General features: G+C 61.2%; 101 protein-coding genes, 1 other RNA gene, 5 pseudogenes and 1 riboswitch (1 of these 108 running past the window's edge). Of the genes and pseudogenes, 52 read left to right on the top strand and 55 right to left on the bottom strand.

Annotation, left to right across the window (positions count from 1 at the left end):
- Positions 1-804, top strand: partial view of a methionine--tRNA ligase gene (gene metG / locus M0D64_RS27660; RefSeq protein WP_266260047.1) — the final stretch only. 1,332 nt of this gene lie to the left of the window's left edge; the window shows 804 of its 2,136 coding nt (coding positions 1,333-2,136); its start codon lies beyond the left edge, outside the window; its stop codon occupies positions 802-804.
- Positions 805-918: 114 nt separating this feature from the next.
- Here metG and M0D64_RS27655 read toward each other — a convergent pair whose 3' ends face one another.
- The 3 genes from M0D64_RS27655 to M0D64_RS27645 all read right to left on the bottom strand — a co-directional run bounded on the left by M0D64_RS27655 (position 919) and on the right by M0D64_RS27645 (position 7,362).
- A complete protein-coding gene (locus tag M0D64_RS27655) occupies positions 919-5,175 on the bottom strand; it encodes a translocation/assembly module TamB domain-containing protein (RefSeq protein WP_266260045.1) in 4,257 nt (1,418 codons plus the stop codon).
- Positions 5,176-5,203: 28 nt separating this feature from the next.
- Positions 5,204-7,042: an autotransporter assembly complex family protein gene (locus M0D64_RS27650; protein WP_266260043.1), complete on the bottom strand. Its 1,839-nt coding sequence runs from the start codon at positions 7,040-7,042 to the stop codon at positions 5,204-5,206.
- A gap of 98 nt (positions 7,043-7,140) precedes the next feature.
- Positions 7,141-7,362 carry a hypothetical protein gene (locus tag M0D64_RS27645; protein WP_266260042.1) on the bottom strand — a complete coding sequence of 74 codons (222 nt, stop codon included), beginning with the start codon at positions 7,360-7,362 and terminating at the stop codon, positions 7,141-7,143.
- 102 nt (positions 7,363-7,464) lie between these two features.
- Between M0D64_RS27645 and M0D64_RS27640 the strand changes: the two genes are divergently transcribed.
- From M0D64_RS27640 to panD, 4 genes are all read left to right on the top strand, one after another.
- Positions 7,465-7,650 carry a DUF3460 family protein gene (locus M0D64_RS27640; protein WP_154562089.1) on the top strand — a complete coding sequence of 62 codons (186 nt, stop codon included), beginning with the start codon at positions 7,465-7,467 and terminating at the stop codon, positions 7,648-7,650.
- Positions 7,651-7,654: 4 nt separating this feature from the next.
- A complete protein-coding gene (locus tag M0D64_RS27635) occupies positions 7,655-8,527 on the top strand; it encodes a ScpA family protein (protein WP_093636239.1) in 873 nt (290 codons plus the stop codon).
- Positions 8,528-8,715: 188 nt separating this feature from the next.
- Positions 8,716-9,549, top strand: coding sequence for a pantoate--beta-alanine ligase (gene panC, locus M0D64_RS27630; RefSeq protein ID WP_154562093.1), 834 nt, complete (start codon positions 8,716-8,718; stop codon positions 9,547-9,549).
- 50 nt (positions 9,550-9,599) lie between these two features.
- Entirely contained in the window at positions 9,600-9,986 is a 387-nt protein-coding gene (gene panD / locus M0D64_RS27625; protein WP_012432059.1) for an aspartate 1-decarboxylase, read from the top strand.
- Between the two features lie 74 nt (positions 9,987-10,060).
- Here panD and M0D64_RS27620 read toward each other — a convergent pair whose 3' ends face one another.
- Complete coding sequence (locus M0D64_RS27620; protein WP_154562095.1) at positions 10,061-10,699, bottom strand: ParA family protein; 639 nt, start codon at positions 10,697-10,699, stop codon at positions 10,061-10,063.
- Positions 10,700-10,909: 210 nt separating this feature from the next.
- On the opposite strand from M0D64_RS27620, the gene M0D64_RS27615 reads away from it, so the two are divergent.
- Positions 10,910-11,329, top strand: coding sequence for a PaaI family thioesterase (locus tag M0D64_RS27615; RefSeq protein WP_154562097.1), 420 nt, complete (start codon positions 10,910-10,912; stop codon positions 11,327-11,329).
- Between the two features lie 160 nt (positions 11,330-11,489).
- On the opposite strand, the gene M0D64_RS27610 is transcribed toward M0D64_RS27615, so the two are convergent.
- Positions 11,490-11,906 carry a DoxX family protein gene (locus M0D64_RS27610; protein WP_266260041.1) on the bottom strand — a complete coding sequence of 139 codons (417 nt, stop codon included), beginning with the start codon at positions 11,904-11,906 and terminating at the stop codon, positions 11,490-11,492.
- Between the two features lie 144 nt (positions 11,907-12,050).
- Positions 12,051-13,520 (bottom strand): cobyric acid synthase, encoded by a 1,470-nt coding sequence (locus M0D64_RS27605; RefSeq protein WP_266260051.1) that lies wholly within the window; start codon positions 13,518-13,520, stop codon positions 12,051-12,053.
- Between the two features lie 167 nt (positions 13,521-13,687).
- Here M0D64_RS27605 and cobU point away from each other — a divergent pair, with 167 nt between their 5' ends.
- From cobU to M0D64_RS27585, 4 genes are read left to right on the top strand one after another with little or no spacing between them, the layout of a single operon-like run.
- Positions 13,688-14,242, top strand: a complete 555-nt coding sequence (cobU, locus tag M0D64_RS27600) for a bifunctional adenosylcobinamide kinase/adenosylcobinamide-phosphate guanylyltransferase (RefSeq protein WP_266260040.1) — start codon at positions 13,688-13,690, stop codon at positions 14,240-14,242.
- Positions 14,242-15,177 carry an adenosylcobinamide-phosphate synthase CbiB gene (cbiB, locus tag M0D64_RS27595; protein ID WP_154562103.1) on the top strand — a complete coding sequence of 312 codons (936 nt, stop codon included), beginning with the start codon at positions 14,242-14,244 and terminating at the stop codon, positions 15,175-15,177. The genes cobU and cbiB overlap by 1 nt, the downstream gene beginning before the upstream one ends.
- Entirely contained in the window at positions 15,170-16,207 is a 1,038-nt protein-coding gene (gene cobD / locus M0D64_RS27590; protein WP_266260039.1) for a threonine-phosphate decarboxylase CobD, read from the top strand. The genes cbiB and cobD overlap by 8 nt, the downstream gene beginning before the upstream one ends.
- A complete protein-coding gene (locus M0D64_RS27585) occupies positions 16,204-17,115 on the top strand; it encodes a cobalamin-binding protein (RefSeq protein ID WP_266260038.1) in 912 nt (303 codons plus the stop codon). The genes cobD and M0D64_RS27585 overlap by 4 nt, the downstream gene beginning before the upstream one ends.
- A gap of 36 nt (positions 17,116-17,151) precedes the next feature.
- On the opposite strand, the gene M0D64_RS27580 is transcribed toward M0D64_RS27585, so the two are convergent.
- The 7 genes from M0D64_RS27580 to M0D64_RS27550 all read right to left on the bottom strand — a co-directional run bounded on the left by M0D64_RS27580 (position 17,152) and on the right by M0D64_RS27550 (position 25,106).
- Positions 17,152-18,567, bottom strand: a complete 1,416-nt coding sequence (locus M0D64_RS27580) for a Fic family protein (protein WP_266260037.1) — start codon at positions 18,565-18,567, stop codon at positions 17,152-17,154.
- Between the two features lie 207 nt (positions 18,568-18,774).
- On the bottom strand, positions 18,775-19,365 hold the full coding sequence (gene cobC / locus M0D64_RS27575; protein ID WP_154562111.1) for an alpha-ribazole phosphatase: 591 nt from the start codon (positions 19,363-19,365) through the stop codon (positions 18,775-18,777).
- Positions 19,350-20,126, bottom strand: a complete 777-nt coding sequence (locus tag M0D64_RS27570; RefSeq protein ID WP_266260036.1) for an adenosylcobinamide-GDP ribazoletransferase — start codon at positions 20,124-20,126, stop codon at positions 19,350-19,352. The genes cobC and M0D64_RS27570 overlap by 16 nt, the downstream gene beginning before the upstream one ends.
- A 63-nt stretch (positions 20,127-20,189) precedes the next feature.
- A complete protein-coding gene (gene cobT, locus M0D64_RS27565) occupies positions 20,190-21,251 on the bottom strand; it encodes a nicotinate-nucleotide--dimethylbenzimidazole phosphoribosyltransferase (RefSeq protein WP_266260035.1) in 1,062 nt (353 codons plus the stop codon).
- A gap of 37 nt (positions 21,252-21,288) precedes the next feature.
- Positions 21,289-22,128, bottom strand: a complete 840-nt coding sequence (locus tag M0D64_RS27560) for an ABC transporter ATP-binding protein (RefSeq protein WP_266260034.1) — start codon at positions 22,126-22,128, stop codon at positions 21,289-21,291.
- Complete coding sequence (locus M0D64_RS27555; protein ID WP_266260033.1) at positions 22,125-23,180, bottom strand: iron ABC transporter permease; 1,056 nt, start codon at positions 23,178-23,180, stop codon at positions 22,125-22,127. Before M0D64_RS27555 ends, M0D64_RS27560 begins: the two co-directional genes overlap by 4 nt.
- Before the next feature lie 27 nt (positions 23,181-23,207).
- Complete coding sequence (locus tag M0D64_RS27550; RefSeq protein ID WP_266260032.1) at positions 23,208-25,106, bottom strand: TonB-dependent receptor; 1,899 nt, start codon at positions 25,104-25,106, stop codon at positions 23,208-23,210.
- A gap of 90 nt (positions 25,107-25,196) precedes the next feature.
- Positions 25,197-25,454: riboswitch (cobalamin riboswitch) on the bottom strand.
- 207 nt (positions 25,455-25,661) lie between these two features.
- On the opposite strand from M0D64_RS27550, the gene M0D64_RS27545 reads away from it, so the two are divergent.
- From M0D64_RS27545 to M0D64_RS27525, 5 genes are all read left to right on the top strand, one after another.
- Positions 25,662-26,018, top strand: coding sequence for a hypothetical protein (locus M0D64_RS27545; RefSeq protein ID WP_054035121.1), 357 nt, complete (start codon positions 25,662-25,664; stop codon positions 26,016-26,018).
- Positions 26,015-26,326, top strand: a complete 312-nt coding sequence (locus M0D64_RS27540) for a cell division protein ZapA (protein ID WP_054035122.1) — start codon at positions 26,015-26,017, stop codon at positions 26,324-26,326. Before M0D64_RS27545 ends, M0D64_RS27540 begins: the two co-directional genes overlap by 4 nt.
- 93 nt (positions 26,327-26,419) lie before the next feature.
- Positions 26,420-26,601: non-coding RNA, 6S RNA (gene ssrS / locus M0D64_RS27535), on the top strand.
- 91 nt (positions 26,602-26,692) lie between these two features.
- On the top strand, positions 26,693-27,151 hold the full coding sequence (locus tag M0D64_RS27530) for an EVE domain-containing protein (protein WP_154562123.1): 459 nt from the start codon (positions 26,693-26,695) through the stop codon (positions 27,149-27,151).
- 196 nt (positions 27,152-27,347) lie between these two features.
- Positions 27,348-28,079 (top strand): SIMPL domain-containing protein, encoded by a 732-nt coding sequence (locus tag M0D64_RS27525; protein ID WP_266260031.1) that lies wholly within the window; start codon positions 27,348-27,350, stop codon positions 28,077-28,079.
- A gap of 100 nt (positions 28,080-28,179) precedes the next feature.
- Here M0D64_RS27525 and lgt read toward each other — a convergent pair whose 3' ends face one another.
- Entirely contained in the window at positions 28,180-29,085 is a 906-nt protein-coding gene (gene lgt / locus M0D64_RS27520; RefSeq protein WP_171929421.1) for a prolipoprotein diacylglyceryl transferase, read from the bottom strand.
- Between the two features lie 143 nt (positions 29,086-29,228).
- Complete coding sequence (locus tag M0D64_RS27515) at positions 29,229-30,212, bottom strand: LysR family transcriptional regulator (RefSeq protein WP_266260030.1); 984 nt, start codon at positions 30,210-30,212, stop codon at positions 29,229-29,231.
- A 225-nt stretch (positions 30,213-30,437) separates the two neighbouring features.
- On the opposite strand from M0D64_RS27515, the gene ilvD reads away from it, so the two are divergent.
- Both ilvD and M0D64_RS27505 read left to right on the top strand, forming a co-directional pair.
- The gene (gene ilvD / locus M0D64_RS27510; protein WP_154562131.1) at positions 30,438-32,111 is read left to right on the top strand and encodes a dihydroxy-acid dehydratase; all 1,674 of its coding nucleotides are present in this window, start codon (positions 30,438-30,440) and stop codon (positions 32,109-32,111) included.
- Positions 32,112-32,308: 197 nt separating this feature from the next.
- The gene (locus tag M0D64_RS27505; protein ID WP_154562133.1) at positions 32,309-32,650 is read left to right on the top strand and encodes a c-type cytochrome; all 342 of its coding nucleotides are present in this window, start codon (positions 32,309-32,311) and stop codon (positions 32,648-32,650) included.
- Positions 32,651-32,733: 83 nt separating this feature from the next.
- Here the strand turns inward: M0D64_RS27505 and M0D64_RS27500 are convergent, their stop codons facing one another.
- The 3 genes from M0D64_RS27500 to M0D64_RS27490 all read right to left on the bottom strand — a co-directional run bounded on the left by M0D64_RS27500 (position 32,734) and on the right by M0D64_RS27490 (position 35,566).
- On the bottom strand, positions 32,734-33,462 hold the full coding sequence (locus M0D64_RS27500; RefSeq protein WP_266260028.1) for a DUF2486 family protein: 729 nt from the start codon (positions 33,460-33,462) through the stop codon (positions 32,734-32,736).
- A gap of 93 nt (positions 33,463-33,555) precedes the next feature.
- Positions 33,556-33,972 (bottom strand): DNA polymerase III subunit chi, encoded by a 417-nt coding sequence (locus M0D64_RS27495; protein ID WP_134960722.1) that lies wholly within the window; start codon positions 33,970-33,972, stop codon positions 33,556-33,558.
- Positions 33,973-34,024: 52 nt separating this feature from the next.
- Positions 34,025-35,566, bottom strand: a complete 1,542-nt coding sequence (locus M0D64_RS27490) for a leucyl aminopeptidase (RefSeq protein ID WP_154562137.1) — start codon at positions 35,564-35,566, stop codon at positions 34,025-34,027.
- 137 nt (positions 35,567-35,703) lie between these two features.
- On the opposite strand from M0D64_RS27490, the gene lptF reads away from it, so the two are divergent.
- The 3 genes from lptF to M0D64_RS27475 are packed head-to-tail and all read left to right on the top strand — an operon-like array spanning position 35,704 to position 38,345.
- Positions 35,704-36,801, top strand: a complete 1,098-nt coding sequence (gene lptF / locus M0D64_RS27485) for an LPS export ABC transporter permease LptF (protein ID WP_154562139.1) — start codon at positions 35,704-35,706, stop codon at positions 36,799-36,801.
- A gap of 3 nt (positions 36,802-36,804) precedes the next feature.
- The gene (gene lptG, locus M0D64_RS27480) at positions 36,805-37,953 is read left to right on the top strand and encodes an LPS export ABC transporter permease LptG (protein ID WP_154562141.1); all 1,149 of its coding nucleotides are present in this window, start codon (positions 36,805-36,807) and stop codon (positions 37,951-37,953) included.
- An 11-nt stretch (positions 37,954-37,964) separates the two neighbouring features.
- Positions 37,965-38,345, top strand: coding sequence for a sirohydrochlorin chelatase (locus M0D64_RS27475; protein ID WP_154562143.1), 381 nt, complete (start codon positions 37,965-37,967; stop codon positions 38,343-38,345).
- Positions 38,346-38,777: 432 nt separating this feature from the next.
- On the opposite strand, the gene M0D64_RS27470 is transcribed toward M0D64_RS27475, so the two are convergent.
- From M0D64_RS27470 to M0D64_RS27440, 7 genes are all read right to left on the bottom strand, one after another.
- Positions 38,778-39,020 (bottom strand): DUF6429 family protein, encoded by a 243-nt coding sequence (locus tag M0D64_RS27470; RefSeq protein WP_097391632.1) that lies wholly within the window; start codon positions 39,018-39,020, stop codon positions 38,778-38,780.
- 610 nt (positions 39,021-39,630) lie between these two features.
- Positions 39,631-40,383 (bottom strand): uroporphyrinogen-III C-methyltransferase, encoded by a 753-nt coding sequence (gene cobA, locus M0D64_RS27465; RefSeq protein WP_154565944.1) that lies wholly within the window; start codon positions 40,381-40,383, stop codon positions 39,631-39,633.
- A gap of 74 nt (positions 40,384-40,457) precedes the next feature.
- Positions 40,458-41,774: a sulfate adenylyltransferase subunit 1 gene (locus M0D64_RS27460; RefSeq protein WP_171926759.1), complete on the bottom strand. Its 1,317-nt coding sequence runs from the start codon at positions 41,772-41,774 to the stop codon at positions 40,458-40,460.
- 111 nt (positions 41,775-41,885) lie between these two features.
- Positions 41,886-42,848, bottom strand: coding sequence for a sulfate adenylyltransferase subunit CysD (cysD, locus tag M0D64_RS27455; protein ID WP_054042851.1), 963 nt, complete (start codon positions 42,846-42,848; stop codon positions 41,886-41,888).
- 113 nt (positions 42,849-42,961) lie between these two features.
- Entirely contained in the window at positions 42,962-43,705 is a 744-nt protein-coding gene (locus M0D64_RS27450; protein WP_154565915.1) for a phosphoadenylyl-sulfate reductase, read from the bottom strand.
- The gene (locus tag M0D64_RS27445) at positions 43,702-44,241 is read right to left on the bottom strand and encodes a DUF934 domain-containing protein (RefSeq protein WP_154565916.1); all 540 of its coding nucleotides are present in this window, start codon (positions 44,239-44,241) and stop codon (positions 43,702-43,704) included. Before M0D64_RS27445 ends, M0D64_RS27450 begins: the two co-directional genes overlap by 4 nt.
- A 22-nt stretch (positions 44,242-44,263) precedes the next feature.
- On the bottom strand, positions 44,264-45,943 hold the full coding sequence (locus tag M0D64_RS27440) for a nitrite/sulfite reductase (RefSeq protein WP_154565917.1): 1,680 nt from the start codon (positions 45,941-45,943) through the stop codon (positions 44,264-44,266).
- A gap of 219 nt (positions 45,944-46,162) precedes the next feature.
- Here M0D64_RS27440 and M0D64_RS27435 point away from each other — a divergent pair, with 219 nt between their 5' ends.
- The 4 genes from M0D64_RS27435 (at position 46,163) to M0D64_RS27420 (ending at position 52,992) form a co-directional block, all read left to right on the top strand.
- Positions 46,163-47,104 (top strand): CysB family HTH-type transcriptional regulator, encoded by a 942-nt coding sequence (locus M0D64_RS27435; protein WP_007175965.1) that lies wholly within the window; start codon positions 46,163-46,165, stop codon positions 47,102-47,104.
- Positions 47,105-47,136: 32 nt separating this feature from the next.
- Positions 47,137-48,297, top strand: a complete 1,161-nt coding sequence (locus tag M0D64_RS27430; protein WP_154565919.1) for an ABC transporter substrate-binding protein — start codon at positions 47,137-47,139, stop codon at positions 48,295-48,297.
- A 288-nt stretch (positions 48,298-48,585) separates the two neighbouring features.
- Complete coding sequence (locus M0D64_RS27425; protein WP_154565920.1) at positions 48,586-49,767, top strand: efflux RND transporter periplasmic adaptor subunit; 1,182 nt, start codon at positions 48,586-48,588, stop codon at positions 49,765-49,767.
- A 15-nt stretch (positions 49,768-49,782) separates the two neighbouring features.
- Positions 49,783-52,992, top strand: a complete 3,210-nt coding sequence (locus M0D64_RS27420; protein ID WP_266260027.1) for an efflux RND transporter permease subunit — start codon at positions 49,783-49,785, stop codon at positions 52,990-52,992.
- A gap of 5 nt (positions 52,993-52,997) precedes the next feature.
- Here M0D64_RS27420 and M0D64_RS27415 read toward each other — a convergent pair whose 3' ends face one another.
- Both M0D64_RS27415 and M0D64_RS27410 read right to left on the bottom strand, forming a co-directional pair.
- Positions 52,998-53,879 (bottom strand): nucleotidyl transferase AbiEii/AbiGii toxin family protein, encoded by an 882-nt coding sequence (locus M0D64_RS27415; RefSeq protein ID WP_266260025.1) that lies wholly within the window; start codon positions 53,877-53,879, stop codon positions 52,998-53,000.
- Positions 53,854-54,918, bottom strand: a complete 1,065-nt coding sequence (locus M0D64_RS27410; protein ID WP_266260024.1) for a type IV toxin-antitoxin system AbiEi family antitoxin — start codon at positions 54,916-54,918, stop codon at positions 53,854-53,856. The genes M0D64_RS27415 and M0D64_RS27410 overlap by 26 nt, the downstream gene beginning before the upstream one ends.
- 266 nt (positions 54,919-55,184) lie before the next feature.
- Here M0D64_RS27410 and M0D64_RS27405 point away from each other — a divergent pair, with 266 nt between their 5' ends.
- Together M0D64_RS27405 and M0D64_RS27400 are read left to right on the top strand one after the other, a co-directional pair.
- Positions 55,185-55,445 carry a hypothetical protein gene (locus M0D64_RS27405; RefSeq protein WP_154565923.1) on the top strand — a complete coding sequence of 87 codons (261 nt, stop codon included), beginning with the start codon at positions 55,185-55,187 and terminating at the stop codon, positions 55,443-55,445.
- On the top strand, positions 55,405-56,580 hold the full coding sequence (locus tag M0D64_RS27400; RefSeq protein WP_266260023.1) for a J domain-containing protein: 1,176 nt from the start codon (positions 55,405-55,407) through the stop codon (positions 56,578-56,580). Before M0D64_RS27405 ends, M0D64_RS27400 begins: the two co-directional genes overlap by 41 nt.
- A gap of 43 nt (positions 56,581-56,623) precedes the next feature.
- Here the strand turns inward: M0D64_RS27400 and M0D64_RS27395 are convergent, their stop codons facing one another.
- From M0D64_RS27395 to M0D64_RS27370, 6 genes are all read right to left on the bottom strand, one after another.
- Positions 56,624-57,775, bottom strand: coding sequence for a Gfo/Idh/MocA family protein (locus M0D64_RS27395; RefSeq protein WP_154565925.1), 1,152 nt, complete (start codon positions 57,773-57,775; stop codon positions 56,624-56,626).
- A gap of 62 nt (positions 57,776-57,837) precedes the next feature.
- Complete coding sequence (locus M0D64_RS27390) at positions 57,838-58,887, bottom strand: sugar phosphate isomerase/epimerase (RefSeq protein WP_266260022.1); 1,050 nt, start codon at positions 58,885-58,887, stop codon at positions 57,838-57,840.
- Between the two features lie 79 nt (positions 58,888-58,966).
- Entirely contained in the window at positions 58,967-59,929 is a 963-nt protein-coding gene (locus tag M0D64_RS27385; protein WP_266241982.1) for a substrate-binding domain-containing protein, read from the bottom strand.
- 108 nt (positions 59,930-60,037) lie between these two features.
- Positions 60,038-61,051 (bottom strand): ABC transporter permease, encoded by a 1,014-nt coding sequence (locus M0D64_RS27380; RefSeq protein WP_266260021.1) that lies wholly within the window; start codon positions 61,049-61,051, stop codon positions 60,038-60,040.
- A complete protein-coding gene (locus tag M0D64_RS27375) occupies positions 61,032-62,519 on the bottom strand; it encodes a sugar ABC transporter ATP-binding protein (protein WP_154565929.1) in 1,488 nt (495 codons plus the stop codon). Before M0D64_RS27375 ends, M0D64_RS27380 begins: the two co-directional genes overlap by 20 nt.
- Positions 62,520-62,522: 3 nt before the next feature.
- Entirely contained in the window at positions 62,523-63,608 is a 1,086-nt protein-coding gene (locus M0D64_RS27370) for a LacI family DNA-binding transcriptional regulator (protein WP_154565930.1), read from the bottom strand.
- Between the two features lie 298 nt (positions 63,609-63,906).
- Here M0D64_RS27370 and M0D64_RS27365 point away from each other — a divergent pair, with 298 nt between their 5' ends.
- The 3 genes and pseudogenes from M0D64_RS27365 to M0D64_RS27355 form a co-directional block, all read left to right on the top strand.
- A complete protein-coding gene (locus tag M0D64_RS27365) occupies positions 63,907-64,560 on the top strand; it encodes a protein-L-isoaspartate O-methyltransferase (protein ID WP_154565931.1) in 654 nt (217 codons plus the stop codon).
- 59 nt (positions 64,561-64,619) lie between these two features.
- Positions 64,620-64,943, top strand: a complete 324-nt coding sequence (locus tag M0D64_RS27360) for a rhodanese-like domain-containing protein (RefSeq protein ID WP_054042884.1) — start codon at positions 64,620-64,622, stop codon at positions 64,941-64,943.
- A gap of 13 nt (positions 64,944-64,956) precedes the next feature.
- Positions 64,957-66,090 (top strand): annotated as a pseudogene (locus M0D64_RS27355) (TolC family protein); the annotation flags it as partial.
- Between the two features lie 52 nt (positions 66,091-66,142).
- Here M0D64_RS27355 and M0D64_RS27350 read toward each other — a convergent pair.
- Positions 66,143-67,026, bottom strand: a pseudogene (locus tag M0D64_RS27350) (aminotransferase class III-fold pyridoxal phosphate-dependent enzyme); the annotation flags it as partial.
- A 350-nt stretch (positions 67,027-67,376) separates the two neighbouring features.
- Between M0D64_RS27350 and urtA the strand changes: the two are divergent.
- The 13 genes from urtA (at position 67,377) to ureG (ending at position 79,954) form a co-directional block, all read left to right on the top strand.
- Positions 67,377-68,675, top strand: coding sequence for an urea ABC transporter substrate-binding protein (gene urtA / locus M0D64_RS27345; protein WP_154565934.1), 1,299 nt, complete (start codon positions 67,377-67,379; stop codon positions 68,673-68,675).
- 135 nt (positions 68,676-68,810) lie between these two features.
- Entirely contained in the window at positions 68,811-70,436 is a 1,626-nt protein-coding gene (gene urtB, locus M0D64_RS27340; protein WP_266260050.1) for an urea ABC transporter permease subunit UrtB, read from the top strand.
- 1 nt (position 70,437) lies between these two features.
- Positions 70,438-71,622, top strand: a complete 1,185-nt coding sequence (gene urtC / locus M0D64_RS27335) for an urea ABC transporter permease subunit UrtC (protein WP_266260019.1) — start codon at positions 70,438-70,440, stop codon at positions 71,620-71,622.
- Entirely contained in the window at positions 71,619-72,482 is an 864-nt protein-coding gene (urtD, locus tag M0D64_RS27330; protein WP_266260018.1) for an urea ABC transporter ATP-binding protein UrtD, read from the top strand. Before urtC ends, urtD begins: the two co-directional genes overlap by 4 nt.
- A gap of 56 nt (positions 72,483-72,538) precedes the next feature.
- Complete coding sequence (urtE, locus tag M0D64_RS27325) at positions 72,539-73,231, top strand: urea ABC transporter ATP-binding subunit UrtE (protein ID WP_154565937.1); 693 nt, start codon at positions 72,539-72,541, stop codon at positions 73,229-73,231.
- A 194-nt stretch (positions 73,232-73,425) separates the two neighbouring features.
- Positions 73,426-74,307 (top strand): urease accessory protein UreD, encoded by an 882-nt coding sequence (locus M0D64_RS27320; RefSeq protein WP_266260016.1) that lies wholly within the window; start codon positions 73,426-73,428, stop codon positions 74,305-74,307.
- A 223-nt stretch (positions 74,308-74,530) separates the two neighbouring features.
- Entirely contained in the window at positions 74,531-75,334 is an 804-nt protein-coding gene (locus M0D64_RS27315; RefSeq protein WP_154565939.1) for a transporter substrate-binding domain-containing protein, read from the top strand.
- Positions 75,335-75,505: 171 nt separating this feature from the next.
- Positions 75,506-75,808, top strand: coding sequence for an urease subunit gamma (gene ureA, locus M0D64_RS27310; RefSeq protein WP_154565940.1), 303 nt, complete (start codon positions 75,506-75,508; stop codon positions 75,806-75,808).
- A gap of 17 nt (positions 75,809-75,825) precedes the next feature.
- Positions 75,826-76,131, top strand: coding sequence for an urease subunit beta (locus M0D64_RS27305; RefSeq protein ID WP_154565941.1), 306 nt, complete (start codon positions 75,826-75,828; stop codon positions 76,129-76,131).
- A 55-nt stretch (positions 76,132-76,186) separates the two neighbouring features.
- On the top strand, positions 76,187-77,893 hold the full coding sequence (gene ureC, locus M0D64_RS27300) for an urease subunit alpha (protein ID WP_054041795.1): 1,707 nt from the start codon (positions 76,187-76,189) through the stop codon (positions 77,891-77,893).
- A 3-nt stretch (positions 77,894-77,896) separates the two neighbouring features.
- Positions 77,897-78,622: an urease accessory protein UreE gene (ureE, locus tag M0D64_RS27295; RefSeq protein ID WP_266242010.1), complete on the top strand. Its 726-nt coding sequence runs from the start codon at positions 77,897-77,899 to the stop codon at positions 78,620-78,622.
- Positions 78,609-79,289, top strand: coding sequence for an urease accessory protein UreF (locus tag M0D64_RS27290; RefSeq protein WP_266242039.1), 681 nt, complete (start codon positions 78,609-78,611; stop codon positions 79,287-79,289). Before ureE ends, M0D64_RS27290 begins: the two co-directional genes overlap by 14 nt.
- Before the next feature lie 11 nt (positions 79,290-79,300).
- Complete coding sequence (gene ureG / locus M0D64_RS27285) at positions 79,301-79,954, top strand: urease accessory protein UreG (RefSeq protein ID WP_266242012.1); 654 nt, start codon at positions 79,301-79,303, stop codon at positions 79,952-79,954.
- A gap of 4 nt (positions 79,955-79,958) precedes the next feature.
- Here ureG and M0D64_RS27280 read toward each other — a convergent pair whose 3' ends face one another.
- From M0D64_RS27280 to M0D64_RS27260, 5 genes are all read right to left on the bottom strand, one after another.
- A complete protein-coding gene (locus M0D64_RS27280; RefSeq protein ID WP_266260013.1) occupies positions 79,959-80,708 on the bottom strand; it encodes a Fic family protein in 750 nt (249 codons plus the stop codon).
- 125 nt (positions 80,709-80,833) lie between these two features.
- Positions 80,834-82,150, bottom strand: coding sequence for a lipid IV(A) 3-deoxy-D-manno-octulosonic acid transferase (waaA, locus tag M0D64_RS27275; protein ID WP_266242018.1), 1,317 nt, complete (start codon positions 82,148-82,150; stop codon positions 80,834-80,836).
- Positions 82,151-82,226: 76 nt separating this feature from the next.
- Positions 82,227-83,111, bottom strand: coding sequence for a Kdo hydroxylase family protein (locus tag M0D64_RS27270; protein ID WP_266260012.1), 885 nt, complete (start codon positions 83,109-83,111; stop codon positions 82,227-82,229).
- 61 nt (positions 83,112-83,172) lie between these two features.
- Entirely contained in the window at positions 83,173-84,174 is a 1,002-nt protein-coding gene (waaC, locus tag M0D64_RS27265; RefSeq protein ID WP_266242022.1) for a lipopolysaccharide heptosyltransferase I, read from the bottom strand.
- A 162-nt stretch (positions 84,175-84,336) separates the two neighbouring features.
- A complete protein-coding gene (locus M0D64_RS27260) occupies positions 84,337-85,731 on the bottom strand; it encodes a phosphomannomutase/phosphoglucomutase (RefSeq protein ID WP_211705756.1) in 1,395 nt (464 codons plus the stop codon).
- Positions 85,732-86,044: 313 nt separating this feature from the next.
- Between M0D64_RS27260 and M0D64_RS27255 the strand changes: the two genes are divergently transcribed.
- The 5 genes from M0D64_RS27255 (at position 86,045) to M0D64_RS27235 (ending at position 91,974) form a co-directional block, all read left to right on the top strand.
- Complete coding sequence (locus M0D64_RS27255) at positions 86,045-87,307, top strand: oligosaccharide flippase family protein (protein ID WP_266260011.1); 1,263 nt, start codon at positions 86,045-86,047, stop codon at positions 87,305-87,307.
- Positions 87,304-88,134 carry a glycosyltransferase gene (locus M0D64_RS27250; protein ID WP_266260010.1) on the top strand — a complete coding sequence of 277 codons (831 nt, stop codon included), beginning with the start codon at positions 87,304-87,306 and terminating at the stop codon, positions 88,132-88,134. The genes M0D64_RS27255 and M0D64_RS27250 overlap by 4 nt, the downstream gene beginning before the upstream one ends.
- Positions 88,135-88,185: 51 nt before the next feature.
- A complete protein-coding gene (locus M0D64_RS27245; RefSeq protein WP_266260008.1) occupies positions 88,186-89,334 on the top strand; it encodes a glycosyltransferase family 4 protein in 1,149 nt (382 codons plus the stop codon).
- 13 nt (positions 89,335-89,347) lie between these two features.
- On the top strand, positions 89,348-90,370 hold the full coding sequence (gene galE, locus M0D64_RS27240; protein WP_266260007.1) for a UDP-glucose 4-epimerase GalE: 1,023 nt from the start codon (positions 89,348-89,350) through the stop codon (positions 90,368-90,370).
- Between the two features lie 173 nt (positions 90,371-90,543).
- Positions 90,544-91,974, top strand: a complete 1,431-nt coding sequence (locus M0D64_RS27235) for a mannose-1-phosphate guanylyltransferase/mannose-6-phosphate isomerase (RefSeq protein WP_266260006.1) — start codon at positions 90,544-90,546, stop codon at positions 91,972-91,974.
- A gap of 158 nt (positions 91,975-92,132) precedes the next feature.
- Here the strand turns inward: M0D64_RS27235 and M0D64_RS27230 are convergent.
- The 5 genes and pseudogenes from M0D64_RS27230 to M0D64_RS27210 form a co-directional block, all read right to left on the bottom strand.
- Positions 92,133-92,231: pseudogene (locus M0D64_RS27230) on the bottom strand (IS6 family transposase); the annotation flags it as partial.
- 585 nt (positions 92,232-92,816) lie between these two features.
- Positions 92,817-93,387, bottom strand: a pseudogene (locus M0D64_RS27225) (IS21 family transposase); the annotation flags it as partial.
- A 120-nt stretch (positions 93,388-93,507) separates the two neighbouring features.
- On the bottom strand, positions 93,508-93,885 hold the full coding sequence (locus M0D64_RS27220; RefSeq protein ID WP_266260004.1) for a type II toxin-antitoxin system VapC family toxin: 378 nt from the start codon (positions 93,883-93,885) through the stop codon (positions 93,508-93,510).
- Positions 93,885-94,121: a type II toxin-antitoxin system Phd/YefM family antitoxin gene (locus M0D64_RS27215; protein WP_154560309.1), complete on the bottom strand. Its 237-nt coding sequence runs from the start codon at positions 94,119-94,121 to the stop codon at positions 93,885-93,887. The genes M0D64_RS27220 and M0D64_RS27215 overlap by 1 nt, the downstream gene beginning before the upstream one ends.
- A 422-nt stretch (positions 94,122-94,543) precedes the next feature.
- Positions 94,544-95,167 (bottom strand): hypothetical protein, encoded by a 624-nt coding sequence (locus M0D64_RS27210; RefSeq protein WP_171926796.1) that lies wholly within the window; start codon positions 95,165-95,167, stop codon positions 94,544-94,546.
- 2,216 nt (positions 95,168-97,383) lie between these two features.
- Here M0D64_RS27210 and M0D64_RS27205 point away from each other — a divergent pair.
- From M0D64_RS27205 to M0D64_RS27195, 3 genes and pseudogenes are all read left to right on the top strand, one after another.
- The gene (locus M0D64_RS27205; protein WP_308102512.1) at positions 97,384-98,454 is read left to right on the top strand and encodes an integrase domain-containing protein; all 1,071 of its coding nucleotides are present in this window, start codon (positions 97,384-97,386) and stop codon (positions 98,452-98,454) included.
- A gap of 52 nt (positions 98,455-98,506) precedes the next feature.
- Entirely contained in the window at positions 98,507-98,884 is a 378-nt protein-coding gene (locus M0D64_RS27200) for a hypothetical protein (protein WP_171926798.1), read from the top strand.
- Positions 98,885-99,225: 341 nt separating this feature from the next.
- Positions 99,226-99,519, top strand: a pseudogene (locus M0D64_RS27195) (UDP-glucose 4-epimerase); the annotation flags it as partial.
- 74 nt (positions 99,520-99,593) lie between these two features.
- Here M0D64_RS27195 and M0D64_RS27190 read toward each other — a convergent pair.
- On the bottom strand, positions 99,594-101,219 hold the full coding sequence (locus M0D64_RS27190; protein ID WP_266260003.1) for a methyl-accepting chemotaxis protein: 1,626 nt from the start codon (positions 101,217-101,219) through the stop codon (positions 99,594-99,596).
- 270 nt (positions 101,220-101,489) lie between these two features.
- Here M0D64_RS27190 and M0D64_RS27185 point away from each other — a divergent pair, with 270 nt between their 5' ends.
- Positions 101,490-102,599 carry a glycosyltransferase gene (locus M0D64_RS27185; RefSeq protein ID WP_266260002.1) on the top strand — a complete coding sequence of 370 codons (1,110 nt, stop codon included), beginning with the start codon at positions 101,490-101,492 and terminating at the stop codon, positions 102,597-102,599.
- A 166-nt stretch (positions 102,600-102,765) separates the two neighbouring features.
- Here M0D64_RS27185 and M0D64_RS27180 read toward each other — a convergent pair whose 3' ends face one another.
- The 9 genes from M0D64_RS27180 to tnpA all read right to left on the bottom strand — a co-directional run bounded on the left by M0D64_RS27180 (position 102,766) and on the right by tnpA (position 112,914).
- On the bottom strand, positions 102,766-103,533 hold the full coding sequence (locus M0D64_RS27180; protein ID WP_266260001.1) for a nuclease-related domain-containing protein: 768 nt from the start codon (positions 103,531-103,533) through the stop codon (positions 102,766-102,768).
- Positions 103,534-103,536: 3 nt separating this feature from the next.
- Positions 103,537-104,157: a hypothetical protein gene (locus tag M0D64_RS27175; RefSeq protein ID WP_266259999.1), complete on the bottom strand. Its 621-nt coding sequence runs from the start codon at positions 104,155-104,157 to the stop codon at positions 103,537-103,539.
- A 306-nt stretch (positions 104,158-104,463) separates the two neighbouring features.
- Positions 104,464-104,832, bottom strand: coding sequence for a hypothetical protein (locus tag M0D64_RS27170; protein WP_266259998.1), 369 nt, complete (start codon positions 104,830-104,832; stop codon positions 104,464-104,466).
- Between the two features lie 9 nt (positions 104,833-104,841).
- Positions 104,842-105,936 carry an integrase domain-containing protein gene (locus tag M0D64_RS27165; protein ID WP_266259997.1) on the bottom strand — a complete coding sequence of 365 codons (1,095 nt, stop codon included), beginning with the start codon at positions 105,934-105,936 and terminating at the stop codon, positions 104,842-104,844.
- An 816-nt stretch (positions 105,937-106,752) separates the two neighbouring features.
- Positions 106,753-107,223: a hypothetical protein gene (locus M0D64_RS27160; RefSeq protein WP_266259996.1), complete on the bottom strand. Its 471-nt coding sequence runs from the start codon at positions 107,221-107,223 to the stop codon at positions 106,753-106,755.
- A 525-nt stretch (positions 107,224-107,748) separates the two neighbouring features.
- Complete coding sequence (locus tag M0D64_RS27155) at positions 107,749-108,411, bottom strand: NERD domain-containing protein (RefSeq protein WP_063494978.1); 663 nt, start codon at positions 108,409-108,411, stop codon at positions 107,749-107,751.
- A 455-nt stretch (positions 108,412-108,866) separates the two neighbouring features.
- Positions 108,867-109,841, bottom strand: a complete 975-nt coding sequence (locus tag M0D64_RS27150; protein ID WP_266259995.1) for a hypothetical protein — start codon at positions 109,839-109,841, stop codon at positions 108,867-108,869.
- A 1,681-nt stretch (positions 109,842-111,522) separates the two neighbouring features.
- On the bottom strand, positions 111,523-111,765 hold the full coding sequence (locus M0D64_RS27145; protein ID WP_266259994.1) for a hypothetical protein: 243 nt from the start codon (positions 111,763-111,765) through the stop codon (positions 111,523-111,525).
- 732 nt (positions 111,766-112,497) lie between these two features.
- Positions 112,498-112,914 (bottom strand): IS200/IS605 family transposase, encoded by a 417-nt coding sequence (gene tnpA / locus M0D64_RS27140; protein WP_266259992.1) that lies wholly within the window; start codon positions 112,912-112,914, stop codon positions 112,498-112,500.
- 22 nt (positions 112,915-112,936) lie between these two features.
- Here tnpA and M0D64_RS27135 point away from each other — a divergent pair, with 22 nt between their 5' ends.
- Positions 112,937-114,151 (top strand): transposase, encoded by a 1,215-nt coding sequence (locus M0D64_RS27135; RefSeq protein WP_266259990.1) that lies wholly within the window; start codon positions 112,937-112,939, stop codon positions 114,149-114,151.
- 43 nt (positions 114,152-114,194) lie between these two features.
- Here the strand turns inward: M0D64_RS27135 and M0D64_RS27130 are convergent, their stop codons facing one another.
- Positions 114,195-114,611 carry a hypothetical protein gene (locus M0D64_RS27130; RefSeq protein ID WP_266259989.1) on the bottom strand — a complete coding sequence of 139 codons (417 nt, stop codon included), beginning with the start codon at positions 114,609-114,611 and terminating at the stop codon, positions 114,195-114,197.
- Positions 114,612-115,343: the final 732 nt, after the last annotated feature.

Raw genomic sequence — 115,343 nt, 5'->3', positions numbered from 1 at the left:
GCCGCGAACTATGAGGCGCGCGAGTACAACCGCGCGCTGCGTCAGACCATGGAACTGGCCGACGCGGTCAATGCGTACGTCGACACCGCCAAGCCGTGGGATCAGGCAAAAGACCCGGCGAATGCAGTCGCGTTGCACGAAACCTGCAGCGTGAGCATCGAGGCATTCCGTCTGCTGTCGCTGGCCCTCAAGCCGGTGCTGCCGAAGCTGGCGGAAGCGGTCGAAGCTTTCCTCGCCATCGAACCGCTGGTGTGGGCCGACGCGAACGTGCCGCTCTCCTCCACGCGCCCGATCAACGCGTACAAGCATCTGATGACGCGCGTCGATCCGAAGCAGATCGAGGCGCTCATCGCAGCGAATCGCGATTCGCTGCAAGCCACGCCGGAAGCCGCGGCGCCGGCGGATGCCAAGGCCAAGTCGAAGGCAGTGAAAGCAGCCGCCGCAGAGAAGGATGAAACGCCTGACATCATCTCGATCGACGACTTCGCCAAGATCGATCTGCGCATCGCGAAGATCGTCGACTGCAAGGCGGTGGAAGGCTCGGACAAGCTGCTGCAACTCACGCTCGACGTCGGTGAAGAGAAGACGCGCAACGTGTTCTCGGGCATCAAGTCGGCCTATCAACCGGAGCAACTTGTCGGCAAGCTAACGGTGATGGTCGCGAACCTCGCGCCACGCAAGATGAAGTTCGGCCTGTCCGAAGGGATGGTGCTGGCGGCTTCGGCCACCGACGAGAAAGCCGAGCCGGGCCTCTACGTCCTCGAGCCGGACAGCGGTGCGAAGCCGGGCATGCGCGTGAAGTAAAACTCGCGGCGTCAAACGCTGCAGGCATCAGCAAAAACGGCACGCTTTAAAAGGCGTGCCGTTTTCTTTTGTGTCGTGGCCCTGCTCAAAACACGGTCACCGCCGTCGCCCTCATCACCACCGGACCCGATCGAAGCGCCGCGTGTACAGCAGTTCTATGCCGTCGAACGTGCCGCCATATGCCGCGACCGACCAATAGCGTGTGAGGTTCACCGTCGCCTTGATCGCATTGCTCGCCGACTGCAGACCCTGCTCGTAGCCCACCACGAGCCACTCGTTGATCGCCTTCGACACCATCACCACTTGCGGATCGGTCAGCCCGACTTCGCTTCGCCCGATCGAGAACTCGTCGAGCCCGAAGGTCTGCGCGATCCGTTTGCCGCTCGCGCTGCCGAGCAAGGCGAGCGCGGTCGTCATGGTGCTTTGCTGACCGAGGTTGTTGCCCTGATCCGTGCCGTGTCCGAACAGCAGCCACGAGAGCTTTTCGTTATCCGCCACGTTCGGCTCGGACACCAGCTTCGCGACCGGGAACTGGACGGTGCCCGTGACCTGCACGCCCGCCTCGACCTGCTGATTGCGGCGCATGGCCAGGATATTGATGCCCGGATTGGCCACCGGACCGTTGAACGTAAAGAAGCCATTCTCGATGTTGAGCTTGCGGCCGAACGCGGTATAGGTCGAGCCCTGCGTCACGCGGACATTACCGACCGCGCGCAACGGCAGGTTCGGCGCGCTCATCGCGGTGATCGTGCCAGTCAGGCCGAGGTCCGCGCCCATACCGCGGAAACGGAAGCTGTTGCCGAGACTGATGTCGATATTGGCGCGTGGCGCAAACGGGCCGATCGGCTTGTTGGTGCCCGCCACTTGCGGCGGTGGCCGCTCGCCCGCCACCGTGCCGTCCGGACGCACCACCACCACGTCGTCGCCAAGCTTCGGTGCGGACTGCTCCGGCATATCGAACAGCGCGTGATCGACCACGAATTTGCCGTTGATCGCCATGCCGCCCTCTGCCCCGGCGTTCGCCACGCTTGCGCTGCCCGACAGCGACAGATTGCGGTCCGGCGCCGCAAACAATTCCAGCTTGTCCGCGACGATGCTCGCGGTCAAATCCGGCTGCGCGCCATCCAGGCGCACACGGCCGGTGGCGCGCAGCGTGCCGCTCGCACCGTGAAACTCGACCTGCTGGAAGTCCACCAGATTTTGCGAGAGCGCGATGCGCACCACGCCGTCCTTCAACTGCACGCCCTGGTCGACCATCGTCGCCGACAAGCCATCGCCGAGCAGCGACCCCGTCAGGTTCGGCTTGGCGACCGTGCCGCCGAGCGCGAGTTTCAGCGCGAGGTGGCCGTCGAGCAGATAGCTCGGGCCGAACAGGCCGCCGGTCGTTTTCAACGACGGCACGTTCGCATTCACATTCCCGCTGACCGCGCCCTCTTCGTTGACAGTCAGGAAGCCGTCGCGCATTACGAGTGTGGTGTGCGCGTCGGCGTCGACCACACCGATCCGGCTGGCCTGCGCGTGCACGGTCGCATTCAGCCGGTTGCCGCCGCTGAATTCGGCGCGCGCGCTCATATCCGTGATGCCCAGCGAGGCCAGACCACGGCCGATCTCGACCGTGACGTCGCCGCTGCGACGCTTCAACTGGACGTGGCCGCTCGCGGTGCTGCCGAGCGCGAAGTCCCAGTCGCCGTCGAACATCAGATCGGTTTTGACGGCTGGCGGTTCGCCGGTGATTTGCCGCCGCAGATCCTGCAGGCGCACGAGCGAAATGTCGGTCAAGGTGCCCGCGGACTGGATCTTGCCGTGGTCGAACGCGAACGATTTCAGGCTCAGCACCGCGCCTTCGAGCGTGAGGCGGGTCGCACCAAGCGTCAGGTGGTTCGGTCCGGCACTCACGGCGAGCGGCGACTCGAGATTCAGCGCCGGTGTGCCGCGATTCTGCAGGCGGGTCACGGTGCCATCCCAGCGCGTGCCGTCGCGTGCTTCGGTCAATTTGCCGTTGGCAGCGAGTGTCAGATCGAGCGGACGGTCCTGCAATTTGCCGGTGGCCGCCGCCTCCAGCGTATGGTTGGCGCGCGTGCCCGACAGGCGCGCCGTAAGCGTGGTGAGATCGACGCCGCCGGCGCTGACATTGCGCGCGTCGGTCGTGAAAACGAGCGCGCCGTTCGCGCCGTCGCGCAATTCGGCATGGCCTTCCGCATGGCCGATGCGGTTACTGCTGAACACCACACTGTCTGCCTTGTAGTTCAGCACGACATTCGGATGCGCGAACGAGCCGGTGACGTCGCCATCCGCGGCGATAAGACCGGCGAGGCCGAAACCGAGGCGTTCAAGTTCCGGCGCATCGACACGGAAACGCAGCCTGTCGCCGCGCGCACCGAAGCTGCCCTGTAAGTCCACCTGATTGCCCGCCACCGAGAGATTCGCGCGGCTCGGCAGAATCCGCGAGCCGGACAACTGGACCACGCCGCCGCCCGTCAACGGCAGGCCGTCATAGACGCTCGGGCCGAGTTTGAATTCGGCCTTGGTGCTGAAGACCGGACCGAGCATGCCGGCTGCCGTGAGCGTGCCGTTCACGCGTGCCTCGATCTTGCGTGCGGGCGGCGCTTTGGACGGCCTGGGCGGCACTTTGCGCTGAACGACTTCAGCCTTCACCACCGCCTTGGCCGTGTTCTTGACCACCGCTGCGGCCTTATCGCCGGGCGCCGCGCTTTTCGCGCCGGCGGTGCTGCCCGCGAGTGCTGCCGCTTCGTTCGCCTGGGCCGCCTCCGGTTTCGTGGCCTGCGGCGCTTTCGTCGCCTTCGCGGTCCCCGCCGTGGGGGTCGCCGGCGTGCGCGACGGCATCTGCGAAGTCAGCGTCAACGGATCGAAATCAGTCAGTTGCGCTTTCAGGTTGTAGGTGGAATTCGCGTCGTGCTTGAGCGCGCCGGACAGATCGATGCGGCCCTTGCCCGACGTGACACGCACGTCGTTGAAGCTCATGCGTGCGGGATCGAAGGTCACCTTGCCTTGCGCGCGCAACCCCGCTTTCGGGTCGGCGAGATCGAGGGTCAGGCTTTGCACGTCGTCGTTCAGACGGATGCCGATCGGACCGGAAAGCTGGGTAGGCCGCACGGTCGCTTCGAGCGCGTTCAGGTCGAGTCCGGCGACCTGCAGATCGAACTGGCCGCGCTTGCCGGTCAGCGCGCCGCCGCCGGTGAGCGTGGCGCTCTTCTCGAGCCGCACCTTCAGGTTCGAAATACGCTGCGCCTGCGCGTCGAGCCGCACGTCGGCGTTGGCATCGATCACAGGTAGCAGGTTCTGGTCGATCGCACCGGGTTTGGCGTTGACGATCGAGACATGGCCGGCGACGGCGAACCCCGCTGCGGCTTTTGCTGCCACCCCCGCAGCAGCCTGCCCCACCGGCTGCAGTTCAGCCCGCACCGCCAGATCCGCCAGCGGTGCGCCTGGCGCAAACGCCTGCGGGTTGACGTGATCAAAAGTCAACGTGGCACGTTGCAACGGCACGTCGCCGAACGGCGTGGCCTCGACTCGCGCATGGCCGGCGAGCTTCATGCCGCTAGCATCGAGTTCGGCGATGAGATTCTCCAGCGAACCGCTCAGATGGCCACCCACCTGCACCGCCTCGTTGTTGACCTTGCCCGAATAGCCAAGATCACCGGTCAGCGGAAACGGCCGCACCCCATCGAGCTTCGCCGTCGCCGTCACGGCGCCGAACGGCGTGTCGAGCCGCTCGATCGCGGCCTCGTGGTGTCGGCCATCGCTGCGGCCATGGAACATGAAACGGGACAGCTCGGTCGTCGACCCGCCCTCACGCAACAGCAGTTTGTCGACCTGCACGTCGCGCACCTCGAGCTGCATCGGCAAGCGCAAGTCTTGCGGCAGTTTCAGCGGCCCGCTGCTGCTCGACGACGACGAGCCGACCCGGGCGTCGATCGTACCGACATGCAGATAGTCGATCGCGAAGCGCCAAGGCTTGTGTGTCAGTTCCCAGCGGCCGGCCACGCGGTCGATCTGGATATCGGTGCCGCTGCCGTCGAGGCTGCGCCAGCGCACCTGGCGGAGTTGCACGCCGTGGGCGATAGCGCCGCTCTCGAGCGTGCCGGTCAGCTTGCCACCCAGCAGTTTGACGGCCGCCTGCCACGCGTAAGCCGTCCCACGCTCAGTCGTCAGCGCGCCATACACCAGGCCGATCACCACGGCGACCAGCAGCACCAGCACGGCGACCATCCACGCAAGCGTTTTCAGCAACAACCGCCCGCGACGGCGCTTGGGCTGCGGCGCATCGGGCGGAGGCTGCTGTCCGGGCTCTCCTGGCGGGAGAGCGCCGGGCGGCTGCGCGGGGGGTTGGGCGGAAACGTCCGTGGTCATGCGTGGATCATGTAAAAGGAGGTTTCCATCAGAAGGCGATGCCGAGGGTCAGGTACGGCCGCACGCTCCGGTTGCGGATCCCGTAGGCGACATCGACATTGACCGGACCGACCGGGCTGCGCCAGCGCGCGCCGACGCCGGCGCCGGGATAAAAGACTTTCTCGCCCCAAGTGTCGGTAGCGGTGCCGACGTCGAAGAACGCGGCTGCGCCCCAGTCGTGATTGAACCAATGCTGGTACTCCGCCGACGCGGTCACGAGATACTTGGTGGGCAGCACCGAGCCGTCGACGTTATTACCAATGCTCTGATAGCTGTAGCCACGGATCGAATTCGAGCCACCCGCGCGGAACAGCAGCGAAGCCGGAATCCCGCTCGAACTGCCGCTTGTGAACACGCCGCCGAGTTCGGCACGGAACAGCACGAGGTCTTCCTTGCCGATCGGCAGGTACTGCTGGCCGCGGGCGTAGCCGCGGGCGAACGTCTGATCGGTCAGCACGCCTTTGACCGCAAAGCCCGCTTCGACGTGAATCAGGTTGCCCGAACGCGGGAACAACGGATCGTCGGTATTGCGGCGGGTCCACGACCATGACGGCACCAGCGCGCGACTGGTAGTCGGCGCGGCCGAATTCTGATCGAGCCGATCCTGGTAAAAGAGGATCGCGTAGTTGTAGTCGATGAACTGCGACGTACGGGCCCGCTGCACGCCGCCGCGGATACTGTAAATGCGCGTGTCGGAAACGTCGGTCGTGGTGTAGGAAGCGAGCACGCTATTGGTCCACGCGCGCGGCCCCGGCGGCATGGCGAGCTGGATTTGCCCGTACTGCTGGATCTGGTCGATGCGGCCGTCGACCGTGAACGGCCACGCTTTGCCGAATGTGTCGAGATACGAATACGAACCCTGGATCAGCGGGCCGTTGTCGGTCGAATAACCCACCCCGCCGCGGATACTGTTGTACGGATATTCCGACACCTTCACATGCATCGGCGTCTCGACCGGTTTGGCGGGATCGCTGTCCACGTCGATCGCCACGCTCGCGTAGTACGGGGTGTTCTGCAACTGCCGCTGCAATTCGGTAATGCGCTGCACGTCGTAAATATCGCCGGCTGAAATCGGATTCACGTTGTCGACGATCTGTTCCGGATAGCGCCGCGTGCCGGACACGTCGAGCTTGCCCATCGTGAAGGTCGGGCCGCTGTCATAGGTAACCGACAATTTCGCTTCGTGCGTACGCGGGTCGATCCGCGCCTCGGAGTGGTAGATCTTCGCGCCCAGGTAACGGCGCGACTGCAACGCCTTGAGCGACGCGTTTTTCGCGTCGTCCCAGTCGCCTTGCGAAAACGGGTCGCCCTCGTGTAGTGAAAACGCGAAGCGCGCGGCATTTTCCTGCGCCGGGTCTTCGGTCAGCACCGGGCCGCGAAACGACAGCGAAATCGACGTGACGAGGGTTTGCGGGCCGGGATCGACGCTCACGGTCACACGCTTCTGGTCGTCGACGGTTCGCACGTCGGTGCGCACGACCGGCGAGAAATAGCCCTGCGTGGCGGCCAGATCGCGCACCTGTTGCGGGGTGGCCGTAATCAGAAACTCAAACTGGTCGTCGCTGATGTCGGGACGCTTGGCGAAGCGCGCCACGTCCAGATGCGCTTCGAGCAGCTTGCGCAGCGAGCGCGGCGTGGCTTCGATATCGACCTTGTAGCTGGCGGGCGCGCGCCGCGCCGCGTGCGCGTCGACCGAGGCAAGCATGAGCATGACGATGCCGAACGCCAGCCACGCGTGCAGCCAGCGCCGAATGGGCGTCAGAGGCCCTCGCTCGTCACCGGTTTTGCCGCGCCGCCTATGCGGCTTTTCGATCGCACACCCCGCCAAACAGGACCTCCGGCCGTGGTTGATGAATTCTGTCGCTCGGGCTCGCCGCGGCGGCCGAAGCTCGCTATTTGACCACATCGGTGAAGCCGCGCCATCTCTTAAAGGAGCGTTTGCAGCGTGAAGCGTGGCGAGCCTTTCGGCCGGTACGCCGCGTCCCATGCGGCACCGGTAATGATGTCCGCCCGGACGCACAGCGCGAATTCACACCGCCCCGCCAGCCACGCGCCCGCCTTCGACGCATCGCAGCAGCGCGGGTTCCAGGCGTTTTTGCAGGCGGGCCGCTCGCGCCGGCCATCGTTTTTCGACCACGCGCGGCGCATGCGGTAAAATTATGGAATAGGAGCGATGCCGCGCGGGTCCGCGCTTGTTCCCGTTTGTTCCCGCGAAGCAGCCGCCACTCCCCAAACCACGGACGTCTAGCCATGTATCAATCGGACATCACGCAGTTCCTGAACCAGCTCAAGCAACAAAAACCGAATCTGGAAGCTGAGCAGCGCCGTGGCCGGTCGCTGCTGTGGGACAAACAGCCGATCGACCTCGAAGAACGCGCCGAGCAGACAGCCTCGCGCGTGGAGCAGACGCCTTACTCGTACTATCAAAACTTCTAAGCGCGTGAGTCACGCCGACGAGGCAAAGGGCGCCGCACAGGCGCCCGACGCCGCGCTTGCCGCGCCCGCCACCGATTCGACGCCGGACACTGTAGACGGCATCGCTTTCGCACGCCTGTACGGCGAGCCGCTCTTCAAGCTGCCGACGGATCTGTACATTCCGCCGGACGCGCTCGAAGTGTTCCTCGAAACGTTCGAAGGCCCGCTGGATCTGTTGCTCTACCTGATCCGCAAGCAGAACTTCAACGTGCTCGACATCCCGATGGCGGATGTCACGGTCCAATACCTCGGCTACGTCGACCAGTTGCGCCAGACCAATCTCGAACTCGCGTCCGAGTATCTGCTGATGGCCGCGATGCTGATCGAGATCAAGTCGCGCATGCTGTTGCCGGTGAAGAAGGCCGATAGCGGCGACGAAGCCGAAGATCCGCGTGCCGAACTGGTGCGCCGCCTGCTCGAATACGAACAGATGAAGCTTGCCGCCCAGCGCATCGACCATCTGCCGCAGCTTGGCCGCGATTTCCTGCGCGCCGAGGTGTATATCGAGCAAAGCATCACGCCGCGTTTCCCGGATGTGGATAGCGAAGACCTGCGCGCCGCGTGGGCCGACGTGATCAAGCGCGCCAAGCTGGTTCAGCATCACAAGATTTCGCGCGAGGAGTTGTCGGTGCGCGAGCATATGAGCACGATCCTGCGGCGACTGCAGAACGCGCGCTTCATGGAGTTCTCGGACCTGTTTGACACGAGCAAAGGCGTGCCGGTGGTCGTGGTGAACTTCATCGCGATGCTCGAGTTGTGCCGTGAGTCGCTCATCGAAATCACGCAGGCCGAGCCGTTCGCACCGATCTATGTGCGCCTCGCCTATCTGCCGGCCTGATGCTGCAAAACGGGGCCTGCATGCGCCAGCGCTGCCGCAGACGCCTCGTTTCGGTGCGCCCCCGGAACAAATCCACTACAATCCCGCGCTCCGAACCTGTCATTACCAGTGAGGCCGCAGGCCACGCGAAAACCTGAGTTTTTGCGCCAACCGAGTCTCGCGCCGCGCGAGGAAATCCCTGTCCGATCATGAAAGTCATCAGCTCGATCCATGAATTGCGCGACCAGTTGCGCGGCCAGAATCGCACAGCCTTTGTGCCGACCATGGGCAATCTGCACGAGGGCCATCTGTCGCTGATGCGCCTCGCGCGCCAGCACGGCGATCCGGTGGTGGCGAGCATCTTCGTCAACCGCCTGCAGTTCGGCCCGAACGAAGACTTCGACAAATACCCCCGCACGCTCGAAGCCGACATCGAGAAACTGCAGAAAGAAGGCGTCTACGTGCTGTTCGCGCCGACGGAACGGGATCTGTACCCGGAGCCGCAGGAGTACCGCGTGCATCCGCCGCACGACTTGGGCGATATTCTCGAAGGCGAATTCCGGCCTGGTTTCTTCCAGGGTGTGTGCACGGTGGTGATGAAGCTGATGTCGTGCGTGCAGCCGCGCGTCGCGGTGTTCGGCAAGAAGGATTACCAGCAGTTGATGATCGTGCGCAGCATGTGCCACCAGTTCGCGCTGCCGACCGACATCATCGCCGCGGAAACCGTGCGTGATACCGACGGCCTCGCGCTCAGCTCGCGCAACCGCTTTCTGCAAACGGCCGAACGCGCCGAGGCGCCGATGCTGGCCGCCGAGCTCAATCGCGTGCGCGATGCGGTGCTCGCCGGCGACCGCGACTTCGCGAAACTCGAACAGGCGGCAATGGCGGCACTGGCCGCGCGCGGCTGGCAGCCTGATTACATCGCGGTGCGCAAGCGCTCGAATCTGCTGCCGCCGGGCGCGCAAGACGCGAATGCGGAGTTGGTCGTGCTGGCTGCCGCCAAGCTCGGCACCACCCGTCTCATCGACAACCTCGAAATCTGAAGCCGTCTTAGTTTGCGCAAACGCGCATAAGAATCCACAAGGGATTGGTCATGCAACGCAACATGCTGAAGTCGAAAATCCATCGCGTCGCGGTCACGCACTGCGAACTGCACTACGAAGGTTCGTGCGCGATTGACGAGGACTTGCTGGAAGCCGCGAACATCGTCGAAAACGAACGGATCGACATCTGGAATATCAACAACGGCGAGCGTTTCTCGACGTACGCGATCAAGGGCGAACGCGGCAGCGGCATGATTTCGCTGAACGGTTCGGCCGCGCGGCGCGCGCAACTGGGCGATCTGGTGATCATCGCGGCGTTCGCCGTGGTCGACGAAGCGGAGCTGAAGGCAGGCTGGAAACCGGATCTGGTATTTGTCGACGATAACAACAAGATCAAGGGCAGCCGCGATCACGTGCCGACCCAGAACTGGACCTGAGCGGGATGTGAACCGGCCTTTCACCGCGCGGCACGGTTCCATGTAGCGGGCGGCCTCGCCGCCTGCTATTCACTTCAAGCCTTCTTACCGGCGCCGTTGGTCCATTGGATGATCGGCTGCCACTGCTCCAGATCCTTCTCCACGCGGCTTTTCGCGACGTCCCACAAGGTCAGGCCGTGCGCCGCCAGTTGCACGTAATTCTGCGTGTCGCGCAGGTAACCCAGCACCGGCAGCTTCAACCCCTCGACAAAGCGATGCAATTGCTCCGCTGAACGCGTGCGCGCGTCGACGCGCATGCCCACCACACCGATCTCGATTGCGCCTTTCCTGACCGCCTTCTCCTTCGCCAGCCGCTCGAGAAAATCCTGGGTGGCGAGAATATCGAACATGGAGGGCTGCAGCGGCACGATCACCTTGTCGGCCAGATCCAGCGCGATATTCAGGCGATTGCCGTGCAACCCGGCCGGCGTGTCGATGACCGCGTGTTCCAGACCTCTGGGCGGTTTGGCGGGGTTTTCCAGGTCGACCTCCCAGGTCTCGATGGCCGGCAACGCAGGCGGCCGCAGCGACAGCCACGCGTGCGAAGACTGCTGTCTGTCCATGTCCGCCAGCGCGATCCATTCCCCTTGCGAGGCGAAATAGCCGGCCAGATTGGTGGACAGCGTGCTTTTGCCCACGCCGCCCTTCGGATTCGCCACCACGATTACCGTCATGAATTCTCCCGGAAAGAAGGCTGGGCGCCGCCAGCCGGTTTACCGCGCAGTTTGCTCTGACTTGCGCCGATGTGCCCTGATCCGTGCCGGTTTCAGGTTCACCCGCCGATCCAGCCGTTGATAATATCGACAAATTCACCGGGGCCGAAGCCCCCAAACGGCTATTGACCGCCTTACATCACTGTTTTTTCCATCGAGGACCCGAATCTCATGAGCAAACTTCGTCCGGAATACTCCATCGAGCGCCTGCACGAACGTCAGAAGGGCAAGCTGCCCGGCTTGCTGGGCGTGCATGTTCTGGCGCTGGAGGAAGGCACTCTGACCGCGGAATTGACCGTGCGCGAGGAGTTGCTGGCGCCGAACGGCTTTTTGCATGCCGCCACGGTGATCGGCCTCGCCGATACCGCCTGCGGCTATGCATGCCTCGCCCACCTGCCCGAGACGGCGCGCAATTTCACGACCATCGAGCTGAAAAGCAATTTTCTCGGCACGACGACGGAAGGCACGATCCGTGCGGTTGCCAAGGCGGTCCATCTGGGTCGCAGCACGCAGGTGTGGGACGCCACCGTCACCGATCCGAACGGCAAGACGATGGCGCTGTTTCGCTGCACGCAGATCGTGTTGTATTGATTGACTGGCGCGGGGGGTGCGGCGCAGGGTCCGGAATGCCCGGAACGCCTGAAGTACGCATTCCTCAGCGCAACAAAAAAGCACGCGGCCACACGGCGCGTGCTTTTTTGTTGCCGGCGCGGCGGAGTGCCGGCGCGGTTTCGTGCCTGGGTGAACCGTATCAGGCGGCCACTGCGCTCGGCGCCTTCGCACCGCTCAGCGCCAGCGCCCCAGCGCCAAGCAGCGACTGCACAGCCAAAGTCACTGCCCAGAAAGCCGGATATTCCCAGCCGCCGTGCGGCGACGCGAACCCCCAGCCGTTATGCAGATGCTGCGACGTTGCGCCGAGCATGAACGGCAGCAGCACCAGCGCGACCCAACGGACCTGCACGCCGAGCAGCAGCGCAATACCGCCGATCAATTCGACGAACGCCGTCACATAGCCGAGCCAACCCGGCAAGCCGAGCGAGACGAAAAACTGCGCCGTTCCCGGCAGCGTGAAAACAAAGATCTTCTGCAAGCTGTGCGCGAGATAGAGAACGCCCAAGGCCAGACGAAGGATCAAGGCGGCCAGATCGGCGGAGCGGTTCGAGTTCATGACGAGTTCCTTTACGAGAGGGAGACGACCCGTATCGGGCGTCGATGTCAAGACTGTATTCGAACCAAATGAGGTGAAAAACTGCTTCTTGGGCTTTGATTATTTCCCAATGGGATTTAATCGCCACCATCCAGCCAACCTCGCTCAGCCAATCACAGCGAAAAGCTTCGAAAGATCGAGATGCTCGGCGAGCGTGTCGGCCAGACGATCCAGCGAGGCCTCACGCAACGCCGGGTAGTCGATTTTCTCGGCGTCGCTCAGCCCTGCCCACGCCAGCAGTGCGGCGCACGCGGCCGGCGTGTCGAACAGCCCGTGCACGTACGTCGCGAGGATTTGGCCATCGGCCGAGATCGCACCGTCGGGATGCGCGCTTGGCGTTTCGCCCAATTGCAGCGCGGGCGCGTTGAGCGCCGGGCCCTGCGTCTCGCCCATGTGAATCTCGTAGCCGGCCACCTCGGGCGACCCCGGCAACGCGAGATGCCCCGTCACGTTTTTGAGCGTTTTTTCGCGCGTCAGCACCGTCGAGTAATCGAGCCAGCCGAGGCCCGCGCTCGTTCCAGGCGCGCCTTCCACGCCGTGCGGGTCGGCCACTTCATGTCCGAGCATCTGCATGCCGCCGCAAATTCCGATGACGCGGCCGCCGTAGCGTAGATGCCGTTGCAGCACCGCGTCCCAGCCTTGCGCACGCAAAAAGGCCAGATCGCCCGGCACATTCTTCGAGCCCGGCAGGATGATCAGATCGGCCGGCGGGGGCGGCGTGCCGCTTCGCACGTAATGAAAATCGACCTGCGGATGTGCGCGCAGCGCGTCGAAATCCGTGTGATTGCTGATGTGCGGCAATACCGGCACGACTACCCGCAACATCCGGTTCAGATCGTCGCTTTGGCCGCTGTGCGCCGCGCGCAGCTCGGGGGGCAGCATGTCTTCGGCGTCGAGCGTCAGACCGTGCAGATACGGGACCACGCCAAGCACCGGTTTTCCGGTCTTCGCTTCGAGCCAGTCGAGCCCGGGCTTGAGCAAACTGACGTCCCCGCGAAAGCGATTGATGATGAAGCCGCGCACGCGCGCCTGCTCGCTGTCCGACAGACACGCGAGCGTACCGGTCAAATGCGCGAACACGCCGCCCCGGTCAATGTCGGCCACCAGCACGACCGGACAGTCGACCGCTTCAGCAAAACCCATGTTGGCGATATCGCGGTCGCGCAGATTGACCTCGGCTGGACTGCCCGCGCCTTCGACAAAAATCGTGTCGTACGCCGCTTGCAGACGCGCATACGATTCCAGCACCGCCTCGAAGGCGACCGGCTTGTAGTCGTGATACGCGCGTGCATCGAGATTCATGCGCGCCTTGCCGTGGATGATCACTTGCGCGCCACGGTCGCTCGTCGGCTTGAGCAACACCGGGTTCAGATCGGTGTGAGCAGCAATGCCGGCCGCCACCGCCTGCAAGGCCTGCGCGCGGCCGATCTCGCCGCCATCCACCGTCACCGCGCTATTGAGCGCCATGTTCTGCGGCTTGAACGGCGCGACCCGCACGCCGGCTCGGCGCGCCAGCCGGCACAGGCCCGCGACGAGCGTGCTTTTGCCGGCATCGGACGTGGTGCCCTGAATCATCAGCGTGCCGCGCGGCACAGGTACGACGTCATGCGGGTTCGAAATGGCGGTCACGGAATATCGGCTTGGGCGGTGAATAGACAATGAATGCGGACAATGAATGCGGGCGATGAACGCGGCATTATCCCATCGTGCCGGCACGCGCTGCACGCCGGTACAATCACGCGATGATTTCCCGCGACCTCACCTTCGTTCTCGGCGGCGCCCGTTCGGGCAAGAGCGTGCACGCCGAACAACTGGCGAACGACAGCGCCCTGCCCGTCACGTACATCGCCACCGCGCGCGTAGCCGACGACGCCGAATTCAGCGCGCGTATCGCGCATCATCGCGAGCGGCGTCCGGCGCATTGGGCTTTGCACGAGGCAGACGTGGATCTCGCCGGCGCCGTCACGCAAATCGACGCGCCGGGCCACTGCATTCTGATCGACTGCCTGACGCTATGGCTTGCCAACCTGCTGTGCCCACCGGACGGCGACGGCTTGCCGGTCGATCACTATCACACGCACTTTGCCGCTTTCGAAGCAGCGCTCATCAACGCCAGAGGCAAGATCATCGTGGTCAGCAATGAAATCGGTTTGGGCGTGGTGCCGCTCGGCGCGGAAACACGCCTCTATGTCGACGAACTCGGGCGGCTCAATCAGCGCATCGCCGCGTTGAGCACCCAGGTCACGATGATGGTCGCGGGCTTGCCCCTCGCCTTGAAGACAGCGGGAGGCGCGTGATGCTGTCGCTGCCTTTGATCGTGACGCTGGCAACGGCGGGTGTCGCCGTCGACCGTTGGCTCGGTGAGCCGCGCACCGCGCATCCGCTGGTCGGCTTCGGCAAATGGGCGATGCGCCTCGAAACGCACTACAACACCGGCCGGCGCTTGCGTCTCAAGGGGCTGCTCGCCTGGTCGCTGACGGTGATGCCGCCGGTGCTGATCGCCTGGTGGCTCGTCTCGGTGCTGCCTTTTTTTGCGGCCTGCGCGGTGCATGTCGTGCTGCTGTGGTTCGCCCTTGGCGCGCGCAGCCTGCACGACCACATTGCGCCGATCGCCGAGGCACTGGCGCGGCGCGATCTGGCACAAGCGCGTCTGCTGACCTCGCGCATCGTGTCGCGCGAAACCACTCATGCCGACGAAGCGGCGCTGTCGCGCGCCGCCGTCGAATCGGCGCTCGAAAACGGCAATGACGCGATCTTCGGCGCGCTGTTCTGGTTCGCGATCGCGGGCGGTCCGGGCGCACTGGGGTTTCGTCTGGCCAACACGCTCGATGCCATGTGGGGCTACCGCACGCCGCGCTATTTGCGCTTCGGCTGGGCAGCCGCGCGCATCGACGACGTGCTCAACTGGATTCCCGCTCGCCTCACCGCAGCGAGCTACGCTTTGCTCGGTGACACGCGCACCGCACTGCGTTGCTGGCGTGAACAGGCGCCGCGTTGGGACAGTCCGAATGCCGGGCCGGTCATGGCGTCGGGCGCGGGCAGTCTGAACGTATTGATCGGCGGGCCCGCGGTGTATCACGGCGCACTTGAACACCGCCCGACGCTCGGTTTCGGACACCCCGCGAAGGCCACTCATGTCACGGCGGCGTTGATGCTGGTCGAACGGACGGTCATTCTCTGGCTGGCAGTGCTGATCGTGCTGGCGTTGCTGAGTGTGCCCTTTCATGGTTGATCGAATAGCTGGCCACGGAGCCGATACCGGCACCGCGCTCGACGCCGTGGTTCACGGCGGCAATCTGCACGAAGCGGCCGAGCGTTACGGCATTCCGTACGCGCAATGGCTCGACCTGTCGACGGGTATCAATCCGCACGGCTATCCGGTGCCCCCAGTTCCCGCCGATGCCTGGCGCCGCCTGCCCGACGACGGTGACGGTTTTGCCGCCTGTGCCGCGCGTTACTACGGCGCGCCCGATGCAGCCCATGTGCTACCCGTCGCGGGAAGCCAGGCAGCGATTCGCGCACTGCCCTCGCTGTTGCCACGTGCTCGGGTCGGCATCGCACCGCTCACGTACAGCGAATATGCGCCCGCATTCGAGCGGGCAGGACATGAGGTCGTGCCACTCGATGTATCCTGGGACACTTTGCCCGACGCGCTCACTCATGTGGTGGTCGCGAATCCTAACAATCCCACCGCGGAGCATCTGAGCGCCAGCAAGCTGCTGCGCTGGCATGCGCAACTCACCGCACGCGGCGGCACGCTGTTGGTCGACGAGGCTTTCGCGGATACGATGCCTTCGGCGTCGCTCACGGCAAGCACCCATCGCGATGGGTTGATCGTGTTGCGTTCACCGGGGAAATTCTTCGGGCTCGCCGGCGTGCGCGCAGGCTTCGTACTCAGTGCGCCGGTTTTGCTCGATGCATTGCATCGTTCGCTCGGGGCATGGACGGTTAGCGGCCCGGCTCGTCATGCCGTCAAAGCCGCGTTTGCCGACGTGACGTGGCAGCAGCAGATGCGTACGCTGCTCGAGGGCGAAAACGCCCGTCTGGTAGGTCTGCTGCACGCACACGGTTTCGCCACACACAGCACGCCCCTCTTTGCATGGACCGACGATGCACGCGCCGCTGCACTGCATAAGGCGTTGGCGCGACGCGGCGTGTGGACACGGCTCTTCACGGCAACGGGCAGTGTGCGTTTCGGGCTGCCTGCCAGCGACACGGAATGGGCACGTTTTGAAGAGAGTCTGCGCGAGGCTGTTCGTTGATTCGACTCTCACGCCTCGTCGCCGCCGCGGCACTTTGTGTGAGCACGCTGCACGCGTATGCCGCGATCACCGTCACCGACGACACCGGCGCAACCGTCACGCTGCCCGCTCCCGCACAGCGCGTCATCAGTCTCGCGCCGCATGTTACCGAACTGCTGTACGCCGCGGGCGGCGGCGCGAAACTGGTCGGCGCCGTGTCCTACAGCGACTACCCGCTTGAAGCGAAGCAATTGCCGCGTGTCGGCGACAACAAGGCGCTCGACCTCGAACGGATCGTCGCGTTGAAGCCCGATCTGATCGTCGTGTGGCGGCATGGCAATGCCCAGCGCCAACTCGATCGCCTTCGTGAGATGCATGTGCCGCTGTTCTTCAGCGAGCCGCATCATCTCGACGATGTTGCCGTGTCGCTGACGAAGCTCGGGCAATTGCTCGGTACCTCGCCGACTGCCGACGCCGCGGCGGCGGCATACCGTCAGGACATCGCACGACTGCGCACGCAGTATGCGGGCCGCCCGCCTGTCAGCGTGTTCTATCAGGTGTGGGATCAACCGTTGATGACGCTCAACGGCGGACATGTGGTCAGCGACGTGATTACGCTATGCGGCGGCCACAATGTATTTGCGAAACTCGAGCCGCTGGTGCCGACCGTCTCGACCGAAGCGGTGCTCGCAGCGAATCCGGAAGCGATCGTCACCGCCGCCCCCGGCGCGACCAAACCGGACACCGCCTTGCCGCAACTCGACACATGGCGCGCCTGGCCGAGCCTCAAAGCAGTGGCGAACAACAATCTGTTCGCCATCGACGGCGATCTGATCAACCGCCCGGCGCCGCGTATCGCGCAAGGGGCGAAGCAAATGTGCGAAGACCTGGAGGTAGCACGCTCGCGGAGGAAGAATGGTGCGCAGTGATGCCGCTGCGAAAGTCGTGAAGCAGGCAGTGCCGCGTTAGCGCGAGACGGCGTCTGCCCGCTTGAACGGCCAGCGTTCGAATTCGGAAAGCCGCAGCCGATAGCGCGCGACATTGCCCAGATAGAGTTGATCGAGATCGGACTGGATCGCATCGACGAACGAAGATAGTTCCGCCGCATCCACCTGATTCTGTGCGAGCGTTTCAATCTCGCCACGCGTACCGGCAAGGCCACCGCGAATCACCTCCTGCACCACTTGTATCAATGCATTGCGATACTTGAGGCGAAACGCGTCCGGCTCGCCGATCGATTGTCGAATCGCCAGATAACGCTGACACGAGCGCTCGTATGCCCAGATGAAAACGTCGCGCAACAACTCGACACGATTGGCCTCGTACACCCCAAGCGTACCGTCGACGTAGGCCTTTTCGGGAACGTCGATGAACGACAGCGGACACAGATTCTGCCGGATCAGCGGGATATTCGCGGTCAGACGCGAGACCCGTTTGTTGACGTCTTCGAACGGCTGCAGATAGGGCAGGTGCACCATGCTGAAGAAAGCCTGCTCGAAGGGATCGTCGATCTGGGCGGCCTTGTTCAACACCGCCTCGAAGCATTCCGCGATTTGCTGCGGCACCGCGAGCGGAAAAAATACGGTGCCGCTGATCTCCACTTCGCGCGCGCGCAAACGGCCACTGGCGAACGGGTCAGACATCAGGTTGTCGGAGAGAATCGCGTGCAGGTTCAGTACGGTGAATCGATTGAAGCCCACTTCGTCCGCGCTCTCGACGATCATTTCGATCGCGGCCTTGTGATTCAGGATCATCTGCGTTTCCTGAGCGTCTTTGCCTTCCGCAATGTGCCCTTGCTCGATCAGCCGCACGGTGTCGAGCCGCGTGTAAGTATTACCCTCGAGCCGCGACGACGCCCACGACAAATCGATCAGAAGCCGGCTCATGATGTCGCGTGCGTAGGTGCCGGCCGGCCGCACATCCGCCGACGTACGGCCCCATTCATGCAGGCGTTCACGCTGTGCTTGCGATAGATACGCGTCCTGATTCGGACGATAGCGTTCGAGAAACGCACGGTTATAGCCGACCGGCCGGCGCTCGTGCAACGGCCTGTTCACTTCCGCGCGCACCTCGAGGCCCGCACTCGATACGGGCACGTAGGCCTCGCCGGAAGTGCTTGCGCCAGCGATAACCTGTGTGGGGAAAACAGCCTCGCCAGGAGCCGCAGTCTGCTTGTAGGACACTGCCCGGCCGGCACCTTCCGAGACGATCCGGCCTGCTTCGAGCAACACGTCGAGACGACGTTGCAGCGTGCGGCGTTGCATGGGATGGCGGCGCGCAGCAAGTGCCGCGGCAAGCGCACGAACGCCTCGCCCCTCGGCGCTTGCAGCGATGAGCTGCTCGATCAGATCCAATTCCTGCTTGATGCCACTGCTGTTCATGCGCGCCACCCTTTTGCCAATGTGTCGCAATAAATCCTAATCGCGACACTTTTTCATGACATTGTGGCACAAATCGTGCGAATCGTGACACTTTTTACGTCTTAAAGTGTCACGATTTCTGTTTTCGCGACAAATTTCCCGAAAAAGTGTCACGAATAAGGCTGAGCTGACGCGATTTGGGGGGCTGCAGGGACCAAGCCCCTTCCCTCACACATTCCACCTCACCAACGACCACTGCTGCGTCTCATCATCCCGGCGTAGCCAGACAATCCCCGCCATCTCCAACGACCAGCGCAGACAGCTTTCCACCGGCACCTCCAACACCAGCGAAGCGATCACCCGCATGACGCCGGCATGCGTGACCACGTACGCGGGCGACAACTCGCGTGTCTGCGCAAACGCGTCGAACCACGCCCGCACCCGCGCGACGAATTGCGCGACGCTCTCGCCGCCATGCGCACGCGCGTGCTCGAAGTTAGCCGCCCAGGCGTCGAGCAACTCGCGATCGATTGCGTCCCAACGCTGCTCCTCCCAATCGCCGAAATTCATTTCCTTCAGACGATCGTCGTGACTGAGCGCGCAACCGAAATCGTTCGCCATGACCGCGGCCAGTGTCGCGCAACGCGTCAACGGGCTCGACATCAACACACGCGGCGGCGGTATCTGCAAGGCCGCCAGTTTCAACGCAAGCGCACTCGCCGATATCTCGACGTCTTCGGCGAGCGCCACGTCGCTGTGGCCGTAGCACACCCCTGAATCGAGCGCGACGGCAGGATGACGGATCAGGACGATATCCATGCGAGCCCCACGAGGTAGATGCTCAGTTCAAAGATCTGTTGCGCGAAGCCGAGGCAGTCGCCGGTGTAGCCACCGATGCGTCTGACGAAATAGCGGCCCAATGCAAAGCGCAGCGCCATCAGTATGGCGAGCGTCACGCCGGCGAAGCGCCAATTCGGCGAATCCAGCAAGTTTGGCCAGAGCAACAACGGCAGACCGAACACCGCTGCGCAGAGCAACGCGGGGCCGCTCAAGCGCTGCGCAACCGGTTTGGCTTTGCCTTCGGCGCGCACGTAGTCGAGTGTGGCCAGATAGCCGATGGCGAACACACGGCTCGCGGCATGCGCTGCAATCATCAGACTTGCGGCGCGCATCGGCGGCAACGCGGTGAGCGTTTGCCACTTCAGTGCTAGCGCGATCACGAGCGCGATGGCGCCGAAAGCACCGATGCGCGAATCATGCATGATGCGCAACGCGTCCTCGCGCGTATAGGCGCCACCGAACGCATCGACGCAATCGGCAAGTCCGTCCTCGTGAAATGCGCCGGTGACGAGAAGCGACACCGCCATCGACAGGAGCACCGCCACGCCCGCTGGAAAGACATGCAACGCCGCGAGATAAACCAGCGCGCTCAATCCGCCGACCAATAGACCGACGAGCGGGAAATAACGCGCCGCCGCATTCAGATAGTGCGGCTCATAGCCGACCCAGCGCGGCACCGGCACGCGCGTGAAATAGCCGAGTGCCGTGAAGAAATAGCGGAGTTCAGCGAGCGGATTCATGAGTGAGCCGGACGCACGCTTCTGAATGACTGCGCGTCGTACAACAGCGCTTCGTATAACGGATTACACATCGCGATTTGCGACACCGGCCGATTCGAAGCTGGCCATTTCGTTCACGAACGCTACCGCCGCGCGCAGCAGCGGCACCGCGAGTACCGCGCCGGTGCCTTCGCCGAGACGCATATCGAGCGAAAGCAATGGCAGCGCGCCGAAATGATCGAGCATGCGCCGATGCCCCGCCTCGTTCGATGCATGCGCGAACACACAATACTCGCGGACGTTCGGTGCGAACGCATCGGCCACCAGCAACGCAGAGGTCGCGATGAATCCGTCGACAAGGATCGTCATACGCGCTTGCGCGGCAGCGAGATATGCGCCCGTCATCATGGCGATTTCGAAGCCGCCGAAGGTGGCGAGCACCTTGAGCGGATCATTGGAAACGGCGTGATGCGCGAGCGCGGAGGCGAGTACGTTGCGCTTTTTTGCGAGCCCCGCGTTGTCGAGCCCCGTGCCACGTCCGACGCATTCGTCGATCGGCACGCCGCACAAGCGGCTCATCAGACACGCGGCCGACGACGTATTCGCAATGCCCATTTCGCCGAAACCGATCACATTGGTGCCGAGCGCCGCGTGATGCCGCACACGAGCCGCGCCCGCTTGCATCGCGGCAAGTGCCTGTTCGTGCGTCATGGCGGGTTCGTGCGCGAAGTTGCGCGTGCCGGCCGCAACCGGAATGTCGATGAGCCCCTCCGTCGACGGCAACGGCGTCGCAATGCCTGAGTTGACCACTTCGAGCTCGACGCCGGAGACGCGGCTCAAGGCATTGATCGCCGCGCCGCCCGTGAGAAAGTTAGCGACCATTTGCGCGGTCACCGCTTGCGGATACGGACTCACGCCTTCCTGCGCAATGCCGTGGTCACCGGCGAACACGATCATCGCCGGACGTTCGACCGTGGGGTGTGTCGTACGCTGGATCAGCCCCATCTGGCGCGCGAGCGTTTCCAGCCGCCCAAGACTGCCGGGCGGCTTGGTCTTGGTATCGATGATGTGTTGCAGTTCGGCACGCAGCGTTTGATCGAGCGGTTCGACTTCGGTCAATTCCGGCAAACCTGGCAAAGAAGTCATAGACGTTTCTAAAAGAGAGAGTGTTTTTATAAAGCGCTTAGCCTGCCGGCGTGTCATGCGCCGCAGGCGATTCGTGACGCGAGCGCGGCGCGGGAACAAGCGCCTCATGCTCGCCGTCGCGAATCAGAATCAACGGATAGCCGAACGCACGGCTCGTCAGCGAGGGCGTCAGCACATCGTGCACCGGTCCGGCATACGCGCCGCCGTTCCCGTCGAGCAGCAGCGCATGCGTCGCGAAGCGGCGCGCCAGGTTCAGGTCGTGGCACGAAAACATCACTGTACGCCGAGGTTCGCGCGTCCAGGCGGTCAGCGCTTCGAGACAGTCGATCTGGTGGTGCAGATCCAGATGCGAGAGCGGTTCGTCGAGCAGCAATAACGGCGCTTCCTGGCACAACACTCCTGCGAGAGCAACGCGTTGACGTTCGCCACCCGAAAGCGACAGCACGTCGCGCGCGGCGAATGCGGCGAGTCCCAAAACGTTCAGCGCGGCATGCGCGGCAGCACGATCGGCCTCACCCTCCCAACCCCAGCCGGTCAGATGCGGAAAACGGTTCAGCATCACGATGTCGAGCACACTCGCGCTAAAGGCGTCCGCAGCGCTTTGCGGCATCAGCGCGCGACGCTGCGCGAGCGGCAATGGCTGCCAGTCGGCGAGACGCACGCCGTCGAGTTCGACATGACCCGCCGACGGCTGCGCCAGACCGGCGAGCGTGGATAGCAAGGTCGTCTTGCCCGCGCCGTTGGGGCCCGCGACGCACCAGATCTCGCCTGCGTAGAATGTATGCGTGAACGCGTCGAGCAAGGTGCGCATGCCCGCACGCAAGGTCAGGCGTTGCGCGCTAAGCGCCGAATGCGGGGCGTTGTGTGCGTTCATCATCGGCGCCTGCGCAACAGCATCCACAGGAACACGGGCACGCCGACGATCGACGTGATCACGCCGACCGGCAATTGCGCCGGTGCGATCACAGTACGCGCAATCAGGTCCGCGCCCATCACCGCGACACCACCACCGAGCGCCGCTGCTGGCAGCAGCATGCGCTGATCGTTGCCGAACGCGAGCCGCAGCATATGCGGCACGACGAGCCCGACAAAACCGATCGTACCGGCCGTGGTCACAGCCGCGGCGGCCGCCAGCGACGCCACCAGATACACGCGCAAGCGCAGCGGCATCACAGCAACGCCGAGTGCCTGCGCGGCGGCGTCGCCCCGCGGCAGCACATTCAGGCGCGGCGCAGCGGGTACGATCGCCACCAGCACGATGACGAGCGCGGCGAGCGCCGTCCATGGCATCGCGCCGCCGTTCAGATCGCCGGTCAGCCAGAACAGCATGCCGCGCAGCCGATTGTCCGGCGCAAGGTTGAGCAACAGGGTAATGAGGGCGCCCCAGCCGGCCGCGATCACCGCGCCGGTCAGCAGCAAACGCGGCGACGTATCCTGCGGCTCGCCTCGCCACAACTCACGGCGTGCGAGGCCAAGCACCAGCAGGATCGACACGAAGGCGCCGGCGAACGCGCTGGCGTCGACGATCCACCACGCACAACCGGCGATCATCGCGACCAGCGCGAATGTCGCCGCGCCGCCGGAGACGCCTAATACGTAGGGTTCGGCCAACGGGTTGCGCAACAGCACTTGCAGCAGCGCACCGGCCAGCGCAAGCAACGCGCCGCACGCGAAGCCGGCCAGCGCGCGCGGCAAACGCAGCGTGCGCACGATCTCACCGGCAAGATCGCCGGACTCGACATGCGACGCGTGCGACGGCAGCAACGCCGCCAACACGCGCGCTGGCGCGAGCGACACGCTGCCCAACGCGAGCGACGCCATCAGCACAACCAGCGCGACTGCCGCGAGCACGAGCCAGATCGCGGCCGCGCGCTTCGCGCTCATCACGCGCAACGTGGTCGTGGACATCGGGCTCGAGCTACGGTTCATCGGCGCGTTCTCATGCAAATACGTTCGTCACTGCTGCTGCCAACCGACCGTGACATACGCACCGCGTCGCGGCGAGTTATATGAGTAGGCCGTTTCATAGTCCTTGTTCAACAGGTTCTGGATCTGCGCGGCGACATACCACGCCTTCGTGATGTTGTAGCGCGCCGACAGATTCACCACACCGTAGCCGCCCAGCATGCCGCTGCTATCTTCACGGGCGCCGCTGACGATCCACTCGCCGCCGACACGCCACCCGGCAATGCTGCGATTTACCGCCAGCGACGCGAAGCGCCTTGCACGCCGCACGAGATCGGTATCGCTATCGAGGTCGACGGCATTCTGCAGCGTTACCGACGCGCGCACGTCCGTCTTGCCCACATGGCCGCTCCACGATCCCTCAAGCCCCTGCACCTTCGCATGGCCGACGTTCTCGGCCAGATAGATGCCGGGCGTAACCTGCTCGTAGTCGATCAGATTCGAATAACGCGTCTGGAACACGCTAAGACGCATCACGCCAAGCGCGTTCGACGCGTACTGCAACGCTGCTTCGATCGAATGGCTGCGCTCCGGCTTGATCGACGGATTGCCGCTGATCGGATAGTACAGATCGTCGAAGCTCGGCGCGCGGAACGAATCCGAATAGCTTGCAGTCGCCTTCCAATGCTCAGTGATGTCAAAGCCGTAGCCGAGATAGTAACTGTTCGCCCCGCCGAAATCGGAATACTGATCGCGCCGCACGTTGGCCTGAATCTGATTGCGCCCAAAGCGCCCCGTGTAGCCGACAAAGCCCGAATCGACATGCCGGTCGGGAGCGGCGAACGTATCCGAGTCGAGACTCTGATCCAGATGCTCATAGCCGACCTGCAGTTTTTGCTGCGCGGCGAGCGCGAAATCGTTCTGCCACGTGTACTGGCGATTGTCGCTATCGAAGCGACCGTTGTAGATGCCGTTGGTATTCGCCACGCTGCGGTCGTCGCCTTCGGAAACGATGAAGTGCGTGGTCCACCAGTCGGTCAGTTTGCCGTTCGCGAACACCGACACCTGGCGCACTTTGCTGTAGAGGTTGTTCAGATCGGTCGGCACACCGTACGCGTTGTCGTAGCTGTTATTGCCGTTCGACTGGAAATAGGTGACGCCCGCGTCCCACTTGTCGCTGAACTTGTGACGCAGCGAAGCCGAGATGCTTTCGTTCAGATAGCCGTTCGCGTTCGGATTCGCGTTGGGTGCCTGTGACGGATTGAGCGACGAAAAACCGTCATCTTTCGAGCGCGCGAGCGAAATGCTGAAGGTGGTGTTGCCGTCTTTATCCAGCCCGCCGTTCACACCGGCTTGCTGCGTCTGCGTGTGATAGCTGCCATAGCCCACCGAAAAATTGAAACGCGGCGGATGGTCGCCGCCGTCTTTGGTGAACACCTGCACCACGCCGCCAATTGCGCCGGAGCCGTAAAGCGCGGACACGTTGCCATTCACCACTTCGACGTGATCGATCTGGTCGAGCGGAATCTGCGCGAGTTGCGGCGCGCCCAGGCTCACGGAGTCGACCCGTACGCCGTCGATCAGCAAAAGCGATTGCGTCGACGACGCGCCGCGCAGAAACAGACTCGTCGTGGAGCCCGGGCCACCGGTGCGCGAAATTTGCGCGCCGGGCGCGAGTTGCAGCAGACCGGGCAAATCGGTCGCGGTCGTATCGGCGATATCCTGCTGATCGAACAGCGTGGTCTGTGGGATCGCATCGGCGAGCGGTTGCGGCCCGCGCTCCGCGGTCACGACAACGGGCGACAACACCGCGGGTGACGAACCGGTCGCCCCCGTATCGGCAGAAGAAGAAGAAGAGGGCGACGAAGAAGAAGCAGCAGCTTGAGCATGCACGACGAGCGGCAGGCTCGCAACAGCGAGCAACGCCGCGCGAGCGATGGGGGACAGCATGGGATGACATTCCTGTGGATAGCGTGCGCGGCCCGCTTCCCCGCGGGCCGATGCGTAACGAGGCGCCCGCGTTGTTTTACGTTTGCGCGGGAACGAACCTCTCCCTCTGGCCGGTATCCGGGCTGGCGACACATCGATCCCGCCTTCCCACGCGTGACGCGCAGTGGCACACTCGCGTGTTCAGCTTCAAACACGCGATCAGGATCGACCTGCATGACGAATGCGGTCGCTTACCGTTGCGGGGGCAGCGCAGGTTAGCGCGTTCAGACGAGGCGCGCGCCCTGCTTCCCGTTTAACTGCGCACACTGTGGAAAAGCGTGCGCGAGCACCAAAGTGCGGCCAGTTTAGGAGCGGCCTTCAGGTCCGTCAAGAATGGTTAATCCGTGCGCAAACTGTTCTGTTAAGTGCAGGTTATTGTCCGATGCATGAGTTGTTTTTCATCATATGGTCGACAAAAGCCTGCACAAAGCGATGTTGTTACGTCTCGAAACGAGACAATTGTCGGAACGTGCGACATTCCGCGCTAAAATGCGATGTCTTTAGAGGACGCAGCAGATGCTCACCGAACTCGAAACACTTTCACAGAATATCGGCAAGCTGATCACGATCAGCCAACGCCACAATGAAGCGCGGCTCGCGCTCGAAGATCAGCTCGCCCAAACGCGCGCCGAAGCAGAGGCCACGCGCACGGAACTCGCGCTGATGCGCGAGGAGCGCGATGCACTGCAGGCGGAACGCGACGCGCTGTCGGCAAAGATCGACGATGCACAGGTGCGCCTCAATGCGATCCTCGAAAAACTGCCGCGGGCCCGCGCGCACAGCGAGCCGGACAATCAGCTCGATCTGCTCGAGGCCGCGCCGCATGAGGAAGAAGCGGAGAGCGACGTCACCCGCCATGGAGAAAATGCATGACCACCAAGCAGATCGAAGTATCGATTCTCGGCGTGCCCTATCGTCTCGCCTGCTCGCCGGAAACTGAAGGCGCGCTGCTTGAAGCGGTTGCACGCGTCGACGCCGAGATGTCGAAGATCCGCAATAGCAGCAACGTGCGCGGCACGGATCGCATTGCCGTCATGGCCGCGCTGTCGCTGGCATCGGAACTGCTTAAGCTGCAAAGCAGCGTGCGGCACGGAGAAGCATTTCCCGCTGAAGAAATCCGGCGTACAATGCACCAGATGAACGAGCAACTGGGTACTGTGATTCAGCAGTACAGCATGTAAAAGTATCTTGTAGCCGGTCCTGAGATCGGCTGCGGATTCAAACGAGGTGCATGAGCAAAGATTCATGCAAACGTTTTGAATTCAATCGGTTTGACTTCCCTGCCTGGTTCGCCAAGGTCATATATTCCTTGAACCAATGCCATGTGCACGGTTGTGGAAATTTGTAGCACGGGTGTGCGCGTCACTCTGTCTGATGTACCCGAAGTGCTGCTAACTGCGACCAATTCTGAACCCCCGGTTCAGGATGCCGGCCTAGCGGCTAAGGCGGGGACCTATTCAAACGGCATCGGACTTCGGTTCGGTGCCGTTTTTCTTTGGGCCTCGATTTTTCTTGCTGTATCAAACCTTTAACGTTCAATTCGATTCATGCGCTACTGGCTAATGAAGTCCGAACCGGACGAAGCAAGCATCGACCATCTTGCCCAGGCACCGCACCATACGTTGCCGTGGACTGGCGTGCGCAACTATCAGGCGCGCAACTTCATGCGCGACACGATGCAGGTCGGCGACGGTGTGCTGTTCTATCACTCGAGTTGTCCGGAGCCAGGTATTGCGGGGCTCGCGGAGGTATCGTCCACCGCGTATCCGGACCCCACTCAATTCGATAAGAAGAGCCCCTACTACGACCCGAAGTCGTCGCAGGAAACGCCGCGCTGGCTACTCGTCGATGTGGTGTTCAAGAAGAAGATCCCGTTGATTCCGCTTGCCGCGCTGCGCGAGCATGAGGAATTGAAGGACATGCGTGTGCTCGTCAAAGGCAACCGCCTGTCGATCACACCGGTGACCGAAGCTGAATGGCGCTTCATCACCAAACGTCTTGTTTAACGTTGCATACGCACATGTGACCCGTTGCGGCTTGTTTCACGCGCAAGTCTGTGCGCGGATGAAAGCAAACGTTGAGCAAACGTCAAATTAGGGAACCAAGCTCAGGTTACAAGCGCCTAACGGACTCGCAAACGTTGTGCCATCGCATGGCGTTCGCTCCAATCGTGCACAACCTGTTCAAGCAAGGAGTCCAAGAATGACGAAAAACACCGCACGTGCACTCGCTCTCGCTCTCGTATGCGCCGCCCCTGCCGCGTTCGCACTGACGCCGGCCATGGCCCGCGCGCAAGGCGTGACGCAGTATCAGCCCGTCGGCGTGCTGTCGCTGAATGCGCAAGCAAGCTCGGAAGTGCCGCAAGACGTCGTCGATATCACGCTGTTCTACGAGCAGGAAGCGAGCGATCCGTCCGCGCTCACCTCCACGCTGAACCAGCGCGCCGACGCAGCGCTGCAAAAAGCCAAGGGCGTGAACGGCGTAACAGCTCGCACCGGCTCCTTCTCTATCTACCCGTCCACCGATCGTGACGGCCGTATTTCCGCATGGCGCGGCCGTACTGAAGTTGTGCTCGAGTCGCACGACTTCGCCGCGGCGTCGAAACTCGCAGGCCAGATGGCATCGATCATGCAGGTCGGCAACGTGCAGTTCTCGCTGTCGCCTGAAGCGCAGCGTGCCGCGGAGCAGAAGCTCACCGGTGAAGCCATCAAGTCGTTCCGTGAGCAAGCCGCTTCTTCGGCGCAGGCGTTCGGCTACAACGGCTATTCGATTCGTGAAGTCAACGTCGGCCACAACGGCGTCATGCCCCGTCCGATGATGATGATGAGCGCACGTGCAATGGGTGCCGATGCTAAGGCATCCGCGCCGGTGCCGATCGAAGGCGGCACGTCGACGGTAACGGTCAATGTGTCGGGCTCGGTGCAGATGAAGTAACGCGTTTTTACGGCAGACGTCCTGCTGTAGAGAAAAAAGCCACGGCATGCCGTGGCTTTTTTTCATTGGCTACTCAGCTCACTACGATAAAACGTAGCGCTCAATTCGCGCCGACCGTCTGCGCCGGTTCACGCCGCGCACGGCGATAGGACCACACCAGTATCCCGATGCCCACGAGGATCATTGGCAGCGAGAGCCATTGGCCCATCGAGAGACCCATTGCCAAAAGCCCAAGGAAATCGTCCGGCTCACGCGCGAATTCCACCGTGAAACGCGCAAGGCCGTAGCCGATCAGGAACACCGCGGAAATCGCGCCCATCGGTTTCGGTTTGCGTGAGAAGAAGAACAGCACGAAGAACAGCGCCACGCCTTCCAGCGCGATCTCATACAACTCCGACGGATGACGCGGCAGCATGTGATATTGCGCGAATACGTCGTTCAGATGCCATTGCGCGGCCAGTTGCGGATGCGCGGTGAGCCACGCGGCATCATCGGGCGCGGCGCCTGGAAACAGCATCGCCCAGGGCGCTGACGGATCGGTCACGCGGCCCCACAACTCACCGTTGATAAAGTTGCCGAGGCGCCCTGCCGCGAGCCCGGTCGGCACCATTGGCGCGACGAAATCGGTGACCTGCAACCACGAGCGCTTGCGCTGATAGGCGAACAGCACCATCGCCAGCGTCACGCCGAGGAAGCCACCGTGAAACGACATGCCGCCTTCCCACACCTTGAAGATGTCGAGTGGATGCGCGAAGTAAAAGCTCGCCTTGTAGAACAGCACGTAGCCGAGCCGGCCGCCGAGGATCGTACCGAGCACGCCGTAAAACAGCATGTCGTCGATATCCTTAGCGGTCCAGCCCTGTGCGGCGACGTACGGCAAACGCAGCCGCAACCGGCCGACGACGATCGCCGCGATGAACGCAACGAGGTACATCAGTCCATACCAGCGCACAGCAAGCGGCCCCAGATGAATGGCAACGGGGTCGAAATTCGGGTGAATGAGCATCGTGTTGTTATGGGCAGTTCAGGTTCAGAAGCGGATTTCTAGTCGAGTTTCAAGTAGCAGCCGGCGGTGGGCGCATCATGCGGCGCATGCGTTGGACGGTTTCGCTTGCAATGCGTTCGCGGCAGCGGCTCACCTAGGCTCGCCTAAACACGAGGCGCCGCGAACTGCGCCTCCATGGTGGCCGCGTGCGCTCGGACGATCTCGATGAAGCCGGCCAACACCGGACTCACCTCCGCCGTGCGCCAGACCAGCCCCGTCTCGATCGCCGGCACCGATTCGGAGAGCGGCCGGTACACGACACCAGTGCGGCGCAGATTACGCAACGATTGCGGCACCAGTGCGACGCCCATCCCGGCCGACACAAGGCTCACGATCGTCTGCATCTGGATCGCCTCCTGGCCGACCCGGGGTGCCAGGCCCGCCACGCCGTAGCAATCCATAATGATGTCATAAAAGCCTGGCGCCAGACGTCTTGGGAAGATCACGAGCGGCTCGTCGGCGACGTCGCGCAGGCTGATGGGCGTTTCCAGCCACTCCGCGTGCGAGTCAGCCTTGGAGCCGGCGGCGCGGCCCACGCGCTGCGCCATATCCGTCGACATCGCGATCACCAGCGGCTCGCGGGCGATCGGCAACCACGAGAGCTGGGTGGCATGGCGCGACGGTAGCGGCGCGATCACGAGGCCTGCGTCGATGCGCCCGGCCACCAGTTCCTCGATCTGGACGTCGCTGGTGGCTTCGGTCAGTTCGAGGCGCACCCGTGGATGGCGCACGCCGAAATCGCGCAGCAGCAACGGCAGCAGGCCGTAATCGGCCGTCGAGACGAAGGCCAGCGACAGCGCCCCGGCCTCGCCTCGCGCGAGGCTCTGCGCCAGCGGCCGCAGCCCCTCGGCGCTCGCCAGCAGGCGCTGCACTTCGGGCAGCAGGTCAGCACCAACCGGCGTGAGTTCCACCGAGCGCTTGGTGCGCGCAAACAACTCGACGCCGAGCGTTTCCTCCAACGCCCGAATCGCCTGCGACAACGGCGGCTGCGTCATGGAAAGACGCACGGCCGCCCGCCCGAAGTGCTTTTCTTCGGCGACGGTCACGAAATAGCGCAACTGGCGCAGGTCAGGAATCGTAGGCAACATGATTAATACATTTTACGACCTAATCGAGCCTGAATAATATATTGGACACGCGCTTCGCAAAACTGCACCCTTGCGCAACGCGTCGGAACTAAACTGAACTGACCAGAAGCGCCGTATCGGCCGACGCCGCCGGCAACGCATTGGCAGCGTCAGCGCAGCCTTTGCGGCAGCACCTGAGCCCCGCATACGCAGCACGGATCAAAACAAAACAGATTGGAGTTCCCCATGGCATACAACCGTCGTTCGAAGAACATCACGCAAGGCGTGGCGCGCTCACCGAACCGCTCGATGTACTACGCACTCGGCTACGAAAAGGCCGACTTCGACAAGCCGATGATCGGCATCGCCAACGGCCACTCGACCATCACGCCGTGTAACGCCGGCCTGCAGCGTCTGGCCGACGCGGCCGTCGCCGCGGTCAAGGGCGCGGACGCGAATCCGCAGATCTTCGGCACGCCGACGATCTCGGACGGCATGTCGATGGGCACCGAAGGCATGAAGTACTCGCTGGTGTCGCGCGAAGTCATCTCCGACTGTATCGAGACGTGCGTGCAGGGCCAGTGGATGGACGGGGTGGTCGTGATCGGCGGCTGCGACAAGAACATGCCGGGCGGCATGATCGGCATGCTGCGCACCAACGTGCCGAGCATCTACGTGTATGGCGGCACGATCCGTCCGGGTAACTGGAAGGGCACCGACCTGACCATCGTGTCGTCGTTCGAAGCAGTGGGCGAATTCACGGCCGGCCGGATGTCGCAGGAAGATTTTGAAGGGGTCGAAAAGAACGCGTGCCCGTCCACGGGTTCGTGCGGCGGCATGTACACCGCCAACACGATGAGCTCGTCGTTCGAAGCGATGGGCATGTCGCTGCTGTATTCGTCGACAATGGCCAATCCGGACCAGGAAAAGGTCGACTCGGCGGCCGAATCGGCACGGGTGCTGGTCGAAGCGGTCAAGAAGGATCTGAAGCCGCGCGACATCGTCACGAAGAAGTCGATCGAAAACGCCGTGGCCGTCATCATGGCCACGGGCGGCTCGACCAACGCCGTGCTGCACTTCCTCGCCATCGCCCACGCGGCTGAAGTGGAATGGACCATCGAAGACTTCGAGCGCATGCGCAAGAGGGTGCCGGTGATCTGCAACCTGAAGCCGTCGGGCCAGTTCGTGGCGACCGATCTGCACAAGGCCGGCGGCATTCCGCAAGTCATGAAGATCCTGCTCGACGCAGGCCTGTTGCACGGCGATTGCATCACGATCACCGGCAAGACGATCGCTGAAGAACTGAAGGACGTGCCGAGCAAGCCACGCGCCGATCAGCAGGTGATTTTCCCGATCGAGCAAGCGCTGTACAAGGAAGGCCATCTGGCGATCCTGAAGGGCAACCTGGCCGTCGACGGCGCCGTCGCCAAGATCACCGGCCTGAAGAACCCGGTCATCACCGGCCCGGCCCGCGTGTTCGACGACGAGCAAAGCGCGCTGGAAGCGATTCTGGCCGACAAGATCGTGGCCGGCGACGTGGTCGTGCTGCGCTACCTCGGCCCGAAGGGCGGCCCCGGCATGCCGGAAATGCTCGCGCCTACGTCCGCGATCATCGGCAAGGGACTCGGCGAAAGCGTCGGCCTGATCACCGACGGCCGCTTCTCGGGCGGCACGTGGGGGATGGTGGTCGGTCACGTCGCGCCGGAAGCCTTCGTGGGCGGCACGATCGCGTTTGTGCAGGAAGGCGACTCGATCACGATCGACGCGCACAAGCTGCTCCTGCAACTGAACATCGACGACGCCGAACTGGAACGCCGCCGCGCTGCATGGCAGCAACCGAAGCCGCGTTACACGCGTGGCGTGCTGGCGAAGTACTCCGCGTTGGCGCTGCCGGCCAACAAGGGCGCGGTGACGGGCTAAGCGGGCATTAAGCACACGCTGCGCTGATCCGCCTCGATTCACCTCGATTGGCCGGGGCTTACGCGCAGCATCGCTCGACGCCACGTCGGCTGCGTCAGTTACGAAAAAGCGCAAAGGGGCGCACGGGAAACCGTGCGCCCCTTTCCTTTTATAATGCATGCACTACGAGTCGGGCACCTGCACCGACGGAGACCAGAATGAAATCAATGTCGTATGCAGCGCTCGCGGCGGCCAGCGTGCTGAGCGCTATGTTAGGCGCCGGCAGTCCGGCGGCGCACGCGGAAGTGCCCACCGCCCTCGCGCTTGCCCAGCAGCAGAACTGCATGAGCTGCCACTCGGTGACACGTCCCTTCATGGGACCGGCGCTGCATGACGTCGCCTCGAAATATGCCGGCCGCGAGGATGCCGCTACCTATCTGAAGCACAAGATTCTGGATGGCAGCACGGGCGTGTGGGGCGCGGTGCCGATGCCCGCGAATACGCAACTCACGCCCGATCAGGCGGCTACGCTGGCGAGCTGGGTGATGACGCTCAAATAACGGCGCTTAAACGAAAACTCAAATGAACCCCGCTTGATGAAAGCGGTGAGCGCGCCCGGATAACGGCACGCCCCCAGCCACGATCAGGCGCTGCCCGAGCGCCGCGCGATCTCCTGATCGACCGCTTCCCTGACCCAGCCGGTCAATTCCGTCTCCAGCGCCAGCGCCACTTCGCGCGTGATCTGGTTGACGAGCCAGGACGTGTGATCCTGCAACGCATCGCGGCAACGTGCTTCGATAATGCCGCGCCCCTCGCCCGTCAGAAAACCCGCGAACCGTCCACGCAGACGTTCGGCGATGACATCGGCATCAAGATTCGGTTGCGGCTGCGCTTCGTGAGCGATATCCGGCGGCACGATCGTACCCGCCTCGATCGGCGCATGCGGTTCAGCCCGGTCGAAGACGCCCGCAGACGCAAAGGCCGGCTCATGTCCGTGCCGGTGATCGGCAGCATGGTGTGCCCTCGAACGCTTTTTCGGGTGGGCGTGCTCGGCCGGATGCGCTTGCTCCGACACATGCGCTTGCTCCGCCACGTGCGCTTGCTCAGCCACGTGCGCTTGCTCAGCCACGTGCGCGGGCTCCGGCGCGAGCGTCGGCTCCTTCTGTGCCTGCAGGGTTTCTGGCGCAAGCACCGGCTCAGGCTCGTGCCTGGGTTCCGGCGTAAGGACCGGTTCTTGCGCAGTCGCGGGATCGGCCGCCGGCTGGGTAGCCGGCGCCGCTGCGCCACCCTCCACCTGGCGCGCCTGGGCAGGATGGCCCGGCACGAGAATCTCGTTCAGAACCGGGATCGAACTATCGTTAGGATCGGACACGCGCGCTCTCCGTGTTTGAGTCCAAGCCGAGGCAGGCCGCGCGCGCGTCGAATCCATCCGACAAAACACCACGCGACGCGGACGAAATGGTGCCTAGCTGCCTTGCTTGTAGTTGTTCAAAGCATAGCCGCGATCGCGATAGAAACGATAGCGTTCGCGGCCCGCCGCGAGTTCGTCGTGTGCGTTACCGACCACTTCCAGCAATCTCTCGAAACGGGCGAATTGCGCCGGCACCGTGGCGCCGAGATTGAGCAGCACCTGATGATGCGGCACATCATCGAGGTTCGAGGCCAGCACAATTGGTGTTTGCGCGGCGAGCGGCGTGCCCGCCATGCAGTGCGGCACGAAATCGAGGGGCGAGAAGGTCCACAACTGCTCGTCGAAAGCCCGCAGACGCTCGGGCTCGGCCAGCACGATGGTCGGCTGGCCCGCCTGATACGCCTTGCGGATCAGGCGGCACGCATACAGCAGCGAATCGCCGACGTTCGAGTGAAAATCGATTCTCGTCATCGGCAGCTCCGCTTTGCGTCTACAGCGACGCCTGTAACCTTACTGCAATGCGTCATTGTGCAGCGCGACCGTCCGCGGCCCTACCGTCCGCGGCCCGGTCGATGAGGAACTGCGCGAGCAAGGGCACCGGGCGGCCGGTGGCGCCCTTCGCCGCGCCGCTCTTCCACGCGGTGCCGGCAATGTCCAGATGGGCCCACGGATACGCTTCAGTGAAGCGCGACAGGAAGCACGCCGCCGTCACGCTGCCCGCCGGACGGCCGCCGATGTTGGCCAGGTCCGCGAAATTCGACTTGAGCTGATCCTGATACTCGTCGTCGAGCGGCATGCGCCAGGCCGGGTCGGAGGCTTCACGCGAGGCATCGAGCAGTTCGCCCGCCAGCGCGTCGTCTTTCGAGAACAGACCGCTGTTGTGATGACCCAGCGCGATGATGCAAGCGCCCGTCAGCGTGGCGATGTCGATCACCGCCGCCGGCTTGAAACGCTCGGCATAGGTCAGCGCGTCGCACAGGATGAGCCGGCCTTCGGCGTCCGTATTCAGCACTTCGATCGTGAGGCCCTTCATGCTGGTGACGATGTCGCCCGGCTTGGTGGCGGTGGCCGACGGCATGTTCTCGACAGCCGGGATAATGCCGACCACATTGATTTTCAGGCCCATTTCGGCGACGGCGCGCAACGTGCCCAGCACCGAACCGGCCCCGCACATGTCGTACTTCATCTCGTCCATGCCTTCGCCCGGCTTCAGCGAAATGCCGCCAGTATCGAACGTGACGCCCTTGCCGACCAGCACCACCGGCGCGGCTTTCGCGGCGCCGCCGTGGTACTGCAGCACGATGAACTGAGCCGGTTCGACCGAGCCGGCCGTGACCGACAGGAACGAGCCCATCTTCAGGGCTTCGCACTGCTTTTCGCCGAGCACTTCGACTTTCAGCTTCCAGTCTTTGGCGAGCTTCTTCGCGGTGTTGGCAAGATAGGTCGGCGTGCAGACATTGCTCGGCAGGTTGCCGAGGTCGCGCGTCAGATCCATGCCGTTGGCAAGCGCGGCGCCCTGCTTGGCCGCGAGCTTGGCGGCCTTCTCATCGCCGGTGTTGACGCTGAACACGATGCGCTTCAGGGCGCGCGGCGCGTTGTCCGGCTTGCTCTTCATCTGTGTGAAGCGGTAGCTCAACTCGCGCAGCGCGAGGATCGCGGCGCGCACGCCCCAATCGGCCGAGCGCTCGAGGATCGGCAGTTGGGCGAGCGTGAAGGTGACCTGGACGATCTTGGTGCCGAGCAGTGCGCGCCAGGCGGCCCGCACGGCTTCACCGTAGGCTTTCTGACTGAAAGCATCCTGCTTGCCGAGGCCGACCAGCAATACGCGCGAAGCGCCGATGCCCGAGACTTCGTGCAGGAACAGGGTGGTGCCGGCCTTGCCGTCCATGTCGCCGGCCTTGATGACGCGGGTCAGGAGGCCCTTGGTGGCCACGTCGATCTCCAGCGCAGCGCCCGAGAGCGTTTGCGACTCGAACACGCCGATTACGATGCAATCGGATTTCCCGGTCAGGAAACCGTTTGACGAGCCTTTGGTCCAATCACAGGCTTTTATGCTAAAGTCCATCGCGCTTGTCCTCGGATAAAATCTGGGCTTAGGATGAAAGCCGCAATTATCCGCTATTTTTCCCGCGGCGGCTGCACCGGAGGCGTGACGGGAACCAATCCGTGCGTCACTGAGAGCGCCCCACCTCATCATCAATAATGATCTTCGAACGCTCCCTCCAGCGCGAACTCGCGTATACGGCTGGTGCCGTGTTCATGGTTCTCCTCACGCTCGTGCTGACGACGATGATGATCCGCATCGTCGGCCTCGCGGCCTCGGGCGAGATCGACCCGCGCGACGTGCTGGTCCTGATCGGCCTGACTGTGATCGGCTACCTGGCGATCATGCTCGTCGCGACCCTGTTCGTGTCGATCCTGTTCGTCCTGACACGTTGGTACAAAGACTCCGAGATGGTCGTGTGGCTGTCCTCCGGCGTCAGCCTGACGCAATTCATCAAGCCGATCGCCATTTTTTCCACGCCGATCATCATTCTCATCATGTTCTTCGTGTTCGTCGGCTGGCCGTGGTCGAACCAGCAGAACAAGCTGCTGCGCGCGCGTTTCCAGCAGCGCGACGAAGTCTCGCTGCTCGCGCCGGGTCAATTCCGCGAGTCGGCCACCAACCACCGCGTGTTCTTCATCGAGAAGATGTCGCCCGACCAGGCGCGCGTCGAGAACGTCTTCGTGACCAGCACGGAGAACGGCAAGGTCAACGTGGTCGTGTCGAAAACCGGCCACACCGAAACTGATAAGAACGGCGACCGCTTTGTCGTGCTGGAAAACGGCCGCCGCTATGACGGCGAACCGGGCCACCCCGATTTCCGCATCATGGAATTCGACCGCTACGGCCTGAAGATCCAGAGCCAGCCGGTCGTCAACACGCCAACTACCACCAGCTTGCCCACGCTCACGCTCCTGCGTAACCGCACCGACGACAATCTCGCCGAATTCGCCTGGCGCGCGGGGCTGCCGCTGATCGCGATCAACCTGATGCTGCTGGCGATTCCGCTTGCGCACCAGAACCCGCGGCGCAGCCGCACGATCAATCTGGTGATGGCCGTCCTGATCTATCTGACGTATTCCAATCTGCTTAATGTCGTGCAGTCGTGGATCGAGCAAGGCAGGATGTCGTTCGCGGTTGGACTGGTGGGCCTGCACGTTATTGTGGCGGTGATCGTCGCGTTCATCTTCTGGCTGCGCGTGCGCAACCGGCCGCTATTCACGCGGGCGATGTTCAGCCGTTCGCAGGGGGCCTGACCGATGCGCATCTATGAAAGGTATTTCGCGCGTCAGATCTATCTCACGTTCATCTTTATTCTGTTCGCGTTTTCGGGTCTGTTCTTCTTCTTCGACCTGATCAACGAACTGAATTCCGTCGGCCACGGCAACTACAAGTTCCAGTACGCGGTGCTGCGCGTCGCGCTGCAAACGCCGTCGCGCTTCTACGAAATCATTCCGGTTGCTGCGTTGATCAGCGCGATCTACGTGTTCGCGCAAATGGCGGCGAACTCCGAGTACACGATTTTTCGCGTGTCCGGCCTCGCCACCAATCAGGCGCTGCGCTCGCTCATGAAGATCGGCATTCCGCTCGTGTTCCTGACTTACCTGATCGGCGAAGTGGTCGGTCCGTACACGGATCAGTTGTCGGAACGCGTGCGGCTCGAGGCATTGGGGTCGTCGGTATCGAGCAACTTCGAGTCGGGTGTGTGGGTGAAGGACACGCTGACGGCGCGCGCGGACGGCGAGCAGGTGACGCGCTTCGTCAACGTTGGCGAATTGAAGCCGGACGCGACGATCAGCAACGTGCGCATCTACGAATTCGATTCGAAGTTCCGCCTCTCGAACGTGCGGATTGCGAAGAGCGGCACGTATCAGCCGCCGGGTCATTGGCAACTGACTGATGTGACGGACACGCAACTGATCGACGTCCCTCCTCCTCCGGGCACGCCGGCCGATGCGTTGAATCCGGTGTACCGTGCAAAGCAGGTGGAGTTGCCGGCGTATTCGCTGCGCTCGGAACTGACGCCACAGATCTTGTCGGTGCTACTGGTGTCGCCGGACCGGATGTCGATGTTCAATCTGTTCCGCTACATCCAGCATTTGACCGAGAATCATCAGGACACGCAGCGGTATGACATTGCGCTGTGGCGCAAGCTGCTGTATCCGTTTGCGGTGTTCGTGATGCTGGTGTTGTCGCTGCCGTTTGCGTATCTGCATACGCGCGCCGGCGTGGTGGGTGTGAAGGTTTTCGGCGGGATTATGCTGGGGATGAGTTTCCAGCTGTTCAATACGCTGTTCTCGCATATCGGCACGTTGAATACGTGGCCTGCGCCGTTGACTGCGGCTACGCCTGGGCTCGTTTATCTCGTGCTCGGGCTGGTCGGGTTGAAGTGGGTTGATCGCCATTAGGGGCCTTTGTCATGGCTACGCATGGACTTGTTTTGTTTGCGCATGGCGCGCGGGATGTGCGGTGGCGGGAGCCATTTGAAAGGCTCGCTGAGAAGGTTCGCGCTGCGCGCGGCTCTGATGCTGAGGCTGGGCCGGTTTTGTTGGCTTTTCTTGAGTTGATGGAGCCGGATTTGCCTACCGCTGTGGGGTCTCTTGTCTCCGACGGGTGTTCTGTTGTGACTGTTGTGCCTGTGTTTTTTGGGCAAGGTGGGCATGTTCGCAGGGATCTGCCGGAGGTGATCGAGAGGTGTCGGGGGGCGTATCCTGCTGTCGAGATTAAGTGCGCTACGGCGGTTGGCGAGGATGAGGGTGTGTTGGACGCTGTTGCTGGGTATTGCCTTCGGCAGGGTTGATTTTGTTTGCCTGCTCGGTGCTTTTGTCTGTTTGCCTAGGGCGTTGGCCTTTCCTTGATTTGCTAGTGGTCTATTAGCGTTGCCCCTGTGCGGGGCGGCACCTACTTTTCTTTGCCGGCTGCAAAGAAAAGTAGGCAAAAGAAAGCAGCTCAAACCGCTACTGCTAAGTGGGCACCGTGGTCTGCTGCGGGTAGTGGTACATCTGGAATCCGTGTTCTCGCACATTCCGCGCTAGTGACAAAGGGCTCATCAGCTCCCACTCCGCACTGCGTGCGTCGCGGACGGGTCTGCATGGGAAACCGCCGGCTTCGGTTGAGTTGAGGTCCGTGGGGGCCGTCGGCTTCGCCTCGGCGATGCGCTGAGAATATCGGGTTTTTGAATTGACGCTTGGTGAACCAAGCAGCTAGTGCCGTGACTTAGAAGCTTGTTGCATCAATTCTCCGTTCTTTCTGGAATGACGAAGTGCTGATTAAAAAGCCGCTCGGACTCGCGTAGTCCTTCGTCCGTAAAAATCACGGACTTCGTCTTGTTGACGGGGTCTTCGATGAAGCCTCTTTCATGGAGTCGGTTCAGCACATCCCAGTCAAAGCCCTTCCATGCGCGGTATCGGTCATGCAGGGTCAGGTAGAGAAGGGCTAGGGCGACTTCGTCAATTGCATCGATATTGATATTCATGGTGTTCCTGCTGCAGCCTTCCGGACCCGCACTAAAACCGTTCGAGGCTAGCCAGCGTCTCATCAGTTGACCTACTCCAGACAAACGGTTTGCGTGACCGCCGTCTGCCCATCGTTGCCTCCTCGTCTCAAGTGCCAGACAAAACACTTTAGTACGTGATCGGCATCATCCAATGAATTTTTAACTCAAGACGCTGATGATCTCAAGTGTGCCCTAACGCCGGAAGCAGCTATTGACCTAATAGCGCAGCAGTGAGCGTAACGACAGCTAGTTGCTGGCAGGATTTCCGCAGCGTGTCGACAACAACGCACGGGTTTGGTGAAGTACCGCGTCGGCGCGCGCAGCGCCGCCGGAAGTATGACGCCCTTGTCACAGACGCCGAATGTGCGAGAACACAGATTCCAGATGCCCCACTACCCGCAGCAGACCACGGCGCCCACTTAGCAGTAGCGGTTTGAGCTGCTTTCTTTTGCCTACTTTTCTTTGCAGCCGGCAAAGAAAAGTAGGTGCCGCCCCGCACAGGGGCAACGCTAATAAACCACTAACAAATCAAGGAAAGGCCAACGCCCTAAGAGCACTGACAAACAAGCGCCGCAAAAGGCAGAAAACCTCAAGCAGCCACCAACATCCCATCCGCGGAGCGAACCACCTGCTGCCGAGCAGCAAAAGCCTCCCCAATCATCAGAAGACTAGGCTGCGAAGCATCAAGCCACTGCTGAGCCTCACCGCACGCGAGCCCCGAAAGCGTAAGAGTAAGCATCCGCTCACGAGGCGTACTACAAGCCTCGACAATCGCCACCGGAGTCGCCCCATCGCGCCCAGCATCAATCAACTCCTGTGCTATCTCAGGCCCACTATCCCGCCCCATGTAAAACACGAGCGAATCAGCATTCACCTGCTCACGAATCGCCGCAGTATCCGCCGCCCGGCTATGCGTAGCCAACGCAACGCTACGAGACACGCCGCGAAGCGTCAACGAACGCTTCAAAGAAGCCGCACTAGCCAGCGCAGCCGTAATCCCAGGCACCACCTCATACTCGATACCAGCCGCCTCAAGCGCCCGCATCTCCTCATCCGCGCGCCCAAACAACATCGGATCGCCGCCCTTCAAACGCACCACCACATCGTGCTCAAGCGCCGCATCCACAATCTGCTTGTTGATGAACTGCTGCGCCGTCGACAGCTGCCCGCACCGCTTGCCAACCGCAATCCGCCGCGCGTGGGAAGGTGCGTAGTCGAGCATTGCCGGCTCGACAAGCGCGTCATGCAACACGACATCCGCCGCGCCGAGCAGCCGCGCGCCGCGCACCGTGATGAGATCCGCGGCCCCTGGCCCTGCACCGATCAGATACACCTTACCCATTCGCCTTAACCCCATTCGTCCAGTTCGTGCGAAACCCAAAGCCGCGAGCGCCCGTTAGTTACCCAGTCGGTGACTCAAGCCGAAAACGACCGGATCATCCCAGCCGCGACGGTGTGATGCGTCGCTTCGTCGATCAGCACGAATGCGCCCGTGCCCTGATGCGAGTCGTACACGTCGCACACCAGCGGCTTTTGCAACGTCAGCGACACACGGCCGATGTCGTTCATCGTCAGGTCCTTGCGATCGGTTGCCTGCGACAACGTATGCACGTCGAGCACTTCCTTGATCGCGCCAATCCGAGCGAACACCGTGTTGGTGGTCTGCTTCAGCAAGTACTTGCGTTGCGTCGACAGCGGCGTGTCGTCGAACCAGCACAAGTCGGCTTCCAGCTTCTTGGCCGGTTCCGGCGCCGCTTCGCGCAGCACGAAGGTGTCGCCGCGCGATACGTCGACGTCTTCCGCCAGGCGAATCGTCACGGTTTGGCCGGCAAACGCGCGGTCCACCGCTGCCGTTCCGCCCGTCACCGGTGCGATGATCTCGGCAACCGTCGCTTCACGGTTCGCCGGCAGCACGACGATGGTATCGCCGACCTTCACCTCGCCCGCTTCGACACGGCCCATGTAGCCGCGGAAATCGTCGGCCTGGCTGCCGTCCTGACGCGCGACCCATTGCACCGGGAAACGCAGCGCCTGGCCCGTCGGAACTTCCACCGGCAACGCTTCGAGCAAATCGAGCAGCGGCTCGCCCGCGTACCACGGCATGCTTTCGCTAGCCGTCACGATGTTGTCGCCCTTCAGCGCCGACACCGGCACGAAGCGCACATCGTTCAGACCGAGTTGACGCGCGAGTTCGACATACGCATCGCGAATCTCGTTGAAGCGCGTTTCGCTGTAGTCGACGAGGTCCATCTTGTTGATCGCGACGATCGCATGCTGCAAGCCCAGCAACTTCACCAGCGCGCTGTGGCGCTTGGTTTGCGGCAGCAGTTGCGCAACGCCGTCGATGAACGTTACACGCGTTGCGTCGACCAGGATGATCGCTGCATGCGCGGTCGATGCACCCGTCACCATATTGCGCGTGTACTGTTCGTGGCCCGGCGTGTCGGCGATGATGAACTTGCGCTTGGCCGTTGCGAAGTAACGGTAGGCAACGTCGATCGTGATGCCCTGCTCACGTTCGGCTTCGAGGCCGTCCGTCAGCAGCGACAAATCGATTTCGTCGCCAACGGTACGCTTATTTTTTGCGCGCGACAGTGCCGAGAGCTGGTCGCTCAGCACGGCCTTGCTGTCGTACAGCAGGCGGCCGATCAACGTGCTCTTGCCATCGTCGACGCTACCCGCAGTAATGAAACGCAGCACGCCGAGGTCTTCTGGTTGGTGAATACCGCTCATGATTGTCTTACCCTCTGTCGATCGGAGTTAGCGCTTTAGCGCTTACTCCGATCCCATGCAACTTGTTGCGGTCGATCGGAGTTAGGGCGAAGCACTAACTCCAGTCCCATATTAGAAATAACCTTGCTTCTTACGCTGTTCCATCGCGGCTTCGGAGACTTGATCGTCCATCCGCGTCGCGCCGCGTTCCGTGATTTCGGTCACGGCCGTTTCGGCGATGATTTTCTCGAGATCGTCCGCATCGCTTTCCACCGGGCACGTGCAGCTGATATCGCCCACGGTGCGAAAACGGACCAGCGCGGTTTCGCTGGTCTCGCCTTCACGCATCGGCGTAAGCGGCGTAACCGGCACGAGCAGGCCGTTGCGGCGCACGATCTCGCGTTGATGCGCGTAATAGATCGACGGCAGTTCGAGCTGTTCGCGGGCGATGTACTGCCACACGTCGAGTTCGGTCCAATTCGAAATCGGGAACACGCGCAGGTGTTCACCGTTATGCAGACGCGCGTTATACAGGCTCCACAGTTCCGGGCGCTGCGCCTTCGGATCCCATTGGCCGAATTCGTCGCGGAACGAGAAGATGCGTTCTTTTGCACGGGCCTTTTCTTCGTCGCGGCGCGCACCGCCGATCAGCGCGGTGTACTCGTGTTCAGCGATCGTTTCGAGCAGCGTCACGGCTTGCGCGGCATTGCGCGAATCCAGTTCGCGGCGCAGACGCACCGTGCCGCGCTTGATCGAATCTTCGACGTGACCCACCACCAGTTCAGCGCCGATTTCTTTCGCGCGGCGATCGCGGAAGTCGATCACTTCGTCGTAGTTGTGACCGGTGTCGATATGCACGAGCGGGAACGGCAGTACAGTCTTGCGATTCGCGCCGATGCCGAAGGCTTTCAGCGCGAGATGCAGCACCACGACCGAATCCTTGCCGCCCGAAAACAGCAACGCAGGCTTGCTGCATTCGGCGACCAGTTCGCGCAGGATGTGGATCGACTCGGCTTCGAGCCAATCGAGGTGGTCCATCCGGTTCGCCGTGTTGGTAAGCGGTGCATTCACAGTGGAATCGAGCGTGGTGCTCATGTTTGGGTCCTTCGTTGATTCGCGTCGCAAGCGGTTGCCTGCGTCGCGGAAGTATTCAAATCGGTATGTGCGGCGTTCAGGTCAAAAACCAAGGCCTGAACGTCCTGAATGCTTTATGCCGAAGCGTTCTCGCTGCTGACTGGGATCGGCGTAATCGTCGTGATGTGCAGTCCGCATTCCTTCGTATCGCGCGACTCCCACCACCAGCGCCCTGCCCGGCTGTCTTCACCGGGACGGATCGCGCGGGTACAAGGCTCGCAGCCAATGCTCGGATAACCGCGCGCATGCAGCGGATTGACCGGCACGTCCAACGCTTTGAGGTAGTCCCACACCTCAGCTTCGGTCCAGTCCGTCAGCGGATTGAACTTGGCGATGTTGCGAGCGGCGTCGTGTTCTTCCTCGTGCAGTTCAGCACGCGTCACCGACTGCTCGCGGCGTTGGCCCGTCACCCATGCGCTGACATCCGACAGCGCGCGGTTCAACGGCTCGACCTTGCGGATTTCGCAGCAGCGCTTGCGCAGATCGACGCTTTCATAAAACGCGTTCAGGCCATGCGAGCCGACATACTCTTCAACCGCGGCGGCTTGCGGGTGAAACTGCTCGATATCGTAGCCGTAGCGCTCTTTCACGCGATCGAGCATGCCGAGCGTTTCAGCATGCAGACGGCCCGTGTTCAGCGAGAAGATGCCGATCTTCACGCCGCGCGACAGAATCGCGTGCGTGAGCAGCATGTCTTCCGCTGCGAGGCTGCTGGCGAGCTTCACATTCGCGTGACGCGCGGCGATCGAGTCGAGCAGCGCATTAAGGCGCTCGACCTTCGCGGCGAGTTCCGGCGTGAGCAGTTGTGCGCCGCTCATGCCGAGACCTTTGCCAGTTCGCCCGCTTCGCGGCGGCGGAACAGCGGCGACGAGTTCACCGCACCCTGATAGTTAAAGCTGAATTCGTCGAACGCCTTGAGCGCGTCGTCGAAGTCTTTGTCTTCACGCAATGCGTAAGCGTCGAAGCCGCAGCGGAACATGAACGTCAACTGATCGCGCAGCACGTCGCCGATCGCGCGCAGTTCGCCCTTGTAGCCATAGCGCTCACGCAGCAGGCGGCCGATGCTGTAGCCGCGGCCGTCGCGGAACACCGGGAAGTCCACGCCGATCAGCGCGATCGTGTCGAAGTCGCCGACGATATCCGCCGGTTCGCTTTCCGGCGCGAGCCACACGCCGATTTCAGCGGTGCTGCGCGAAGCGATCAGCGCGTCGCGCGAAGCCTGCCACAACGCGAGCGGCACCAGCACCTTGCCGGCCGGCAAGGCGTCGACTGCGGGCAGCGTGCCGTCTTCAGCGGCGCGCACCACCGTCCAGTCGTCGTTGACGATCGCGCGATTCTTGATAATAGAAGCCATCTGTTCAGTATCCTTTTCGCGGTTACGCGTGAGCCGGTTGACGCGAGGCGTACACACGTTCCTTGAACGGGGCCATGCCGATGCGGTTGTACGTTTCGATGAAGCGCTCGCCTTCGTGGCGATTCTCCACGAACGTGTCGATCACTTTGCTCATCACGTCCGGCATTTCTTCCGCCGAGAACGACGGGCCGATCACGCGGCCGAGATGCGCGCCGGTTGCACCCGTGCCCTGCTCGCCACCGAGCGTCACCTGGTACCACTCCGAGCCGTCCTTATCGACGCCCAGAATGCCGATGTTGCCGACGTGGTGGTGACCGCAGGCATTGATACAGCCCGAGATGTTCAGCGATACGTCGCCGAGGTCATACACGTAGTCGAGATCGTTGAAGCGTTCCTGAATCGCCAGCGCAATCGGAATCGACTTGGCATTCGCGAGCGAGCAGAAATCGCCGCCCGGGCACGCGATGATGTCGGTCAGCAAGCCGATGTTCGGCGTCGCGAAACCTTGCGCCTTGGCCTTTTCCCACAGCGCGAACAGGTCGCGCTTCTTCACGTTCGCGAGAATCAGGTTCTGTTCGTGCGACACGCGGATTTCGCCGAGCGAGTATTCGTCGGCCCAATCGGCGACCGCTTCCATCTGCACGTCGGTTGCATCGCCCGGCGCGATCGTCGTCGGCTTCAGCGACAACGTGACGGACGAATAACCCTCGACCTTGTGCGGACGCACGTTACGTTCGACCCAACGGGCGAACGCACGGTTTTCCAGCAGATGGTTCTCGAACGAAGCATCCGTATCCGGCAGCTTTTCGTACACCGGCGGCTGGAAGTATTGCGACACGCGGTCGACTTCAGCCTGCGTCAGCGTCGAAGGACCGTCCTTCAGGTGTTGCCATTCTTCTTCGACCTGCGCCGAGAATTTCTCCGGGCTCAGTGCCTTCACGAGAATCTTGATGCGCGCCTTGTACATGTTGTCGCGGCGGCCATAGCGGTTGTACACGCGCAGCACGGCTTCGCAGTATGTCAACAGGTGTTGCCACGGCAGATCGGTACGTATGATTGCGCCGATGATCGGCGTACGGCCCATGCCGCCGCCGGCCAGGATGTCGGCCACCAGCTCGCCCTGCTCGTTCTTCCTCAGATACACGCCCATGTCGTGAATCTGCACGGCAGCACGGTCTTCCTTCGAACCCGACACGGCGATCTTGAACTTACGCGGCAGCCAGGCGAATTCCGGGTGGAACGTCGACCATTGGCGCAGGATTTCTGCCCACGGACGCGGATCGACCACTTCGTCCGGCGCTACGCCGGCAAACTGGTCGGCCGTGATGTTGCGGATACAGTTGCCCGAGGTCTGGATGCCGTGCATCTGGACGGCCGCGAGCTTGCGCAGGATTTCCGGCGTTTCTTCGAGCTTGATCCAGTTGTACTGGATGTTCGAGCGCGTCGAAAAGTGACCGTAGCCGCGGTCGTGCTCGCGCGCGATCTGGGCCAGCACGCGCATCTGGTCGCTGCGCAGGTTGCCGTACGGAATCGCGATGCGGTGCATGTACGCGTGACGTTGCATGTACAGGCCGTTCTGCAGGCGCAGCGGACGGAACTCCTCTTCGCTCAATTCGCCCGACAAGCGGCGGCGAACCTGATCGGCGTATTGCGCGACCCGCTCATCGACGATGGTCTGGTCGTACTGATCGTATTGGTACATTCGGGGACCCCAATTTTTTGCGTGACACACGGCAGTCCGGTTCTGCCGCGCCCTAGATATCTCTATTTGTCAGTCCAGCCGAGTCAGGGTTTAGACCCATCTCTCATTTGCTTATGACAAATACAGATATCCATATTGAAAAAGATGGACAGATCGTAATAAACTCGCCTTATATTTCAAACGACTAAAAAATTCTTTTGATATGCGGAGAGGTTATATATGAACCTGCATCAATTCCGCTTCGTCCGCGAGGCTGTGCGGCAGAATTTCAACCTGACCGAAGCGGCCAAAGCACTGTTTACAAGCCAGCCGGGCGTCTCCAAGGCGATCATCGAGCTGGAAGACGAGCTGGGCGTCGAAATCTTCACACGACACGGCAAGCGCGTGCGCTCGCTGACCGAGCCGGGGCGCATCATTCTTCAGTCGGTTGAGAAGATTCTGCAGGAAGTGGAGAGCCTCAAGCGGGTCGGTAAAGATTACGCGGCCCAGGATCAGGGCAACCTGGTGATCGCCGCCACCCACACGCAGGCGCGCTACTCACTTCCGGCCGCAATCGCCGAATTCAAGAAGCGCTTCCCGAAAGTTCACCTTTCAATTCTGCAAGGAAGCCCGACCCAGGTAGCCGAAATGGTGATCCACGACCAGGCCGACCTCTGCATCGCCACCGAAGCGATCGCTAACTATAAGGAGCTGGTTTCGCTGCCCTGCTTCCAGTGGCATCACGTCGCCGTGATGCAACCGGATCATCCGCTGCTCGACCGCAAACTTTTGTCGCTGGATGATCTGACCCAATATCCGCTGATTACGTACGACAACGCGTTCGCCGGCCGCACCAAGATCAACGAGGCATTCCGCCTGCGCGGGCTGCATCCGGACATCGTGCTGGAAGCGATCGACGCCGACGTGATCAAGACCTACGTCGAACTGGGTCTGGGCGTCGGCATCATGGCGGATATCGCGTTCAACGCTGAGCGCGACCGCCATCTGCGCGCCATGCCGGTCGGCCACCTGTTCGGCAGCAATGTGACGCGGGTCGCGCTGAAACAGGGCGCCTATCTGCGCAGCTATGTGTATACGCTCGTCGAACTGCTGTCGCCGAGCATGAACCGCAAGCTGATCGAACAGGCGCTCAAAGGCGAACACGAAACCTACGAACTTTGAACTGACCACGCTTCCCTCTACGGAGACCCTTGATGACGTCGCATAAGAACAAACTTCGCGGCCTGGCCGCTCTCGGCGCGCTCTTGCTCGCTACCGCAGCACAGGCCGACATCAAGGTCGGCATCGACCTGTCGAGCACCGGCCCCGCAGCCGTAATCGGCATCACGAGCAAGAACGCGATGCTGATGTGGCCGGCCACGATCGCAGGCCAGAAAGCTGACTACATCTTCCTCGACGACGGCTCCGACCCGGGCAACGCGGTGCGCAACATCCGCAAGCTGATCAATGAGGACCATGTCGACGTGATCGTCGGCCCGAATATCACGCCTGCGGCAATGGCCGCGCTCGATCCGGTCGCGGAAAGCCAGACACCGATGATTACGCTCGTCGGCTCGGCAAGCGTGGTCGAGCCGCAGGAAGGCAAGAAGGTGTGGGCCTACAAGATGGCGCAGACCGACAGCGCGATGGCCGACGTGATGACACGCTACATGTCGAACCACAACGTGAAGACGGTGGGCTTCATCGGTTTCGCGGACGGCTACGGCGAAAGCTGGCTCAACGAGTTCAGCAAGTTCGCGGCCTTGCGGCATATTCAACTGGTGGCCACCGAGCGCTATAACCGCACCGACGCGAGCGTCACCGGCCAGATCCTTAAGCTGATGGCCGCGAAGCCCGACGCGATCCTGATCGCCGGCGCCGGCACGCCGACCGTGCTACCGCAGCGCACGCTGATCGAACGCGGCTTCAAGGGCCCGATCTATCAGACGCACGGTATCGCCACGCCCGAGTTCATCAAGCTGGGCGGCAAGGACGTGGAAGGCACGCTGTTCCCGACGCAGCCGGTCGTGGTGGCGCGCACGTTGCCGGCCGATTATCCGGCGAAGAAGGCGGCGCTCGCCTTCACCAACGAATATGAAGCGAAGTACGGCCCGGGCAGCGTGACCCAATTTGCGGGTGATGCGGCGGGCGTGTACCCGCGTTTGCAGGATGCCGTCGCGCGTGCGTTGAAGACGGCGCAGCCGGGCACGCCGGCTTTCCGCACTGCACTGCGTGACGAACTGGAACATGCACATGAACTGGTCGTGCCGAACGGCGTGGTCAATACGAGCCCGAAGGATCACGTTGGGCTGGATCAGCGCGCGAGCGTGATGGGCATCATCAGGAACGGTAAGTTCGTTTATTTGAGTCAGTGAACATGGCATGTGCGCGCGGAGAGTTCCGTCACGGTTCAGCCGCGTGTCCCACTACGCATAGCCGCCATCTGCCGGTCTGAATTTGTCACTTTTAGTCAATATGCGCGCCTGCCGCCCGAACACCCCGTTCGAGCGGCGCGCGCCATGCAAGCTCCGTGTACCATGCTGACGGCCAGCTTGCAGTGAGCGCAAGCTGAGGCAATTTCGCCGACTCCGTGCGAGCGTGCGGCGCCTTGAGACCACAAGGCCGCCGCCTCTCGCCAGCCCGTGAAGTCCGTCAGACCGCGCATGCTAAAAACCAGAAAACGCATCATCATCGCCGCCGTTGTAGCTGTTGTGATCCTCGCCATCGCGATCGGCCACGCCATCAGGAAGCGCAACGGCGCCGTTGCCGCCGGCGTCGAGGCCCCTTCTTCCGTCGTCGAATTCGCACCTGACGACCTCACCACCGTCAGCCGCCGCACCCTCTCCGAAACGCTGCCGCTGACCGGCTCGCTGCGCGCCGTCACGCAAGCCGCGGTCAAATCGAAAGTGGCCGGCTCGGCGCTCAACGTCATGGTGCGCGAAGGCGATCCGGTCAAAACCGGCCAGATCCTCGCTAAGATCGACGCCCGCGACTACGTCGCCCGTGCCGAACAGACGCGCGGCCAGATGGCAGCCATGGCCGGCCAGCTCGACATCGCCAAACAAACGCTCGACAACAACCGCGTGCTGGTCGAAAAGGGCTTCATTTCGAAAAACGCCTTCGACACCGCGCAAAGCCAGTATCAAATCGCCCGCGCGAATCTCGATGCGGCAAAGGCGGCGCTGGCGTCATCGAATCTGTCTTTGGACGATACCGTCGTGCGCTCGCCGCTCGACGGACAGATCGCCTCGCGCTCGGTCGAACCGGGCGAGAAGGTGGCCGTCGATACCAAACTGTTCGACGTGGTTGATCTGCGCACGCTCGAACTGGAAGCGCCGGTACCGGTCGGCGAGATCGGCCGCGTTCGGATCGGCCAGCCGATCCAGATCGCTTTCGACGGTATCGACACACCGATCCACGGCGCGATCACGCGCATCAACCCGGCCGCGCAAGCCGGCTCGCGGTCGATTATGGTGTATGTGCAGGTCACCAACCCGTCGGGCACGCTGCGGGTCGGCATGTTCGGCACCGGCACGATCTCGGTCGGCAGCCGGCAGAACGTGCTGGTCGTCCCCGCCACCGCCATCCGTACGGACGGCACGCGTCACAGCGTCTATGCGCTCGTCGACGGCAAGCTGGTCGAGCAGCTGGTGCAGACCGGCGCGACAGGTAATGCCGACGGCGATACGTGGACCGAAATCGTCGGCGGCCCGTTGGCGCTCGGTCAACAGATCGTGAAGAACAATCTCGGCTCATTGCGGATCGGCAGCACCGTGCACGTGGTGCAGCCCGCTCAGCCTGCCCCGCAAGCGGCCAGCGCGCCGGGCGCAAGCAGCGCACGCTGACCGGAGCCCTCGCCTATGTGGTTCACCCGCATCAGCATCGGCAACCCGGTGCTCGCCACGATGATGATGATGGCACTGCTCGTCATCGGTCTGTTCTCTTATCAGCGGCTCAAGGTCGATCAGTTCCCGGACATCGCGTTCCCAGTCGTGGTCGTGCAGACCGCGTATCCGGGGGCGTCGCCGGAATCGGTCGAATCCGACGTCACGCGCAAGATCGAGGAAGCGGTCAACACGATCAGCGGCATCGACGAAATCACTTCGCGTTCGTACGATGCGCAGTCGATCGTGATCGTGCAGTTCGATCTCTCGGTGGACCCAGTGCAGGCCGCCCAGGACGTGCGCGACAAGATCGCGTTGATCCGCCCTGATCTGCGCGACGGCGTGAAGGACCCGCGCGTGCTGCGCTATGACCCGGCGGATATGCCGATCATCACGGTCGCCATCTCGAACGCGCCGGGCGCCTCGCTGTCCACGCGCGATCTCACCACCGTCGCCGATCAGATCGTGCGCAAGCGGCTCGAAACCGTGCGCGGCGTCGGCTCGGTGTCGCTGGTGGGCGGCGTGAAGCGGCAAGTGCAGATCGACGTGAATCCGGAGAAGCTGCAGGCGCTTTCGATCGGCGTCGATCAGGTGATCCGCGCGGTACAGAACGAGAATCAGGAGATTCCGGCGGGGCCGCTCACATCGAGCAATGTCGAGCAGACTGTGCAGGTCAAAGGCCGTTTCGAGAAACCAGACGACTTCAAACGCATCATCGTCGCGCGGCGCGGCGCGCAGTCGGCGATTCCTACTGCTTCGTCGGCGACGCAACCGGTCACGCTCGACCAGGTCGCCGAGGTAGTGGACGGTCAGCAGGAACCGGACAGCATGGCCTTGCTGAACGGACAGCGCGCGCTGTTCTTGTCGATCATCAAGGCGCAGGGCGAGAACACTGTGGACGTCGCGCACGGCGTGCGTGACGCAGTCGCTCTTCTGCAGCCGCAACTGCCGCCGGGCGTCAAACTCGATATCACCGACGATTCCTCGATCAACATCGAAGAAAGCGTCAACGAAGTGAAGCGCACCCTGCTCGAAGGCGCGCTGCTGACGGTGCTGATCGTGTTCCTGTTCCTCGGCTCGTGGCGCAGCACGGTGATCACCGGCCTCACCCTACCGATCGCACTGATTGGCACCTTCGCGGTGATGTACGCGTGCGGCTTCACGATCAACGTGATCACGCTGATGGCGCTCTCCTTATGCGTCGGCTTGCTGATCGACGATGCGATTGTGGTGCGCGAGAACATCGTGCGGCACGTGCAGCTCGGCGCGGACCATCGCACGGCCGCGCTCGACGGCACCAAGGAAATCGCGCTCGCCGTGCTGGCGACCACCTTCTCGATCGTCGCCGTGTTTCTGCCGGTGGGCTTCATGGGCGGCATCATTGGCCGCTTTTTCCACCAGTTCGGTATCACGGTCGCCGCTGCCGTGCTGATCTCAATGTTCGTGTCGTTCACGCTCGATCCGATGCTGTCCTCCATCTGGCCGGACCCCGATCTGCATGACGCGGACACGGGCCGCAAAGGCTATCGCTATGGGCGCATCATCGAACGTTCACTGCATCTGTTCGACAAGCAGATCGACCAGCTCACCGCGTTCTACCAGCGCCTGCTCGGCTGGTCGCTAAAGCATCGCGCGATCACGCTGGTCGTGGCTGCGGCCACGTTTTTTGGCAGCCTGTTTCTGGTGCCGTTCGTCGGCACCGAGTTCGTGCCGAATGCGGACTTCTCCGAGACGCAGATCGGATTGAACACGCCGGTGGGCACCTCGCTCGACGCCACCTCCGAAAAAGTGAAACAGGTGCAGGCGATTCTCGCCACCTACCCCGAAGTGCGCTTCAGTTACGCGACGGTCAACTCGGGCAACACGCAAGGCAAAAACACCGCGCTGATCACCGTGCGCCTGAAAGACCGGCGCGACCGCACGCGCGGCATGGTCGAATTGAACCAGGTGTTTCGCGCGCGGCTCGCCACGGTGGCGGGCGTGTCGATCACCGAAATCGGCGTGCCCGACGGCGCCGGCAGCACGAAAGCGATCCAGTTGAGCTTGCAGGGCGACAACATCGACGAACTGGGCCGGCTTTCGGATGCGGCTCAGGCACGGATGGCAAAGATCCCTGGCCTCGTCGATCTCGATTCGAGTCTCAAGGCGGATAAACCGATTGTCGCGATCAATGTGAAGCGCGAACTGGCGTCCGACCTCGGCGTAGGTGTGGCCGATATCGGCACTGCATTGCGGCCGCTGCTCTCCGGCGACGCCATCAGCACATGGCGCGCGCCCGACGACCAGGACTATGACGTCAGCGTGCGTTTGCCGCGCTCGCAGCGCGAGGACGTCGACGATCTGGCGAAGGTCATGATCGCCACCAGCCGAACCGATGCGAACGGTGCGCCAGTGCTGGTGCCACTGCGGCAGATCGCGGATATCGTCAAGACGACCGGTCCCGACGTGTTGAACCGGCGCGACCTGCAACGCGAGGTGATGCTGTCGGCGAACGTGAATGGCCGCTCGCCCGGCGAAGTGGCTGCGGACGTCGCGAAAACGCTCGACGCGATGCGTCTGCCGGCGGGCTACCACTACCGCTTCGAAGGCTCGACCAAGAGCATGAACGAATCGTTCGTGTACGCGGTAGAAGCGTTGGCGCTCGCGGTGATCTTCATCTACATGATTCTCGCGTCTCAGTTCGCGAGCTTCGCGCAGCCGCTCGCGATCATGGCGTCGCTGCCGCTCACCTTGATCGGCGTGCTGATCGCGCTGCTGCTGTTCGGCAGCACGTTGAACATGTTTTCGATCATCGGCTTCGTGATGCTGATGGGCCTTGTGACGAAGAACGCGATTCTGCTGATCGACTTCGCGAATCAGGCACGGCGCGGCACTTTGCTCGATGCTTCCGGCAGAGGGCGCGTCATGGAGCGGCGTGAAGCGCTGCTCGAAGCGGCGCGCGTGCGTCTACGTCCGATTCTGATGACCACGCTGGCGATGATCTTCGGCATGCTGCCGCTGGCAGCCGCGCTCGGTGAAGGCGGGGAGCAACGCGGGCCGCTCGGGCAAACGGTGATCGGCGGGGTGATTACATCGTCGATTCTGACGCTGGTGGTGGTGCCGGTGGTCTATACGGTGCTGGAGGATTGGGGGGATTGGTTGCGGAATAAATTCAGCAAAGTCAGAACCGCCAAACTGGAGCAATAGCCGCCCTATATGCCTAGGAACGCATTCCGGAAAGCTGATAACGTCCGGTCGGAGCCATCAGCAAAGTCGTCCAGCATCTGAACGGCGGCACGTGCCAGCATGTCGCGCCTCAGCGTGTCGTATATGGCATCGTCCGAGAGGATCGCCGAGACGGCACCGAAGGTTACCGGCAAAGCAATTTGCCGCGATTCGCGGCCGAGCAGCGCCGAAGCCGCAAGACCCACATCGAAATCATGTAGCTCGAGCAGGTCCGCACCGTCCACCCAGATGCGATCGGTATTGCCCGCGTCCCAGTAGTTTCGAAGGATCAGAAGCAGGTCCGAAGCGTCGGTATTCCTGGAAACACGCCGGTCGTGCCATGCAAGAATTTTTAGAAGCACAAGGGACGGCAGACTCACGACCGGCACCATGAGGCGTTCACCAAGATCAATCTCGACAGACGTATCGATGGCCTCCCGGAACCCAAGAACATTCATCACAACCTCGCCACGGGGCGGCCAGGCGACCGAACCTTCGGGTGCTTCGAGTTCTCCGAACGGAACCAGATCCAACGGCACCGGGCGACCGACGTCCGGATCATCGAAAACCAGGGTCTGCTGTGCGCCGGCACTCGCCCTGAACAGGCCTGTCCGCTCAAGCCCGGCAATCAGGGCGCCATACGCATCCCAACTGACGGCACAAACGGCAACGTCGACATCGCGCGTGGCGCGCTCCGCACGAATGCCGTGCACATGCCAAAGCATCAGATCCCGTGCGGTCGCGCCGGCGACAACAAACTTCACGCCAAGCCGATGCGCAGTCTCCTGGACGTGGGCAAGCAGCGCTGCGGTGACTGGGTGCACGGGCCGCTCTTCGGCAACTTTAAGGCTGGAGAATATACTGCTCATAGATTTGGGTAGCTACGGAAAGATTTCGACTGTCGCCTGAAGCGACGAGGTCCGCGTAGATGAGCAAGGGGTGGACTAGCGGCTGGCGGTCAGACTTGATCCAGGCATGCTCGAGAGACTCCGGCCAGAACGATTCAAGAATCTCGACGTCGCCACGTGGATCAGGGCGCAGCCGCGCGCTCAGCATGAACTGACTGCCAAGTGGAGCACGGCTGTAAAGCGTGACGTTCGCGGCCTTCAATTCATGTGTCAGGATGTCAGCCGCCGACTCGCCACCAAGTCGAGTGTCGAAACTTGCAAAGTCGAACACGCGCCACCAGTCAGGTGTCGTGCTTGCGAAGCGCCGCGCACCAAGTTTGAATCGCAGGCGCGTCTGATAGAGGCTAGTCCACTCGAAGACAAATTTCTGCCAGTCGGGAAAGATGCGCTCGCCGCTGCTCTTCAGCGCGACGAGCCCCCGAAACTGCAGATCGTCGATGACCTGGTTGGCCGTGCTCAATGCCACGCCAGAGGCCTGTGCGATAGTTCTATACGGTTGCGACACGAGGCCAGGCTGTGTCGCAATGGCGAACATCACTTGCAGTCCTTTGCGTGTGGTAGCACGTCCTGTCTGCGGTTTCTGCACATGCTGTGGCTTTGGCCGGCCGCTAATCATGACCATACCTTCAGGCTCGCGCAGAAAGGCGTTGCCCGCTGCGTCCAGAAACGGCACGTTCTGTTCAATCAAACGGCCGGCGAGGTCCGGGTCGACGTGAGGCGCGATCAGCATGAGCGGGCGTCGTGCCGAATGCGGTTCCGTTGCGTGGGGACGATTTTGCGCGAGAAGAATGTTCGCGATATCCACTGCACTTGCCCGTGTGGTGATGAACACGGGCATTTTGAATTTTCGGCCGGAGAGGTCGAATTCGATTGCTGCATCGCCGTACGAAATGAGCGTACGAGCCGGCTTCGCCTTGTAGACGCCGGTCGAGCGTCCGAATGCGTCGCACGCTTCTCCAAGAATCTGTGCTTCAAGGAACGAATTGGCGGGGCGAGGCATGGCTTACTCGTGTACGATTTTTATGAATGTACCATAAAATCGTACATACGCCAAAAATCGTACACGCTCTCAACTCACTACTCGTCGCCGCCCCCGTGCGTGCACCAGGTTCAAAGATGCATTCAGCCATCAGACTCAGGGAAACCACAGCGCCCGTCACCGTAGTAGCGCATGCAATGCCGGCACGGGTCATCACCCGCTTGACAGGCAGGCACCACTGCAGATTGCTGTTAAAGTGCATACCTTCAATTCGCCGTTCCCCCATCATGCGCACCACCCGAGCCATCCACGCCGTCGAGCGGCTGAAAACCCGCAGCGGCAACCCGCAGTTCGCGGCGATCAGCCTGTCCGGCGGCCTGTTTTATCTGGTCGACAAATCGAGCGGTACCGACAAGAAAGTCTCCGATCCGCTAACGCTCGACGATTTCGTCAAATTCGTCGACGGTTTCGGACCGCCGAAGCCGCGCAAGGCGAGCAAGCTCGATATTGCTTTTGAAGAGCAGATCAAGAAGAGCAAGGGCAGCTAGGCAGCGCCGCACCCCATTTGCGATCGAAGATATCCGCTCCATGACCAGGACAAGCGCCAGGTCCGTCAGCATCGCGCCGGACCACAATCGACCCACCCTGTCGAAGGGCCAGAAAGCGTTCAACACGCTGATCAAACAGATCGAAAAGCGGCGCGCGAGTTTGAGCGCGTGGGAGGAGTTCACGCCGGCTTTCCAGCAAAAGTACGTGAATGAACTGCTGCCGCTAACGCAGAAGATGCAACATTTGCGTGCGCGGATGGCGCACCTTCTTGACGAGCAGAGCAATCAAAAACGTATCACGCAGACCGAGCGGCGCACCCTTTCAGCGGTGATTGTCGATCTGGCGGCGAGGTGTCTCGGGGAAGAAGATAGCGAGGAGTTGAAAGCGCTATACAACCGCCACAGCGGGTCCGACTACGACGAGGAAAGAGCGTCCGAGTTAGACGAAATGAAATCGATGCTGGAGACGGTATTAGGTGTCGAGCTAGACGACATCGACATGAACTCGCCCGATGAAGTTCTGGATCGCCTGCAGACGCATATCGAACAGGACGACGCCGCGCAAGCAGCGGAACATCAGGCCCGCCAGGCGCAAAGCGCCCCGAAAAAGAAGACGGCGAAACAAATGGCGGCCGAAACGCGCCGCGAGGAAGAAGAAGCCCAACTGAGTCGCTCGATTCGCGAGGTGTATCGTAAGCTGGCCAGCGCGTTGCATCCCGATCGCGAAAGCGATCCAGAGGAACGCAAACGGAAAACCGCGCTGATGCAACGGGTCAACGAGGCCTACAGCAAGAACAACCTGCTGCATTTGCTCGAGTTGCAGCTTGAACTGGAACACATCGACCAGAACGCGCTCGATAACCTGAGCGAAGACCGGCTCAAGCATTACAACAAGATACTGAAGGAGCAGGTAGGCGAACTCGACGACGAAATTATGTTTGTCGAAATGGCGTTCAAGGAACGCTACGGGCTCGACCCGATGGCTCCCATCACGCCGAAGAAGATAATGCACGGGCTGACAGCGGACGTTTTTATGCTGCAGGAACAGATCGAGTCGCTCGAGTACGATCTGGTGGAGTTCCAGGACCTCGGCACGCTCAAGGCCTGGTTGAAAATCAGGCGGCGTTGGAATTGAAAGGCTCCCTTCGCTGCCCGACGTGCGCGTCACGTATCCAAGGTCAAGCGGGTTTTATCTCTTGCCACTGACCGTCCGCCGCGCTGCTTGCCAGCACTGCATCGATAAAACGCAGGCCCGCCACCCCGTCATCCACCGTGGTGAGCAACAGGCTTTCAGCGGGCAACGGTTGACCTGCATTCAACGCTTCGATCTGTAACGCCGCATCCTTGTACAACTGCGCGAACGCTTCCAGATAACCCTCAGGATGCCCCTGTGGCACACGCGTCGCGTGCGCCGCGATCGCACTTTTCACGCGTCCGCGCGTCAGTCGCTCAGCCGACCCACCGAGCGGCGTGAACCACAATTCGTTCGGATTCTCCTGATCGAAGGCGAGACTCGCTTTCGTCCCATACACCCGCAGACGCAGCGCATTCTCCGCGCCGCTCGCCACCTGGCTCGCCCACAGCATGCCGCGCGCGCCGTTCGGATAGCGCAGCATCGCCTGCACGTGGTCGTCGATACGGCGTCCCGGCACGAAGGTGTGCAACTCGGCCGATAGCTCCAAAGGCAACATCCCCGTAACGAACGCGGCCAAGTGGTACGCATGCGTGCCGATGTCACCCAGACAACCGGCAGGACCCGCCAACAATGGATTCGTGCGCCAGCCTGCCTGCTTGTTCGTCCCGCTCGTTTCTATCGGTTCAGCCAGCCAGTCCTGCGCGTATTCGACTTGCACTACGCGTATTTCGCCGAGCTCGCCTTGTTCGACGAGCTCGCGAGCATGGCGCACCATCGGATAACCGGAATAGGTATGCGTCAGCGCGAACAACCTGTTCCTCTCGCGCGCGAGCTTCGCGAGCGCCTCGCCTTCCGCCAGCGAAATCGCCAGCGGTTTGTCGCACACCACATGAATGCCCGCTTCGAGAAAAGCCGTCGCCACCGGCGCATGCAGATGATTCGGCGTGACGATCGCGACTGCGTCAATACCGTCGTCGCGAGCGGCTTCGGCTCGCGCCATCTCGCGCCAGTCGGTATAGCTACGCGCGATGCCGGCCTCAACGGCGCTCGCTTGCGCGCGCTGCGGATCTGACGACAACGCGCCCGCTACCAGTTCGAACCGGTCGTCGAGCCGCGCGGCGATTCGATGCACTGCGCCGATAAATGCGCCCTGGCCGCCGCCGACCATGCCGAGCCTGAGTCTTCTTTGTGCCATCGCACTCACTCCTTTGCGATCTTCTTCATTCGCTTCACGGTTAGCTCGTCTGCAGATCGCTGTCAAATACCAAGCACGCGTTTTAGCTGCGCTGCATCCACGCCACTGCCCGCGAAATCATCGAACGCATGATCGGCCACGCGAATGATGTGGCGGCGAATAAACTCCGCGCCTTCACGCGCGCCGTCCTGGGGATGCTTCAGCGCGCACTCCCATTCCAGCACCGCCCAGCCGGGAAAATCGTATTGCGCCATCTTCGAGAAGATCGCGCCAAAATCGATCTGCCCGTCGCCAAGCGATCGGAAACGCCCCGCGCGTTCGACCCAGCCGCTATAGCCGCCGTACACGCCTTGCTTGCCATCCGGACGAAACTCCGCGTCTTTCACATGGAACGCCCTGATGCGCTCGTGATAGATGTCGATGAACGCGAGGTAGTCGAGTTGCTGCAAGACGAAATGGCTCGGATCGTAGAGGATGTTCGCGCGCGGGTGTTGCTTCACAGCGTCGAGAAAGCGCTCGAAGGTCACGCCGTCGTGCAGGTCCTCGCCCGGATGCAATTCGTAGCACACGTTCACACCGGCTTCGTCGAACGCATCGAGAATCGGCGTCCAGCGGCGCGCGAGTTCCTCGAACGCCGCTTCTATCAAACCTGCTGGACGCTGCGGCCATGGGTACAGATACGGCCACGCCAGTGCGCCGGAAAACGACACGTGGGCATCGAGACCTAAGCGCTGCGAAGCCTTCGCTGCGAGCTTCATCTGCTCGACTGCCCACTGCGTACGCGCAGCAGGATCGCCGCGCACATGCTGCGCGGCAAAGCCGTCGAACAACGCGTCATAGGCCGGATGCACAGCCACCAGTTGCCCTTGCAGATGCGTCGACAGTTCAGTGATCGTCACGCCCGCATCTTCCGCGACCTCGCGCAGCTCGTCGCAATACGCCTGACTCGCCGCCGCCTGCTCAAGGTCGATCAGACGCGTATCGCACGGCACCTGGATCCCCTTGAAGCCGAGACTCGCGGCCCAGCCCGCCAGATGCGCGAAGTTGTCGAACGGCACCTCGTCGCCCATGAATTGAGCGAGAAAGATCGCCGGCCCTTTGATGGTTTTCATCGTACGGTTCCTCAAACTATGGCGCGCCTGTCACCCTTCTACGACAGAGACATGGCAAGCGCGCGCCGGATACCCAGGATCAGAACGGCGAGTCAGGAAAATAAAACTGCTGCGCGTTCTCCTTCGTGATCAACACCGACGGGATGATCGTGGTTGGCGGCAGTTTTTCGCCCTTCAGACGCGCTTCGGCCGTGAGCTTGATGGCGTCGTAGATGAATTTCGGCGAGTACGACACGTCCGCCTTGATCATCGGTGCGCCGTCCATCACGTTCTTCACCATGCCCTTCGAACCCGCACCGCCGAACACGATCTTGATGTCGGTACGCTTGGCCTGCTCGATCGCCTTGAGGACGCCCACGGCCATGTCGTCGTCGGCGGCCCAGACCGCGTCGATGTGCTTGAAGCGCGTGAGGTAGTCCTGCATCACCTTGAAGGCGTCGTCGCGATTCCAGTTCGCGTATTTGCCGTCGAGGATCTTGATGTTCGGATACGCCTTCAGCACGCCCGTAAACGCGGTCCATCGTTCGTTGTCGAGCGTCGTCGGAATGCCACGCAGCGCGACGATGTCGCCCTTGCCGTCGAGCGCTTTCGCCAAATACTCGGCGGGAATCTTGCCGAACGCGGTGTTGTCACCCGCAACATACGCATCCTGTGCGCTGGTGTCCGTCAGGCCGCGATCGACTACCGTTACGTACACGCCCTTCTTCTTCACCTGAGCCACCGGTTGCGTGAGCGAGGCCGATTCGAACGGGAAAATCACCAGTGCGTTGATCTTGTTCACCGTCACCAGATCCTGCAACTGGTTCGCCTGTTCGGGCGCGCCGGCTGCAGTCTTCACGATCACCTTGAGATCAGGGTGCGCTTTCTCCAGATCGGCTTTCGCCTTGTTCGCCCACCAGACGATGCCGCCCGTAAAGCCGTGATCGGCTGTCGGAATCGCGACGCCCAGCGTGACCTTCTCATCGGCACGCGCGACGCCTGCCGTGCCCAGTATCCCCAACGCCAGCATGCCGGCGCCGACCGCTCGAATGATTTGCTTCATGGTTGTGTCTCCTGTGTCGATCCATGCCACATCGTTGCGTTATGAGGCGTTCATGCGCCCCGATTCTCGAACTTGCCGATGTATCCCTTGAAGCTCAACGCCCACCACCTACCGCCGTCCGCGCTGCACAAACGCGACGAAGATAATCACGACGCCCTGCACCGCCGCGTTCAGATACACGCTGATGATGCTGGTCAGATTCAGAATATTGGCGATCACCGAAAGCAGGATCGCGCCGATCACCGTGCCGACCACGCGTCCTTCGCCGCCCTTTAGCGCAGTGCCGCCCACCACCACCGACGCAATCGCCTCGAGTTCCCACAGCAAACCCGTGGTCGGCGTAGCCGAACCGAGCCGCGGCACATACAGCACCGTCGCGACGCCGACGCAGATACCGAGCAGCACGTACGTCACGATCTTCACGGTATCGACGCGAATCGCCGCGTAGCGCGCAACCTGTTCGTTGGAACCGATCGCCTGCACGTGGCGGCCAAACGCCGTGCGATTGAGGATCAACGCGCCGCCCGCCGCAACCACCAGGAACACCCAGATCGGAACGGGCACACCAAAAAGGCTCGCGTAGTAAACCGGTCCGTATAGATCGGACAACGAGTTATCCAACGTCAGCGCGCCGCCATCCGCGAGCCACGTCAGCACCGCGCGAAAAATTCCTAACGTCCCCAACGTAACGATGAACGGCTCGATGCGTCCTTTGGTGATCAGCAGGCCGTGCGCGCAGCCGAACAAACTACCGAGCACCAGCGCGAGCACAATGCCGAGCGTCACAATCAGCAAAGGCGCGAACGCATGACCGCCGACACCCGCAGCAAGTCCGTTCATCAGCCAGATCATGCTGCCCGCGATCAGCGCCGCCATCGACCCGACCGACAGATCGATGCCGCCCGAAATGATCACGAAGGTCATGCCGACCGCGATGATGCCGATGAACGAGGTGCGTGTGAGCACGTTCATCATGTTGTCGAGCGTCGCGAAATCGCGGTTGAGCAGCGTGCCGACGATGCACAGCAGGATCAGCCCAACGAGCGGCCCGAGCGCATACAGACGATGCGCGAAGCGCAACGCGCGGCCGGATTGGACGGCTTCAGTGGGTGCCGGTCGCATGGGCGATCAACTCCTCTTCGGTCAGATGTTCGAGCGTGAGCGTGGTTTGCAGGCGTCCCGCACGCATCACCGCTACGCGATGGCACAAACCAATCAGCTCGATCAGTTCGGATGAAATGACGATTACCGCGCGGCCCTGCGCGGCGAGACGATGGATCAGGAAATAGATGTCGCGTTTCGCGCCGACATCGACGCCGCGAGTCGGCTCGTCGAGCACGATTACGTTAGGATCGGGTTGCAGGAACTTGGCGAGCGCGAGCTTCTGCTGATTGCCGCCGGAGAGCATACGCGCGCGGCTCGACAGATCGCCCGTGCGAATCCCGAAGTCGTGCACGGCCTGGGTCAAGGCGGCGCGCCCCGCTTTCATGTCGAGCAAGGGATGCGCGTAGCGTTCGAGCGTCATCAGCGTGACGTTGTCCTGCAGGCTTAAATTCACATGCAGGCCTTTGCCTTTGCGGTCTTCGCTCAGATACGTAATGCCGTGGCGCATGGCGTCGCGCGGGCTCTTCAGATCGGCGCGGCGGCCCGCGATCTCGATGCGACCCGCCGTGCGTTTGCGCAGGCCGATGAGCGCTTCGAATGCTTCGGTACGGCCCGCGCCGACGAGGCCCGCGAAACCCAGCACTTCGCCGGCGCGCACGTCGAAGCTCAGGTCTTCGACCCAGTCCGGTACAGCAAGGCCCTCTACCTTTAACGCAATCGGCGCGTCGGCAGGCACGGTGATCTTGTCGGGGAACATATCGGACACGTCGCGCCCGACCATCAGATTCGCCATCTGCTGCCGCGCGAGCCCAGAGGTTTCGCTACGTGCGACGAAGCGGCCATCGCGCATCACGATCACTTCGTCGGTGATGCGCTCGACTTCATCAAGCTTGTGCGAGATGTAGACGATGGTCACGCCGTCGGCTTTCAGCTTCGCCATCAGCGTGAAGAGGCGCTCGGTTTCGGCCGGCGTGAGCGTGGCAGTCGGTTCGTCCATGATGAGCAAACGCGCGCGACGTGACAGCGCTTTTGCGATCTCCACCATCTGCTTTTCCGCGACGATCAACTCGCGCACTTTCGTATCCGGCGCTTTCTCCAGCCCCACCTGCGCGAGAAAACGCGCGGCCTCGGTGCGCATTGCAGCGTCGTCGACGAACCAGCCGCGCTTTTTTTCATGGCCGAGATACATGTTCTGCGCGATCGTCAGATGCTCGGCGAGATTGAACTCCTGGTGAATCAGCACGATGCCGGCCGCTTCCGCGTCCCGCGAACCGATGAACTGCTGCACGTGGCCGTCGACCAGCAAGGTGCCCGAGGTCGCCGTTTCGTAGCCGGCGAGGATCTTCATCAGCGTCGATTTACCCGCGCCGTTCTCGCCGAGCAAACCGTAGATGCGCCCCGGTGCCAACTCGAAGCTCACCCCGTGCAGCACACGCACCGGCCCGAAATCTTTGCGAATATCGTCGAAGCGAACGGCGAGGCTCATGGCTTAAGCGCTCCCGCGGATCACGAGCCGATGCGGCAGCAGCACGCCCGGCACATTCGCTAACGGATTCGCAAGCCGCTGCAGCAGGAGGCGCGCGGCGGTCTCGCCGAGTTCGCGCATCGGCTGGGCGATTGTGGTCAGCGGCGGATCGACTTGTGCGGCGAGCGAGATATCGTCGAAGCCGACCACCGCGACATCGTCCGGCACGCGCTTGCCGACGCTGCGCAAGCCGTGGATCACGCCGATCGCCAGCGTGTCGGAGACGGCGAAGATCGCGCTCGGCGCGTCAGGCTGCTGCATCAGCAAGGCCGCCGCCGATGCACCCGCCTCGTAGTCGAGACTGTTCAGGTTCATGCGCCAACGCTCGTCGGGCGCGATGCCCGCTTCGGTCAACGCGTCCAGATAGCCTTGCTGACGCTGCCGCGCGTACAGATAGTCGACATCCGAATTGATGAGGCCGATGCGCCGGTGGCCACGCGCGAGCAGATGCCGCACTGCGTCGCCCGCCGCCCGGTAGTTGTCGATGCCGACGTACGGCACGCCCATGGCCGGATCGAACTCGCAGCACGCGACCCACGGCAGCGCGCTGGATGCCTCACCGAGCGCCTGCTGGATAGTGGCTGGATCGAGGCAGATCGCGCCGTCCGCGCGGCGGCGGCGCAGCAGATCGAAATAGCTGCGCTCGCGCCCCGGATCGGCTCCCGTATCGCATAGCAGCATGAAATAGCCGTGCTGGCGCGCGACGCTGTCGATGCCGCGCACGATCTCCGCGTAGAAGGGGTTGCCGACGTCGGGCACCATCGTCAGCAGCAGGCGGCTTTCGGCGGTGCGCAGGTTGCGTGCGAGTTCGTTGACGCGGTAGCCGCTGGCGTCGACCGCCGCCAATACCTTGTCGCGCGTGGCGGGCCGCACGTTCTCGTGGCCGTTCAGCACGCGCGACACCGTCGCCACCGAGACCCCCGCCTGCTCCGCCACCTGAGCAATCGAAAGGCCCTCGGCCGGACGCGGCGGCTGAGCCTCAGGCTGCGGGCGCGCCTTCGACGACGCCGACGGCGTCGCGGGGGCCACTTTGGACACCGGCTTGGACAAGTGGATCCGCCTCGAAAATGTAATCGATTACATTTTTGGGCGATGGAGGCTGGAATCGCAAGGACGGATCGCTAGGGATTAACACGGGGTCGAGCAGGCATGGCGAGAGCCCGCCCAGGGTTCGGCCCGGCGGCGCACTGCCCGCGACGGCGTGGATCCGCGCCGCCATTTGGTACAATCCCGCAGTTACCCTGCCGTGGCCTGCTTTGTACCGAGTTGTACCCCGGAGTCGCATCCCGAGGCCGCCGGTCAGTGGCAAAGAATCGCAAACTCGCCAAACCACACTGCCGAATCCACCATGAACATCGAGCAAGCGCGTTTCAACATGATCGAACAGCAGATCCGCCCCTGGGAAGTGCTCGACCAGGACGTGCTGAATCTGCTCTCGATCGTCAAGCGTGAAAACTTCGTCCCCACCGTCTACCGCGATCTGGCCTTCGTCGACTTCGAAGTGCCGCTGCCGGCCGGCCAGCACATGCTGGCGCCGCGCGTCGAAGCGCGCGTGCTGCAGGAACTGGCGGTGAAGAAACACGAAAGCGTGCTCGAAATCGGCGCCGGCTCGGGTTACATGGCCGCCCTGCTCGCGCATCGCGCGCAGCACGTCCTGACGGTCGACATCGAACCGGAACTGGCTGAACTGGCGAAGAACAACCTCATCGCCAACGGCGTGCTGAACGCCGAAGTCGTCACGGGCGACGCCTCGCGCGGCTGGGCCAACGCCGCGCCGTACGACGTGATCTGTGTATCGGGCGGCCTGCCGGTGCTGCCGCAGGACATCCTCGAACACCTGAAGGTCGGTGGCCGCCTGGCGGCGTTCGTCGGCACCGCGCCGGTCATGAAGGCGCAAATCATCACGCGTATCGACGAGAAGCAGTACCGCATTGCCGACGTGTTCGAAACCTATGTCGAACCGCTGATCAACGCCGTGCAGCCGCCGCGCTTCAAGTTTTAATTCGCACGTTTTTCCGGACGGCCGGCACGCCGCCGTCCTCTGAACTGGATGTCCTGCTGATGCAAAATCTGACCGCTCCCGCGCTCGCTGAATGGCTCGCCGATCAATCGCGCCCTGCGCCCGTGCTGCTCGACGTGCGCGAACCGTGGGAAATCCAGACGGCGTCGATCGCCGGCGCCGTGTCGATCCCGATGCGTGAGATTCCCGCACGCAGCGAAGAGCTCGACGACGACGTGCAAATCGTCTGCGTATGCCATCACGGCGCGCGCAGCGCCCAGGTCGCGATGTTCCTCGAATCGCGCGGTCATACCAACGTCTTCAATCTGCAAGGCGGGATCGACGCGTGGTCACGTCAGGTCGATCCGACCGTTCCCACCTATTGATCGCACGGTCGCGATGATCCGTCGGCGGGTGCCGGTCCACGCCGCCGCTCTGGCGCTTCATTGCGCGGTTCTCGCGTTTCTTCCGATCCCGGCACACGCCGTCGGCTTCTCCCGGCTTTACGACGAAGCACTCTCGAGCGACGCGCAGTTGCAAAGCGCGCGTGCGGCGCTTGCCACCAATAGCGAAGAGTTGCCACTGGCCCGCGCCAAACTTCTGCCGCAAGTCTCCGCGTCGCTCACTGCGAATCGCCAGAACACCGATTTCGGCGGCGGCTTTCCTGCCTCGTATGGCAATAGCAACGGTTACACGATTTCGCTCACGCAGCCGCTGATTCACGTCGATAGCTGGTACGGCTAAGCGCAGGGCAAGCTCGCGGTGGATTCGGCGCAGGCCTCGTTTGCACAGGCGCGGCAGGATCTGATCGTGCGGCATGGTCAGGCTTATTTCGACTCGCTCGCCTCACAGGACAGCCTCGCCATTGTGCGTTCGCAGAAGGCGTCGATCGCCCAGCAGCTCGAATCGGCCAAGCATTCATTCGAAGTCGGTAACACGACGATCACCGATACCAACGAAGCCCAGGCTAAATACGATCAGGCGATTTCGCAGGAAATTGCCGCGCAGAACGATCTCGCGGTGAAGCTCGCCACGTTGCAGCAGATTGTCGGGCATCCGGTCGAGCGCGTGGATGGTCTCGCCGTCGGCGCGCCGCTGCCGCCGCCGGTGCCCGCCGATATCAATCTGTGGGTCGACGCGGCCACCGACGCGAACTACCAGGTCGTGCTGGAGCAGATCGCGCTGGATAGCGCACAGCGCGAAACATCGAAGGCCAAGGCCGGCCATCTGCCGACCGTGGACCTGGTGGCGAGCCGATCGCGCAGCAGTCTCGGTGCGGCTGGTGCGGGTAACTTTGGCGGCAATTTCGGTGGTGGCTTTGGAAGCGGTGCGAATACGCCCTCGCCCGGTACGCCGGCGCTCGCCGCGGAACTGGGCAACCCGGGGTCCACTTACACGAACAGCACGATCGGCGTGCAGCTCACGATTCCGATCTTTACGGGGGGCGCGACGCAAAGCCGTGTGCGTCAGACGCGCGCGCTCGAAGACCAGGCTGCTGCCGATCTCGATACGACTCGGCGCAATGCGGCGCTATCGGCGCGGCAAGCGTTTCTCGGTGCGGTGAGCGGGCTCGCACAAGTGCGCGCGCTGCAACCGCTCCCATCGGAGCGGCCGCATTGTTGGTGTCCTTGGCCATCGTCAGCAGATCCGGCGTCACACCGAAATACTGCGCAGCGAACGGCGTACCCAAACGCCCCCAGCCGGTAATCACTTCATCGAAGATCAGCAGGATCCCGTGCTTGTCGCAAATCTCACGCAACCGTTGCAAATACCCTTGCGGCGGAATCAGCACCCCGGTCGACCCAGCCACTGGCTCAACAATCACCGCAGCAATCGTCGACGCATCGTGCAACGTAACGAGCCGCTCCAGTTCATCGGCAAGATGCGCACGCCACACCGGTTGTCCTTTCGAAAACGCCGCCTCCTTGATATTCAGCGTATGCGGCAAATGATCGACAGCAGGCAACAGGCCGCCCGAAAACGCCTTGCAGTTCGGCGCAATCCCCCCACCGAAATCCCGCCGAATCCCACGCCGTGATACCCACTAAACCGGGTGCGCTACCCTTCTCCACGCGACCGGTGATAAGCCAACGCAATCTTCAGCGCAGTATCCAGCGCCTCCGAACCCGAGTTCACAAAGAAGATGTGCTTCAGATCCCCAGGCGTATGCCGCGCGATTTTTGTCGCGGCTTCAAAAGCCTTCGGATGCCCCATCTGAAACGTCGGAGCGAAATCCATCTCCGCCGCCTGCGCCTGCACTGCCGCCACGATCTCGTCCCGGCAGTGCCCCGCATTGACGCACCACAGCCCGGCGGTGCCGTCGAGAATGCGCCGGCCATCGATTGACGTGTAGTACATCCCCTTCGCGCTCTCCAGCAGACGCGACGCGCTTTTGAACTGCCGGTTCGTCGTAAAGGGCATCCAGAACGCAGACATATCGGGCGTATTGACGCTGGCGCGCTCATTCATGTCGTGTCTCCTCGCGTGGCTGGTCTTTCAGTCCAGGCAGAGCGCGGCGCAAGCACAAAGGGGCAGCGACCGTGCACCGCCGACGCCCGCTGGCCGACGGCTACGCTTCGTTGCGGCGCGGCACGCACCTGAACGAGGCGCACGCCCTGCTCCTGCACCAATTTTGCGCCGCGTTGCGCATAACTTAGGCGGCGAACCACCGAGTCGCAGCACGCGATCCGTGGACTTCAAGTCGAAATTACTGCATGGCATGTGCCTTGCAGTACACAAGCGGCAAGTCATGCGGGATAAGCCCTGCTGGCTGAAATCGACGCCCATAAACATTCACCATCAATGGCAAGGGGAAATACATGAAACGTCGTAGTCTGTTGAAGTTCGGCTCCATGTCGGGCGCATTGGCGCTTGCAGGTCAGGTTCCGTTTGCTCAGGCGCAATCGGGCAGCGGTCCGATTAAAGTAGGCGTTCTACATTCCCTCTCCGGCACGATGGCGATCTCGGAAACATCGCTCAAAGACACCGCGCTGATGACCATCGCGGACATCAACAAGAATGGCGGCGTCATGGGCCGCCAACTGCAACCAGTGGTTGTGGACCCGGCATCGAACTGGCCGCTGTTTGCCGAAAAAGCGCGTCAGCTGATCACCCAGGAAAAGTGCGCCGTCGTGTTCGGCTGCTGGACGTCGGTGTCGCGCAAGTCGGTGCTGCCGGTGTTCGAAGAACTGAACGGGCTGCTGTTCTACCCGGTGCAGTACGAAGGCGAAGAGATGTCGCGCAACGTGTTCTACACGGGCGCCGCGCCGAATCAGCAAGCAATTCCGGCAACCGAATACCTGATGAGCACGGAAGGCGGCGGCGCCAAGCGCTTCTTCCTGCTGGGCACCGACTATGTGTACCCCCGCACGACCAACAAGATCCTGCGCGCGTTCCTCAAGTCGAAAGGCGTGCAGGAAGCCGATATCCAGGAGGTCTACACGCCGTTCGGCCACAGCGACTATCAGACCATCGTCGCGAACATCAAGACGTTCTCGCAGGGCGGCAAGACCGCGGTGATCTCGACCGTCAACGGCGACTCGAACGTGCCGTTCTACAAGGAACTCGGCAACCAGGGGCTAAAGGCGTCTGACGTGCCGGTGGTCGCATTCTCGGTCGGCGAAGAAGAACTGCGCGGCATCGATACGAAGCCGCTGGTCGGCAATCTCGCGGCATGGAACTACTTCATGTCGCTGCGCAATCCGGCCAACGAGAAGTTCAAGAAGCAATGGGCTGCCTGGGTCAAGGACAACAACCTGCCGGGCGGCACCAAGCGCGTGACCAATGACCCGATGGAAGCGACTTTCGTCGGCATCCATATGTGGAAGCAGGCCGTCGAAAAAGCGAAGAGCACGGACGTGGACAAGGTGCGTGTGGCGATGGTCGGCCAGACGTTTGCGGCGCCGTCGGGCTTCACGCTCGAAATGGACGGCAATCACCATCTGCACAAGCCGGTGATGATCGGCGAAGTGCGTGCCGACGGCCAGTTCAACGTGGTGTGGCGTACCAAGACCGCGGTTCGCGCGCAGCCGTGGAGCCCGTTCATCGCCGGCAATTCGAGCAAGCCGGATGTGGTCAGTTCGATTCCCGCATTCCTGAAGCGCTCGCGGGTCGCCTGAGCCTGAACCTGGGCAGAGCCGGGGCTGAACTGCTGCTCTGCCCGACAGGACGCTGCAAGACGCATGACAACGGCGTGGCACCGGTGCATCACCTCGATGCCGCGCCGTCTCGCCGGTTTTTCTTCAAAGGCCATCATGGCGTTTTCATTTCCGAAATTCGCACGACGCAGCATCGGCGGCCTCGCGCTCGCGCTTATCGTTAGCGCGCCGCTTGCCGCCTTCGCGCTCACTCCGGCCGATGTCGCGCCGCTCGCCGGTGACGACTTCGATGCAAAATCCGCGGCAATCGACAAACTGATTGCCAACCACGACAAAGAATCACTCGCGGTGCTTAAAGCCCTCTCCGAGGACAGCGCACTCGCCACCGATTCCGGCGCGGTGCTGCTGCAAGACGGCGACACGGCACGCGATGCTATCACCGGTAAAACGGTCGCCGCGGGCGACGCGCAACCGGTCACCCTGAACAACTTACTGCGCTCGAAAGTGGCGGGCGCACTCTCGGGTCTGCAACTCGATTCACCCGATGCCGCCACGCGCGACGCCGCCATCACCGCATTGCTGCAAAACCCAGACCCGTCGATCAAACCGCTGGTTGATGCGGCGCGTGCAAAAGAAACCGACCCGGCACTGAAGAAGCGTCTCGACACGTTGTGGGCGATGACCGCGTTGCACGACGCCGACCCGGCCAAGCGGCTCGAAGCCGTGCAACTGGTCGCCGCGCGGCACGATCTCGACATGAACGAACTGCTGCGCCCGCTCGTCGCGAAGAAACCGGACGGCACCTTCAACGAAGCGGACGATCGCGTGCGCTCCGCCGCGCAAAGCGGCATCGATGAACTCGATTCGATCCAGCGCCGCAGCCAGATCGCCGGCACACTGTTCGCGGGCTTGTCGCTTGGCAGCGTGCTGCTGCTCGCTGCATTGGGCCTCGCGATCACGTATGGCTTGATTGGCGTCATCAACATGGCGCACGGCGAATTCCTGATGATCGGCGCGTACGCGACCTACGTCGTGCAGAACCTGTTCCAGCGCTTTGCGCCCGGTGCGTTCGACTGGTATCCGCTGCTGGCCGTGCCGGCGTCATTCGCCGCAGCCGGACTGGTCGGCATCGTGCTCGAACGGCTGGTGTTGAAGCATCTGTACGGCCGTCCGCTCGAGACCCTGCTGACCACCTTTGGCGTCAGCCTGATTCTGATTCAGGCGACACGTATGGTGTTCGGCGCGCAGAACGTCCAGGTGATCAACCCCGCATGGATGAGCGGCGGCGTAACCGTGCTGCCCAATCTGATTCTGCCGTACAACCGGCTGGCGATTCTGGCGTTTTCGCTGATCGTCGTCGGGATTGCATGGGCTGTCCTGACTAAAACCCGGCTGGGTCTGTTCGTGCGAGCCGTCACACAAAACCGGCGAATGGCAGCATGCGTCGGCGTAAAAACCGCGCGTGTCGATTCGTATGCGTTCGCGTTTGGCGCAGGCATTGCCGGCTTGGGTGGCTGTGCGCTGTCGCAGATCGGCAATGTGGGCCCGGATCTCGGCCAGAGCTACATCATCGATTCGTTCATGGCCGTGGTGCTTGGCGGTGTCGGCCAACTCGCCGGCACGGTGATCGGCGGCTTCGGTCTCGGGTTGATCAGCAAGGCGATCGAGCCGTTCTGGGGCGCGGTTCTCGCCAAGATCGCGGTGCTCGTGCTGATCGTGCTGTTCATCCAGAAGCGTCCGCAGGGTATGTTCGCCCTCAAGGGCCGTAGCGCGGAGGCATGAGATGACATCGGCTACCTCTTCGGCTCACGTCGGCTCAGCGAGCAGTGGCGCTTCTGCCGGACGCGAGGCGCAGTCCGGCTTCGCGCTCGGCTTGCCGCCGCGTCCTGCATTGCTGTCACGCCGCGCGTGGCTCGCGCTGATCGCACTGATCATCGTGTTCGGTCTCGGCGTGCCGTTCGCGACGCTGGTGGTCCCGGAAACGAGCGCGTTCCATCTGTCCGCGTACGCGATGACGATCACCGGCAAGTTCATGTGCTACGCGATCGCCGCGCTGGCACTCGATCTCGTGTGGGGCTACTGCGGCATTCTGAGTCTCGGACACGCGCTGTTCTTTGCGTTGGGCGGTTACGCGATTGGCATGTACCTGATGCGTTCGATCGGCCACGAAGGCAAATACGGCAGCGACCTGCCCGACTTCATGGTGTTTCTCGACTGGCACCAACTGCCGTGGTACTGGCAAGGCACGCAGCATCTCGGCTACGCGCTGCTGCTGGTTGTGCTGGTGCCGGCGGTGGTCGCGTGGGTGTTCGGCTTCTTCACGTTCCGTTCGCGGGTGAAAGGCGTGTACCTGTCGATCATCACGCAGGCGATGACGTTTGCCGCCATGCTGCTGTTCTACCGCAACGAAACGGGATTCGGCGGCAACAACGGCTTTACCGACTTCAAACGTATCGGTGGTTTTCCGATTACGCATCCGGGCACGCGCACTGCCCTCCTGCTGATCACGTTTGCGGTGTTGATCCTGGCCTTCATCGGCGCGCGGGCAATCGTCACGTCGAAGCTCGGCCGCGTGGTCACTGCGGTGCGCGATGGCGAAACGCGTTTGATGTTCCTCGGCTACAGCCCGCTCGCGTACAAGTTGTTCGTCTGGACCGTCTCCGCCATTTTGTGCGGGGTTGCTGGCGCATTGTATGTGCCGCAGGTCGGCATCATCAACCCGGGCGAGATGTCGCCGGGCAACTCGATCGAGATGGCGATCTGGGTTGCGGTGGGTGGACGCGGCACCTTGATCGGACCGATCATCGGCGCGTTCGCGGTGAACGGCGCGAAGAGCTTTTTTACGGCGAACTTCCCTGAATACTGGCTGTTCTTTCTTGGGCTGATTTTCGTGCTGGTCCCGCTGTTGTTGCCCAACGGCATCATGGGGTTGATCGAAACGGTGACGCGCAAGAGGGATCGCGTATGAACGAAAACCCGATGGTCCCTGATCTTGCATTACCTGAAGAGCCTGCTGAACGGTCGTTAAGCGGTGTCGCGAGCATGGGGCACGCGGTGGTGCCGGGCGAGATCGATATTTCACACGGAACGATTCTTTACCTTGAAGACGTGACCGTGAGTTTCGATGGGTTTCGCGCATTGAATGCGCTGACTTTATCGATCAACGCGGGAGAGTTGCGTTGCATCATCGGACCGAATGGCGCCGGCAAGACGACGATGATGGATGTCATCACCGGGAAGACCGAACCGGATTCTGGCAAGGTTTTTCTGGGGCAGTCGATTGATCTGACGCGGATGAATGAGCCTTCTATTGCGCGCGCCGGGATTGGGCGCAAGTTTCAGAAACCTACTGTTTTTGAACAGCATCCTGTGTGGGAAAACCTTGAGTTGGCTATGAAGGCTGACAAGGGATGGTGGGCTTCGTTGCGTGCGCGACTGGATCGTGAGGCGCAAGCGCGGATTGAAGAGACGTTGTCTTTGATTGGCTTGGAGAGCGAAGCGCGGCGGCTTGCCGGTGAGTTGTCGCATGGACAGAAACAGCGGCTCGAGATCGGGATGTTGCTGATGCAGCAACCGGCGCTTCTGTTGCTCGACGAGCCTGCCGCGGGCATGACCGATGACGAGACCATGCAATTGGCCGAGCTGCTCAATCACTTGCGTGGGAGTTGCTCGATGATGGTTGTCGAACACGACATGGAGTTTGTCGCGGCGCTATCGGGTGAGAAGGGGAAGGTCACGGTGATGGCCGAAGGGCGAGTGCTCGCCCACGGCACGCTTGATGAGGTGAAGAGAGATGAGACGGTGATCGAGTCTTATCTCGGGCGGTAATGGCCGCAATCAAACCACGGCCGCAACAAGCCACCAGAATTCAAGGATCGACCGACATGCTAGAAGTGGAAAACCTCAACCAGTACTACGGCGGCAGCCACATTCTTCGTGATGTGAAACTCACCGTGCCCGACGGCAAGCTCACTGTCCTACTGGGTCGCAACGGCGTGGGCAAGACAACCTTGCTTCGATGCCTGATGGGTGTCGTCCAGACCAAGAGCGGCTCGATCGCCTGGCGCGGCGCACCGATCACCAAGCTGCCGACTTACTCGCGTGTAGAAAAAGGCCTCGCCTACGTCCCGCAAGGCCGCGACATCTTCCCGAGGCTGACCGTCGAAGAAAATCTGCTGGTCGGCGCTGCCAGCAAAAAAGCCCCGAAGAAAATCCCGGACCGTATCTACGAACTCTTCCCCGTCCTGAAGGACATGCGCAGCCGCCGCGGTGGCGACCTCTCCGGCGGTCAACAGCAACAGCTCGCGATCGGCCGAGCGTTGATGTGCGATCCGCAATTGCTGATCCTCGATGAACCCACCGAAGGTATCCAGCCCTCGATCATTCAGGACATTGGCCGCACGCTGCGTCAACTGGTCGAAGAAATGGGCATGACCGTGCTGCTCGTCGAACAGTATTACGACTTCGCCAAGGAAATCGCTGATCGGTATTGGGTGATGAGCCGCGGGGAAATCGTCGCGGGCGGTGAAGGCGCGAACATGGATACCGATGGCGTACGTGCACTGATCGCCGTCTGAGCGGCACAAGCAGCGCAAACCGCACAATCAGCACGGCGTGCTATTCTCGCCGCATCCTGTGGCAACGCGGCTCGTCGTTGCCTAACGCGTGCGGGCACGCTGCGCATTGACGCGTCTGTTGCCGCGTCTGTTGCCGCGTCCGTTACTGTGCCCAATACGCGCCCAGCCGCTCATTCATTCGCAAGTCCGCTCGCATGTCGCTTCACGAAAACCACGCTGCACTCGCCACCGCGCAACTCAGTGCGCACTCACAATGGCGCGCGCGCCTCGAACTCGGCTTCGTCAAAGACGGCGAACGGACCACCCTCAAGCATCGGCTGCATGATGGGCCGTTACGCGTGCAACGGCCGCTCTATCCGGAAGGCCATGCGATCTGCCACGCAGTAATCGTGCATCCGCCGGGCGGGATCGCGGGCGGCGATCAACTCGATATCGACGTGGATGTCGGCGACAGCGCCCATGCCGTCATCACCACGCCCGGCGCAACCAAGTGGTACAAGTCCAACGGCCGTGCGGCACGGCAGAATATTGCGGTGCGCGTCGGCCCGCAGGCGAAGCTCGACTGGCTGCCGCAGAACAATATCGTTTTCGATCACGCCAACGCAATGCTGGATTTTTCGCTGACGCTTGGCGAAGGCGCTACCGCAATTGGGTGGGATGCGACTCAGCTTGGCCGGCAAGCGGCTGGTGAGCGGTGGTCAAACGGGCAGTTGCGAGCCGTATCGCGGATCGCTGGCGCGAACGGTGAGGCGCTTTGGCTCGAGCGTGCGAGCCTCAGCGCGGAAGATTCATTGCGGGATGCCGCGCAAGGCCTTGCGGGGTTTCCTGCGTATGGAACGCTATGGGCTGTCGGGGCGGCCTGCGATGATGCACTCGCTGAAGCGCTCACTGCCCAGTTGCCATTTGATGACTCGTTGCGGGCAGCGGCTTCCTGTGTCACTGAAGGGGTTTTACTCGTGCGGGCGGTGTCGCGGTCAATGGAGACGCTGCAGCGTGCTTTGACTCAATGCTGGCTTCAGTTGCGCCCGGTCGTGCATGGTGTCGACGCTGTGCCACTTCGAATCTGGTCGACCTGATTCGCTGAGCATTGGCGCCTAGCAGCGCAGCGCGCCTTTCACCTTCGTAAGACGTCGAGAGCACCAATCTGGCGCGCCCGCCTGCTCCAAATCGGTGCTCTCGACGTCTTTCGTCCCGCCAAGCCATGCTGCACCGCCATGGCACATACCTTGCTTCGAAATCCCCCACGATGCTGCCGCGTCCTGACGGCAGCCGACCACCCGCTACCACCGCTCGCCTAACATGACCCGATCGACCCTTCGCCCTGCGCGCCGCGCCTGGCTCGCCGCACTGCTGCTCTCGCCCGTTCTCGCCATCAATGCGCCCGCCGCCCACGCGGATACGCTCGACAACATCGCCAAAGCCGGCGTGCTGAAGGTCGCAGTTCCCGAAGACTATCCGCCCTTTGGCTCGGTCGGCGCGGATATGAAGCCGCAAGGCTATGACATCGATACCGCCGCGATGCTCGCTAAGTCGATGAACGTGAAGCTCGAACTCGTCCCGGTCAATAGCGCGAACCGCATTCCGTATCTGCAAACGGGTAAGGTCGATCTGGTGATTTCGTCGCTCGGCAAAACGCCTGAGCGCGACAAGGTCATCGATTTCTCGGCGGCCTACGCGCCGTATTACCAGGGCGTGTTCGGTCCCGCCGACATCAAGGTCACCGGTCCCGCCGATCTCACCGGCAAGACGGTCGGCGCCACGCGCGGCGCGCTCGAAGAAATCGGCCTCACGCAAATGGCGCCGAACGCCACCATCAAGCGCTTCGAAGATAACAACGCGACCATCGCTGCGTTTCTCTCAGGTCAGGTGCAGTTGATCGCTGCCGGCAATATCGTCGCCGCCGCGATTAATGCGAAGAATCCGCCGCGCCGTCCGGAACCTAAGTTCGTTATAAAGGATTCACCATGTTTCGTCGGCATGAACAAGAATGAAAGCCGGCTCCAGGCGAAGGTCAACGCCGCTATCGCCCAAGCGAAGGCGGACGGCACGCTCAACACGATGTCGAAGAAGTGGTTCGGCGCGCCCTTGCCGACCAACCTGTAAGCGGGTCGTTAATTCGGCTTGATATCTTTGTAAGCTGATCTGGCAGTAAGCTTGTCGCGGTTTGTTTCGCGTCGCATTTCGAGCGACCGCGATGGCGCACAACGAAGCGCGACCCCGAACGCATCCAACGCCTGTCCTGGCTGGGACAGGCGTAACCCAACCTGACATCCGATGAAGCTGACACCTCGCGAGAAGGACAAGCTGCTGATCTTCACCGCCGCGCTGCTCGCCGAACGGCGCCGCGCTCGCGGCCTCAAACTGAATTACCCGGAAGCCGTCGCTTTCATCACCGCTGCGCTGATGGAAGCGGCCCGTGACGGCAAGACCGTCGCCGAGGTCATGCACTACGGCACCACGCTGCTGACGCGCGCCGATGTGATGGAAGGCGTGCCGGAAATGATCCCCGACATCCAGGTCGAAGCCACGTTCCCCGACGGCACCAAGCTCGTCACCGTTCATCACCCGATCCCCTAATCACGCAAGGCAGCCCCATGATTCCCGGCGAACTCCTCATCGACGACGGCGAACACGAACTCAACGCGGGCCGCGCCACCGTCACGGTGGTCGTGTCGAATACCGGCGATCGTCCGGTGCAAATCGGCTCGCACTATCACTTCTATGAAGTGAACGAGTCGCTCTCCTTCGATCGTGAAGCGGCGCGCGGCTTCCGGCTCAACATCGCGGCAGGCACCGCCGTACGCTTCGAGCCCGGGCAGGAACGCACCGTCGAACTGGTCGAACTGGCGGGCGACCGCGTCGTCTACGGCTTCAACGGCAAGGTGATGGGCAAGCTCTGATGCGCGACCCGCGCACGCTTGCTCTGACCACCCTGCTCATTTCCGGACCCTCACTATGACATTACGCATCGGCCGCCGCGCATACGCGGAAATGTTCGGCCCCACCACTGGCGACCGCGTGCGCCTCGCCGATACCGAGTTGCTGATCGAAGTCGAACGCGACTTCACGACTTACGGCGAAGAAGTGAAATTCGGCGGCGGCAAAGTGATTCGCGACGGCATGGGCCAGTCGCAACGCGTGCATGCCGACGTGGTCGATACGGTCGTGACGAATGCGGTGATTCTCGATCACTGGGGCATCGTCAAGGCCGACATCGGCATCAAGAACGGCCGCATTGCCGCGATCGGCAAAGCGGGCAATCCCGACATTCAGCCGAACGTGACGATCGCGATCGGCGCGTCCACCGAAGTGATCGCCGGCGAAGGCCTGATCGTGACGGCGGGTGGCATCGATACGCACATTCACTTCATCAGCCCGCAGCAAATCGAAGAAGCACTCGCGAGCGGCGTGACGACGATGCTCGGCGGCGGCACGGGTCCGGCAACCGGTACGAACGCGACGACTTGCACGCCGGGTCCGTGGCATCTCGAACGCATGCTGCAAGCGGCCGATGGCTATCCGATGAATCTCGGCTTTCTCGGCAAGGGCAATGTGAGCCAGCCGCAACCGGCGCTTGAACAGATCGCCGCGGGCGCGATCGGTTTGAAGCTGCACGAAGACTGGGGCACGACGCCGGCTGCAATCGACAACTGTCTTTCCGTTGCCGACGACACCGACACGCAGGTCGCGATCCACACGGATACGCTGAACGAAGCCGGTTTCGTTGAAGCGACCGTGGCTGCGTTCAAGGGCCGCACGATCCACACCTATCACACGGAAGGCGCGGGCGGCGGCCACGCTCCGGACATCATCAAGGTGTGCGGCGAAGCGAACGTGCTGCCCTCGTCGACCAATCCGACGCGCCCGTACACCGTCAACACGCTCGAAGAGCATCTCGACATGCTGATGGTGTGCCACCACCTGGACCCATCGATTGCGGAAGATATCGCGTTTGCCGAGTCGCGTATTCGTCGCGAGACGATTGCTGCCGAAGACATTCTGCACGACCTCGGCGCGTTGTCGATGCTGTCGTCGGATTCGCAGGCGATGGGACGTGTGGGCGAAGTGATCATCCGCACGTGGCAGACCGCGCACAAGATGAAGGTGCAACGCGGGGCGCTGCCTGAAGATAACGCACGGCACGACAATTTCCGCGCGAAGCGTTACGTTGCCAAGTACACGATCAACCCGGCCATCACGCACGGTATCTCGCACGAAGTCGGCTCGATCGAGCCGGGCAAGTGGGCCGATCTGGTGTTCTGGGAGCCGGCGTTTTTCGGCATCAAACCGTCGCTGATCCTGAAGGGCGGCATGATCGCGATGGCGCAGATGGGTGACCCGAACGCGTCGATTCCGACGCCGCAGCCAGTCCACTATCGCGAGATGTTCGCGACGCGCGGCGGTGCGTTGGGACGTACTTCATTGACCTTCGTTTCGCAGATGGCTGCCGATGCGGGCGTCGGCGAACGCTATGGCCTGAATAAGCGTATCGTTGCTGTGAAGAACTGCCGCAAGATCACGAAGGCGGACATGATTCACAACGCGTGGCGTCCGGCGATCAGCGTCGATCCTGAGACGTATCAGGTCATCGCCGACGGGCAGTTGCTGACTTGCGAGCCGGCCACTGTGCTGCCGATGGCGCAGCGTTACTTTTTGTTCTAAGCCATGCGCACTATCGACAAACTGATTGCGCCGCATCTGAAGCTGGCACCGGTGCTGGTGAAGCGCGCGCCGACTTTGACGCTTGCTTTTGATGATCGCCGTAAGAGCCGTCTCGCGGCAACGCTGGATAACGGCGAGGAAATCGCGCTGCTGTTGCCGCGCGGCACGGTGCTGCGCGATGGGGATGTTCTGGTCGCCGATGATGGTGGTTTGGTGCGCGTGGTCGCTGCTCCTGAAGCCGTGCTGGTTGTCCGCGCGAAAGATGCCCTGACGTTGACGCGCGCCGCGTATCACCTCGGCAATCGTCACACGCCAGTGGAAGTCGGCGCGGATTATCTGAAGCTTGAATACGATCCGGTGCTGGCCGATATGCTGAAGCGCATCGGCGCAAGCGTGGATCAGGTGTCGATGCCGTTCCAACCGGAATCCGGCGCGTACGGCGGTGGTCACAAGCATGGTCACGATGAGACCTTTGCTGAAGACTATGCATTAGCTCAGCAGGTGTTCGGCGAGCATCATGGGCATGAGCATTCGGACGATCATGAGCATGAGCATGGGCATTCGCATGGCCATGACCACCCACACGATCATGAACACGGTCACAGCCACGCACACGGTCACTCGCACGACCATGACCACGGCAACGACCATTCGCACGATCAAAAAGAAAGCGATCACGTCCACGACGAATCGTGCGGCCACGGACATCATCACCATGCGCATCGGTGAACTCACAGCGCTGCTGCATCTCGCGTCGCCGGCATTGCCGATCGGCGCGTTCAGCTACTCGCAGGGTCTCGAAGCGGCGATTGAAGCGCAACTCATCACCGACGCGGATTCCACACGCGATTGGATCGCGAGCGGTTTAACCGACGTGCTTGCGCGAGGCGAGTTGCCGTTTCTTGCGCATCAGATGGAACGCTGGCGAGCGCACGATGCTGATGGTCTGAAGGAAGCAAACAGCGAATTCCTGGCAAGCCGCGAGTCTGTGGAACTAAGACGCGAGACGGAACAGATGGGCTGGTCACTACGCCAGTTGTGCGTGTCCCTTGAATGGGGCGACGCCGAACGGCGCACGACGCTGGCATCGCTCAAGCCCTTGGCCCAACCCACGGCTTTCGCCTTCGCCGCGTACGCACACGATGCAGCGCCTGACGCCGCGCTCGCCGCCTACGCATTCAGCTGGGTGGAAAACCAGGCCGCTGCCGCGTTGAAGGCCGTGCCACTCGGCCAACTCGCCGGCCAGCGCATCATCGTCGCGTTGCGTGAGCCGATCGACGCAGCCGTCACACGAGCCTTGGCCACGCCACCCGACAACATCAACACCTTCGCGCCGCAATTGGGCATTCTGTCGGCGCGTCACGAGTCGCAGTATTCGCGGCTCTTCCGCTCTTAAACAAATCCATCATGAACGCACCTCATCACCCCGCTCACTCGCCTGTCCGCACGAAGAAACTGCCGCCGCTGCGCGTGGGCGTCGGCGGCCCGGTCGGTTCGGGCAAGACAACGTTGCTCGAAATGCTCTGCAAGGCGATGCGCGAACAGTATGACCTCGTCGCGATCACCAACGACATCTATACGAAGGAAGATCAGCGTCTGTTGACCGTAGCGGGCGCATTGCCCGCAGAACGAATCATGGGCGTGGAAACGGGTGGCTGCCCGCACACGGCGATTCGCGAAGACGCGTCGATCAACCTCGAAGCCGTCGACCGCATGCTGACGCGTTTTCCCGATGCAGACATCGTGTTCATCGAATCGGGCGGCGACAACCTCGCGGCGACCTTCAGTCCGGAACTGTCAGACCTGACGATCTACGTGATCGACGTAGCAGGCGGCGAGAAGATTCCGCGCAAAGGCGGCCCAGGCATTACGAAATCGGATCTGCTGGTGATCAACAAGACGGACCTCGCACCGATGGTTGGCGCGAATCTGGAGGTGATGGCTTCAGACGCGAAGAAGATGCGCGGCGAGCGTCCCTACGTGATGTGCAATCTGAAGGCACTCGACGGACTGGATGTGGTGGTGAAATTTATCGAGAAGAAGGGGTTGTTGAAGGCTTAAAGCCTCATTCACCCGGATGGCATTCAAGCAGGAATGCCATCATCTCCGTCGCGTCTTTCGACAGATAAAATCGCACCATCTTCTCATTGAAGTCGCCGGCACGCTGCGCTGGGACACTAATGGCGTCGATACCATTCGACATCAATACGCCGTTCATCATGAAACGTGACGTGCGTTTGTTGCCGTCGAAGAAGAACTGCTGCAACGCGCCGAACAGGAAGAAAGCGCAACCCCGCTCAAAGGCATTCGAAACCTGATCGGTCAGCGAGCGCGTGCCAGTGGCAAAAACCCGGTTGAGTTCAGGAGCACCAGGCAAGGTCGGTAGCGGTGTGTGCCGCCCTGCTTCACCTAACGCCACATCCGGCGTGTATCGCGTTTCCTCTCCTTCGCCGCGGAACATACCCCACTCGAGGGCCTCATTGCGTGCAACAAGCCGATGCAGGTCGCAAAACGTGGCCTTGTCGAGAGCAAACCGACCGTTTTGTACGATCGCAAGCAAATGCTTCGAACTTTCCGCCAGATTCAGGACCTGCTCCTGATCAGAAATCTTCCGCCCGCCAACCGTTACGCCGTCGAGCAGCGTCTTTACCTCGGGAAACGTGAACGGATTGCCTTCAAGCACGCTCGCATCCCACACGAATTCCGGCAGCATCCGATGAAAGCGAAAGCACACCCGTTTAATGGAATGGGTCGGCAAGTCTTGCGGGATCGCGGCGCGATCCCATTGAAAGCCGAGGTCGGTGAAAAGCGTCATGGCAAATTGGAAAAGGCAGTTTGGATCACAGGACCGTCAGCGCTTAAGCCCAGTGTTGGCAGAATATACGATTTATCGGCGCGCGAAGCGATAACGCAAGCACCGCCTTAGCGGCGCTCGAACGACTACTCCGGCAACACCGCCATCAACACATCAACAGTCCGCGCCGTCGCGCCACGATGGCGCGCGGCAAACGCCGAAGCTGCACCGCCCATCGCCAGCCGCCTTGCCTTATCGCCGAAGAGCTCGCGCAACGCCCGCGCCAGATCAGCCGGATCTTGCACCTGCACCGCCGCACCCGCCGCGACCGCATCCGCAGTCGCTTGCGTGAAGTTGAACACATGCGGCCCGATCAGCACCGGCACCCCAACCGCGCATGCCTCGATCAGATTCTGCCCACCCAGCGGCAGCAAACTCCCGCCGATAAACGCCAGATCCGAAGCCGCAAAGTAAGCGCCCAACTCGCCCATCGAATCGCCGAGCAGCACGTTGACGTCAGAAGGCAAAACAGGCACACCACCGCCTACAGTTGAAGCAGCACCCGACGCCACCGTCGCAGCAGGCGCCCATATCGAACGCCGCTCAAGACGCAAACCAGCCTTCTCGACCAGCCCCGCCACTTCATTAAACCGTTGCGGATGACGCGGCACCAGAATTAGCAACGCCTCCTCGGTACCCAGCGCCGCGAACGCCTGCAGCACCAGTTCCTCTTCGCCTTCACGCGTACTCGCCGCAACCCACACAGGCCGCGTGCCGATCGCCGCACGCCATGCATGACCACGCGCCGCCAATTCCGGTGGCGTGCTCATATCGAACTTCAAATTCCCAAGCACCGCGACATTACGTGCACCGAGTGCAGTAAGCCGCTCCGCATCCGACGGACTCTGCGCCAGCACTCGCGCAAATCCACCAAATACGTCTTTGGTCGCATGGCCGAACTTGGCCGCGCGCTTATACGAGCGCGCCGACATCCGCGCATTGGTCAGCACCAGCGGCACATCCGCGCGACGACATTCGTCGATCAACGTGGGCCACACTTCAGTTTCCATTACCAGTCCAAGCGACGGCCGCCACGCCCGCAAAAACCGCCGCACCACACGCGGCATGTCGTAAGGCAGATAGCTGCGCAATACACGGTCGCCGAAAATCTGCTCACCGGTGGCACGGCCACTCGGCGTCATATGCGTCAAAAGAATTCGCGCGTCGGGACGCGCCTTCATCAACGCATCGATCAGCGGTTGCGCAGCACGCGTCTCGCCCACCGACACCGCATGCACCCAGATCAGCGGTGCATTGTCTTCCGGCAGCCGACCGCGCGAGTAACCGAACCGCTCGGCGATATGCTCACGATAGCCACGCTCCTTGCGCGAACGAATCAGCAAGCGCAGCACGGCAAGCGGCGCGACGATCCACCAGAGCGCGTTATAAATCGCCCTCAGCATCGGGACTCCGCACGCCCGAGCGTGAATCCGAATGCAAGCGCGCGTTTCACCGCACGATCGAAACAGACAGCGGCGCTCAAACGAGAGCCCTGCCCTTCAGGCGCTCGAGAATGCCGAGCGGTGCGCAATCCGGCTGCGCCATCGCCTTGACCGGCAGGAAGAAGGTCTGCTCCAGCATGAACTGGCCGGACATCACCGCATGCGACGTCTGGTCGGAGAAACACACCCAGACGCTGCCCGGCGGAAACGGCATGGTCTCCTGCGGGCTCGACTTCTGATACTCGAGATCGGCCTTCATGCCGTCGTGCAGATTCAGCATCAAATGGTCGTATTCGCTACGCGGCGATTTGGTCACATGCAGCAGATTCAACAGCCACGCCGAGCCGGGCATCTGAGGTTTGATGCGCGGCAGAAAGCGCTTGGCCATATCCTCGAACGGTTCGCCGACGCGCCACACCCGCGGCGCGCCATGCGGATTCACGTTGGTGAACACGCGCAAAATGCGCTCGCCGTAATTCGGCCGCGACGGAAAGGCATCGACATGCAGACGGCTGTCGTCCTTACGCCAGGACGTCTCGCGCCCTTCCACCTGATGCAGCCGCAGGCTCGTCGGCGCGACGCGCAACTTGCTGTTGTATTCGGGAAAGAGTCCATCGACCAGCGTGCGCGCATTGGCCTGATAACGCGCGATCAACGCGCGCACGGCCGATTGCGTGACCGCATCGCCGGCCACGCCATGCAGCGCGCCGCCATTCGGCTCAAGACTGATGTTCTTGCGATTCGGATCGGCCAATGCGGGATCGAGCAAGGCCTGTTCGCCGCCTTCGATGGCAAAGTTCAGGTTCGGGAAGTACAGCACCTTGCCGCGTTCGACGCCGGCCAGCAGCATCTCGCGCGGCACGGACAGATTGCGTCCGTGCCAGTCGGCGTTCGCTACTTCGATGATCTGGGTTTCGTTCATGGTCGCCCTTGAAAACGGATGGAGCGTAAGGCGAAGCACACCGCATTACAGCGCTACAGCATTAGAGTAGGCCGAAACCGGCCAGCGCGGACTTCACTTCCTGCAGCGTGGGCGGCTTGCCGGCCGTGCCGAGATTGACGACGTTCGGCGACCAGTAGCCGCCAGTGCGCCACGCGGTGGCGAAATTGTACAACTCGACTGTCGGCCGCTTCAGCGCCGCTGCAATGTGAACTAGACCTGTGTCAACGCCGACTGTCGCGGCAGCGCCTTCGATCAGGCCGACCACCGCCGGCAATGACAGCTTGGGCGGCACGATCGCCGCACCGCCGAATTCCTTCGCCAGACGCTCGCTGGTGACGCGCTCTTCCTCGCTGCCCCAGGGCAGGACGATCGACGCGCCGCGCCGCACCAAAGACTGCCCAAGTTCGATCCACGCGGTATCGGGCCACTGCTTGTCGGCGCGCGAGGTGGCGTGCACGAACACCACGTAAGGCACCGGCAGATTCAGATTCGCCTCCGACAAAGCCAGCGCCGCGCGCCCGGTGTCGATGCCGAAGTCGATCTCGTCGGTGGGGTGCGGCTGCGGGTCGTCCAGCGCCGCGGCCACCAGTTGGCGCGTACGCTCGACGACATGGGTGCGCGGCTCGATCAGCACGCGCTTGTCGTAGAAGAAGCGCACCGGCCATTCGAAGCCCGCGCCGTCGGTACGGTTCGCGAGGCCGACCAGCGGCCCGCGCGCCATGCTCGCGACCCACGCGGTCTTGATGAGCCCCTGGCAGTCGATCACGAGGTCGTAGTTCTCGGCGGCGAGCGCGCGGCGAAACGCGCTGATCTCGCGCCAGTTGTCGACCGAGAGGATGCGCTTGCGCCAGCGCCGCAGCGACACGGGAATCGCCCGCCGCACGCCGCTGACGAGTTCCACGAGCCCCACGAAGCTTTCTTCGACGAGCCAGTCGATCTGGGCCTCGGGATGGCGGCGTCGGATGTCGGCGATCACCGGCATGTTGTGAACGACGTCGCCCAATGACGACACCCTCACGATTAGTATCTTTTGCACGCTCAAGTGTGGGAAAACCGGCTATCCGGCCCGAAGATGCTATGAAAGGACGGCAATTCTATCGCGACACCGGTAAATGGCATGAAAAAACGCGGCGCGGTAAGTGAAACCCGCGCCGCGTTCGACAGCAACCGCGGTTCACGAAGAACCGCGCCGCCGCTGGAGCTTTTAGAACGGCAGCTTCGCGTCCGGCTTCTCCGCCATGATTACGCGGCGGAAGTCTTCCTGGATGCGCTTGAGCGCTGCGTCGCTATCGGCTTCGAAGCGCATGACCACCACCGGCGTGGTGTTCGACGAACGCGCCAGACCGAAGCCGTCCGGATACTCGACACGCAAGCCGTCGATCTTCACAACGTCGTCCGCGCCGGTGAACTTCGCGTTTTGCTGCAAACGCGCGATCAGTTCGAAGTTTTCGCCTTCTTCGAGCTTCAATTGCAGTTCCGGCGTGGAATTCGAGTTCGGCAGCGAGTTCAACAGCTTGCTCGGATCTGCCACACGCGTCAGGATTTCCAGCAGCCGCGCGCCCGTGTACAGGCCGTCGTCGAAACCGTACCAGCGGTCCTTGAAGAACACGTGGCCGCTCATTTCGCCCGCCAGCGGCGCGCCGGTTTCGCGCAGCTTCGCCTTGACCAGCGAGTGGCCGGTCTTCCACATCAGCGGTTCGCCGCCCTTCTCCTTGATCCACTTGCCCAGATTGCGCGTGCACTTCACGTCGTAAATGATCTGCGCGCCCTTGTTGCGCGACAGCACTTCTTCGGCGAACAGCATCAGCTGGCGGTCCGGATAGATGATCTGGCCGTCTTTGGTGACGACGCCGAGACGGTCGCCGTCGCCGTCGAATGCGAAACCGATTTCAGCGTCCGTTTCCTTCAGCGCGCGGATCACGTCCTGGAGGTTTTCCGGGTGAGCCGGGTCCGGGTGATGGTTCGGGAAGTTGCCGTCGATTTCGGTGAACAGTTCCACCAGCTCGCAACCGAGCTTCTTGAAGAGCTTGGGCGCCAGGCCACCAGCCACACCGTTGCCGGTGTCGACCACGATCTTGATCGGACGCGCGAGCTTGACGTCGCTGGTGATGCGATCCAGATACGCATCGGCGATGTCGTACTCGGTGTACGTGCCGCTGCCTGCAGAAAAGTTTTCGTCGACGATGCGCTGATGCAGCGCGAGGATCTGCTCGCCGTAAATGGCCGCGCCGCGCAGGACCATCTTGAAGCCGTTGTAGTCAGGCGGATTGTGGCTACCCGTCACGACGATGCACGAATCGACGCGGCGCTCGCCGCCGTCGAGCTTCAACGGCACGCTGGCCGCGAAATAGCCGACCGGCGTCGGCACCATGCCGACGTTGACCACGTCGACGCCGGCTGCACGCAGACCGTCCGATAGCGCCTGGATCAGATCGGGACCCGACAGGCGGCCGTCACGCGCCACCACCACGGCGTCGCCGCCTTGCGCCCGCACTTCGCTGCCAAAAGCGAGACCGATCGAACGCGCTGCGTCAGTGTCGAGCGTCTTGCCGATCACACCGCGAATGTCATATGCCTTGAAAATAGATTTGGAGATCATGTTGGCTCACTTGCGTGCAATGGAAAAATTTGACCGGCGTATTGCCGAGAGATCGGTAAAACTACCTGCTAAACCGAGCGATGCGCCCTTGCCGGAAGCGATCCGGTTCCAACTTATAATTGCGCCTTCCGGACATGCCCTAATAGACATCCATTCTAATGCTTAGACGCCCTGCTTTTGCAATGTTGCCGCGACAGTCGGCCAGGTGGGCTGTTACACATTGCGCCCTGGCGCACGTTGCGTCCCCCGCACAACACCTACAACACCGACAACACGTGCAACGCCTGCAACCGCATAGGCGAGTGTCCACCGGATGCTGACGCTCAAACGCTTCGCCAATCCCGACGTCACGCGCGCCTTCACCAACATCGTCTGGCTCGGGCTGGAGCGGCTCACGCAGATCGGCGTGGCGATCGCGATCAGCGGCATGCTGGCGCGCTACTTCGGGCCTGACACCTTCGGCAAATGGCAGTACGCGAACACGCTGCTGCTGGTGCTGTCGCCGATCACCTGGGTGTGCGGGGCGGAAATTCTGGTTCCCACCATCGTCGGGCGGCCGCCAAGTCAACTGGGCACGGTGCTCGGCAGCGCCTTCGCGCTGCGCTTTTCGGTTTCCGTCGCCGCGCTGCTGCTCACGTGGCTCGGCATCGCGCTGCACTTCTTCGACCCGCTGGTGGGCGCCATGCTCGCCGGCCTCGCGGTGACTATGCTGTTTCGCGAACCGTTCGTCGGCGTGATCAACGCGTGGCTGCAAAGCATGACTTACAGCAAGCCGCAGTTGCTCACCAGCATGAGCACCGCGGTGCTGAAGGCCGGCGTCGTCTATCTGATGGTGCGCGCGATGGCGACGCCCGCGCGCTTTGGCTGGTTGTGGGCGGTCGAATCGGCGGTCATTGGCGCGGTTCTGCTGATCTATTACACCGGCCGGCATGGCGGCAAGCTCGGCTGGCACCTCGATCGTTCGCTCTTCAAGCACTTCGCGACCGCGGGCACGGTGTTCTGGATCGGGCTGATCTGTATGTATCTGTTCCTGAAACTGGACAGACTGATGCTCGAGCGGGCCATTTCTTTCGCCGACCTCGGGCGCTATTCCGCCGCGCAGCAGTTGAACGAAAACTGGATCACGCTCGCGCTGATGCTTGCGCAGACAATTGCGCCCGCCTTTGTCTACCGCGTGCAGGATGCCGCGCAATTGCGCCGCAACGTGTGGCGGCTGACCGCCATGACCGCCGCGCTGATGGTAAGCGGCGCGATCGTGCTGGATCTGCTGGCGGGTTTCATCATCCGCCGCGTGTTCGGGCCGGACTTCGAAGGCGCCATCGAGATTTTCCGCTGGGCCGTGTGGCTTTCCGTGCCGGCCGGCATCGAAGCGATCGGCAATCTGATCGTGCTGAAATATCAGGCCAAATTCGTGTTGCTCTCGAAGTGGCTGCTGGCGCTGGCCGTTTCGTTCGTGGTCAATCTGCTGGCGATTCCGCGGCTTGGCGCTTACGGTGCGCTGGTGGGCCTCGCGGCCGGTTATCTCGCCGCCGCGTCAGTTAATCTTTATTACATTCGTTTCAAATTGCGCCCATGACGAATTCATCCGCCGCCGCGCAGATTTCTCTCGACGACGTCGCCGTCCTGATGCCCGCGTACAACGGTCAGGCCGACGTCGATCTCACGCTGGCCTCGTTCAGCGAAAGCGCGCTGATCCACGTATTGATCGTCGACGACGGCAGCACGCCACCGATCGTCGCGCCGGCGATCGCCAACATGAAGATCGAAGTGCTGCGCATGCCGCAGAACGGCGGCATCGAGCGCGCGCTGCAAACCGGCATCGACGCCCTTGCGCAGCTCGGCTTTCGCTACGCAGCACGCATCGACGCGGGCGACCGCAGCGTGCCGCAGCGCCTGGCCAAACAACGCGTGTTCATGGAGTTGCATCCGCAAGTGGCCGGCCTCGGTATGTGGACGCAGGTCGTTACGCGTGAAGGCAAGCCGCTTTTCATGCTGACGCCGCCCGCCGAGCCGAACGAGATCCGGCGTCTGCGCTTCTTCCGTTCATGCCTCGCGCATCCTTCGATGATGCTGCGCGTTGACGCGGTCCGCGCGGTCGGCAACTACCGCGCCGCGTATCCTTCCGCCGAAGACCTCGATCTGTTCGTGCGCCTGATGGCGCGCTACGACTGCGCAAACCTGCCGGAACTCGGGCTCTACTACGAGCTGAACGAAGGCGGCATCAGCGCGACCAAACGGCGCCGCCAGGTCAGCTCGACGCTGCGGCTGCAACTGCGCTACTTCAACGTCACCAATCTGTACGACTGGCTGGGTCTCGCCAAAAATCTGCTGCACTTCGTGACGCCTTACCGCGCATTGCAGCGGGTCAAACGCACGCTGCTCGCGCCGCGTGCGGGCCATTGATTCCGTTATGCCGTCATTCACCCTGTCATTCTCCGTCGAGCCCGTTCCCGCATGAAGCCTGCCTTGAAATCGACTCCCGCGCTACGCATTACACTCGTCTGTAACACCGCCTGGGCAATCTATACGTACCGGCAAGGGCTGATCCGCACGCTGGTTGGGCGCGGCGTCGACGTGACGGTGCTCGCGCCGCGCGACCGCACGTTCGAGCTGCTCACCGCGATGGGGTGCCGCTGCATCGAATTGCCGGTGGCGTCCAAAGGCACCAGTCCGCGCGAGGACCTGCGCACACTTTTGTCGTTGTATCGTTTGTATCGAAGCATCCGCCCGCACGTCGTGTTCCACTACACGATCAAGCCGAACATTTACGGCTCGGTCGCCGCGAAACTGGCGGGCGTGCAGTCGGTGGCGGTGACGACCGGGCTCGGTTACGTGTTCATCCAGCACAGCCGCGCGGCGCAAGTCGCCAAGAAACTGTACCGTTTCGCCTTCCGCTTCCCGCGCGAAATCTGGTTTCTGAATCGCGACGACCAGGCCGCGTTTGTCGAGCAGAATTTGTTGGTGCATCCTGAGCGTGCGCGTCTCCTGCACGGCGAAGGCGTCGATCTCGAGCAATTCGCCTTCACGCCGCTGCCGGAGCGGGCAGAATTCAAGTTCGTGCTGATCGGGCGGCTCTTGTGGGACAAGGGCGTGGCCGAATATGTCGAAGCCGCGCGGCGCTTGCGTGAACGTTATCCTCAGGCGCGGTTCCAATTGCTCGGTCCGGTTGGCGTCGACAATCCGAGCGCAATCACACGCGAAGAAGTGGCCGCGTGGGAGCAGGAAGGCATCATCGAGTATCTTGGCGAAGCGCACGACGTGCGGCCTTTCATCGCCGATGCGGATTGCGTCGTCCTGCCTTCCTATCGCGAAGGCGTGCCGCGCACGCTGATGGAAGCATCGGCGATGGGCCGGCCGATTGTTACGACGGATGTGCCCGGCTGCCGTGAAGTGGTGGCGGACGGCGTCAATGGATTGCTGTGCGAAGTGCGCAATGCCGCGAGTCTCGCGGAGAAGCTGGCGCAGATGCTCGACATGAGCGGCGCCGAGCGCCGTGCAATGGCAGAACGCGGCCGACAGAAAGTCGCGAAAGAATTCGACGAACGCGTGGTCGTCGAAACGTATAAAGACCTGGTGCAGAAAATGACGGGCGTTTTACTTTAACGGAGCAACAGCAATGACCACGAAGGGTACGATTCTGGTAACGGGCGGTGCAGGGTTTATCGGCTCGCACACATGTGTCGAACTGCTCAACGGCGGTTACGACGTCGTGGTAATCGACAATCTCGTGAACAGCAACCGCGAATCGCTGCGGCGCGTGGAGAAAATCACCGGCAAGGCCGTGAGCTTCTACGAAGCCGACGCGCGCGACGAAGCGGCGCTCAACCGTATTTTCGACGCACACCCGATCACCGGCGCGATTCACTTTGCCGCGCTGAAGGCGGTGGGCGAATCGGTCGCCAAGCCGATCGAGTACTACAGCAATAACGTCGGCAGTTTGCTGACGCTGCTCGGCGTGATGCGCGATCGCAACGTGAAGCAGTTCGTGTTCAGTTCATCGGCAACGGTGTATGGCGTGCCGAAGAGCTCGCCGATCGATGAATCGTTTCCGCTGTCGGCGACCAATCCTTATGGGCAGTCGAAGCTGATCGCCGAGCAGGTTCTGCGTGATCTGGAAGTGGCAGATGCTTCCTGGCGGATCGCGACGCTGCGCTATTTCAATCCGGTTGGCGCGCATGAGAGCGGGTTGATTGGCGAGGATCCGGCCGGTATTCCGAATAACCTGATGCCGTATGTGGCGCAGGTTGCTGTCGGCAAGCTGGAAAAGCTGCGGGTGTTCGGTGGCGACTATGAGACGCCGGATGGCACCGGAGTGCGGGACTATATCCACGTTGTTGACCTGGCGCGTGGGCATCTGGCGGCGCTGGATACGCTGGTTAAGCGTGATGCCAGTTTTGTGGTGAATCTCGGGACTGGGCAGGGGTATAGCGTGATCGACGTCGTCAAGGCGTTCGAGAAGGCTTCGGGGCGCCCTGTGCCTTATGAGATCGTGGCGCGGCGACCGGGTGATGTAGCTTCGTGTTTTGCGGATCCGGCGGCGGCGTTGGATGTACTCGGCTGGCGCGCGGAGTTTGGGATCGAGAGGATGTGTGCCGATCACTGGCGGTGGCAGGCGGCGAATCCGCACGGATTCGCCTGAGTCGATTTCGCCTGAGTCGATCAAAGCTCGGCGGCGGCGCGCTCTTGCAGTTGTCATGCAAAGCGCACGGGGCGTGCCGCCCTTCTTGAGCACGGGCGTGACTCAATGCTTTGTCTTATGCTTGCGCTAAGATGGGCATCTACAAAAATAAAACCGAGGGAGGAAGTGAGACCATGAACATTCATCCAGTGATTCTTTGCGGCGGAAGCGGTACCCGACTTTGGCCGATGTCGCGAGGCGGATACCCGAAGCAGTACCTCAGATTGACCGGCGAAAACACGTTGGTTCAACAAACTGTATTGCGCCTGCGCGGCATCAGGAACGTTGCGGCTCCCATCGTCGTCACGAACAATGACCAGCGCTTTCTGGTCGCTGAACAGTTGCGACAGGTGGATATTGCACCGGCATCGATCGTACTGGAGCCTGTCAGCCGTAACACCGCGCCAGCCATTGCGGTTGCCGCGCTGGCAGCGATGCGCGAATCCGCGGAATCCATCCTGCTCGTTCTGCCGTCGGATCACGTCATTACCGGCGAGGCGGCGTTCGTCGAGGCAGCCGAAGCCGCGGCCGAGATCGCCAACGACGGTTATCTGGTCACCTTCGGCATTGCACCCACTGCGCCGCACACCGGTTATGGCTACATCCGTGCGGGTGCGCAGCTTGAAGGAGACACCCATGCGTTCGCGGTGGACGCATTCGTCGAAAAGCCGGATGAGACCACGGCGCAGCGTTTCCTTCGTGAAGGAGGTTACTTCTGGAACAGCGGCATGTTCATGCTGCGGGCTTCGACCTTCATGGAAGAACTGCGCCTTTACGAGCCAGAAATCGCTGCACAGGCAGAACTTGCGCTCGACGGGGCGCAGCTCGACAACGACTTCACGCGTCTCGACGCTAAAGCCTTCGCCGCCTGCCCGAACATTTCGATCGACCACGCCGTGATGGAGAAAACAAAACGCGCAGCGGTCATTGCCACAACGAACCTCGGTTGGAACGATATCGGCTCGTGGACTGCGCTTGCTGACATTGCAGAACACGATGCCCAGGGCAATTCACTTCTCGGCGACGTCCTCACCGAAGCGATGAGCAATTCATATGTGCGCGCGGAGCATCGACTGGTAGCCGCCATCGGTCTCGACAATGTCGTCATCATCGAGACCGCTGACGCCGTACTGGTCGCCAATCGGGACCAGGTGCAGGACGTCAGGAAAATCGTTGCCCAGTTAAATGCGGCGGGCCGCCACGAGTCAGTCACGCATCGTCGCGTGGCACGTCCCTGGGGCTCATACGAAGGCATCGACGGCGGCGATCGTTTCCAGGTGAAACGCATCGTGGTCCGCCCTGGCGCGCAGTTAAGCCTGCAAATGCATCATCACCGTGCCGAGCACTGGGTCGTCGTGAAGGGCACGGCACTCGTCACGAACGGTGACAACGAGATCATCCTGACAGAGAACCAGTCGACCTATATTCCACTTGGAATCACGCACCGCCTGAAGAACCCGGGCAAGATCCCGCTCGAATTAATCGAAGTGCAATCCGGCGCCTATCTCGGCGAAGACGACATTGTGCGATTCGAAGATACATATGGGCGGGCGGAAAAGGCATAACGCCCATAAGAATCTGACAACTCAATAAGGCGTTGTCACATCAAGGTGTTCGCGTCGTAGTAGTGCGATGGATGGAGCTTTCCTTAAACGCGGGACGGATTCTGGGTAAGCCCGGTGAAACGATGCCACGCAGCAAAGCGTTCGCCGGGTTGTTTGCGCTGGAGGCTCAATTGAAGCCGGAAATACCCGCGAACGGCGCAACTGATGATGGCGCCCGGGAATCGATGGCGATAGTACAGTGACGTGGTTGTCTTCATCGCATCACGCTACCGGCGCGAAACATGTGAAGTGAGCACGTGCGCCCTCGCGGATGAAGCAAATCCGGAACGCATGATTTTCCCACGTTCTGGATTATGGGTGACGTCGTTCCTGTCACAGCTACTGACCCACAGGATTGCCCGCGAAACGTTGCTCGTCCACCGCGATCATCTTTGGAGGCTCGCGGTGGATGGCGACAATCATGATGGCAATGCGACCAGCCATGCAACTTGACGCTAGCCATCGGGGCGCTATCCATCAAGGGCGTCGCATCCAAGTCCGTCACTTCGGTTCAGATCCCGGGACGCGCAGGAGCGGCGCCATAGGTGGACGATCGTGAAAGGTGCACCGTTGGTACTGAAAATGAGGATGCGGCGAGCGCATGAGATGGGTCGGCGTGCGAATGACGCAGAAGGGAAACTCGGGAAGAGATGGGCAGAAGAAACCCGTGCGGCGAGCCGCCCACACCGTCCCGGGTGTGGGCGCAAAGCGGATGGCAAACTACAGCCTATTTTTTAGGTTCGTCAGCCATCGCGCGACGACAACCAGCGGCTGGACATCATCAAGGAATACGACAAGACATTCTGGATAGCGCGGCGGCAGGCAGTTTCGAGCCGGTCGCGCCCGTAGTCCTTGCCCATGCGCAGCACCGCCCAGGCGGGTGCGATAGGCTTGTTGCGGGTGCTTGCGAGCGCCCAGCAGATGCTGAATGACGGCCGCCGTGTGCGGACCGATGTCGGCCGCCCAGTTACGCAGCCGCTCCGGATCCCAGCCCTTGGCGACAGCCAGGTGCTCCGGCGGCATGTGCACGTCGATCGTGGTGTGGTACCGACGGCGAGCGCTTTTGCCGTGAGCGGCAATGCGCTGGCCGCGATGGAAGATCTCGACGGTGTTGGCTATGTGACGCATGTCGACCTGTTCGCGCGCATAGCGGTACGGGGCACCGAGTAGTAGTGCTGGTCGAGCTCAACGTGATAGTCCGACGCGTGCGACCTGCCACTCCGCGTACTGATAGCGCCGCTCGGGCAGCGGCCTGAGTGCGGGACAATCGATCTCGTCGAAGACGCTGCGGCGGGAGCCGGGCAATTTCTTGAAGGACCGGTTGTTCAGATCGCTCAGCAACGCGGCGACCGCCCGGTTGGCCTCGTCCAGGCTGGGCGGTGACAATTGTCTTGGCCGGCGACGACGATAGGTCCGATCGGCTCGGCGTCTGGCAGGCGCACTTCGAGCATATGATCGCAGCACGACTGAAACTCTCTTCAGGTAGTACTTTTCCTACACGGTGATAACCAGATCGGTGTACTTGGACAGATGGCCGTCCGAAGTCACCAAACGTAACGGTTCCGACAGAGCCTGTGCGACTAGAAGCCGGTCGAACGGATCGCGATGAATGTCCGGCAGATCGCGAACCATCGCCGCATGAACCGCCCGCACGGGCAACTCCGAAAAGCCGCTCGCTTCGATCTCGGACACCAGCAAGTTCACGTCCACGTCGAGCTTGTCAAGCCCTGCCTTGATCGACGCCTCCCAAATACTGGCGCTACTGACGAAAACATCGTCCGCGTCCAGTATCAGCTTGCGTGCCGCTTTGGTCAGCTTGCGGTCGTCCGTGACCGACCAGAGGAAAACATGCGTATCGAGAAGCAGTCGCATCAACGGCCCTCGAATGCTGCGATGACGTCATCGGGTAGCGGCGCATCGAAGTCTTCCGCGATCCGAACCTTGCCTTTCAGCCCGCCGAACCGGCGCACCACCTTGGCCCGCTCCATCGGGACCAGGCGCGCAGCCGGTTTGCCGGCCTTGGCAATCACAATTTCCTCGCCGCTGGCTGCGGCATCGACCAGGCGCGAAAACTGCGTCTTCGCTTCATGAATATTGACCGTTTGCATAACTGCTCCTAGTGGACTAAGCCCACTTTAGTCCACATTGTTCCAATGGTCAATACGTTCCGGTATCCAGCACGCAAGGGATGTGCGCCGACGAGTCGGCGTAACTCACTCATGCCAAACGGCCGTGGGCCTGCAGCAGGCGGCCAGTTTTGGCCGATCGCGACTTATCCTGAAAGCGGTCGCCCGGCCTCTACGGGGGGTATGACATTGCACTGAACCGGAGTTTTGGCACAAAAAGGGAGTTCGGATAACCAGGTTAGCGCCGCGGGTGACGCGACACCTCAGGTGTCGCGTCGAGCTTCATCCGCCCGACCATGGGCGCAGGACGGTACTGCCATGAAGTCAAACCGTTTCTTCAGCATGGCAGGCCCCGCCCTGACCAAGATGAAAGCGGGCTATCGGCGCCTGTCAGGATCCCACAGTCAGTTCAGTATCGTGAGCCCCGGAATGGCCTCATCGCGTACGCGGCCGCCAGTCAGCGCATGGCACACCGCACCCGTCGTGGTACCGAGCGCGTGGGCCGCCTTCCGCAAGCTGCCGCGATGCTCTGTAAGCGCGGCCATTACTATGGCCTCCGTGAGTACCGGAATCGCGAGAAGCGTGTTGTCGTGTACCAGCGCCCCGCCAGGCGCTCGCGTATGTCGCGACCGCGGTGCGGCTTCTCTCGGGAACCGGCTTAGGATTGGCAGCAACCCGAGCTTGTTGATCCACACGACGAATTCACGCCAGTGCCTCAGTCTCTCGGCGACTGCTTGTTCCGGCAGGCCTTCGGTTGACCAGCGGGACCTCAGATAGTGAAGATGCTTGCTCTTGAGGTTCCACGGGGTTTCGGGCGTGAAGCCACCCGCGCGCAGAACCCGAAACCCTTCGAGCAGAACGGCAACTCTCCGACATTGCGCTTCGGCCGGAACCGCGTAACAGCGGCCTGTTCGCACATCTAGCGAAGAATCAATTCTATTTCTGACGAGTTTGCGGAACTCCCGCTTGAATACGGCCGGCAGGGTGCTGCATGTGATCACATATCGGTAGTCGTAGACGGCTTGCATGCTGTTTTCCCTTGAATGAGAAATTGGGCGGTCGACGCCGCGTGAGACGCCGACCCATGAGCGGTGCGCGCAGGATGCGGCGCCACCCGGTTAGGTTGTGTGCGCTGTTTATCAGGCCGCGCGCGCCGTTCACTATGGATATGGCCAGCCGTCGCTCCATGCCGACGTCCGGTAAGACAGCGCGCAGTTGGCCGCAAGGGACCCGCAGATCCTCAAGAGGACGGTGGCGGGATGCACGCAGACACGCGGGGGGAGAGGAAACAGGAGACGGCCTATACGGCGGACAGCACAAAGCTAGCCGCAGATGACGTCACAAAAATGAAGTAGGAAGAACGGGCGAACGCCCTCTCCGTCAGGCCGGCTCAAGAAAAACGCGGCGGCTGTGGCGGTTAAAGTCGATGCGTCGAAGACGCTGAGCAGCAGTGTAAATTCTGAATGGCGGGTGCGGCAAGCACGCGTACTTTACAGCGCAATGCTATGCTACTTGCACCATAACAGTGGGACAGTGGGAGAATAACCATGGACATCGGGTTGCCGGTATTGGGCATCGGATTGATGATGATGGGAATTCACTGGTCGATGAAACGAGGCCTCCGTGAAGAGCGAGAACGGCGCATTGCCGGCATACAGTGTGCCGCCACGGCACATGCCCCTGGGCTGCATTGCCCGCACTGCGGGCACAAAATCGATGATGCAGATTTCAAGCATCAGCCCACGTCATTTGTACCGCCATCGCGGCGAGATTCGCCCTATTTCCGGCGCGGTCGCAGAGCGACCTGAGTACTCCGTCGATGTAGCTATCGCAGCGGGTACCCGCGAGACCTCTGGACGATTCTTGGGGAGACGTCTCCGGCGTGTGAGCGCGGCTTGACCCGTCGCTCTGTAGCGTTTCTCCGGAAAGGCTCCTGATCCGCACTCTGACCCAAGAGTCTGGAAGCTGTTCCCACAGTCTTCTACTCCCAAGAATGCTCGCGAGCGCGCGAGTTTGCTGCCTCCATTCCGACTCCGGAATCTGCGTCATTGCACATCGCGCCTTACTGAACGAGAGCGGCGGGTTATCTCCTTCCGCAGACGATCTTTAGTGACCACAGCGATATTCCACGCTACCCTCTAGCGCCCGCTCCATTCCCATGATTTAATAACTTTTACAGGTATTGCCGTGCGACATGCACCGTTCGCTCACGTCACGAGCATCGACAACCACACCCTCTGTTTCAGGGGGTTTGGGGGAGTTTTCCCCTAATTTTTTGCAATACGCTTGTCAGCCCATGCTGGCATTCTCACTTCTGCAATCATAGGTCGAAGCGCGAAAACCGAGCCAGCCCGGAACCGCTCGACGCTTCACGGCTACATTTGACGCGTCGACAAATAAGTGTTCCGCGAGATGCTCGGAAACATTCATTGCTTGACTCAAGGTTCCAAGCGAACCTTGCCAAACAGAGGAGGTTCGCGGCTTCGCCAACAGCCAATGTTAGCTGTTCGCAATCCTTCGCTTCGATACCAACTATAGCCACGCTGTTGAACTGGCTTTTCTCAACGCGATTCGGCGTTGAGATCAGCAAGCCATCTAACTTGACTGCACGGCATCAATATCCGGCCGACTCTTTAAACTATTCAAGTTAAATTCCTTTAGCCGCCTCCCATACGCCGCGCACAACGCTGCCTATGGCTCCAGCCTGGTTACCGCGCCAAGCACGGCGGCCAATGCGAAACTCTGATGCAGGGTCACGCATTCATCACATATGGCCCGCCTCGCGCCAGTTCATGCTGCGTGAGGAATAGTCAACCGACCTCCTGTCCGTTAGTAGCTAAAGCTAACGGAACCCGCGAGCGTCTCAAACGCCGACTTCGGCACTCAACAAGCTCAAAAGGCAGGTGTCTTATGGCACCTGGAAGCAACGCGTTTTCGCGCCTGTCGCTCACTCAGCAGCGATAGCGTCCTTTCCGGGCATCCATCCCCCCATGACTTGCAAACCGAAGGGCTCTATCCGTAACGGATCCCCAAGCTCAACGCCTCACCCGCCCTTCCACCTCTTATCACGAACACCTCCAACGCACGCGCCCGGCCCCTTCGCGACCCCAGTCCGCCGGCACGTTATTGACGACATCGCATGACGATGAAGATAAGTCACGAACTGATCGTGACCGGGGCCCGTTCGCGCATCCCGCACACGCGAACGTAAGTTTTCTTGCGGACCTACAAGGAGGCTAAAGCGATGGGCATGATGTCACAAGCAATACACAGTGCAGCAGTCAGTAGCAAAAAGGCAGGCGGAAGCTATGGGACGCAGCAGAACAGACGTTTTGATACGACCGGTCTTCTGCGCTTCGCGAGGCAAGTCGGGGAACTACACGCTTCAATTGGCCAACTGCCAACATGGGTAATTCATGCCTACGCCCAGTACTGCATGGCGCAGGGAAAGGCTGCCGGCACTCTGGCAAACATTTTTTCGGCAATCCGGGTAACGTCCGGGACCGCGGGACGCGATATCGACGAAGCGTGCGGCAACAGGAGACTCCGTTTGACACGAAGGGTGCGCAAAGGCACAAAGCGCGCTCAAACCGCCAGCGAAATTCAGGAGCTACTAGCGAGAGCGAGGCGCACAGACATTGGACTGATGCACCTGATCTCGCTTGCGCTGCACCTTGGCCTACGACGTAAAGAGGCATTGATGTGCCCACGCGATCTGCAGATGTGGCTTGACGCGCTCATGCGTGGCGAGAGCAGCATTCCGCTCATGAGAGGCGCGAAAAACGCGAGACCAAGAGACGTGCGAATAGTCCAGAGCAAACGAGAGGATACGATCGCGTCAATCAGGTCAGCCTTGACCTATTGTCAAGAGCACGATTTCGAGCTGATCACTGGTAGCGGAAAAACGCTCAAGTCCTCGATGAACCGACTAAAAGCGCTACTTCGTCGCGCAGGGATGGTCGGCCAGGTAAGTTTCCACTCTCTCCGCTATACGTATGCGCTAGAGGCCGCTTCCGAAATGCTGGACTCCGGCATCGCACCATATGAGGTACTGGTCCAACTCAGCGAATCGATGGGCCACGGACCGACTCGCACCCAGATGATTCTCGAACACTATTGCCAGCCTATCAAAATCAGGTTCGAAGGTCATATTTCCCTTCCCCAGGACGAAGCTCACAGACGGCGCCCTGCAAATAAGCTCCCCCGCGCTACTGCACGCCAGGAGGCCAAGCTTCGACACAGCGCCCTTAGCGGTTATCCCGTTGGCCGATCGAATCTCGGGTCCACACCGCATGATTCACGTCCGAAGAGCTGAGAACGGCTCGAATTCTAGCTAGCGCATCCAACCAAGACCATGGAGTTTCAATATGCAGGAATCCGCACTTAAAAATCAGGCAATGCATTGCATCGACAGAATTGGATGCAATAGCACCATGAGCACTATCATGCTGGACGCGTGGCTGTCGCTCGAGCGATTTCTCGCCCAGTGCGGCAAACTTCCCCCTCGACTCGAAGATATTGACGCAGCGGCATTGGCCAGCTTCGTGGAGCGGCAATCGTCGGAATGCATAAACGTCGAACTATTGTTGATGAACCTAGTTGGGATCAGGATGATCTTGCTGGAATCAGGTTGCGCCATAGAACAGCTCGCGCCATTGAGTGTGCGCGTAAAGCGACAACGACTCGCCAACGATAAGAACGGCAATTACCGCTTCGTGAAGACACTCGCCGCGGCGGTGCGATGACTCGTGGCAACCCGCCATCTATCGCCTCGATCAATCGTTAAAGCGTCGCAAGGGGGCCGCAGGCCTTCTTGTGGCCGCATATTGGCGGGCTCTGCACCAAATCAACGTCAGGAAACAGGGACCAAGCATGTCGACTCGACGCTTCGCCGGCCAACGCCCGGATATTTCCGGAAAGCCACAACACGCAGGAACCGAAACGACTACCACCACCAACCGGCTTTCAATAAGGTCGGGGCAGCATAGTCCAATGGCTCTACGACATTTTCCTGAGCCACTTATGTGCATCCCGCGCGGATATATGATCTCACTCCACGATGCCCTTTTGGAACGTGACACTTAGTGGGCATCTGGCCACGCTCGATGCGATGGTCAAGCGCGATGCCAGTTTTGTTGTGAATCTTGGGACGGGCAACGGGTATAGCGTTATCAATCTCGTGAAGGCGTTCGAGAAGGCTTTCGGGCGACCTGTGCCCAATAAAATTTTGGCTCGTCGGCCGGGCGACGTGGCTTCGTGTTTTGTCGACCCGGCGGTGGTTTTGAACCTGATCGGCTGACAGGCGGAATTTGGAATCGAGCGGATGAACGCGGATCACTGGCGCTGGCAATCGGCGAATCCGCAGGGGTTCAAGGGCTAATTTTTGCGTTGGGCCGCAGCGCTGTCTGTTTGCCTATGGCAAACAGACAGCCAGGCACCGGGCAGGCGATCGGATCAAGAAGCCGCAAGCGCAACCGGCGCGCCAGCCAACCTGGCGGCGCCCGCCGCATACCCCTGCGGTTTCGCCAGAGCATCAGTAACCCTGAATACCGCCACGGCATCCCTCAAAACGGCAGCCTGCTCCTCAAGCGACTTAGCCGCGGCAGCAGCTTCTTCGACAAGCGCAGCGTTGTGCTGCGTGACCTCGTCGATCTGGGTGATCGCTTTGTTCACCTGCTCAATCCCGTCGCTTTGCTCCAGCGCTGCTGCCTCGATCTCTCCCATGATGCCTGTCACGCGTTCGACCGATTGCATCGCCTCATTCATCGTCCGGCCCGCCTCCGCCACCAGCGATGCGCCTTGCTCCACCTGAGCCGCCGAGTCGCCGATTAATGCCTTGATCTCCTTGGCCGCCGATCCGGAACGCTGGGCGAGGCTGCGTACTTCCGAGGCCACCACTGCGAACCCGCGCCCCTGCTCGCCGGCCCGCGCCGCTTCCACCGCCGCGTTCAAAGCCAGAATGTTGGTCTGAAAGGCGATCCCCTCGATCATGCCGATGATCTCGGCCACCTTGCGCGATGACTCGGTGATGCCGTCCATCGTTTGGGTGACGCGTGACACCACGGTGCCGCCGCGCGTCACCGTATCCAGCGCGCCATGAGCGAGCCGATTCGCCTGCTTCGCGTTGTCCGCGTTCTGCTTCACCGTCGCCGAGAGCTGCTCCATGCTCGCCGCGGTTTGCTGAAGTGCTGCCGCCTGCTGCTCGGTGCGCGACGACAAATCCGCATTGCCCGACGCGATCTCGTTCGCGCCTTGCGTAATCGCTGCCGTGCTGCCACGCACCTTCGCCACCGTCTCGACTAGGCCGTCGCGCATCTTCGTCAGCGCGCTCAACAACTGGCCCATTTCGTTGCGCGACTTGCTTTTGATTGCGATCGTCAGATCGCCCGCGGCAATGCACTCGAAGTGCTTGATGGTTGCATTGACCGGCTTGATCACCGCCGCCGACAAACCAACCCGCGCCATCACGCCGATCACGATAGAAATCGCGCCGATCCCCGCGAATAGCAACGTCGCAAGTTGGAAACGCTGCGCTGCCGTCTCGGCCTGCTTACGCTGGCTGTCCGTCTGCAAGCGCTGCAGCGCGTCGATGGATTTCGAATAGATCGCGTAGAAGGCGTTCGCCGTTTCGCCCTGGATGTTGCGGAAGGTATTGAAGTCGAAGTCGGTCAGCGCCTTGAATTCAGGCTCGATCGCCTTATCGACGAGCGCGCTGCGCGCCTGCTCGACGTTCTGCGCGAGCTTCTTCTCTTCCTCGCTTGCGAACGGGCCGGCCATGTAATTGGCGAAGTCATTGTTCGACTCGACCAGCACCTTATGCGCGGCCGGCAACAGGTCGTCGGTTTGCTTGCCGACGCTGAAGAGCGTCTGATAGGAGCCGAGCGCGAGTTGCACCTGCAGCAGCTTCTCGGAGCTCGCCTTCAGGTGCGACAGCGCCACGGCGCTGTGCTGCGTTTCGTCGAGGCTGCTATTCGCGAGCTTGAGCGCGCCGTAGCCGACACCGATCACGGTCAGCAGGAAAACGACGAATACGCTGATCACTAGCGTCAGGCCGCCACGAATGGTGATGTTGTTAAGCATTGGGTCTCCGGAACGTCTCATTGATCGGCGGCGAACCCCGTGATGCGTCGGCGATCGTCTTTTTTCGCCGGCAACTTACACTTCACCGCATCCATGTTAACGACCTTCTGGAGACCTCGTTAAATAGGTGGAATCCATGACAGGCAAGACTTTGCGGACGATTAAAGCTTCACTATCTGGGATTTTCCGCGTGTTCGGCGCAAGCGCTGCTTTTCAGGACGCCATGCGTTTCGTTTGTATAATTCGGCGTCTTCGCTCAGGCCCACTTTCATGCTTAGTTTTGCGCTCGGCTTCCTCGTTTCACTGCTGATCACGCTGTTGATCGTGCGCTATGCGCATTTGCATGAAAAATTCTCGACCGATACGGATCTGGCCGGTGTGCAGAAATTCCATGTGCGCCCGGTGCCGCGCATTGGCGGGGCCGGGATTCTGGTCGGGCTGATCGTGTCCGCCGTGCAGTTGCATCATGCGTATCCCGCCGTATCGGGCGGCATCCTGGGGCTGATCGCGTGCGGCATGCCGGCGTTCGGTTCGGGATTGGTCGAGGATCTGACCAAGCGGGTCTCGCCGCTCGCGCGGCTCGTCTGCACGATGGCGGCCGCCGCCCTCGCCTACTTCCTGCTGAATATCGCCGTGACGCGCATCAGCGTGCCGCCGCTCGACTTCCTGCTCACATATGCGGTGATCTCCTGTGCGGTCACCGTGCTGGCCGTCGCGGCGCTCGCCAACGCGATCAATATCATCGACGGCTTCAATGGCCTCGCGTCGATGGTCGCGTTCATGATGTTCGCTTCGCTCGCTTATGTGGCGTTCCAGGTGTCCGATCCGATCGTGCTGTCGGCGTCGTTCATGATGATGGGCGCGGTGCTCGGCTTCTTCATCTGGAATTTCCCTGCGGGGCTGATTTTTCTTGGGGACGGTGGCGCGTATTTCATCGGCTTCATGCTCGCCGAGCTGTCGATCATGCTGGTGATGCGCAATCGCGATGTGTCGGCGTGGTATCCGGTGCTGCTTTTTATGTATCCGATCTTCGAGACCTGCTTCTCGATCTACCGGAAGAAGTTCATCCGTGGGATGTCGCCGGGGATTCCCGACGGCGTGCATCTGCATATGCTGGTTTATAAGCGGTTGATGCGCTGGGCGGTCGGCGCCAGAACGGCGCGCGAGCTGACCCGGCGGAACTCGCTCACCTCGCCGTATCTCTGGCTGCTCTGTCTGATCGCAGTCGTGCCGGCGACGTTGTTCTGGCGGCATACGCTGCATCTGTTCTGTTTTGTGGTGGTGTTCGCGGCGACTTATGTGTGGCTTTATATGAGCATCGTGCGGTTCAAGTCGCCGAGGTGGATGGTGGTGAGGAAGCGAGGCGGTGATCGCAGGTAGCACGCCCGGCAGAAATCGCCCCAGCATGCTTACCCGCAGTTAGTGTCTTCCGAAGGCTCACCTTCGCCGAGATCGGGGGCGCGACTTCAGAGTCGCCACCCTGACTAGCTGGCAGCAACAGCACTTTGAAGCGGTCCCGAACTCAGATCAGGGCAGACAATTCGTATCACCCTTGACCGCGTGCGCGACCTTCCTGAATGCGTTGCCGGTGTTCTACGAGGGCTTGTGGTCGCATGTCTGCATGCCGCAGAATCTCGTCGGCGACCGTGCGCACAGGCAAGCGCCCCGTTCCAGTATGTGCAAAACGCTTCTGGCATGTCCTCAGATGCCTGTAAAGTTCGCCACGCTCAAGCAATGCGGCGGGAAGTGTCGGATCCACCGTTCCTGCTTCGTGCGAAAACACGCCGAGACCTTCGACGTTCCACAGTCGCGGCGGGAGCAACCCCCTGAGAAACCGCACCTTTGCCGCATTCTGCTTCATCGGCGATGTGCGCGCGAGTCGCTGTCCGTCAATCGCCGCGAGCATCAGCTTATCGTCGGTTTCACCACGTGTGACAGCGCCAGCCCAATGCTTTGTTTCGATAACGAATATTCCGAACGGCGTGATCACCAGATGATCTATCTCGGCGGTCGGAAAGGCGCTCCCCGGCGCGTGAATAAGAATGAGGCCATCGAATACCAACCAGTCATCGCCGCACAAGCGTGCGAGATGCCTGTGCAGATCGCCTGAAATCCGCCTCTCCCCTTCCTCGCCGGGCGCCATCGGCGGAAACGTCCCTGCTATGGGGGCTCTGTCATCCAAAAAGCACTTACTGTTGCAGCTCAGATACGCCCACAGCAACAAGGCGCCGAGCGCAATTAGTTGTAACAGCATACTGGTTTCTCCTGTGTTGATATCGGTAAAACCAGCGTATGCAGTCCTTTGCGAAGTCAAGGATCACGTGAGAATCCGAATGCCAGAAGGAAGCTGCTTTTCTAATGGAGTATCTTCGGTGAAGGCCTGAGACAAGGCGCGCGTCGTCGTACCAAGCGCACGCGCCGCCTTTTGCAGATTGCCGCGATGCTCCGTCAACGCCGACAGGACGTTGTCATATGTGAGCACGGGGATAGCCGGGCCGCCGCGGGCTGGCACAACGGCGGCCACAGCGGGTGATTTGTCGCCGTACGGCGCCTGCGCTCGCACAGTCGAATTGAGCAGCGCAAGGAGTGTGCGCTTTCTGATCCAAAGCAGAAACTCGCGCCAATGTACGAGTTTGGCCTGATCGTACCAGGTTGCATCTTGCGCCGACCATCGGGCAATGAGATAGCTTAAATGCTTGCCCTGGAAATTCCATGGCGTTTGCAGGGCAAAGCCACCAGCGCGCAACGCCTCAAAGCCATCCATCAGTTCCGCCACGCGACGACATTGTGTTTCGGGCGAGACCGGGTAATTCGCACCTGTTCGCCGATCATATTTCCAGTTGACTTTTCGCCTGACAAGCTTGCGAAATTCGCGCTTGAATTCGCCCGGCAAACTGCTGCAGGCAATAACGTATCGGTAATCATAGACAACTTGCATACCAATTTTCCTTTTTTTTAACCGGTGAAAGATCACTGCGGCGCAACGCGCCGGCTTTTTCGGGGGCGCGTCGTTTATCAGGCTGCGTGCGCCATCGACGAAAGGAAGATGCGAGCTGCGAAACCGGCGAGGCTCACAAGGTGGACCTAGCAGTCTGGTTTGCTGCGTATTATTTAATCCATGGCAGACGGAGCCGACACACGCACGTGTGATGCGATCACAGCCTGCAGCCTGCGTCTCCACCATCGCTTGCGTCGCCGACGCGCTCAACGCGGCGTCAGCCCGAGGCCTCGTCGCCTACTAGAATTAGGCATAGAGTCTTTTAGCAAACTGGTATTTTCCGCTTTTGTCATTGACAAGCCGTTCGCGTCTCACGCGAACGCTAAGCTGTGTCAACTCGTTGTGGGAGAAACCTGACTCGAGCAAAATCAACCTGACGCAGGTGAGCTCCAACAGTAGCGATTCCACGTCCGGATTCCCCTCTGAACGAGTTTCGATGAAGCGCGCAACCGAAGCTACGTTCAGGTCTTCTAACCGCTTCGGAATTTCAGAAAATCGAGCAGTAAATTGTTCAATTGCAAGCCAAACGGTATTCGTGATAGTGCGCATTGTGTCGTTGAATCCGATTCGTTCGGCGCAATATCTCACTTGATGAATCAATAGAGAATCTGACATAGAAATACTTCAGGATTTGATAAGACACTTCTCGACCGAAGTGCGGCCGTGGAGTGCTGTCTCATCGTCTGCGGGGCCAGCGCGGCCAATCGGATAGCCACTTAGCGCGCTATGTCGGCGCTTCGCCACTTGACGGGCTGCTGCTCGCGGCAATTCGGCCGGTGGGCGGCGCTCATCTTTGACGTTGTACCGCGATATTTGACCTTCAAATTTGTCCCTGATGGACTGGCAGTAGTGTCCAAGGATCATCTGGGCGCGTGTTGGACCGTGGCCGAGCGATTCGCTTAGTTGGACTAGGACATCATACGGGGGTACTCCAGCTTCCAGCAGCTCCAGCGCACTCTTGAGCGCATAGGTATAGCGAAGAGAATGGAAGCTTGTAGGACCGGTGACGCCGGCACGCCGCAGCAGTGCCTTCAGGCGATTCATCGCCGATTTGAGAGTTTTGCCATTGCCCGTGATCAATTCCAAGTTATGCTCGCGACAGTAAGCGAGTGCAGACCGGACCGATTCAGTTGTCTGCGCTCGCTCGCTTTCGATGACTCGTACTTGCCGGGGTCTTGCATTTTTAGAACCACGCATTAGCGAAATCGTGGAATCGCCACGCTCGAGTGCATCAAGCCACATCCTTAGATCAGGCGGGCACATCAACGCTTCTTTACGCCGTAGGCCCAGATGAAGTGCGAGCGAAATCATGTGGGTTAGCCCATGGTCAATCCTCTTTGCTCGCACGAACAACGCCTCAATTTCCCTCGGGGTCATGGCCCGCTTTGTTCCTTTCCTTACTCGCCGAACCAGTTGCAGCTCCTTATTGCTGCAGACGGCATCAATGTTCCGACCGGCATAGCGCGACGTGACTCGAATAGCCGCGAATATATTTGCCAGCGTGCCCGTAGCTTTGCCCTGCGCTGCGCAGTATTGGGCATACGCATGAATTTCCCATGCTGGAATCTCGCTGATCGACGAATGTAACTCGCCAACCTGTCTGGCGAAGCGCAAAAGACCTGTCGTATCAAACCGCCTATTCTGTTGTGTTGCAAAGCTACCGCCCGCCTTTTTGCTGCTCACTGCTGAATCGTGTATGGCTTTTGACATCATGCTCATCGCCTACCTCCAAAGTCCGACCCGCGTCTCAACCCATGTTCGCGCGCGGGATACGCGAACACGCCTCCGGTCACGAATGGCTCGTGACACATCTGGACATCGTTGGATGTCTAAAAAAGCGCGCTGGGCGGAGGTTGCCCACACGCATATGCAAGGGTTGTCGAGGTAATGGGAAGGGCCGGGTGACGCGTTGAGCTGTGGGATCCGTTATCGGATAGGCCCTTGAGTGGAAAGGTTTCGGAACGGGGTGGATGCCCACAGCGAGATACGGCCTCAGGTAAAGTTGACGTGAGGCGCACTATCTGATGATGAATGAACTCAAGGTCAGTTTGACGGATGCTCCGCTGAGATGCCTGAGGAAAGCTGGGCTTGTTCGCCGTCGTGAAAACGCCGGTAGCGCGGGGGGGCGTTGTGAAAACAGCAATTAGTCTATTGTGAAATAGTCACGCAACCAGTCGCTTTCACGTCGGATTACAAAACCGCGTGACAGCACTTGGCACGGACAGGTAATGAGTATTGGCCAGGTGGCCGACTGGCCTGGACGATACTTCTCTCTGTTGGGTACAGCTCGCGCTTTGCCCATTGGCATTTCTCCCATGCGATACGCCGTCAGCTCGCCGCAACGCATAGTTGGCAGCCATCATAAGATGGCGCGCATAGACTCTGGCGCATCGCAACGAGGACTCACTATGCGGCAGGATTGCCGCGGTACCGCTGAGGAAGGCGCGGCAACGCGACCATTGATCGGTCTGACACCGCTGCCTTCCTCCTGCATGGCTGCGCCGCAGCGGTATTGACCAACTGCGGCGCACAAGTTCATAAGCTTTGAATAGCAAAGCAGCGATGCCCAACAACGAGAAGTGCTATCGACAAAAAACAAAGTGCGGCAGGTTCAACAAGGGACTTCCCGCTCAGAGCGGGAGTGGTTGCAACTTCAAGGCAGGCTCCAATTAAAGCAATCGCACTAAGCATGTGTGCAAATCGCCCGTTAAGTTCCCGCTGACCAGCGGACTGAGAAAAGAGGCGCTTGACGTTAAAAAGCGTCTCGCGACGAACAGCGGCATTGAAATCGATGAAATACCCGCGCCCAGAATCATGCTTTATCGCGAATCGAACGCTTCCGTATTCAGCAATAAATGATTTTCGTCGGTCGAATTGATCAAGGATCTCTATTAGCGATATTAAACGTGCCGGCAACGTCACCTGCGCTGATTCTGGGCTCAGTAAAGCACGATCAGCAAGTACAGTCCCATCTTCATAGGACACGACAACACCTATTAATTTCATGGCTACTCCACTATTAAATGATTGATGGTTTTCTTCGTAAGGCCAATCGCCCGATGACGATGAATGATCCGAAAAAAAGCGTTTTTCCAGAAGAGGCTGCCACCTTCCGGTGGTCAAAAAAGCAGTGAGAATCTCGACAATCTCAAGCCGGTTTCCGAGTCCAGATCAGCGTCAGACGCTGATGGGCGAGAGAAAAGGCCTTCCGTGAATCGTACGATTCGTTCCAGTCGATGCGTTGAAAACGCGGTGTGTAAGGTGACTATAGCGCCCCTACGCACTACGTTCCACGCAGAAAGCTAAGGAAAAGAGGGGGTCTTTTCCTCGTCCAACGAAATAGCAGGTGCCGTTCACCGCGTGCTCGTGTTACGGCGGCCGAACCATCATCAGGCGTCTCACCCGGCCCGCAGTCTAGCGGCCATACGGGTTTTGCTGGTTTCACGTGAGTGCCCGAAACGTCTGCGCCGCATTGACTGGGACTTCCAGCCCCCTCATTCCCGGCCATTTACTAATCAATAGTTGGCAATTTCAGCTTTTCCCCCAATCCGCACAGCGCGATTGCAAATGCGCGGAGATGCTGTCGGAATCAAGATATTGGGAATGGGTCTCGCGATAGCGCTTTAACCTAGTTCGCATGAAATGGTGCAGCTCAGCCGCTTGCAGGATGGTTTCCGGCAACGCGGGATCAAGCACACAGTGCGAGGCAGAAAATACGGCGATGCTTTCAACGGGGCAATTGTATGCGCCAAGTATCACGCGCAGGTGTCGCAGTGCTGGCTTTGCCCTGCGTAATGGAGATGTCTGCACGGAAACAACGCCAGGCCTTTCATGCAAAAGAAGCTCGTCAGCATTCATTGAGCTCTTGACCATGCCCATCCAGTCGTATCGATCGATGGCAAACGCGCCGTACGCGGAGACAGCAAGACAATCTATCCATGTTACGGGATTGCGCGTGCCCGGCGCGTGCTCCAACACAACTCCACGGCGGACAACGAACGCACTGTCGGTCATCGCCTTGAGCACCGATGCAACATGTTTTGCTAATGGAGAACATAGCCGACGTCGCTGCGCCATCCATCCGGCGCGTTCATAATCCAGCCGCCTGGAATCCATGCCTAGACCCTCGAAGCACGCAGCAATGTTGAAGGCCTCGTTGCCCGCTGAAGGAAGCTGCACCTTAACCTTTTCCATCTGTTCTCCTTTCGCTCGCTGCTGTTTTCGATACCTTGAGCTTGCCTTGTGCAGCTGGAAGTCAAGGTAACGGCGCAACAAAAAGGAGATCTGGAGCCTCGTAGCCATTGGTCGGGTTACCTGGCACCAAGAGCACGGCTGTGACGCGCGGGAACTCAAACTTAAGTCCAACGGAGAGCAGGAACGTGACGCCCGCGAAGAGGGGGGGGTTGGGGCGAATCGACGGGAGGATTGCGACCAGGGCAGTGCTCAGAAGCAGAGCTTCAACGGAGACGTCACGCCTCCGAATACAACTCCTGAGCGAGAAAATCTCGACGATCATCCCGCCTTGAGGGGGAGCGCTGACTGGCCGCTGGGACGAGGTCGCTCCATATCCGGACGGTGTTGATGCGCGAGGTCTTTCAAAGGCTGGACCCTGATGCCCGCTGCCTAGGCGATGCGCCGTGTGCAGCGTGTCAGGTAGCGGAAAACCGAGGAGCCGCGGTCTTGAAGCAGGGATGATTGCTCAACAGACGGTTGATCTCGATGCGCTCGGAGGTAACAGTAATTTTTTTCAGAGCACTGCGAATGGCGAACTCCAATTCCCGACGATATTGGAAGAGGAAGTCTGCATGGTCGCACTCGATAATGAGTCGTTTAGTTCCTCTTCCCCGCCTGATGCGCACACGAGAAAGATCAGATGGCCGGACATTCTCGTTATTAAACTCCCGAAGGACGGTTTCGGCCGTCGTCCCCATCCCCTTCATTTTTAAATAAATGCTCTGAGCGCGCTGGAGCAGTACTTGCCTGCCCCAATCTTTGTCAAGCGCAAGGAGTTTCCGTCCGACGGCAAAAGTCAGTTCAGTCTCGGCGAAAAGAACCGGCAGACTGTCCCGGAGCGCTTTGATGTACACGGCGTCGCGTATGTTCTTTCGGGAAATATTGAGCGCACGGGAGCAACCGCTGTAACTGGTCCATTCCCCTTTGGCGACACCGAGATGATATCGGTCGGAGATGTTCCTGGGTAAGTCTAGCGTGCTTTTCGGGATTCGATTCACAGACTCGCGGGACCAGCGCAATGCTTGCTTCGACGCGGACACTTGCCCTTTTACCATCGCAAGCACCGCCCTACTTGGAAACTTGTTGCCAGCGGCAACATGCCGCCCAATTCGCTGACCCACGATTTCAAGGCCATCCCGCGCTATAACCTCGCGCATAACCCGCACCGAATAAGGGGTTATCTCAGCAGGCTTTTCGAACAACTCGATCAACCCATCTGGCAATTCAGCTAACTTAAGTGCCAACGACAGTTCCGCCTGACTGACACCCAGTGCGTTCAATGCGTCCGCCTGCGTCGTCCACTTCCCCTCGGCAAGTCCATTTTCATAGAGAAACTCAATAGTGCAGCAACTGCGCTTTTTGAATGATCGAAGCAGTCCATTATGGGTCATAGTCATATCTCACATTTGGGCTGGTGTCGCAGTCTTCCGCAGCCACCGTATCAACGATACGCGATTTTGCGCGCGAATGGCGACGGAATGGAATGCAAAACGTATCGTCTTTCGAAAAAAGAAAGGACGATAAACAGCTATAAAGAATCGTCACGCATTCATGGGCGTCCCGGGCGGAGGCACGACCGGCGGGCAGCGATGAACGGCGCGGCCCGTCTGTCACGAAAAAGGATCACGCACGTCTGGACCTCATCCCGACGACTCCGAATAGATTTTTTCTGACGGCACTCGGTTTGCTACCTTTCGCCCGAGGCGAGCGTCTCGCGTCGCGTAGCCGCTCCGCAGGCATACTGCGCTCGCACGACACTGCCGCCTTCCCCTGTTGCGATGTGAAGCTCATCGTCTACGATGCTGCCTTTCGCCTCACACTCCGGCAATCTGGAGAGGGTGTCGGTGGTTACGCTTGACGCGTTCATCTTCGTTGTCTTTTTGGAAGATCGGCCGTAACGTACCGGTGGTATTCGAAAGAAGACGCATTTTGCGAAATTCCCATTCACAGCTCATGCGCACAATTTTCGCAACGTGACGTCGGATCGAGTGAAGCCCCCCTGCAGCTCAATAGGTTCGCCTGAAAGCGGGTCGACCTTTTACACGATCGATGGCATCGCCTTGTTCTGATTGACAAAACAGGGCGATTTGCGAAAAACGGATTGACTGAACATGCGCACGAATTTCGCAAACCCGCGTCGCGCGAGCCGCTCGTGACATGTACAAGTCGCGGCCTTAGGGCCCGGCATCAGCGCGACCGGATGTACCGCTACGGCAGCTCTCCTGCACCTGAACCCGCATCCTCGCCAAACCGATGCCCCTTGCATCGCAAGCTGCGGCGCCCCGTATTCACACCCAACTGCACGATCAGGAACTGGCAATTGATGCGAATACCTGAATCAGGTCTGACATCACTCCTCCGTCTCAATCGTCGGCCGCCCGCCGCGTTGCGCCCGGCGGGTGCCTGTCACCGGACGGCAACCAGTACGCAGGCGTTCGCCCATTGCACGAAGGACGAAATGCCGGTATTTCTCGCAGCGGGTGCGCTCGCGCCTCACGCGAAGGAAGTGATGGAACTCACTTAACTTGAGCCGTGAGGTCGAAACACCGAATCCGACCTTGCACATTTCGTTGTCGATAAGCAGCGATCGCCGTGTACCTCGTCTACTCCCAGGGAGCAGCGGGAGCATGGCAAGCGCTTGAGCCGGTCTTTTCTGTCGTGGCGAATCGACGATAGGTGCGCTCTGCGCTTCTTCGGCCTCGGGCGTCTGCCTCTCGGATAAGCGCCGCCGCGTTTAACGTGTTAAAGCCTGTGGCGCTACCGGTCGACTGACTGCATCTCCTTGTTTTTCTTGATAAAACGGCGTGATTTGCGAAAAGCGGTTTGACTGCTCAAGCGCGCGAATTTCGCAAATCCGCGTCTCGCGCGCCGCTCGTAACATGTGCAATTCGCGGTTCTACGGCCCGGCACTAGCGCAACCGGATCGACCGCTACGGCAGGTCCCCTGCATCTAAACCCGCATGCTCGCCAAACCGATGCCGCTTGCATCGCAAGCCGCGGCGCCCCGTCTTCCCACTCAATTGCACGATCGGGGAACGGCAATTGCTGCAAATACCCGAAACGGGTCTGACATCACTTCCCTTTCTCAATCGTGCGCCGCCCGCCGCGTTGCGCCGGGCTGGTGCCTGTCACTAGACGGCAACCAGTACGCAGGCGTTCGCCCATGGCACGAAGGTCGAAATACTGGTATCTCTGGCGGGCCCGCTCGCGCCTCACGCGAAGGCAGTAATGGAACTCACTTAACTTGAGCAGTGAGGTCGGGACGCCGAATCCGACCTCGCTCATTTCATTGTCGATAATCGCGATCGTTTTCAATCGGACAGCGGAATTCGGCTAGCAGCAAACTCTGGAAGTGAACGGCGGGCGCGGCGTATGTAAGGGGACAGGGATGCGTCTGCGATCTTCCCGTTTCGTCACGACGTGCAATCTGTCTACATCCAAGCCCCACGACACGTGCCCCGACCATTGGACATGTGTAATGACAAACACACCAAAGTCGGTCAAGACAACGCAGTCGGCCCTGATCATTGGGCCCGCGAACCCGCTTAACGTAAGCACGGTCAGCTCTTCGTGCAAGGAGTAGCACTCCCCCAAGTAGCGGAGCGAGCACGGCATGCAGCTTTCGCGAAAATCGACAAACTTCTGGCGATGTTCCGCCACTGCGGGCTCTTTCGCGTATCGATTCGGATATCCGAGGATTGCCTGAACCGGGATAAAAACGCGCGCGGGATGATGCACGCATGCGCGAAATCGTTGAGTCACGGGGGACTCCTTTTGGCCGCATTCGTCGTAGGCTTCGGTTCTGACACATTTGTGTGCCAGCGGTATTCATCGTAGCGTCAATTCACGCGACGAGGCTCGGCAATGGTGACGATGTTGATAGGCCTTTCAACGAAGCCGGCGGGGCGACAGTTGTCCGTCGGTCGCGCAAAGCCGAGGTTCCGCTGAAGATCGAAGGTTCGTGCCTGATCTAGTGCGCGTCAAACCTCGCCCCTTCAGAAGGGCGGGGAAGGATAGCGCGGACGGCATAGCCGTCCTTTGGGGTGCTCAGTGCGGCGTTCGCTGTTGCTCGATGTACTGACGGATCACTGCAATGGGAGCGCCTCCGCAGCTACCGGCGAAATAGGATGGCGACCAAAGCGCACCTCCCCACAATTTGCGCCGGATGCTCGGGTAGCTCTTCTTTCGGATCATGCGGCTCGAAACGCCCTTCAGGCTGTTCACCAGCGCCGATACGGCGACCTTGGGCGGATAGTTCACCACCAGGTGCACATGGTCGTCCTCGCCGTCGAACTCGACTAGCTCGGCCTCGAAGTCGGCGCACACGCTCGCGAGCACAACGCGCATATCGTCGAGGATATCTTTCGTGAAGACGCCACGCCTGTACTTGGTGACAAAGACCAAATGCACGTGGATCAAGAAAACGCAGTGGCGTCCGTATCGAATGTCGTTGTCGGTACTCATAGACCAAATTATAATCGCGACTATGGAACGACTCCAAGCCTTCAAATTCGAGCTTATGCCGACCGTCGAGCAGGCGCGCAAGATGCGCCAGTTCGCCGGCGCACGCCGGTTTGTCTATAACAGGGCTTTGGCGTTGCAGCAGGAGAATCGCGAGGCTGGCGGGAAGTTCATCGGCTACGTCGGCATGGCGAAGCGGCTCACCGAATGGCGCAATGGCCTTGAGACGCCGTGGCTGAAGGATGCTCCGGTCCATACCCAGCAGCACGCACTGAAGGATCTGGACCGCGCATTCGTCAATTTCTTCGAGAAGCGCGCCGACTACCCGTGTTTCAAGCGTAAAGGTATGGGCGATAGCTTCCGCTATCCAGACCCGAAGCAGATGAAGCTAGACCGCGAGAACGGCCGCATTTCTCTGCCGAAACTCGGGTATATGCGCTACCGCAACAGCCGTATGGTGCTCGGCGAGGTTCGCAGCGCGACGGTATCGCATCGCGCCGGTAAGTGGTACGTGTCGATCCTCACGAGGCGCGAGGTCGAACAGCCGATTCCGCACGGCCCGGTGGTCGGCATCGACGTCGGCGTGGCCCGCTTCGCGACTCTGAGCGACGGCACATTCATCGCCCCGCTCGCCAGCTTCAAAAAGCACGAACAGCGGCTCGCGAAGTATCAGCGGCGCATGGCGCGTAAGGTCAAGGGCTCGTCGAACTGGAAAAAGGCGAAGGCCCGCGTGCAGCGCATCCATGCTCGTATCTCGAACGCCCGCTCGGACTTCCTGCACAAAGCCTCAAACGAGATCAGCAAAAGCCACGCAATGATCGCCGTCGAGGACATGCAGGTACGCAACATGAGCAAGTCGGCAAGCGGTACGGCCGACGCGCCGGGACGCAATATCCGCGCAAAATCGGGCCTCAATAAGTCGATTCTCGACCAGGGGTGGTTCGAATTCCGCCGCCAGCTGGAGTACAAAACGGCGTGGCGCGGCGGATTCTTTGTCGCCGTCCCGCCGCAGAACACGAGCCGCACGTGCCCGTCATGCGGGCATATTTCGGCCGACAACCGTCGCACGCAGGCGCTGTTCGCGTGCGTGCGCTGCAGCCACGAAGCGAACGCCGATCACGTCGGCGCGATCAATGTTTTAGAGCGCGGACAGCGCTTGTTAGCCTGTGGAGAGACGGCGCAGTGGGGCCGCTCGAAGAAGCAGGAACCCGCCGAAGTGACTCGGGCCATCGCGGCCTAAGCACCGTAGAATCCCCGTCCTCTTCAGAAGGGCGGGGAGGACGTCAAGCAATCTGCTCCTCGTCAGCATGCTGGCGGCAGCGACTCATCATGCGACGGCCCCGCATGACGGTCAGGACGCGCATGAGACAGGCGGTGAGAAATACTGCCATTCCGGCGAACTTGAAAAGTGTGAGATAGCGGACGGGTTCCTTGAAGCGATCGGGCATCACCGCAGGCACCCGCGATTCGGCTGCAATGCCTGGAGCTTTGGACTGCAACGGGGACACGGCGCCATGACGGCTGCTTCGCGCATCGGGCGAAGGGTGGCAAGGCAAAACGCTGCCATGCAGATAAGAACGCGCGAAATCCTGCCAGGTATGTTGGCCGAAGCTACAACGGTGGCTTGTAGACAAGCAGACCATTGCGGCAATGAAGATAAATGAGCGGCAAATCGTGGGGGCCAGACGATGTTGTCGCAAGATTTGCGGACCGGCAGCCTCGCAACTGATCAGCGCGTGGTCAACGATTTCCCAGGAGGCTCGATGATGCCGACGCGATGAAGGCTGACGCCGCTATCCAACGGTAGCTTTCACCGGTTGAAGCCGCCCCGCAACAGCGCACAGTGATCATCACGCGGGATTACCGTCCCGGGAGGCAACGATCTCATTTAGGCCGGACGCTCCGAGGCTTGAATCTGGGAATTGTTTAGCGGACAACGTTCCAGGCTATAACGCGTTACGGCGACTTTGGGATAAAGAGGGCGATTTTCGGCGTCTTTCGCCCCGCTACCGTAACTGAATTCTGCAACGCGAGTCGGCTTGGGGTTCTTCGATCAGTTGATGACACGCCGCAACTTCGGGTTGAGCACAGAGCAAGCGGAGGGCCAAGAGTCCGATATTGGCAAAGTTCGACCACCGCTCTAGAGCTCAGAGCAGCTGCCCCGTAGCCGACGCCGATCACGGTCAGCAGAAAAGCAACGAATACGCTGATCACTAGCGTCAGGCTGCCACGAATGGTGATGTTGTTAACCAATGGGTCTCCGGAACGTCTTAATTGATCGGCGGCGAACCCCGCGATGCGCCGGCGACCGTCTTTTTCGCCTGCAACTTACACTTCGCCGCATCCAGGTTAACGGCCTTCCGGAGACCTCGTTAAATAGTCGGTCCTGAACAATCTGTTTTGCCGGCCACCGGCGTTACGGCAATGGGACT

Origin of the sequence: Paraburkholderia sp. WS6, from assembly GCF_030464835.1 — a bacterium.
GTDB lineage: Bacteria > Pseudomonadota > Gammaproteobacteria > Burkholderiales > Burkholderiaceae > Paraburkholderia > Paraburkholderia madseniana.
Note: the sequence above shows the minus strand (reverse complement) of the source record. Positions and strands in the feature narration are given on the sequence as shown.

What these genes read in the sequence shown, in the direction of transcription:
- M0D64_RS27655 (WP_266260045.1), bottom strand. Translation starts at nt 5,175, where the DNA reads ATGACCACGGACGTTTCCGCCCAACCCCCCGCGCAGCCGCCCGGCGCT.
- M0D64_RS27645 (WP_266260042.1), bottom strand. Translation starts at nt 7,362, where the DNA reads ATGCGCCGCGCGTGGTCGAAAAACGATGGCCGGCGCGAGCGGCCCGCC.
- M0D64_RS27640 (WP_154562089.1), top strand. Translation starts at nt 7,465, where the DNA reads ATGTATCAATCGGACATCACGCAGTTCCTGAACCAGCTCAAGCAACAA.
- panC (WP_154562093.1), top strand. Translation starts at nt 8,716, where the DNA reads ATGAAAGTCATCAGCTCGATCCATGAATTGCGCGACCAGTTGCGCGGC.
- panD (WP_012432059.1), top strand. Translation starts at nt 9,600, where the DNA reads ATGCAACGCAACATGCTGAAGTCGAAAATCCATCGCGTCGCGGTCACG.
- M0D64_RS27620 (WP_154562095.1), bottom strand. Translation starts at nt 10,699, where the DNA reads ATGACGGTAATCGTGGTGGCGAATCCGAAGGGCGGCGTGGGCAAAAGC.
- M0D64_RS27615 (WP_154562097.1), top strand. Translation starts at nt 10,910, where the DNA reads ATGAGCAAACTTCGTCCGGAATACTCCATCGAGCGCCTGCACGAACGT.
- M0D64_RS27610 (WP_266260041.1), bottom strand. Translation starts at nt 11,906, where the DNA reads ATGAACTCGAACCGCTCCGCCGATCTGGCCGCCTTGATCCTTCGTCTG.
- M0D64_RS27605 (WP_266260051.1), bottom strand. Translation starts at nt 13,520, where the DNA reads ATGATTCAGGGCACCACGTCCGATGCCGGCAAAAGCACGCTCGTCGCG.
- cobU (WP_266260040.1), top strand. Translation starts at nt 13,688, where the DNA reads ATGATTTCCCGCGACCTCACCTTCGTTCTCGGCGGCGCCCGTTCGGGC.
- cbiB (WP_154562103.1), top strand. Translation starts at nt 14,242, where the DNA reads ATGCTGTCGCTGCCTTTGATCGTGACGCTGGCAACGGCGGGTGTCGCC.
- cobD (WP_266260039.1), top strand. Translation starts at nt 15,170, where the DNA reads ATGGTTGATCGAATAGCTGGCCACGGAGCCGATACCGGCACCGCGCTC.
- M0D64_RS27580 (WP_266260037.1), bottom strand. Translation starts at nt 18,567, where the DNA reads ATGAACAGCAGTGGCATCAAGCAGGAATTGGATCTGATCGAGCAGCTC.
- cobC (WP_154562111.1), bottom strand. Translation starts at nt 19,365, where the DNA reads ATGGATATCGTCCTGATCCGTCATCCTGCCGTCGCGCTCGATTCAGGG.
- M0D64_RS27570 (WP_266260036.1), bottom strand. Translation starts at nt 20,126, where the DNA reads ATGAATCCGCTCGCTGAACTCCGCTATTTCTTCACGGCACTCGGCTAT.
- cobT (WP_266260035.1), bottom strand. Translation starts at nt 21,251, where the DNA reads ATGACTTCTTTGCCAGGTTTGCCGGAATTGACCGAAGTCGAACCGCTC.
- M0D64_RS27560 (WP_266260034.1), bottom strand. Translation starts at nt 22,128, where the DNA reads ATGATGAACGCACACAACGCCCCGCATTCGGCGCTTAGCGCGCAACGC.
- M0D64_RS27555 (WP_266260033.1), bottom strand. Translation starts at nt 23,180, where the DNA reads ATGAACCGTAGCTCGAGCCCGATGTCCACGACCACGTTGCGCGTGATG.
- M0D64_RS27550 (WP_266260032.1), bottom strand. Translation starts at nt 25,106, where the DNA reads ATGCTGTCCCCCATCGCTCGCGCGGCGTTGCTCGCTGTTGCGAGCCTG.
- M0D64_RS27545 (WP_054035121.1), top strand. Translation starts at nt 25,662, where the DNA reads ATGCTCACCGAACTCGAAACACTTTCACAGAATATCGGCAAGCTGATC.
- M0D64_RS27540 (WP_054035122.1), top strand. Translation starts at nt 26,015, where the DNA reads ATGACCACCAAGCAGATCGAAGTATCGATTCTCGGCGTGCCCTATCGT.
- M0D64_RS27530 (WP_154562123.1), top strand. Translation starts at nt 26,693, where the DNA reads ATGCGCTACTGGCTAATGAAGTCCGAACCGGACGAAGCAAGCATCGAC.
- M0D64_RS27525 (WP_266260031.1), top strand. Translation starts at nt 27,348, where the DNA reads ATGACGAAAAACACCGCACGTGCACTCGCTCTCGCTCTCGTATGCGCC.
- lgt (WP_171929421.1), bottom strand. Translation starts at nt 29,085, where the DNA reads ATGCTCATTCACCCGAATTTCGACCCCGTTGCCATTCATCTGGGGCCG.
- M0D64_RS27515 (WP_266260030.1), bottom strand. Translation starts at nt 30,212, where the DNA reads ATGTTGCCTACGATTCCTGACCTGCGCCAGTTGCGCTATTTCGTGACC.
- ilvD (WP_154562131.1), top strand. Translation starts at nt 30,438, where the DNA reads ATGGCATACAACCGTCGTTCGAAGAACATCACGCAAGGCGTGGCGCGC.
- M0D64_RS27505 (WP_154562133.1), top strand. Translation starts at nt 32,309, where the DNA reads ATGAAATCAATGTCGTATGCAGCGCTCGCGGCGGCCAGCGTGCTGAGC.
- M0D64_RS27495 (WP_134960722.1), bottom strand. Translation starts at nt 33,972, where the DNA reads ATGACGAGAATCGATTTTCACTCGAACGTCGGCGATTCGCTGCTGTAT.
- M0D64_RS27490 (WP_154562137.1), bottom strand. Translation starts at nt 35,566, where the DNA reads ATGGACTTTAGCATAAAAGCCTGTGATTGGACCAAAGGCTCGTCAAAC.
- lptF (WP_154562139.1), top strand. Translation starts at nt 35,704, where the DNA reads ATGATCTTCGAACGCTCCCTCCAGCGCGAACTCGCGTATACGGCTGGT.
- lptG (WP_154562141.1), top strand. Translation starts at nt 36,805, where the DNA reads ATGCGCATCTATGAAAGGTATTTCGCGCGTCAGATCTATCTCACGTTC.
- M0D64_RS27475 (WP_154562143.1), top strand. Translation starts at nt 37,965, where the DNA reads ATGGCTACGCATGGACTTGTTTTGTTTGCGCATGGCGCGCGGGATGTG.
- M0D64_RS27470 (WP_097391632.1), bottom strand. Translation starts at nt 39,020, where the DNA reads ATGAATATCAATATCGATGCAATTGACGAAGTCGCCCTAGCCCTTCTC.
- cobA (WP_154565944.1), bottom strand. Translation starts at nt 40,383, where the DNA reads ATGGGTAAGGTGTATCTGATCGGTGCAGGGCCAGGGGCCGCGGATCTC.
- M0D64_RS27460 (WP_171926759.1), bottom strand. Translation starts at nt 41,774, where the DNA reads ATGAGCGGTATTCACCAACCAGAAGACCTCGGCGTGCTGCGTTTCATT.
- cysD (WP_054042851.1), bottom strand. Translation starts at nt 42,848, where the DNA reads ATGAGCACCACGCTCGATTCCACTGTGAATGCACCGCTTACCAACACG.
- M0D64_RS27450 (WP_154565915.1), bottom strand. Translation starts at nt 43,705, where the DNA reads ATGAGCGGCGCACAACTGCTCACGCCGGAACTCGCCGCGAAGGTCGAG.
- M0D64_RS27445 (WP_154565916.1), bottom strand. Translation starts at nt 44,241, where the DNA reads ATGGCTTCTATTATCAAGAATCGCGCGATCGTCAACGACGACTGGACG.
- M0D64_RS27440 (WP_154565917.1), bottom strand. Translation starts at nt 45,943, where the DNA reads ATGTACCAATACGATCAGTACGACCAGACCATCGTCGATGAGCGGGTC.
- M0D64_RS27435 (WP_007175965.1), top strand. Translation starts at nt 46,163, where the DNA reads ATGAACCTGCATCAATTCCGCTTCGTCCGCGAGGCTGTGCGGCAGAAT.
- M0D64_RS27430 (WP_154565919.1), top strand. Translation starts at nt 47,137, where the DNA reads ATGACGTCGCATAAGAACAAACTTCGCGGCCTGGCCGCTCTCGGCGCG.
- M0D64_RS27425 (WP_154565920.1), top strand. Translation starts at nt 48,586, where the DNA reads ATGCTAAAAACCAGAAAACGCATCATCATCGCCGCCGTTGTAGCTGTT.
- M0D64_RS27420 (WP_266260027.1), top strand. Translation starts at nt 49,783, where the DNA reads ATGTGGTTCACCCGCATCAGCATCGGCAACCCGGTGCTCGCCACGATG.
- M0D64_RS27415 (WP_266260025.1), bottom strand. Translation starts at nt 53,879, where the DNA reads ATGAGCAGTATATTCTCCAGCCTTAAAGTTGCCGAAGAGCGGCCCGTG.
- M0D64_RS27410 (WP_266260024.1), bottom strand. Translation starts at nt 54,918, where the DNA reads ATGCCTCGCCCCGCCAATTCGTTCCTTGAAGCACAGATTCTTGGAGAA.
- M0D64_RS27405 (WP_154565923.1), top strand. Translation starts at nt 55,185, where the DNA reads ATGCGCACCACCCGAGCCATCCACGCCGTCGAGCGGCTGAAAACCCGC.
- M0D64_RS27395 (WP_154565925.1), bottom strand. Translation starts at nt 57,775, where the DNA reads ATGGCACAAAGAAGACTCAGGCTCGGCATGGTCGGCGGCGGCCAGGGC.
- M0D64_RS27390 (WP_266260022.1), bottom strand. Translation starts at nt 58,887, where the DNA reads ATGAAAACCATCAAAGGGCCGGCGATCTTTCTCGCTCAATTCATGGGC.
- M0D64_RS27385 (WP_266241982.1), bottom strand. Translation starts at nt 59,929, where the DNA reads ATGAAGCAAATCATTCGAGCGGTCGGCGCCGGCATGCTGGCGTTGGGG.
- M0D64_RS27380 (WP_266260021.1), bottom strand. Translation starts at nt 61,051, where the DNA reads ATGCGACCGGCACCCACTGAAGCCGTCCAATCCGGCCGCGCGTTGCGC.
- M0D64_RS27375 (WP_154565929.1), bottom strand. Translation starts at nt 62,519, where the DNA reads ATGAGCCTCGCCGTTCGCTTCGACGATATTCGCAAAGATTTCGGGCCG.
- M0D64_RS27365 (WP_154565931.1), top strand. Translation starts at nt 63,907, where the DNA reads ATGAACATCGAGCAAGCGCGTTTCAACATGATCGAACAGCAGATCCGC.
- M0D64_RS27360 (WP_054042884.1), top strand. Translation starts at nt 64,620, where the DNA reads ATGCAAAATCTGACCGCTCCCGCGCTCGCTGAATGGCTCGCCGATCAA.
- urtA (WP_154565934.1), top strand. Translation starts at nt 67,377, where the DNA reads ATGAAACGTCGTAGTCTGTTGAAGTTCGGCTCCATGTCGGGCGCATTG.
- urtB (WP_266260050.1), top strand. Translation starts at nt 68,811, where the DNA reads ATGGCGTTTTCATTTCCGAAATTCGCACGACGCAGCATCGGCGGCCTC.
- urtC (WP_266260019.1), top strand. Translation starts at nt 70,438, where the DNA reads ATGACATCGGCTACCTCTTCGGCTCACGTCGGCTCAGCGAGCAGTGGC.
- urtD (WP_266260018.1), top strand. Translation starts at nt 71,619, where the DNA reads ATGAACGAAAACCCGATGGTCCCTGATCTTGCATTACCTGAAGAGCCT.
- urtE (WP_154565937.1), top strand. Translation starts at nt 72,539, where the DNA reads ATGCTAGAAGTGGAAAACCTCAACCAGTACTACGGCGGCAGCCACATT.
- M0D64_RS27320 (WP_266260016.1), top strand. Translation starts at nt 73,426, where the DNA reads ATGTCGCTTCACGAAAACCACGCTGCACTCGCCACCGCGCAACTCAGT.
- M0D64_RS27315 (WP_154565939.1), top strand. Translation starts at nt 74,531, where the DNA reads ATGACCCGATCGACCCTTCGCCCTGCGCGCCGCGCCTGGCTCGCCGCA.
- ureA (WP_154565940.1), top strand. Translation starts at nt 75,506, where the DNA reads ATGAAGCTGACACCTCGCGAGAAGGACAAGCTGCTGATCTTCACCGCC.
- M0D64_RS27305 (WP_154565941.1), top strand. Translation starts at nt 75,826, where the DNA reads ATGATTCCCGGCGAACTCCTCATCGACGACGGCGAACACGAACTCAAC.
- ureC (WP_054041795.1), top strand. Translation starts at nt 76,187, where the DNA reads ATGACATTACGCATCGGCCGCCGCGCATACGCGGAAATGTTCGGCCCC.
- ureE (WP_266242010.1), top strand. Translation starts at nt 77,897, where the DNA reads ATGCGCACTATCGACAAACTGATTGCGCCGCATCTGAAGCTGGCACCG.
- M0D64_RS27290 (WP_266242039.1), top strand. Translation starts at nt 78,609, where the DNA reads ATGCGCATCGGTGAACTCACAGCGCTGCTGCATCTCGCGTCGCCGGCA.
- ureG (WP_266242012.1), top strand. Translation starts at nt 79,301, where the DNA reads ATGAACGCACCTCATCACCCCGCTCACTCGCCTGTCCGCACGAAGAAA.
- M0D64_RS27280 (WP_266260013.1), bottom strand. Translation starts at nt 80,708, where the DNA reads ATGACGCTTTTCACCGACCTCGGCTTTCAATGGGATCGCGCCGCGATC.
- waaA (WP_266242018.1), bottom strand. Translation starts at nt 82,150, where the DNA reads ATGCTGAGGGCGATTTATAACGCGCTCTGGTGGATCGTCGCGCCGCTT.
- M0D64_RS27270 (WP_266260012.1), bottom strand. Translation starts at nt 83,111, where the DNA reads ATGAACGAAACCCAGATCATCGAAGTAGCGAACGCCGACTGGCACGGA.
- M0D64_RS27260 (WP_211705756.1), bottom strand. Translation starts at nt 85,731, where the DNA reads ATGATCTCCAAATCTATTTTCAAGGCATATGACATTCGCGGTGTGATC.
- M0D64_RS27255 (WP_266260011.1), top strand. Translation starts at nt 86,045, where the DNA reads ATGCTGACGCTCAAACGCTTCGCCAATCCCGACGTCACGCGCGCCTTC.
- M0D64_RS27250 (WP_266260010.1), top strand. Translation starts at nt 87,304, where the DNA reads ATGACGAATTCATCCGCCGCCGCGCAGATTTCTCTCGACGACGTCGCC.
- M0D64_RS27245 (WP_266260008.1), top strand. Translation starts at nt 88,186, where the DNA reads ATGAAGCCTGCCTTGAAATCGACTCCCGCGCTACGCATTACACTCGTC.
- galE (WP_266260007.1), top strand. Translation starts at nt 89,348, where the DNA reads ATGACCACGAAGGGTACGATTCTGGTAACGGGCGGTGCAGGGTTTATC.
- M0D64_RS27235 (WP_266260006.1), top strand. Translation starts at nt 90,544, where the DNA reads ATGAACATTCATCCAGTGATTCTTTGCGGCGGAAGCGGTACCCGACTT.
- M0D64_RS27220 (WP_266260004.1), bottom strand. Translation starts at nt 93,885, where the DNA reads ATGCGACTGCTTCTCGATACGCATGTTTTCCTCTGGTCGGTCACGGAC.
- M0D64_RS27215 (WP_154560309.1), bottom strand. Translation starts at nt 94,121, where the DNA reads ATGCAAACGGTCAATATTCATGAAGCGAAGACGCAGTTTTCGCGCCTG.
- M0D64_RS27210 (WP_171926796.1), bottom strand. Translation starts at nt 95,167, where the DNA reads ATGCAAGCCGTCTACGACTACCGATATGTGATCACATGCAGCACCCTG.
- M0D64_RS27205 (WP_308102512.1), top strand. Translation starts at nt 97,384, where the DNA reads ATGGGCATGATGTCACAAGCAATACACAGTGCAGCAGTCAGTAGCAAA.
- M0D64_RS27200 (WP_171926798.1), top strand. Translation starts at nt 98,507, where the DNA reads ATGCAGGAATCCGCACTTAAAAATCAGGCAATGCATTGCATCGACAGA.
- M0D64_RS27190 (WP_266260003.1), bottom strand. Translation starts at nt 101,219, where the DNA reads ATGCTTAACAACATCACCATTCGTGGCGGCCTGACGCTAGTGATCAGC.
- M0D64_RS27185 (WP_266260002.1), top strand. Translation starts at nt 101,490, where the DNA reads ATGCTTAGTTTTGCGCTCGGCTTCCTCGTTTCACTGCTGATCACGCTG.
- M0D64_RS27175 (WP_266259999.1), bottom strand. Translation starts at nt 104,157, where the DNA reads ATGCAAGTTGTCTATGATTACCGATACGTTATTGCCTGCAGCAGTTTG.
- M0D64_RS27170 (WP_266259998.1), bottom strand. Translation starts at nt 104,832, where the DNA reads ATGTCAGATTCTCTATTGATTCATCAAGTGAGATATTGCGCCGAACGA.
- M0D64_RS27165 (WP_266259997.1), bottom strand. Translation starts at nt 105,936, where the DNA reads ATGAGCATGATGTCAAAAGCCATACACGATTCAGCAGTGAGCAGCAAA.
- M0D64_RS27160 (WP_266259996.1), bottom strand. Translation starts at nt 107,223, where the DNA reads ATGAAATTAATAGGTGTTGTCGTGTCCTATGAAGATGGGACTGTACTT.
- M0D64_RS27155 (WP_063494978.1), bottom strand. Translation starts at nt 108,411, where the DNA reads ATGGAAAAGGTTAAGGTGCAGCTTCCTTCAGCGGGCAACGAGGCCTTC.
- M0D64_RS27150 (WP_266259995.1), bottom strand. Translation starts at nt 109,841, where the DNA reads ATGACCCATAATGGACTGCTTCGATCATTCAAAAAGCGCAGTTGCTGC.
- tnpA (WP_266259992.1), bottom strand. Translation starts at nt 112,914, where the DNA reads ATGAGTACCGACAACGACATTCGATACGGACGCCACTGCGTTTTCTTG.
- M0D64_RS27135 (WP_266259990.1), top strand. Translation starts at nt 112,937, where the DNA reads ATGGAACGACTCCAAGCCTTCAAATTCGAGCTTATGCCGACCGTCGAG.